This window comes from Streptomyces sp. NPDC005438 (genome assembly GCF_040606315.1).
Taxonomy (GTDB): Bacteria; Actinomycetota; Actinomycetes; order Streptomycetales; family Streptomycetaceae; genus Streptomyces.
Genome location: NZ_JBEXEP010000013.1, coordinates 1 through 115,343 on the forward strand (window position 1 = coordinate 1; position 115,343 = coordinate 115,343).

The 115,343-nt window shown below is 72.0% G+C and carries 95 protein-coding genes, 1 tRNA gene, 1 pseudogene and 1 CRISPR repeat array (1 of these 98 running past the window's edge); of the genes and pseudogenes, 37 read left to right on the plus strand and 60 right to left on the minus strand.

The window, feature by feature from the left end; all coding sequences use genetic code 11:
• Positions 1-97: 97 nt before the first annotated feature.
• From prcA to arc, 5 genes are all read right to left on the minus strand, one after another.
• Entirely contained in the window at positions 98-877 is a 780-nt protein-coding gene (gene prcA / locus ABZT14_RS23000) for a proteasome subunit alpha (RefSeq protein WP_356305785.1), read from the minus strand.
• Between the two features lie 41 nt (positions 878-918).
• Positions 919-1,764, minus strand: a complete 846-nt coding sequence (gene prcB, locus ABZT14_RS23005; protein ID WP_356305787.1) for a proteasome subunit beta — start codon at positions 1,762-1,764, stop codon at positions 919-921.
• Between the two features lie 123 nt (positions 1,765-1,887).
• Positions 1,888-2,106, minus strand: a complete 219-nt coding sequence (locus tag ABZT14_RS23010) for a ubiquitin-like protein Pup (protein ID WP_356305789.1) — start codon at positions 2,104-2,106, stop codon at positions 1,888-1,890.
• Between the two features lie 163 nt (positions 2,107-2,269).
• Positions 2,270-3,781 (minus strand): depupylase/deamidase Dop, encoded by a 1,512-nt coding sequence (dop, locus tag ABZT14_RS23015; protein WP_356305791.1) that lies wholly within the window; start codon positions 3,779-3,781, stop codon positions 2,270-2,272.
• A 205-nt stretch (positions 3,782-3,986) separates the two neighbouring features.
• Positions 3,987-5,750 (minus strand): proteasome ATPase, encoded by a 1,764-nt coding sequence (gene arc, locus ABZT14_RS23020; RefSeq protein WP_356305793.1) that lies wholly within the window; start codon positions 5,748-5,750, stop codon positions 3,987-3,989.
• A gap of 290 nt (positions 5,751-6,040) precedes the next feature.
• Between arc and ABZT14_RS23025 the strand changes: the two genes are divergently transcribed.
• A complete protein-coding gene (locus ABZT14_RS23025; RefSeq protein WP_356305795.1) occupies positions 6,041-6,367 on the plus strand; it encodes a ferredoxin in 327 nt (108 codons plus the stop codon).
• Positions 6,368-6,460: 93 nt separating this feature from the next.
• Here the strand turns inward: ABZT14_RS23025 and ABZT14_RS23030 are convergent, their stop codons facing one another.
• The 3 genes from ABZT14_RS23030 to ABZT14_RS23040 form a co-directional block, all read right to left on the minus strand.
• The gene (locus ABZT14_RS23030; RefSeq protein ID WP_356305797.1) at positions 6,461-7,054 is read right to left on the minus strand and encodes a hypothetical protein; all 594 of its coding nucleotides are present in this window, start codon (positions 7,052-7,054) and stop codon (positions 6,461-6,463) included.
• Between the two features lie 187 nt (positions 7,055-7,241).
• The gene (locus tag ABZT14_RS23035; protein WP_356305799.1) at positions 7,242-8,147 is read right to left on the minus strand and encodes a tRNA (adenine-N1)-methyltransferase; all 906 of its coding nucleotides are present in this window, start codon (positions 8,145-8,147) and stop codon (positions 7,242-7,244) included.
• Positions 8,148-8,215: 68 nt separating this feature from the next.
• Entirely contained in the window at positions 8,216-9,403 is a 1,188-nt protein-coding gene (locus tag ABZT14_RS23040) for a site-2 protease family protein (protein ID WP_356305997.1), read from the minus strand.
• A gap of 206 nt (positions 9,404-9,609) precedes the next feature.
• On the opposite strand from ABZT14_RS23040, the gene ABZT14_RS23045 reads away from it, so the two are divergent.
• Both ABZT14_RS23045 and ABZT14_RS23050 read left to right on the plus strand, forming a co-directional pair.
• Positions 9,610-10,599: a PD-(D/E)XK nuclease family protein gene (locus tag ABZT14_RS23045; RefSeq protein ID WP_356305801.1), complete on the plus strand. Its 990-nt coding sequence runs from the start codon at positions 9,610-9,612 to the stop codon at positions 10,597-10,599.
• A 91-nt stretch (positions 10,600-10,690) separates the two neighbouring features.
• Positions 10,691-11,365 carry a response regulator transcription factor gene (locus tag ABZT14_RS23050; protein WP_356305803.1) on the plus strand — a complete coding sequence of 225 codons (675 nt, stop codon included), beginning with the start codon at positions 10,691-10,693 and terminating at the stop codon, positions 11,363-11,365.
• A 118-nt stretch (positions 11,366-11,483) separates the two neighbouring features.
• Here the strand turns inward: ABZT14_RS23050 and ABZT14_RS23055 are convergent, their stop codons facing one another.
• The 3 genes from ABZT14_RS23055 to metH form a co-directional block, all read right to left on the minus strand.
• Positions 11,484-13,079 carry an ABC transporter substrate-binding protein gene (locus ABZT14_RS23055; RefSeq protein WP_356305805.1) on the minus strand — a complete coding sequence of 532 codons (1,596 nt, stop codon included), beginning with the start codon at positions 13,077-13,079 and terminating at the stop codon, positions 11,484-11,486.
• Between the two features lie 355 nt (positions 13,080-13,434).
• On the minus strand, positions 13,435-14,133 hold the full coding sequence (locus ABZT14_RS23060; protein ID WP_356305807.1) for an HAD family phosphatase: 699 nt from the start codon (positions 14,131-14,133) through the stop codon (positions 13,435-13,437).
• Positions 14,134-14,394: 261 nt separating this feature from the next.
• Complete coding sequence (gene metH, locus ABZT14_RS23065) at positions 14,395-17,907, minus strand: methionine synthase (RefSeq protein WP_356305809.1); 3,513 nt, start codon at positions 17,905-17,907, stop codon at positions 14,395-14,397.
• A 264-nt stretch (positions 17,908-18,171) separates the two neighbouring features.
• Here metH and ABZT14_RS23070 point away from each other — a divergent pair, with 264 nt between their 5' ends.
• The 4 genes from ABZT14_RS23070 to ABZT14_RS23085 all read left to right on the plus strand — a co-directional run bounded on the left by ABZT14_RS23070 (position 18,172) and on the right by ABZT14_RS23085 (position 23,913).
• Entirely contained in the window at positions 18,172-18,936 is a 765-nt protein-coding gene (locus ABZT14_RS23070) for an IclR family transcriptional regulator (protein WP_356305811.1), read from the plus strand.
• Between the two features lie 420 nt (positions 18,937-19,356).
• Positions 19,357-20,895, plus strand: coding sequence for a glycerol kinase GlpK (gene glpK / locus ABZT14_RS23075; RefSeq protein WP_356305814.1), 1,539 nt, complete (start codon positions 19,357-19,359; stop codon positions 20,893-20,895).
• Positions 20,896-20,900: 5 nt separating this feature from the next.
• On the plus strand, positions 20,901-22,511 hold the full coding sequence (locus ABZT14_RS23080) for a glycerol-3-phosphate dehydrogenase/oxidase (RefSeq protein WP_356305816.1): 1,611 nt from the start codon (positions 20,901-20,903) through the stop codon (positions 22,509-22,511).
• A 385-nt stretch (positions 22,512-22,896) separates the two neighbouring features.
• Positions 22,897-23,913: a PAC2 family protein gene (locus tag ABZT14_RS23085; protein WP_356305818.1), complete on the plus strand. Its 1,017-nt coding sequence runs from the start codon at positions 22,897-22,899 to the stop codon at positions 23,911-23,913.
• Between the two features lie 1,352 nt (positions 23,914-25,265).
• On the opposite strand, the gene mshC is transcribed toward ABZT14_RS23085, so the two are convergent.
• Together mshC and ABZT14_RS23095 are read right to left on the minus strand one after the other, a co-directional pair.
• Complete coding sequence (gene mshC / locus ABZT14_RS23090) at positions 25,266-26,495, minus strand: cysteine--1-D-myo-inosityl 2-amino-2-deoxy-alpha-D-glucopyranoside ligase (protein WP_356305820.1); 1,230 nt, start codon at positions 26,493-26,495, stop codon at positions 25,266-25,268.
• Between the two features lie 119 nt (positions 26,496-26,614).
• Entirely contained in the window at positions 26,615-27,529 is a 915-nt protein-coding gene (locus ABZT14_RS23095; RefSeq protein ID WP_356305821.1) for a LysR family transcriptional regulator, read from the minus strand.
• Positions 27,530-27,601: 72 nt separating this feature from the next.
• Between ABZT14_RS23095 and ABZT14_RS23100 the strand changes: the two genes are divergently transcribed.
• Positions 27,602-28,846, plus strand: a complete 1,245-nt coding sequence (locus ABZT14_RS23100) for a Xaa-Pro peptidase family protein (RefSeq protein ID WP_356305822.1) — start codon at positions 27,602-27,604, stop codon at positions 28,844-28,846.
• 13 nt (positions 28,847-28,859) lie between these two features.
• Positions 28,860-30,047, plus strand: coding sequence for a mandelate racemase/muconate lactonizing enzyme family protein (locus ABZT14_RS23105; protein ID WP_356305823.1), 1,188 nt, complete (start codon positions 28,860-28,862; stop codon positions 30,045-30,047).
• Positions 30,048-30,098: 51 nt separating this feature from the next.
• Here ABZT14_RS23105 and ABZT14_RS23110 read toward each other — a convergent pair whose 3' ends face one another.
• The 3 genes from ABZT14_RS23110 to ABZT14_RS23120 form a co-directional block, all read right to left on the minus strand.
• Positions 30,099-30,917, minus strand: a complete 819-nt coding sequence (locus ABZT14_RS23110) for an SCO1664 family protein (RefSeq protein ID WP_356305999.1) — start codon at positions 30,915-30,917, stop codon at positions 30,099-30,101.
• A 47-nt stretch (positions 30,918-30,964) separates the two neighbouring features.
• On the minus strand, positions 30,965-31,555 hold the full coding sequence (locus ABZT14_RS23115; RefSeq protein WP_356305825.1) for a DUF3090 domain-containing protein: 591 nt from the start codon (positions 31,553-31,555) through the stop codon (positions 30,965-30,967).
• 65 nt (positions 31,556-31,620) lie between these two features.
• The gene (locus ABZT14_RS23120) at positions 31,621-32,394 is read right to left on the minus strand and encodes a histidine phosphatase family protein (protein ID WP_356305827.1); all 774 of its coding nucleotides are present in this window, start codon (positions 32,392-32,394) and stop codon (positions 31,621-31,623) included.
• Between the two features lie 66 nt (positions 32,395-32,460).
• Here ABZT14_RS23120 and corA point away from each other — a divergent pair, with 66 nt between their 5' ends.
• On the plus strand, positions 32,461-33,462 hold the full coding sequence (gene corA, locus ABZT14_RS23125; RefSeq protein WP_356305829.1) for a magnesium/cobalt transporter CorA: 1,002 nt from the start codon (positions 32,461-32,463) through the stop codon (positions 33,460-33,462).
• 172 nt (positions 33,463-33,634) lie between these two features.
• Here the strand turns inward: corA and ABZT14_RS23130 are convergent, their stop codons facing one another.
• Positions 33,635-34,684, minus strand: coding sequence for an LLM class F420-dependent oxidoreductase (locus ABZT14_RS23130; protein WP_356305831.1), 1,050 nt, complete (start codon positions 34,682-34,684; stop codon positions 33,635-33,637).
• Between the two features lie 90 nt (positions 34,685-34,774).
• On the opposite strand from ABZT14_RS23130, the gene ABZT14_RS23135 reads away from it, so the two are divergent.
• Both ABZT14_RS23135 and ABZT14_RS23140 read left to right on the plus strand, forming a co-directional pair.
• Positions 34,775-35,761, plus strand: a complete 987-nt coding sequence (locus tag ABZT14_RS23135; protein ID WP_356305833.1) for an aldo/keto reductase — start codon at positions 34,775-34,777, stop codon at positions 35,759-35,761.
• Positions 35,758-37,722 carry a helix-hairpin-helix domain-containing protein gene (locus tag ABZT14_RS23140; protein WP_356305835.1) on the plus strand — a complete coding sequence of 655 codons (1,965 nt, stop codon included), beginning with the start codon at positions 35,758-35,760 and terminating at the stop codon, positions 37,720-37,722. Before ABZT14_RS23135 ends, ABZT14_RS23140 begins: the two co-directional genes overlap by 4 nt.
• A gap of 610 nt (positions 37,723-38,332) precedes the next feature.
• Here the strand turns inward: ABZT14_RS23140 and ABZT14_RS23145 are convergent.
• Both ABZT14_RS23145 and ABZT14_RS23150 read right to left on the minus strand, forming a co-directional pair.
• On the minus strand, positions 38,333-38,965 hold the full coding sequence (locus ABZT14_RS23145; RefSeq protein WP_356305836.1) for a hypothetical protein: 633 nt from the start codon (positions 38,963-38,965) through the stop codon (positions 38,333-38,335).
• A 371-nt stretch (positions 38,966-39,336) separates the two neighbouring features.
• Positions 39,337-39,987: a hypothetical protein gene (locus tag ABZT14_RS23150; protein ID WP_356305838.1), complete on the minus strand. Its 651-nt coding sequence runs from the start codon at positions 39,985-39,987 to the stop codon at positions 39,337-39,339.
• Positions 39,988-40,034: 47 nt separating this feature from the next.
• On the opposite strand from ABZT14_RS23150, the gene ABZT14_RS23155 reads away from it, so the two are divergent.
• A complete protein-coding gene (locus tag ABZT14_RS23155; protein ID WP_356305840.1) occupies positions 40,035-40,223 on the plus strand; it encodes a DUF5703 family protein in 189 nt (62 codons plus the stop codon).
• Positions 40,224-40,338: 115 nt separating this feature from the next.
• Here the strand turns inward: ABZT14_RS23155 and ABZT14_RS23160 are convergent, their stop codons facing one another.
• The 3 genes from ABZT14_RS23160 to ABZT14_RS23170 all read right to left on the minus strand — a co-directional run bounded on the left by ABZT14_RS23160 (position 40,339) and on the right by ABZT14_RS23170 (position 42,745).
• Entirely contained in the window at positions 40,339-40,848 is a 510-nt protein-coding gene (locus ABZT14_RS23160; RefSeq protein WP_356305842.1) for a chaplin family protein, read from the minus strand.
• Between the two features lie 151 nt (positions 40,849-40,999).
• The gene (gene chpH / locus ABZT14_RS23165; RefSeq protein ID WP_356305844.1) at positions 41,000-41,233 is read right to left on the minus strand and encodes a chaplin ChpH; all 234 of its coding nucleotides are present in this window, start codon (positions 41,231-41,233) and stop codon (positions 41,000-41,002) included.
• Positions 41,234-41,401: 168 nt separating this feature from the next.
• The gene (locus ABZT14_RS23170; RefSeq protein ID WP_356305846.1) at positions 41,402-42,745 is read right to left on the minus strand and encodes a M20/M25/M40 family metallo-hydrolase; all 1,344 of its coding nucleotides are present in this window, start codon (positions 42,743-42,745) and stop codon (positions 41,402-41,404) included.
• Positions 42,746-42,914: 169 nt separating this feature from the next.
• Between ABZT14_RS23170 and ABZT14_RS23175 the strand changes: the two genes are divergently transcribed.
• From ABZT14_RS23175 to ABZT14_RS23195, 5 genes are all read left to right on the plus strand, one after another.
• A tRNA-Leu gene (locus ABZT14_RS23175) sits at positions 42,915-42,999 on the plus strand.
• A gap of 119 nt (positions 43,000-43,118) precedes the next feature.
• The gene (gene ligD / locus ABZT14_RS23180) at positions 43,119-44,189 is read left to right on the plus strand and encodes a non-homologous end-joining DNA ligase (RefSeq protein ID WP_356305848.1); all 1,071 of its coding nucleotides are present in this window, start codon (positions 43,119-43,121) and stop codon (positions 44,187-44,189) included.
• Between the two features lie 164 nt (positions 44,190-44,353).
• Positions 44,354-44,881: a hypothetical protein gene (locus ABZT14_RS23185; RefSeq protein WP_356305850.1), complete on the plus strand. Its 528-nt coding sequence runs from the start codon at positions 44,354-44,356 to the stop codon at positions 44,879-44,881.
• Positions 44,882-45,037: 156 nt separating this feature from the next.
• Positions 45,038-45,256, plus strand: a complete 219-nt coding sequence (locus tag ABZT14_RS23190) for a heavy-metal-associated domain-containing protein (RefSeq protein WP_356305852.1) — start codon at positions 45,038-45,040, stop codon at positions 45,254-45,256.
• A gap of 405 nt (positions 45,257-45,661) precedes the next feature.
• Positions 45,662-46,667: direct repeats of the CRISPR family, unit length 29 nt; unit sequence CTGCTCCCCGCACGCGCGGGGATGGTCCC.
• 222 nt (positions 46,668-46,889) lie between these two features.
• Entirely contained in the window at positions 46,890-47,105 is a 216-nt protein-coding gene (locus tag ABZT14_RS23195) for a hypothetical protein (RefSeq protein WP_356305854.1), read from the plus strand.
• 102 nt (positions 47,106-47,207) lie between these two features.
• On the opposite strand, the gene ABZT14_RS23200 is transcribed toward ABZT14_RS23195, so the two are convergent.
• A complete protein-coding gene (locus ABZT14_RS23200; RefSeq protein WP_356305855.1) occupies positions 47,208-47,522 on the minus strand; it encodes a helix-turn-helix domain-containing protein in 315 nt (104 codons plus the stop codon).
• Between the two features lie 1,028 nt (positions 47,523-48,550).
• On the opposite strand from ABZT14_RS23200, the gene ABZT14_RS23205 reads away from it, so the two are divergent.
• Positions 48,551-50,674 (plus strand): glycoside hydrolase family 3 N-terminal domain-containing protein, encoded by a 2,124-nt coding sequence (locus ABZT14_RS23205; RefSeq protein ID WP_356306001.1) that lies wholly within the window; start codon positions 48,551-48,553, stop codon positions 50,672-50,674.
• A gap of 102 nt (positions 50,675-50,776) precedes the next feature.
• Here ABZT14_RS23205 and ABZT14_RS23210 read toward each other — a convergent pair whose 3' ends face one another.
• The 4 genes from ABZT14_RS23210 to ABZT14_RS23225 all read right to left on the minus strand — a co-directional run bounded on the left by ABZT14_RS23210 (position 50,777) and on the right by ABZT14_RS23225 (position 57,692).
• Complete coding sequence (locus tag ABZT14_RS23210; protein WP_356305857.1) at positions 50,777-52,717, minus strand: primary-amine oxidase; 1,941 nt, start codon at positions 52,715-52,717, stop codon at positions 50,777-50,779.
• 3 nt (positions 52,718-52,720) lie between these two features.
• The gene (locus tag ABZT14_RS23215; protein ID WP_356305859.1) at positions 52,721-54,271 is read right to left on the minus strand and encodes an APC family permease; all 1,551 of its coding nucleotides are present in this window, start codon (positions 54,269-54,271) and stop codon (positions 52,721-52,723) included.
• A 54-nt stretch (positions 54,272-54,325) separates the two neighbouring features.
• The gene (locus ABZT14_RS23220) at positions 54,326-55,255 is read right to left on the minus strand and encodes a hypothetical protein (RefSeq protein ID WP_356305861.1); all 930 of its coding nucleotides are present in this window, start codon (positions 55,253-55,255) and stop codon (positions 54,326-54,328) included.
• 745 nt (positions 55,256-56,000) lie between these two features.
• Positions 56,001-57,692: an FAD-binding dehydrogenase gene (locus ABZT14_RS23225; protein ID WP_356305863.1), complete on the minus strand. Its 1,692-nt coding sequence runs from the start codon at positions 57,690-57,692 to the stop codon at positions 56,001-56,003.
• A gap of 235 nt (positions 57,693-57,927) precedes the next feature.
• On the opposite strand from ABZT14_RS23225, the gene ABZT14_RS23230 reads away from it, so the two are divergent.
• From ABZT14_RS23230 to ABZT14_RS23245, 4 genes and pseudogenes are all read left to right on the plus strand, one after another.
• Positions 57,928-58,323: a DUF202 domain-containing protein gene (locus ABZT14_RS23230; protein ID WP_356305865.1), complete on the plus strand. Its 396-nt coding sequence runs from the start codon at positions 57,928-57,930 to the stop codon at positions 58,321-58,323.
• Complete coding sequence (locus tag ABZT14_RS23235; RefSeq protein WP_356305867.1) at positions 58,320-58,640, plus strand: DUF202 domain-containing protein; 321 nt, start codon at positions 58,320-58,322, stop codon at positions 58,638-58,640. Before ABZT14_RS23230 ends, ABZT14_RS23235 begins: the two co-directional genes overlap by 4 nt.
• Positions 58,641-58,915: 275 nt before the next feature.
• A pseudogene (locus ABZT14_RS23240) lies at positions 58,916-59,323 on the plus strand (hypothetical protein); the annotation flags it as partial.
• A 203-nt stretch (positions 59,324-59,526) separates the two neighbouring features.
• Positions 59,527-59,997 (plus strand): MaoC family dehydratase, encoded by a 471-nt coding sequence (locus tag ABZT14_RS23245; RefSeq protein WP_356305869.1) that lies wholly within the window; start codon positions 59,527-59,529, stop codon positions 59,995-59,997.
• A gap of 13 nt (positions 59,998-60,010) precedes the next feature.
• Here ABZT14_RS23245 and ABZT14_RS23250 read toward each other — a convergent pair whose 3' ends face one another.
• On the minus strand, positions 60,011-60,637 hold the full coding sequence (locus tag ABZT14_RS23250; protein WP_356306003.1) for a TetR/AcrR family transcriptional regulator: 627 nt from the start codon (positions 60,635-60,637) through the stop codon (positions 60,011-60,013).
• A gap of 199 nt (positions 60,638-60,836) precedes the next feature.
• Positions 60,837-61,985, minus strand: a complete 1,149-nt coding sequence (locus ABZT14_RS23255; RefSeq protein ID WP_356305871.1) for an acyl-CoA dehydrogenase family protein — start codon at positions 61,983-61,985, stop codon at positions 60,837-60,839.
• 54 nt (positions 61,986-62,039) lie between these two features.
• On the opposite strand from ABZT14_RS23255, the gene ABZT14_RS23260 reads away from it, so the two are divergent.
• Complete coding sequence (locus ABZT14_RS23260; protein WP_356306005.1) at positions 62,040-62,693, plus strand: TetR/AcrR family transcriptional regulator C-terminal domain-containing protein; 654 nt, start codon at positions 62,040-62,042, stop codon at positions 62,691-62,693.
• Between the two features lie 330 nt (positions 62,694-63,023).
• On the opposite strand, the gene ABZT14_RS23265 is transcribed toward ABZT14_RS23260, so the two are convergent.
• Together ABZT14_RS23265 and ABZT14_RS23270 are read right to left on the minus strand one after the other, a co-directional pair.
• On the minus strand, positions 63,024-64,118 hold the full coding sequence (locus tag ABZT14_RS23265; RefSeq protein ID WP_356305873.1) for a zinc-binding dehydrogenase: 1,095 nt from the start codon (positions 64,116-64,118) through the stop codon (positions 63,024-63,026).
• 112 nt (positions 64,119-64,230) lie between these two features.
• Complete coding sequence (locus ABZT14_RS23270; RefSeq protein ID WP_356305875.1) at positions 64,231-65,649, minus strand: aldehyde dehydrogenase family protein; 1,419 nt, start codon at positions 65,647-65,649, stop codon at positions 64,231-64,233.
• Between the two features lie 172 nt (positions 65,650-65,821).
• Here ABZT14_RS23270 and hmgA point away from each other — a divergent pair, with 172 nt between their 5' ends.
• On the plus strand, positions 65,822-67,159 hold the full coding sequence (gene hmgA / locus ABZT14_RS23275) for a homogentisate 1,2-dioxygenase (RefSeq protein WP_356305877.1): 1,338 nt from the start codon (positions 65,822-65,824) through the stop codon (positions 67,157-67,159).
• A gap of 61 nt (positions 67,160-67,220) precedes the next feature.
• Entirely contained in the window at positions 67,221-67,979 is a 759-nt protein-coding gene (locus ABZT14_RS23280; protein WP_356305878.1) for a GntR family transcriptional regulator, read from the plus strand.
• 437 nt (positions 67,980-68,416) lie between these two features.
• Here the strand turns inward: ABZT14_RS23280 and ABZT14_RS23285 are convergent, their stop codons facing one another.
• Positions 68,417-68,683, minus strand: coding sequence for a hypothetical protein (locus ABZT14_RS23285; protein WP_356305880.1), 267 nt, complete (start codon positions 68,681-68,683; stop codon positions 68,417-68,419).
• Between the two features lie 382 nt (positions 68,684-69,065).
• On the opposite strand from ABZT14_RS23285, the gene ABZT14_RS23290 reads away from it, so the two are divergent.
• Positions 69,066-69,680 carry a hypothetical protein gene (locus ABZT14_RS23290; protein ID WP_356305882.1) on the plus strand — a complete coding sequence of 205 codons (615 nt, stop codon included), beginning with the start codon at positions 69,066-69,068 and terminating at the stop codon, positions 69,678-69,680.
• Positions 69,681-69,704: 24 nt separating this feature from the next.
• Here the strand turns inward: ABZT14_RS23290 and ABZT14_RS23295 are convergent, their stop codons facing one another.
• The 7 genes from ABZT14_RS23295 to ABZT14_RS23325 form a co-directional block, all read right to left on the minus strand.
• Complete coding sequence (locus tag ABZT14_RS23295) at positions 69,705-70,070, minus strand: GntR family transcriptional regulator (RefSeq protein ID WP_356305884.1); 366 nt, start codon at positions 70,068-70,070, stop codon at positions 69,705-69,707.
• Positions 70,071-70,160: 90 nt separating this feature from the next.
• Positions 70,161-70,799, minus strand: a complete 639-nt coding sequence (locus tag ABZT14_RS23300; protein ID WP_356305887.1) for a GNAT family N-acetyltransferase — start codon at positions 70,797-70,799, stop codon at positions 70,161-70,163.
• Positions 70,796-72,541, minus strand: a complete 1,746-nt coding sequence (locus ABZT14_RS23305; RefSeq protein WP_356305889.1) for an IucA/IucC family protein — start codon at positions 72,539-72,541, stop codon at positions 70,796-70,798. Before ABZT14_RS23305 ends, ABZT14_RS23300 begins: the two co-directional genes overlap by 4 nt.
• Before the next feature lie 805 nt (positions 72,542-73,346).
• Positions 73,347-74,675 carry a SidA/IucD/PvdA family monooxygenase gene (locus ABZT14_RS23310; protein ID WP_356305891.1) on the minus strand — a complete coding sequence of 443 codons (1,329 nt, stop codon included), beginning with the start codon at positions 74,673-74,675 and terminating at the stop codon, positions 73,347-73,349.
• A complete protein-coding gene (locus tag ABZT14_RS23315) occupies positions 74,672-76,168 on the minus strand; it encodes an aminotransferase class V-fold PLP-dependent enzyme (protein WP_356305893.1) in 1,497 nt (498 codons plus the stop codon). The genes ABZT14_RS23310 and ABZT14_RS23315 overlap by 4 nt, the downstream gene beginning before the upstream one ends.
• A gap of 248 nt (positions 76,169-76,416) precedes the next feature.
• Complete coding sequence (locus ABZT14_RS23320) at positions 76,417-77,064, minus strand: response regulator transcription factor (protein WP_356305895.1); 648 nt, start codon at positions 77,062-77,064, stop codon at positions 76,417-76,419.
• Between the two features lie 17 nt (positions 77,065-77,081).
• The gene (locus tag ABZT14_RS23325) at positions 77,082-78,035 is read right to left on the minus strand and encodes a HAMP domain-containing sensor histidine kinase (protein ID WP_356305897.1); all 954 of its coding nucleotides are present in this window, start codon (positions 78,033-78,035) and stop codon (positions 77,082-77,084) included.
• A 630-nt stretch (positions 78,036-78,665) separates the two neighbouring features.
• Between ABZT14_RS23325 and ABZT14_RS23330 the strand changes: the two genes are divergently transcribed.
• The 4 genes from ABZT14_RS23330 to ABZT14_RS23345 all read left to right on the plus strand — a co-directional run bounded on the left by ABZT14_RS23330 (position 78,666) and on the right by ABZT14_RS23345 (position 82,994).
• Positions 78,666-78,905, plus strand: coding sequence for a DUF3040 domain-containing protein (locus ABZT14_RS23330; RefSeq protein WP_356306007.1), 240 nt, complete (start codon positions 78,666-78,668; stop codon positions 78,903-78,905).
• 347 nt (positions 78,906-79,252) lie between these two features.
• Positions 79,253-80,581: a cation:proton antiporter gene (locus tag ABZT14_RS23335; RefSeq protein ID WP_356305899.1), complete on the plus strand. Its 1,329-nt coding sequence runs from the start codon at positions 79,253-79,255 to the stop codon at positions 80,579-80,581.
• Between the two features lie 649 nt (positions 80,582-81,230).
• Positions 81,231-81,716: a TrkA C-terminal domain-containing protein gene (locus tag ABZT14_RS23340; RefSeq protein ID WP_356305901.1), complete on the plus strand. Its 486-nt coding sequence runs from the start codon at positions 81,231-81,233 to the stop codon at positions 81,714-81,716.
• A gap of 6 nt (positions 81,717-81,722) precedes the next feature.
• Positions 81,723-82,994, plus strand: a complete 1,272-nt coding sequence (locus ABZT14_RS23345; protein ID WP_356305903.1) for a cation:proton antiporter — start codon at positions 81,723-81,725, stop codon at positions 82,992-82,994.
• 603 nt (positions 82,995-83,597) lie between these two features.
• Here the strand turns inward: ABZT14_RS23345 and ABZT14_RS23350 are convergent.
• Both ABZT14_RS23350 and ABZT14_RS23355 read right to left on the minus strand, forming a co-directional pair.
• Positions 83,598-84,587: a hypothetical protein gene (locus ABZT14_RS23350; RefSeq protein ID WP_356305905.1), complete on the minus strand. Its 990-nt coding sequence runs from the start codon at positions 84,585-84,587 to the stop codon at positions 83,598-83,600.
• Between the two features lie 26 nt (positions 84,588-84,613).
• Positions 84,614-88,084: a DNA polymerase III subunit alpha gene (locus ABZT14_RS23355; protein WP_356305906.1), complete on the minus strand. Its 3,471-nt coding sequence runs from the start codon at positions 88,082-88,084 to the stop codon at positions 84,614-84,616.
• A gap of 646 nt (positions 88,085-88,730) precedes the next feature.
• On the opposite strand from ABZT14_RS23355, the gene ABZT14_RS23360 reads away from it, so the two are divergent.
• Entirely contained in the window at positions 88,731-89,780 is a 1,050-nt protein-coding gene (locus ABZT14_RS23360) for an aspartate-semialdehyde dehydrogenase (RefSeq protein ID WP_356305909.1), read from the plus strand.
• 135 nt (positions 89,781-89,915) lie between these two features.
• Here ABZT14_RS23360 and ABZT14_RS23365 read toward each other — a convergent pair whose 3' ends face one another.
• From ABZT14_RS23365 to ABZT14_RS23380, 4 genes are all read right to left on the minus strand, one after another.
• Entirely contained in the window at positions 89,916-90,983 is a 1,068-nt protein-coding gene (locus ABZT14_RS23365) for a S1 family peptidase (protein WP_356305911.1), read from the minus strand.
• A 307-nt stretch (positions 90,984-91,290) separates the two neighbouring features.
• Positions 91,291-92,241 (minus strand): slipin family protein, encoded by a 951-nt coding sequence (locus tag ABZT14_RS23370; protein WP_356305913.1) that lies wholly within the window; start codon positions 92,239-92,241, stop codon positions 91,291-91,293.
• A 309-nt stretch (positions 92,242-92,550) separates the two neighbouring features.
• Positions 92,551-93,459, minus strand: coding sequence for a S1 family peptidase (locus ABZT14_RS23375; protein ID WP_356305915.1), 909 nt, complete (start codon positions 93,457-93,459; stop codon positions 92,551-92,553).
• A 233-nt stretch (positions 93,460-93,692) separates the two neighbouring features.
• Complete coding sequence (locus ABZT14_RS23380; protein ID WP_356305917.1) at positions 93,693-94,937, minus strand: DUF5685 family protein; 1,245 nt, start codon at positions 94,935-94,937, stop codon at positions 93,693-93,695.
• Between the two features lie 491 nt (positions 94,938-95,428).
• On the opposite strand from ABZT14_RS23380, the gene sepF reads away from it, so the two are divergent.
• Positions 95,429-95,875 carry a cell division protein SepF gene (gene sepF, locus ABZT14_RS23385; protein ID WP_356305919.1) on the plus strand — a complete coding sequence of 149 codons (447 nt, stop codon included), beginning with the start codon at positions 95,429-95,431 and terminating at the stop codon, positions 95,873-95,875.
• A 73-nt stretch (positions 95,876-95,948) separates the two neighbouring features.
• Here sepF and ABZT14_RS23390 read toward each other — a convergent pair whose 3' ends face one another.
• The gene (locus tag ABZT14_RS23390; RefSeq protein WP_356305921.1) at positions 95,949-97,130 is read right to left on the minus strand and encodes an acyl-CoA dehydrogenase family protein; all 1,182 of its coding nucleotides are present in this window, start codon (positions 97,128-97,130) and stop codon (positions 95,949-95,951) included.
• 41 nt (positions 97,131-97,171) lie between these two features.
• Positions 97,172-98,773: an MFS transporter gene (locus ABZT14_RS23395; protein ID WP_356305923.1), complete on the minus strand. Its 1,602-nt coding sequence runs from the start codon at positions 98,771-98,773 to the stop codon at positions 97,172-97,174.
• A gap of 552 nt (positions 98,774-99,325) precedes the next feature.
• Between ABZT14_RS23395 and ABZT14_RS23400 the strand changes: the two genes are divergently transcribed.
• Positions 99,326-100,309 (plus strand): phosphatase PAP2 family protein, encoded by a 984-nt coding sequence (locus tag ABZT14_RS23400; RefSeq protein WP_356305925.1) that lies wholly within the window; start codon positions 99,326-99,328, stop codon positions 100,307-100,309.
• A gap of 142 nt (positions 100,310-100,451) precedes the next feature.
• On the opposite strand, the gene ABZT14_RS23405 is transcribed toward ABZT14_RS23400, so the two are convergent.
• Positions 100,452-100,673, minus strand: coding sequence for an I78 family peptidase inhibitor (locus tag ABZT14_RS23405; protein ID WP_356305927.1), 222 nt, complete (start codon positions 100,671-100,673; stop codon positions 100,452-100,454).
• Between the two features lie 326 nt (positions 100,674-100,999).
• Positions 101,000-101,977 (minus strand): YafY family protein, encoded by a 978-nt coding sequence (locus ABZT14_RS23410; protein ID WP_356305929.1) that lies wholly within the window; start codon positions 101,975-101,977, stop codon positions 101,000-101,002.
• A gap of 310 nt (positions 101,978-102,287) precedes the next feature.
• Here ABZT14_RS23410 and ABZT14_RS23415 point away from each other — a divergent pair, with 310 nt between their 5' ends.
• On the plus strand, positions 102,288-103,076 hold the full coding sequence (locus ABZT14_RS23415) for a hypothetical protein (protein WP_356305931.1): 789 nt from the start codon (positions 102,288-102,290) through the stop codon (positions 103,074-103,076).
• A 188-nt stretch (positions 103,077-103,264) separates the two neighbouring features.
• Positions 103,265-103,525 carry a hypothetical protein gene (locus tag ABZT14_RS23420; protein ID WP_356305933.1) on the plus strand — a complete coding sequence of 87 codons (261 nt, stop codon included), beginning with the start codon at positions 103,265-103,267 and terminating at the stop codon, positions 103,523-103,525.
• A gap of 76 nt (positions 103,526-103,601) precedes the next feature.
• Here ABZT14_RS23420 and der read toward each other — a convergent pair whose 3' ends face one another.
• The 4 genes from der to ABZT14_RS23440 form a co-directional block, all read right to left on the minus strand.
• Positions 103,602-105,068: a ribosome biogenesis GTPase Der gene (gene der / locus ABZT14_RS23425; protein WP_356305935.1), complete on the minus strand. Its 1,467-nt coding sequence runs from the start codon at positions 105,066-105,068 to the stop codon at positions 103,602-103,604.
• 91 nt (positions 105,069-105,159) lie between these two features.
• Positions 105,160-105,780, minus strand: a complete 621-nt coding sequence (locus tag ABZT14_RS23430) for a lysophospholipid acyltransferase family protein (RefSeq protein WP_356306009.1) — start codon at positions 105,778-105,780, stop codon at positions 105,160-105,162.
• 50 nt (positions 105,781-105,830) lie between these two features.
• Positions 105,831-106,550, minus strand: a complete 720-nt coding sequence (gene cmk, locus ABZT14_RS23435; protein WP_356305936.1) for a (d)CMP kinase — start codon at positions 106,548-106,550, stop codon at positions 105,831-105,833.
• A 104-nt stretch (positions 106,551-106,654) separates the two neighbouring features.
• Positions 106,655-107,743, minus strand: coding sequence for a prephenate dehydrogenase (locus ABZT14_RS23440; protein ID WP_356305938.1), 1,089 nt, complete (start codon positions 107,741-107,743; stop codon positions 106,655-106,657).
• 205 nt (positions 107,744-107,948) lie between these two features.
• Between ABZT14_RS23440 and ABZT14_RS23445 the strand changes: the two genes are divergently transcribed.
• Positions 107,949-108,659 (plus strand): nucleotidyltransferase domain-containing protein, encoded by a 711-nt coding sequence (locus ABZT14_RS23445; protein ID WP_356305940.1) that lies wholly within the window; start codon positions 107,949-107,951, stop codon positions 108,657-108,659.
• Here ABZT14_RS23445 and ABZT14_RS23450 read toward each other — a convergent pair.
• The 7 genes from ABZT14_RS23450 to ald all read right to left on the minus strand — a co-directional run.
• The gene (locus ABZT14_RS23450; RefSeq protein ID WP_356305942.1) at positions 108,649-109,494 is read right to left on the minus strand and encodes a nucleotidyltransferase domain-containing protein; all 846 of its coding nucleotides are present in this window, start codon (positions 109,492-109,494) and stop codon (positions 108,649-108,651) included. The two genes, ABZT14_RS23445 and ABZT14_RS23450, sit on opposite strands and share 11 nt — an antisense overlap.
• An 86-nt stretch (positions 109,495-109,580) precedes the next feature.
• The gene (locus tag ABZT14_RS23455) at positions 109,581-110,651 is read right to left on the minus strand and encodes a pseudouridine synthase (RefSeq protein ID WP_356305944.1); all 1,071 of its coding nucleotides are present in this window, start codon (positions 110,649-110,651) and stop codon (positions 109,581-109,583) included.
• Between the two features lie 24 nt (positions 110,652-110,675).
• Positions 110,676-111,338 (minus strand): SMC-Scp complex subunit ScpB, encoded by a 663-nt coding sequence (gene scpB, locus ABZT14_RS23460; RefSeq protein WP_356305946.1) that lies wholly within the window; start codon positions 111,336-111,338, stop codon positions 110,676-110,678.
• Positions 111,335-112,729: a segregation/condensation protein A gene (locus ABZT14_RS23465; protein WP_356305948.1), complete on the minus strand. Its 1,395-nt coding sequence runs from the start codon at positions 112,727-112,729 to the stop codon at positions 111,335-111,337. Before ABZT14_RS23465 ends, scpB begins: the two co-directional genes overlap by 4 nt.
• Before the next feature lie 70 nt (positions 112,730-112,799).
• On the minus strand, positions 112,800-113,492 hold the full coding sequence (locus tag ABZT14_RS23470; protein WP_356305950.1) for a hypothetical protein: 693 nt from the start codon (positions 113,490-113,492) through the stop codon (positions 112,800-112,802).
• Entirely contained in the window at positions 113,477-114,496 is a 1,020-nt protein-coding gene (locus ABZT14_RS23475; protein WP_356306011.1) for a ParA family protein, read from the minus strand. Before ABZT14_RS23475 ends, ABZT14_RS23470 begins: the two co-directional genes overlap by 16 nt.
• 589 nt (positions 114,497-115,085) lie before the next feature.
• On the minus strand, positions 115,086-115,343 hold the 3' end of the coding sequence (gene ald, locus ABZT14_RS23480) for an alanine dehydrogenase (RefSeq protein ID WP_356306014.1). Its footprint extends 858 nt past the window's final position; only the last 258 of its 1,116 coding nucleotides appear in the window; its start codon lies beyond the right edge, outside the window; the stop codon is at positions 115,086-115,088.

A 115,343-nucleotide genomic window follows, 5' to 3' on the forward strand; every position in this document is an offset into this window, starting at 1 on the left:
TCCCCGGCCCGGCGTCCGCCCGGGTGTCGCTATCTTCGGGGGGGTGGGTCCGGTCCCGTACGGGACCGGACCCACCCCCGAGGAGCGTGGCGAGCGGTCAGTCCTCCGAGTCGGAGCTGTCCGAGTCGCTGTTCGAGCCGGAGCCCTCCTGGTCGGAGTCCTGACTCCGGGCGGAGGCGCCCTCCTCCAGCAGTCGGCTCAGCTGACGGCCCAACACCCGCTTGAACTTGCGCTGTTGGGGGCGGGTGCGATCCAGGATCGCGACCTCCAGCTGTTCGGCGTCCAGGCTGCGTTCACTGCCGTTGCTGTCCCGGGTGAGGGAGTCCACGGCGAGCCGCAGCGCCTCACCGAGGGTCATGTCGTCCCGGTGGTGCTCCTCCAGGTAGTTGCCGATCTGGTCGGAGTTGCCACCGACCGCGACCGAGCCGTGCTCGTCCACGATGGAACCGTCGTGGGGAAGCCGGTAGATCTGGTCGTCCTCGGGGGCGGCGCCCACCTCCGCGACGATCAGCTCCACCTCGTACGGCTTCTCGGCGGCACTGGAGAAGATGGTGCCCAGGGTCTGGGCGTACACGTTGGCGAGGCCGCGAGCGGTGACGTCCTCACGGTCGTAGGTGTAACCCCGCAGGTCGGCGTAGCGCACCCCGCCGATACGGAGGTTCTCGAACTCGTTGTACTTACCGACCGCGGCGAAGGCGATGCGGTCGTAGATCTCGCTCACCTTGTGGAGCGCCCTGGAGGGGTTCTCCGCGACGAACAGGATGCCCTCGGTGTACTGCAGGACAACGACGCTACGGCCCCGCGCGATGCCCTTGCGGGCGTACTCCGCGCGGTCGGCCATCGCCTGCTGGGGCGAGACATAGAACGGCGTCGACACCGGCTACCGTCTCCCTTCCTTTTCTCAAAAAGCCCTGGGGTCTAGACGAGAGGTGCCTGTGGCCCGTTGGGCAACTGGAGACGGCCCTCGTGGACGTTGCGCGCGATCTCGGAGACCTCCGCCTCGGTGAGCTTGCGGAAGCCCTCCTCGTCGATGACCGAGACGATGGGGTAGATCCGCCGCGCCAGGTCGGGGCCACCGGTCGCGGAGTCGTCGTCGGCGGCGTCGTAGAGCGCCTGGACCACGGCGGTCGCCGCCTGCTGCTGGGTGAGGTCGTCACGGTGCAGCTTCTTCAGCGAGCCCCGGGCGAAGACCGAACCGGAGCCGACGGCCGCGAAGCCGAACTCCTCGCTGCGGCCACCGGTGACGTCGTAGGAGAAGATGCGGCCCTTCTCCCGCTCCAGGTCGTAACCGGCGAACAGCGGGATCACCGCCAGCCCCTGGAGGGCCATGCCGAGGTTGCCGCGGATCATCGTCGACAGGCGGTTCCCCTTGCCCTCCAGGGACAGCTGGGAGCCCTCGACCTTCTCGAAGTGCTCCAGCTCCAGCTGGAAGAGCTTGACCATCTCCACCGCCAAGCCCGCGGTGCCCGCAATGCCCACGGCGGAGTGCTCGTCGGCGGGGAAGACCTTCTCGATGTCGCGCTGGGCGATGACGTTGCCCATGGTCGCCCTGCGGTCACCGGCCAGCACCACACCGCCCGGATAGGTGGCCGCGACGATGGTGGTGCCGTGCGGCACCTGGATCGCCCCTTCCACCGGCGGCAGTTGGCGGTTTCCCGGCAGGAGAGAGGGGGCGTGACCGGAGAGGAAGTCCATGAACGAAGAAGAACCAGGCGTCAGGAAAGCAGCCGGCAGACGCCCTGTGTCACGAGTGTTTGCTTCCACACGTTTCCTTCCACCAGAACGTGAAGACAAGATCGTTGAAACTCTGCACGGACCCTACCCACAGCCGTGCCGCTCACCCGCTCCGCACCCCGGATTCCGGGGTGCGGAGCGGACCAAGAGCCCTTACTGTCCGCCCTTTTGGACAAAGGACCGGACGAAGTCCTCGGCGTTCTCCTCCAGAACGTCGTCGATCTCGTCCAGAACGGAGTCCACGTCGTCCGACAGGGCCTCCTGTCGCTCCTTGAGATCCTCGGAGACTTCGGCGTCCTGCGCCTGCTCCTCGACCTCCTCGGTGGAGCGTGTCGACTTCTGCTGTCCACCGCCGGTGTCCTTGGTCGCCATTTCCCTCACCCCGCTCGGTTCGACGTACAAGATCAGACCTTACAAGGAGGGGCCGACATCGGCCCCCCGTCTACGCCCGCCGCGGCACGCATCTCCATGATTCCCCGCTACCGGGGGTTCAGCCGCGTTCTTGGTCAACTCACCGGATACTCCCGGCCCAACCTCAGCCGCCGGAAAGCAGTTTCACCAGTTCCTCGGCCGTACGGCAGCGGTCCAGAATCGCCTTCACGTGCTGGCTGGTCCCCCGCAGCGGCTCCATGGTCGGGACCCGTTGCAGGCTGTCGCGGTCCGGCAGGTCGAAGATCACCGAGTCCCAGGAGGCCGCGGCGACCTCCTCCGCGTACTTCTCCAGGCAGCGGCCCCGGAAGTACGCCCGGGTGTCCTCCGGCGGCCTGGTGCGCGCATCGAGCACGTCCGACTCCTCCAGCAGGCGGGTCATCTTCCCGCGTGCCACCAGCCGGTTGTACAGGCCCTTGTCGTCGCGTACGTCCGCGTACTGGAGGTCCACCAGGTGGAGCCGGGGGGCGTCCCACTCCAGGTTGTCCCGGCGGCGGTACCCCTCCATCAGCTCCCGCTTGGCGACCCAGTCCAGCTCGCCGGAGAGGCTCATCGGGTCCCGCTCCAGGCGGCTGAGCACGTCCTCCCAGCGGCTGAGCACGTCGGCGGTCTGCTCGTCGACGTCACCGCCCCAGCGCTCCTCGACGTACTTGCGGGCCAGCTCGCAGTACTCCATCTGCAACTGGACCCCGGTGAGCGTACGGCCGCTGCGCAGGGTGATCAGCTGGCGCAGGCCCGGGTCGTGGGAGACCTCGTGCAGGGTGCGCACCGGCTGGTCGACGGCCAGATCCACGGCGATGAAGCCGTCCTCGATCATGGACAGCACCAGGGCCGTGGTGCCCAGCTTGAGGTAGGTGGAGATCTCGGAGAGGTTGGCATCCCCGATGATCACGTGGAGTCGGCGGTACTTGTCGGCGTCCGCGTGCGGTTCGTCCCGGGTGTTGATGATCGGCCGTTTCAGCGTGGTCTCCAGGCCGACCTCGACCTCGAAGTAGTCCGCGCGCTGGCTGAGCTGGAACCCGTGCTCGCCGCCGTCCTGACCCAGGCCGACCCGTCCGGCCCCGCAGACCACCTGCCGGGAGACGAAGAACGGGGTCAGGTGCCGCACGATGTCGGAGAACGGCGTCTCCCGCTTCATCAGGTAGTTCTCGTGGGTGCCGTAGGAGGCGCCCTTGTTGTCGGTGTTGTTCTTGTACAGGTGGATGGGGTGGGCACCGGGCACCTCGGCCGCCCGCTCGGCGGCCTCCCGCATGATCCGCTCCCCGGCCTTGTCCCACAGCACCGCGTCCAGCGGGTTGGTGACCTCCGGGGCGCTGTACTCGGGGTGCGCGTGGTCCACGTAGAGCCGGGCGCCGTTGGTGAGGATCACGTTGGCCAGCCCGATGTCCTCGTCCGTCAGCTGGCTGGCGTCGGCGGAATCACGGGCCAGGTCGAAGCCCCGGGCGTCCCGCAGGGGGTTCTCCTCCTCGAAGTCCCAGCGGGCCCGTCGGGCACGGTGCATGGCCGCCGCGTAGGCGTTGACCACCTGGGATGAGGTGAGCATGGCATTGGCATGGGGATGCCCTGGGACGGAGATCCCGTACTCCGTCTCGATGCCCATTACTCGCCGAACGGTCATGCGGCCCTCCTAGCCCGACGGTGCCGCCCCGACGGGGGCACCGCCCCAGTTCCGCTCCGCCTCCGGCCCGAGCCGCGTGGCGGCGCTGCTTCGGAGCCTAGACGGCCGCGCCTCCAAACGGGAGCTCACCGCCGTTCCTCCGGTGCCGGAAACGACCCGGCTGCGGGTGCCCGCCCGGGGCACCCGCAGCCGGTCGCGTCGTTCACTACAGGTACTGCCCGGTGTTCGCCACCGTGTCGATGGAGCGCCCGGTGTCAGCACCCTGCTTGCCAGTGACCAGGGTACGGATGAAGACGATCCGCTCGCCCTTCTTACCGGAGATGCGCGCCCAGTCGTCGGGGTTGGTGGTGTTGGGAAGGTCCTCGTTCTCCTTGAACTCGTCCACACAGGCGGCCAGCAGGTGGGAGACCCGCAGCCCCTTCTGGTCGTGGTCCAGGAAGTCCTTGATCGCCATCTTCTTGGCCCGGTCCACGATGTTCTGGATCATGGCGCCGGAGTTGAAGTCCTTGAAGTACAGGACCTCCTTGTCACCGTTGGCGTAGGTGACCTCCAGGAAGCGGTTCTCCTCGGTCTCCGCGTACATCTGCTCGACCACCGACTGGATCATGCCGGCGACGGCGGCCTCCGGGTCGTTCCGGTGCTCGCGCAGGTCGTCGACGTGAACCGGCAGCTTCGCGGTGAGGTACTTGGAGAAGATGTCCTTCGCCGCCTCCGCGTCGGGACGCTCGATCTTGATCTTCACGTCGAGTCGCCCCGGACGGAGGATCGCCGGGTCGATCATGTCCTCACGGTTGGAGGCGCCGATGACGATGACGTTCTCCAGGCCCTCCACACCGTCGATCTCGGACAGCAGCTGGGGGACGATGGTGTTCTCCACGTCCGAGCTGACGCCCGAGCCACGGGTGCGGAACAACGAGTCCATCTCGTCGAAGAACACGATCACCGGCGTGCCCTCGCTGGCCTTCTCCCTGGCCCGCTGGAAAACCAGGCGGATGTGCCGCTCGGTCTCACCGACGTACTTGTTGAGCAGCTCGGGACCCTTGATGTTGAGGAAGTAGCTCTTGCCCTGGGGGCGTCCGGTCACCTCGGCGACCTTCTTGGCCAGGGAGTTGGCCACCGCCTTGGCGATCAGCGTCTTGCCGCAACCGGGGGGTCCGTAGAGGAGTACGCCCTTGGGCGGGCGCAGCTCGTGTTCCTTGAACAGGTCCGGGTGAAGGTAGGGAAGCTCGACGGCGTCCCGGATCATCTCGATCTGGCCGCCCAGTCCACCGATCTTGGTGTAGTCGATGTCGGGGACCTCTTCGAGGACCAGTTCCTCGACCTCGCTCTTGGGGACCACCTCGTAGACGTAGCCCGAGCGGGGTTCCAGCAACAGGGCGTCCCCCGCTCTGAGGGTGGCCCTCATCAGCGGTTCGGCCAGCCGGACCACGCGCTCCTCGTCGGTGTGACCGATGACCAGCGCGCGTTCCCCGTCGTCCAGAACCTCCTTCAGGGTCACGATGTCGCCGGCGCGCTCGAACTCCATCGCGTCGACGATGTTGAGGGCCTCGTTGAGCATGACCTCCTGGCCACGCTCAAGCTTCTCCAGTTCGAGATTGGGGCTGACGTTGACCCGGAGTTTCCGGCCACCGGTGAAGATATCGGCGGTGCCGTCTTCGTTACTCTGCAGAAAGGCACCGAAACCAGAGGGCGGCTGAGCGAGCCGGTCCACCTCCTCCTTGAGGGCCACGATCTGGTCGCGTGCCTCACGGAGCGTGTTGGCGAGCCGTTCGTTCTGGGCCGAGACTCCGGCGAGATTGGTCTGAAGCTCAACGATTCGCTCTTCGAGCACGCGAGAATGCCGAGGAGAGTCAGCGAGCTTGCGGCGCAGGACGGCGATCTCCTGCTCAAGATGGGCGACCTGATCGGACGGGTCGGAGTCCCGACCGGCCTGGGCGCCGCGGTTGATGTCGTCGTCGTGGGCTGCCACGGTCCTCACCTCCTCCAGGGGGAGCTGGACGCTTTCAGACCCTACCTGTGCCGGTGCGGGTTGAAACCCCTAGATCACAAGACAGTGGATCTGTGTCCGATCTTTACCCTGTGTGCACCGTCACCTCTGGTGAATACCCACCCACCACCGTGGGGAAGCCGCCGGTTGTATCGTCAAAGGCGTCAACGCGCATGGCTGTTGACGCATTCCGGCACCGGAACCCGAACCGCCGCCCCGCGAGGCGTCACCGTGGCGGGAAGGGGGAAGGCAGTGACAGTGAGTGGACGACGATGAGCGAGCAGAACGCCAAGAGCGCCGACCAGGACACCGGCACCGAGCCGGACAAGGAGCTGGAGGTCTGGATCGACCAGGACCTGTGCACCGGTGACGGGATCTGCGCCCAGTACGCCCCCGAGGTCTTCGAGCTCGACATCGACGGCCTCGCCTACGTCAAGAGCGCCGACGACGAGCTGCTCCAGGACCCGGGTGCCACCACCAGGGTGCCGCTCCCCCTGCTGAGGGACGTGGCGGACTCCGCCAAGGAGTGCCCCGGCGACTGCATCCACGTGCGCAGGGTGGCCGACAAGACCGAGGTCTACGGGCCCGACGCACCCTGACCGGCCTGATCCACGGGCGCCGTCTCCCCCGGTGGGTCGGCGCCCTGTCGTGTGTGCCCCCGTACGAGTGGGGGTCCGGTGTGGCCCGCCGCCTCAGACGCTGCCGGCCACCGGTGCCGGCACCAGCACCAGGCGCTCGTTCCGCCACTTCCAGCTGACCCGCCGTTCCTGGTCGGGGCAGCAGCGGGGCACCGAGGGCGAGGAGTAGCCGAGGAGGGTGACGGACACCTTGTCGCCCCGCACCGCGAACCCCTTGGTGTTCATGCCCTCGGTGGGCTTCAACAGGGTCTCCACGATCCGGGGGTGCTGTTGCGGCTGGCCGGGGCGGGCGAGGACGTAGATCCCCTGCGGGGGGTTGCCGCCACCGGTGGCGCAGCGGACCACCGCGACCGTCTCGGCCCGGCCGTCCCGGTCGAAGTCGGCCTCTCCCCTGTCGACCACCTGCACCGACCGCCCGCTGACTCCCTCGCCCCGGCCGCAGTCCAACGGGTAGTGCGCGGTGCGGGGGTCGGGGCCCGGGCTCGACGCGGTCGGGCCCTTGCCGGCGCCGGACTGGCGGGCCTTGGCGTCGGAGGGTTGAAGGGACGCGGCCAGCCCGAGGACGGCGGCGACCGCCAGCAGCGTCCCCGCCCAGTGCGCCGGGCGGGAGCGGGTGTGCGGGAGGGACGGGCCGGCCGAGGGGTGCACGCGGTGAACTCCTGTGAGTACTGAGGCGATCAGCGGTGCCCCGCATCGTGCCACAGGTCACATCAGGGCGGAACGCCCGGGGCGGTACCGGCCCGAGGGCCGGCGAGCGGGCCCAACAGCCCCTGGATACCGGCTGGTTGAGCCTCGGCTTGGAGGGGGGCCGGGCCCCTGTCGGGGCCCGGCCGGATCACCGACCGCTGGAGCCGCTGGTGCTTCCCGGTCCGGTGTAGTCCTCGCCGTAGGCGCCCTTCGCGGGGCGGCGCCGGCGCAGCGGGGGCTCGACTCCGTCGGCCAGCCGGCGCGCGGTCAGCAGGAAGCCGGTGTGCCCGATCATGCGGTGGTCGGGGCGTACGGCCAGGCCCTCGATGTGCCAGTTGCGGACCATGGTCTCCCAGGCCGAGGGCTCGTTGAAGGTGCCGTGTTCGCGGATGGACTCCACGGTGCGGGCCAGCTGGGTGGTGGTCGCCACGTAGGCGCACAGGATGCCGCCGGGGACCAGCGCCTTGGAGACGGCCTCCAGGCACTCCCAGGGGGCGAGCATGTCCAGGATGACCCGGTCGACGTCGGCGTCGGCCAGGTTGTCCTGGAGGTCGCCCACGGTCAGCTGCCAGGCGGGGTGCGGTCCGCCGAAGTACCGTTCCACGTTCTGCTGGGCGATCTGCGCGAAGTCCGCGCGCCGCTCGTAGGAGTGCAGCATCCCCCCGTCTCCGACGGCACGGAGCAGGAAGCTGCTGAGCGAGCCGGAGCCCACTCCCGCCTCGACCACCCGGGCGCCGGGGAAGATGTCGGCCATCGCCAGGATCTGCCCCGCGTCCTTGGGGTAGACCACGGCGGCACCGCGGGGCATGGACAGGACGTAGTCGGGGAGCAGGGGGCGCAGCGCGAGGTACGCGACGTTTCCCGTGGTGCGGACGACACTTCCCTCGGGCTTGCCGATCAACTCGTCGTGGGGGAAGGCTCCCTTGTGGGTGTGGAAGCTCTTTCCCTCTTCGAGGGTGATCGTGTAGTGGCGGCCCTTGGGGTCGGTGAGCTGAACCTGGTCCCCGACCTGGAAGGGCCCGCGACGGCGGGCGGCACCGGTCGGTTCGGACATGGGGGCCACCCTAGTCGAGCGCGTGCCGTGGCCGTAATCGAGGTCCGGGCCGGCCAACGGCTCCCGGCTCAGTCGGGTTTGGCCATGGCGGCGACGAAGGCCCGTTCCACGTCGCCGGTGGACAGCACGCCGTAGATCTCGCCGGTGGGCTCCACCACCAGGTACTCGGTGGCCGGGGTGGCCCGCAGGTGGTTGAGGAGTTCCTCGCCGGCCAGTTCGGCCGGCACCCTCATGCCCTCGCGCAGGTCGTGGGCGAGGGTGCTCACGGCCACCCAGGGGCGGCGGTGTTCGGGTACGGAGACGATGGCCGTCTCGCGTACCAGGGACAGCGGGGCGCCTTCCCCGTCGACCACCACCAGGGCCCGGGCGCCGGCCTCGTTGGCGCGGCGCAGCGCCTCGGACAGGGGGGTGTCGGCGGACACCGGCACCGCACGGCGGGTGAGGGCGCGGGCGTGAAGTTCGGGGAGGCGCTCGCGCAGTCGGGCCATCCGCAGGCTGTTGCCGGCGCCGGTCCAGATGATGGCCGCCATGATCGCGGCCAGCAGCGCGTCGGTGAGCGAGTCCATTCCGCTGAGGCTGTCCTGGGACAGCCCGCCGGCGTGGGTGGCCAGCGGCAGCCCGACCAGTACCGCCAGGGCCAGTCCCCGGCCGGTCCAGGCGGCGGCGACCGTACCGGCCATGGGGCGTCCGGTGATCTTCCAGATCACCGCGCGCAGCATCCGCCCCCCGTCCAGGGGCAGTCCGGGCAGCAGGTTGAAGACCGCGACGATCAGGTTGGAGATCATCAGGCCGGCCAGCAGCACCCCGGGGACGGTGCCCGGGGTGACCACCAGCATCGCCAGGTAGAACACGCCGGCCAGCACCAGGGACAGCAACGGGCCGACGGCGGCGAGCACGAACTCCCGCCCCGGGGTGGGCGACTCCTTCTCGATCTCCGAGACGCCGCCGAAGAACTGCAACTGGATGCGGCGTACGGGGAGTTGGAAGCGGAGCGCGGCCACGGTGTGGGCCAGCTCGTGGACCAGCACCGAGGCGTAGAAGGCCACGGCGAAGAACAGGGCGATGGCGTACCGGGCGGCCCCCAGGTCGGGCAGCACACGGTCGAGTTGGCCGCCGAACACCCAGGTGATCAGGGCGGCCACCAGGAACCAGCTGGGCGCCACGTAGACCGGGACGCCGAAGGGCCGGCCCATGAGGATGCCCCCGCCGAGTCGGGTGCGCCGACGTCCGTCGTCCGGGTCACCGGGGGTGGGCACGCCCTGGTGGTCGGTCCGCGGGGTGGGGGTCGGCTCCCCCCGCTCGTCCCCGCCCTCGGGCCGCTCGTCCTTGTCCGCGTCTGCCACGGTTTCCCTTCTCGCTGCTGCCCCTGGTCGGACCGGGGAGTACCGATCATGAGGTGTCAGGGGGGTTCTCGTCGATGGTAGGTGCCGGACTGTCCGAACCGGCTCGTAGGGTCGTACCCATGACGAGCGCCGCCACCTCCGCCAAGCCCGCCAAACCGAACTCCCTGTCCCCCTCCCGGGCCAGCGACTTCATGCGGTGCCCGCTGCTGTACCGGTTCCGGGTCATCGACCGGCTGCCGGAGAAGCCCTCCGCCGCGGCCACCCGGGGGACGGTGGTGCACGCGGTGCTGGAGCGGCTGTTCGACCATCCGGCGGCCGAGCGTAGCGCGGGGCGGGCGAAGGCCCTGGTGCCCCGGGAGTGGGAGCGGCTGCTGACCCGGCGGCCGGAGCTGGCGGGGTTGTTCCGCGCCGAGGGAGCCGAGGGGGAGGCCCCGGGGGACGGCGAGGCGGCCTCGGCGGAGGGCGAGGGGCCGCTGGACGAGGCGGAGTTGGCCCGCTGGCTGTCCGAGGTGGAGCGGCTGGTGGAGCGGTGGTTCTCGCTGGAGGACCCCACGCGGCTGGAGCCCGCCGAGCGGGAACTGTCGGTGCAGGTGCAGCTGGAGTCCGGGCTGCGGCTGCGGGGGATCATCGACCGGGTGGACGTGGCGCCGGGCACCGGCGACGTGCGCATCGTCGACTACAAGACGGGCAAGGCGCCCAGGCCGGAGTTCTCGGCCGAGGCCCTGTTCCAGATGAAGTTCTACGCCCTGGTGCTGTGGCGGCTGCGCGGGGAGGTGCCCCGACGGCTCCAGCTGGTGTACCTGGGCAGTGGCGAGGTGCTGACCTACGACCCCGACGAGGGCGATCTGCGGGCCGTGGAACGGAAGTTGCTCGCCCTGTGGGAGGCCATCACCAAGGCCACCGAGACCGGCGAGTGGAAGCCGAAGCGGGGGCGGCTGTGCGGATGGTGCGACCACCAGGCGCACTGCCCGGAGTTCGGGGGCACTCCCCCGCCCTACCCCCTGGTGATCCAGCCCCGGCTGCCGGAGCCCGACCCCGCCCCGGCGGTTCCCGGGCCGGCCGGCGAGGCGGCGGTCCGGGACACGGCGGGGGCGGAGGACGCCCGGTGAGCGGGTGGGCCAGAATGGTCTGGCCCAGCTCCGCCGGCTGAGGCGGCTTCCGTACGGGGCCCTGTCCCGTGGCCGAACGAAGGAGTTCTCCGTGGCCATCCGCGTACTGCTCGTCGACGACCAGCCGCTGTTGCGTACGGGGTTTCGGATGATCCTGGAGGCGGAGCCCGACCTCGCGGTGGTCGGTGAGGCCGGGGACGGGCTCCAGGCGCTGGACCAGGTGCGGGCCCTCCAGCCGGACGTGGTGCTGATGGACATCCGTATGCCCCGCATGGACGGGGTGGAGGCCACCCGGAAGATCACCGGCCCGGAGCGGGACGGCCCGGTGCGGGTGCTGGTGCTGACCACCTTCGACCTGGACGAGTACGTGGTGGAGGCGCTCAAGGCCGGGGCGAGCGGCTTCCTGCTGAAGGACGCGCCGGCCCAGGAACTGGTGCAGGCGATCCGGGTGGTGTCCGAGGGCGAGGCGATGTTGGCGCCCAGCGTGACCCGCCGGCTGCTGGACAAGTACGCCGGCCAGCTGCCCTCCGGGCAGCAGGAGCCGGTGCCGGACACCCTGCACTCGCTGACCGAGCGCGAGGTGGAGGTGCTGAAGCTGGTGGCCCGGGGGCTGTCCAACTCCGAGATCGCGGCGGAGCTGTTCGTCAGCGAGACCACGGTGAAGACCCACGTGGGCCACGTGCTCACCAAGCTGGGACTCCGGGACCGGGTGCAGGCCGCCGTCTACGCCTACGAGAGCGGGCTGGTCCGCCCCGGACTGCGCTGAGGGGCGTCCGGGCGACGGGCACCCGCCTGGTCCGTGCCGGCCCGGGGCGGTGCGGCCCCGGGCCCGGGTGGCGGTGCGCCTCGGCCACCTTGGCCGACTCGGCCGCCGACGGGGGCGGTCACTCGTTCTTGGCCAGCTCCCACACCTGGAGCGTCGAGGAGGAGTTCATCGCCCACTCCACACCCAGCAGCCCGTTGCGGGCGGCGACGTACTGCTTGCCCTGCCACAGCGGCAGCAGCGGCACGTCCTTGGCCACGATGTCCTGGGCGCGGCCGAAGTCCTCCTCGGCGTTGACCCGTTCGGCCTGGCCCCGGGTCCGGGGGATCAGCCGGTCGCGGATCTCCTTGCTGTGGTACGCGGAGCTGAGGACGTTGCCCTTGTCGAAGAAGGGGGCGATGTAGTTGTCGGCGTCGGGGAAGTCCGGGTACCAGCCGAAGCCGTAGACCTCGTACTCCCCCTCCGCGGCGGCCGGCCGGAACTCCTTCCAGGCGGCTCCGCGCAGGGTGACCTTGAACAGTCCGCTGGAGTCCAACTGCTCGCGCAGCGAGGCGAACTCGCCCTCGGTGGCGGACCCGTAGTGGTCGGTGGTGTAGTGCAGGGTCAGCTTGACCGGCTCGGTGATGCCGGCCCGGCGCAGGGTCTTGCGGGCGTCCGCGACGGTGGGGTTCTCCCCGTACTCGTTGAAGAAGGAGTTGCGGTGCCCCAGCACGCCCGAGGGAACGATGGAGTACAGCGGTTCCACGGTGCGGGAGTAGACGTCGCGGACCAGCCGGTGACGGTCGACCACCTGGGCGATCGCCCGCCGTACGGCCGCTTTGCCGGTCTTCTCGCCCTCGGTGTCGAAGACCAGGTAGCGGATCTCCTGTCCGGTGGTCTCCGTCATCTTGACGTCGTCGTTGTCGCCCCGGTTCAGCCGCTTGATCTGCCGGGGCGTCAGGGAGCGGTTCATCAGGTCGATACGTCCCGCGCGCAGGGCCTTCTCCATCCGCTCGGCGGTGTCGAACATCCGCACCTCGACCCGCTCGTTGCGGACCTTCAGCCGGCCCTTGTAGCGGGGGTTGCGGGTGAAGACCGCCAGGCCCTCGCGCTGGTCGAAGGAGTCCAGCACGTAGGGGCCGGAGCCGGTCATCCGGTAGCCGCGGTGGAAGTCCCGCGCGGGATAGGTCTGTTCGTCCACGATGGCGGCCACGGGGGTGGCCAGCTTCTGCCCGAAGGTGGCGTCCGGCTTCTTCAGGTGGAACACCACCTCCCGGTCGTTCGGGGTCTCCACTCGGTCGATGTTCCCCAACAGGGAGGCCGGGCCGGCCGGATGGTCGATGGCCCGCACTCGCTCCACCGAGAACCGGACGTCCCGGGAGGTCAGTCGGTGGCCGTTGGAGAAGGTCAGGCCGGACCGCAGGAGGCAGCGGTACCGGGCGCTGCGCCGGTCGGTGAAGCCGCAGCTGCGGGCGGCGTCCGGTTTCAGCTCGGTCCCGGAGCGGGGCGGGCTGACCAGGGTCTGGAAGGTGTTGCGCATCATGTTCCAGGCACCGGCGTCGTAGGAGAGCGCCGGGTCGAAAGCGGCCGGCTCCCGCTTGGTGACGACGAACCGGTCGGTGGTGCCCACCACGATCGTGTCCCCGTCGGCGGCCTCTGACGCGCTGTCCTGACATCCGCTGAGCGTGGCGGCGAGCAGGGTGGCGGCGGCCGTCGTCGCCAGTGTGGTGCGGTGCATGGTGCGTGGATCTCCCTCTTCCGGCCACCCGAGGGAACATGGGTGGACCGGCGCAGACCCTAGTCGCCGGAGCAGCACGTTCCGTAAACACCCACCGCATTCACCGGCACCCCGTCCGACCTGGCCGGTCGGACCAACTCGCGTGTCACCAGGGGGAGTTGGGCCCCGGACGGCGGTCGGGTGCCACACGGACGGTGACCCCGGGCGACCATCGGAAACCCCGGAGTGAGAAACATCACCGGTGAGAGTCACCGATCCGACGGCGCCGGCCCGCCCCGGAACCCCCGCCGACCAGGCCACCCACGGGGCGGTCGGCCGGACCCCGCGACCTTCCGCCCAGGGCCCGGCCGAGGGGTCAGCTCCGCGTCACCAGGGACCGCAACATCCCGAGGTCGACCTCCTCCAGGGAGGAGACCACGGTGCGGCCACCGGACCGGTCGATGGGCGCCACCGAGGGCACGGCGACCACCTGGCATCCGGCCGCCTCGCCCGAGGTGACACCGGTGAGGGTGTCCTCCAGGACCACGCAGCGCCTCGGGTCGGCGCCCAGCACGGAGGCGGCCGTCAGGTAGGGGTCCGGGTGGGGTTTGGTGCGGCGCAGCTCGTCGCCGGCGACGGTGTGGGTGAAGTGCTCCCGTCCCAGGGACGTCAGCATCCGGTCGATCACCACCCGGTGGGAGGCGGACACCAGGGCGGTGGGCACCTGGTGCGCACGCAACTCGGTCAGCAGCCGCTGGGCCCCGGGCATCAGCTCCACGCCCCGGTCCAGCCGCTCCAGGAACCGTTCGTTGAGCCGTACGCTCAGCTCCTCCAGGGCGATGGAGGCCGAGGTGGCCTCCAGCAGGAACCCCGCGCTACGGGTCATCGGGCCACCGACGACGACCTGCCGCCACTCCTCCTCCAGCTGGTGGCCCAGCTCGGCGAACACCGACACCTCGGCGTCCCACCAGAAGTCCTCGGTGTTCACCAGGGTGCCGTCCATGTCGAGCAGCACCGCCTGGAGCGGGGGGCTCCCCGACAGCCGGGCACTTGAGGCCGGGATCGAACTGGTCATCCGCGCACACCTCCGAAGGGACGAAAAGGCCGGCTGTCTCCCCCAGACTCTGGAGGGACAACCGGCCGCACCGGACCGACAAGTGTACGTCCGATCCCGGCCGGACGTACGTCCCGTGCGCGAGGGCACGGGACGTACCCGCCGGACACGGGCGTGCCGGGAGGCCGTGACGGGGCGCCGGAGGGCCCGCCGGGGGCGGCCCCGGCGGGCGTGGGGACAGGCCCGACCCGACTGGCGGGCGTTGAAGTACGCCCAGCCCGCTCAGCGGGCGTTGAAGTACTTCGCCTCCGGGTGGTGGATGACGATCGCGTCGGTGGACTGTTCGGGGTGCAGCTGGAACTCCTCGGACAGTTCGACCCCGATCCGCCCGGGCTCCAGCAGTTCGGCGATCTTGGCCCGGTCCTCCAGGTTGGGGCAGGCGCCGTAGCCGAGGGAGAAGCGGGCGCCCCGGTACTTGAGGTCGAACATGTCCACGATGTCGGCCGGGTCCTCGCCGGCGTACCCCAGCTCGGAGCGGACCCGGGCGTGCCAGTACTCGGCCAGGGCCTCGGCCAGCTGCACCGACAGCCCGTGCAGCTCCAGGTAGTCGCGGTAGGCGTTGTCGGCGAACAGTTCGGCGGTGGCCTCCCCGATACGGGAACCCACGGTCACCACCTGGAAGCCCACCACGTCCCGCTCCCCCGACTCCTCGGGGCGGAAGAAGTCGGCCAGGCACAGCCTGCGGCCCCTGCGCTGGCGGGGGAAGCTGAACCGGGTGCGTTCGGAGCCGTCCTCGTGGAGCACGATCAGGTCGTCGCCCTTGGACACGCAGGGGAAGTAGCCGTACACCACGGCCGCCTCCAGCAGGTTGTCCGTGTGCAGCCGGTCCAGCCAGCCGCGCAGCCGGGGGCGCCCCTCGGTCTCCACCAGTTCCTCGTACGAGGGGCCGTCGCCCTTGCGGTTCTCCTTCAGGCCCCACTGGCCCTTGAACAGGGCCTGTTCGTCCAGCCAGGAGGCGTAGTCCTTCTGCGCGATGCCCTTCACCACCCGGGTGCCCCAGAACGGGGGCTCGGGCAGCGGGTTGTCCACGGCCACGTCCGAGCGGACGCTCTCCTGGGGCTCCGGTTCGGTGACCACTGAGGCGCGCTTGGGGACCCGGCGCTGCTTCAGCTCCGGCAGGGTGGCGCCGGGGACGCCCCGCTTGACGGCGATCAGCGCGTCCATCAGCCGCAGCCCCTCGAAGGCGTCCCTGGCGTAGCGGACCTCGCCCTCGTAGATCTCGTGCAGGTCCTGCTCCACGTAGGCGCGGGTGAGGGCGGCTCCGCCGAGGATGACCGGGAAGTCGGCGGCCATCCTGCGGTGGTTCAGCTCCTCCAGGTTCTCCTTCATGATCACCGTGGACTTCACCAGCAGGCCGGACATCCCAATGACGTCGGCCTTGTGCTCCTCGGCGGCCTCCAGGATGGCCGAGACCGGTTGCTTGATGCCGAGGTTGACCACGTTGTAGCCGTTGTTGGACAGGATGATGTCCACCAGGTTCTTGCCGATGTCGTGGACGTCCCCGCGCACCGTGGCCAGCACGATGGTGCCCTTGCCCTCCCCGTCCTCGGACTTCTCCATGTGGGGTTCGAGGTGGGCGACGGCGGACTTCATCACCTCGGCGGACTGGAGCACGAAGGGCAGCTGCATCTGGCCGGAGCCGAAGAGTTCGCCGACCACCTTCATGCCGGCCAGCAGGGTGTCGTTGACGATGTCCAGGGCGGGGCGCTCGGTGAGGGCCTCGTCGAGGTCGGCCTCCAGCCCGTTGCGCTCCCCGTCGATGATGCGCCGCTGGAGCCGTTCGTCCAGCGGCAGCGCCAGCAGCTCCTCGGTCTTGCCGGCCTTCATGGACTTGGTGTCCACGCCGTCGAAGAGTCGCAACAGCTCCTGGAGGGGGTCGTAGCCCTCCTCCCGGCGGTCGTAGACCAGGTCCAGGGCGACCTTGACCTGTTCCTCGTCCAGCCGGGCGATCGGCAGGATCTTGGAGGCGTGCACGATGGCCGAGTCCAGTCCGGCCTTGACGCACTCGTCCAGGAACACCGAGTTGAGGACGATGCGGGCGGCGGGGTTGAGGCCGAAGGAGATGTTGGACAGGCCCAGGGTGGTCTGCACGTCGGGGTGGCGGCGCTTGAGTTCACGGATCGCCTCGATGGTGGCGATGCCGTCCTTGCGGGACTCCTCCTGGCCGGTGCAGATGGTGAAGGTCAGACAGTCGATCAGGATGTCCGACTCCAGGACGCCCCAGTTGCCCGTGAGGTCCTCGATCAGCCGCTCGGCGATGGCGACCTTGTCCTCCCGGGTACGGGCCTGCCCGTCCTCGTCGATGGTCAGCGCGATCAGCGCGGCGCCGTGCTCCACGGCCAGCCGGGCGATGCGGGCGAACCGGGAGTCGGGGCCGTCGCCGTCCTCGTAGTTGACGGAGTTGATGACCGCGCGTCCGCCCAGGTGCTCCAACCCGGCCTGGAGGACGGCCGGTTCGGTGGAGTCCAGCACGATGGGGAGGGTGGAGGCGGTGGCGAAGCGGCCGGCCAGTTCGTGCATGTCGGCCACCCCGTCCCGGCCGACGTAGTCCACGCACAGGTCCAGCAGGTGGGCGCCCTCGCGGATCTGACCGCGCGCCATCTCCACGCAGTCGTCCCAGCGGCCCTCCAGCATGGCCTCGCGGAACTTCTTGGAGCCGTTGGCGTTGGTGCGCTCGCCGATGGCCAGGTACGAGGCGTCCTGACGGAACGGCACGGTCTGGTACAGCGAGGCGGCGCCCGGCTCGGGCCGGGGGGAACGGGGCGTCAGCTCCCGTCCGCGTACCCGCTCCACCAGCTGCCGCAGGTGCTCGGGGGTGGTACCGCAGCAGCCACCGACCAGGGCGAGGCCGTAGTCACTGACGAACCCCTCGTGGGCGTCGGCGAGTTCGGCGGCGGTCAACGGGTAGCTGGCCCCGTCCTTGCCCAGGACCGGCAGGCCCGCGTTGGGCATACAGGCCAACGGCACCCTGGAGTGCTGGGCCAGGTAGCGCAGGTGCTCGCTCATCTCGGCCGGGCCGGTGGCGCAGTTGAGGCCGATCATGTCGATGCCCAGGGGCTCCAGGGCGGTCAGCGCCGCGCCGATCTCCGAGCCCAGCAGCATGGTGCCGGTGGTCTCCACGGTCACCGAGCAGATGATGGGCAGGTCGGCGCCGGTGGCTTCCAGGGCACGACGGGCGCCCAGCACGGCCGCCTTGGTCTGCAGCAGGTCCTGGGTGGTCTCCACCAGCAGGGCGTCCGCCCCGCCGGCGATCATGCCCTCCGCGTTCTGCTGGTAGGCGTCGCGCAGCGTGGCGTACGGGGCGTGGCCGAGGGTGGGCAGCTTGGTGCCCGGCCCCATGGAGCCCAGGACCCAGCGCTGCTGGCCGGTGGACTCGGTGTACTCGTCGGCGACCTCGCGGGCGATGCGGGTGCCGGACTCGGAGAGTTCGTAGACCCGCTCGGGGATGTCGTACTCGTTGAGGGCGGCGAAGTTGGCGCCGAAGGTGTTGGTCTCCACGCAGTCGACACCGACGTCGAAGTAGGCGCTGTGCACGGACCGGATGATGTCGGGCCGGGTGAGGTTGAGGATCTCGTTGCAGCCTTCGAGCTGCTGGAAGTCGTCGAGGCTGGGATCCTGCGCCTGGAGCATCGTGCCCATCGCCCCGTCGGCCACGACGACCCGGGAGCTGAGGGCTTCCCGGAAGGCGGTGACGCGAGGAGGGGTGGGGGCGTGCGCGGAGGACGGCGAGGCCATAAGGAAGTGCTCCCTGGGGTGCGACGGCTGTCGGCTTGGTGGTGCGCTTCATGAGCGCACGTCGAGCCAGGGTAGCCGTACGCGGCGTTCCCGCCATGGTGCGTTCCGGGTTTCGGAACGCTCACAGCCGTTGACGGGACGTTGGCCGTCTATCCCAGCGTCGACATCAGGGGCTACCGTTCGACATTGTCGAAGCAGACAGTGGACTCACCGTCAGCACCCCCAGCGGGCGGGTGGGGTCCACGGGGTCGAGGGAGGTGCCGGATGGCCCGGACCATCCAGTCACTGGAGCGGGCGGCGGCCGTGCTGCGCCTCCTGGCCGGCGGGGAACGACGGCTGGGGCTGTCGGACATCGCCTCCGCCCTCGACCTGGCCAAGGGCACCGCGCACGGGCTGATCCGCACCCTCCAGCAGGAGGGCTTCGTCGAGCAGGACCCGCTCACCGGCAAGTACCAGCTGGGCGCCGAACTGCTGCGCCTGGGCAACAGTTACCTGGACGTCCACGAGCTGCGGGCCCGCGCCCTGGTGTGGACCGACGACCTGGCGCGCTCCAGCGGGGAGAGCGTCTACCTCGGGGTGCTGCACCAGCAGGGGGTGCTGATCGTCCACCACGTGTTCCGGCCGGACGACAGCCGCCAGGTGCTGGAGGTCGGGGCGATGCACCCCCTGCACAGCACCGCCCTGGGCAAGGCCCTGTGTGGCTGGGACCCGGTGGCGCACAGCGAGGCGGTGGACGCCCCACGGCGGGCGTTCACCGCGCGTACCCGGGTGGCGGCGGCCGACTTCGAGGCGGTGCTGGACGTGGCCCGGGCCCGGGGGTGGGCCAGCGACGTGGAGGAGACCTGGGAGGGGCTGGCGTCGGTCGCGGCGCCGGTGTTCGGGCGCCGTCGGATGCCGGTGGGGGCCGTGGGGCTCACCGGGGCGGTGGAACGGGTGTGTGAGGGGGACCAGTTGCGGCCCCGGCTGGTCGCGGCGGTGCGGGACTGCGCGCGGGCGGTGTCCCGGGATCTGGGCGGGGAAAGATTCTGACGCTCTCGACGAGCTTTTCCCGGTCCGCGCCAGCAGAATGGACCGAGGAGAGCTGAGTCACACCCCTTGACGGGGGTCCCCAGCAGGAGAAAACTGCCGTGCGACGGTCGACATTGTCGAACAGTGGACGGGGATGAGGTCTCCTGGGCTTCGTTGAGCCGCCGACCGCTGCGTCAGGCACTGTCAGCTTCTTGGACTACGGACAAAGGAGTCGCGGGTGTCCAGCTCCGAATTTCTCCCCAGCGAGGTGATCCCCCCGGCAGCGGTGGCCACCCCGTCGGCGGTCTTCGTGGCGCGCACATCGCCACCGCGGCCGTCCGGCGTGTCCGGGCTTCCCCACCGGCTGGGCCGTACAGGCTTCTGACCAGCCACATCACATCGCGTTCAGAGCCGACCGACCACGACGTTTCGGAGCACACAATGAGTGAGAGCAACCCGACCGCCAGCCGTGCCGAGGGACCGTTCATCGCGGCCATCGACCAGGGCACCACCTCCAGCCGCTGCATCGTCTTCGACCGGGACGGACGCATCGTCTCCGTCGACCAGAAGGAGCACGAGCAGATCTTCCCCAAGCCCGGGTGGGTGGAGCACGACGCCAAGGAGATCTGGGTCAACGTCGAGCAGGTCGTGGCCGGCGCCCTCAACCAGGCCGGCATCACCAAGGACGACGTGAAGGCGCTGGGCATCACCAACCAGCGCGAGACCACCCTGCTGTGGGACAAGGCCACCGGCGAGCCGGTGCACAACGCCATCGTGTGGCAGGACACCCGCACCGACGCCCTGTGCAAGGAACTCGGCCGCAACGTCGGCCAGGACCGCTTCCGTCGGGAGACCGGCCTGCCCCTGGCCTCGTACTTCGCCGGCCCCAAGATCCGCTGGCTGCTGGACAACGTGGACGGGCTGCGCGAGCGCGCCGAACGCGGCGAGCTGCTGTTCGGCACCATGGACTCCTGGGTGATCTGGAACCTCACCGGCGGCGTCAACGGCGGGGTGCACGTCACCGACGTCACCAACGCCTCCCGCACCATGCTGATGAACCTGCGCACCCTGGAGTGGGACCCCAAGATCTGCGCCTCCATGGGCGTGCCCATGGAACTGCTGCCGGAGATCCGCTCCTCCGCCGAGGTGTACGGGGAGGCCACCGGCGACCTGGCCGGCGTACCCGTGGCCTCCGCGCTGGGCGACCAGCAGGCGGCGCTGTTCGGCCAGACCTGCTTCGCCCCCGGCGAGGCCAAGTCCACCTACGGCACCGGCACCTTCCTGCTGATGAACACCGGCCACGAGGCGGTCAACTCCTACAACGGGCTGCTCACCACGGTCGGTTACCGCATCGGCGACCAGGAGGCGGTGTACGCGCTGGAGGGCTCCATCGCGGTCACCGGCTCCCTGGTGCAGTGGATGCGCGACCAGATGGGGCTGATCAACAGCGCCGCCGAGATCGAGACGCTGGCCAGCTCGGTGGAGGACAACGGCGGGGCGTACTTCGTACCGGCCTTCTCCGGTCTGTTCGCCCCCTACTGGCGCTCCGACGCCCGAGGGGTGATCGCGGGCCTGACCCGCTACGTCACCAAGGCCCACATCGCCCGCGCGGTGCTGGAGGCCACGGCCTGGCAGACCCGCGAGATCGTCGACGCGATGGCCAAGGACTCCGGCGTGGAGCTGACCGCCCTCAAGGTCGACGGTGGCATGACCAGCAACAACCTGCTGATGCAGACCATGTCGGACTTCCTGGACGCCCCGGTGGTCCGCCCCATGGTCGCCGAGACCACCTGTCTCGGCGCCGCCTACGCGGCGGGCCTGGCAGTCGGCTTCTGGAACGACGTCGAGGAGCTGCGCGCCAACTGGAAGCGGGCCGCGGAGTGGACACCGCAGATGGACGGTGACACCCGCGAGCGCGAGTACAAGGACTGGCTCAAGGCCGTGCAGCGGACCATGGGCTGGATCGACGAGGAGAGCTAACCCAGATGAACACCCCGCTCCGCGTCCCCACCCTGGGGATGCGCCCGACTGTCGGCAGCAATCCGGGCCGGGCCGAGACCAGGGACCTACTCGCCAGGGCGACGTACGACCTGCTGGTGATCGGCGGCGGCATTCTGGGCACCTCCGTTGCCTGGCACGCCGCCCAGTCGGGACTGCGGGTGGCGATGGTGGACGCCGGCGACTTCGCCGGCGCCACCTCCTCCGCCTCCTCCAAGCTGGTGCACGGGGGGCTGCGCTACCTGCAGACCGGAGCGGTACGGCTGGTGGCCGAGAACCACCACGAGCGACGGGTGCTGGCCAACGACGTCGCCCCGCACCTGGTCAACCCGCTGACCTTCCAGGTGCCGATCTACCGCAAGGGCCCGCACGGCGCCGCCAAACTGGGCGCCGGCGTGCTGGCCTACTCGGCGCTGTCGGCCTTCCGGGACGGGGTCGGCAAGGTGATCACCCCCGCCCGGGCCGCCGCCGCCAACCCCGCCCTGCGCACCGAGGGCCTCCGGGCGGTGGCCGTCTACGGCGACCACCAGATGAACGACGCGCGGATGGCCGTGATGACCGTACGGGCCGCCGTGGACGCCGGGGCGGTGGTCCTCAACCACGCCGAGGTGACCGGGCTGCGCTTCAACCGGGGCCGGGTCACCGGGGCGGAACTGCGCGACCGTCGGGACGGCTCCGAGTTCGAGGTGAACGCCCGACTGGTACTGAACGCCACCGGCCCCTGGGTGGACCGGCTGCGGCGGCTGGAGGACCCGGGCGCCGCCCCCAGCGTCCGGCTGTCCAAGGGCGCCCACCTGGTGCTGCGCCGCCGCTCCCCCTGGGGCGCGGCCATGGCCACCCCCATCGACCGGTACCGGATCACCTTCGCCCTGCCCTGGGAGGACCAGCTCCTGCTGGGCACCACCGACGAACCGTACGAGGGCGACCCGTCCGAGGTGCGGGCCACCGAGGCCGACATCCGGCAGATCCTGGACGAGGCCGCGTTCTCGGTGCGCGGGGCGGACCTGTCACCGGACCTGATGACCTACGCCTTCGCCGGACTGCGGGTGCTGCCCGGCGGCCCGGGGGACGTGGAGTCCGCCAAGCGGGAGACGGTGCTCAGCGAGGGGCGCGGCGGGATGCTGTCGGTGGCCGGCGGCAAGTGGACCACCTACCGCCACATCGGTCGCACGGTACTGCGCAAGCTGGCCCAGCGGGCCGACAGCGCCCTGGTGGAGGACATGGAGCCGGTCACCTCCCTGGTACGACGGCTCCCCCTTCCCGGGCTGGCCAACCCCAACGCGGTCGCCCACCGCCTGCTGGTGGACCGCGAACCGGGGGTGCGGATGGACCCGCTGACCGCGCGTCAGCTCGCCACCCACTACGGCTCCCTCTCCTTCGACCTGGCCCGACTGGTCGCCGAGCGGCCGGAGTTGGGCGAGCGCATCCACCCGGACGGGCCGGAGATCTGGGCCCAGGTGGTGTACGCCCGGGACCACGAGTGGGCGGTCACCGCCGACGACGTACTCCGCCGCCGCACCACGCTGACCGTCCGGGGCCTGGACACGCCCGGGGTACGGCGGCGGGTGGAGAGCCTGCTCGCCGAGAGGCCGAACTGAGCCGCCCCGGGGGCACGGCGCCAACCACCCCGCGTCCAGGGGAGGTCGGGCCGGCTGTCAGTGGCGGCTGGCACAGTGGCCGGATGCTGTCGCTCCGCCCCCGTCCCCAGCCGTACGCCCACGACGCCCGCCCCCTCGGAGACATCACCGCGCCGGGCCGGGTCGGCCCCGGGCGGGCCCGCCCTCACGGGGCCGGGCACCACCGGGGGCAGCGAGCCGTGACGGAGGCCCCCGCTCCGCCCGGCACCCCCGACGGCTCGCCGGTTTCCCGCGTCACAAGGGCCGCGACCTGGGACCCAGCACGCCGTAGGGTGGTCCGCGGAACACGAAGGACATCGGCCGGTGGGACGCGGAGCGCGCCACACCGTTCGGAAGGAGGCGCTGGGTGATCGAGGTCGAGGGGATCCCCGAACTGGTCGACCCGGTCATGGTGGCCGCGTTCGAGGGCTGGAACGACGCGGGCGACGCCGCCTCCACCGCGGTCGCCCATCTGGAACGGGAGTGGAAGGGCGAGGTGTTCGCCGCGTTGGACGCGGAGGACTACTACGACTTCCAGGTCAACCGCCCCCAGGTGTGGGTGGAGGCCGGGGTACGGAAGATCACCTGGCCCACCACCCGGCTGTCGGTGGTCCGGGTCGGCGGTGACAAGCCGCGTGACCTGGTGCTGGTGCGCGGTATCGAGCCGAGTATGCGGTGGCGGTCCTTCTGCAACGAGATCCTGGGGTTCGCCCACGAACTCGGGGTGGAGATGGTCGTGGTGATGGGCGCCCTGCTGGGAGACACCCCGCACACCCGGCCGGTGCCGGTCTCCGGGGTCACCTCCGACAGCGACCTGGCCCGCACCATGAACCTGGAGGAGTCCAAGTACGAGGGCCCCACCGGCATCGTGGGCATCCTCCAGGAGGCCTGCACCCACGCCGGGGTACCGGCCATCAGCCTCTGGGCGGCCGTGCCGCACTACGTCTCGCAGCCGCCCAACCCCAAGGCCACCCTGGCCCTGCTCAACAAGCTGGAGGACGTGCTCGGGCTGCGCGTGCCCCAGGGGGAGCTGGCCGAGGACGCCAGGGCCTGGCAGCTGGGCGTGGACCAACTGGCCGCCGAGGACAGCGAGGTGGCCGAGTACGTGCAGTCCCTGGAGGAGGCGCGGGACACCGCCGAGCTGCCCGAGGCGTCCGGCGAGGCCATCGCCAAGGAGTTCGAGAAGTACCTGCGCCGGCGCGACGGCGCCGGCCCCGGCCATCCCGCCGAGGGCGGTGACCGCCCGTACCTGCGGGGCCGTGGGCGTTCCCGGCCGGGTTCCCGACCCGCCCGCCCCTCGGACACCGGCGGCGCCACCGACGACGCCCCCTCCCGCCGGGACCGCGAGGACCCCGGCCCGAAGGACGAGGACGACCAGGGCTGAGCCCGTACGACGTCCCCGGAGCCGTACTCCGGGGACGTCCGCTCACCCTGACGGTGCGGCCGGGCTTGGGCCGCCGTACGGACGGGCACTCGCGAACGCCCGGGCGCCGGGGCCCAACCCCCGCCCGTCACCGGCGAGTTGACGCTCCCTCCGGGCGAGCACTCCCCCACGCCGACAGCAACCCGGCCCGGCACCGGCCAGCCGAGTGCCCAACGCCCCTTCCCTTCCCACCGGGTTGGCCCGCCCGGAGGGCTCACCCGCAGGGCGTTGCCCCGACCTCGCAGCCCCCGGCCGTGGGCGGGAGGCCCGACTCGGGCCGTCGCGGCAGACCACCGTGACAAGGGCGGGGCCGAACGGGGCTCGCACAGGGCTGGGCGTCGAGCGTGCCGGGACACCCCCGAACATCCCCACAGGGCGCACGCCCCCAACCCGATACCTCCGCCACCACCGGGCACCGCCCACCAACTCCACAGCAGCCCACCCCACCCGACTCCCCGGGCACCCTTCACGGGACCGCCCAACACCCGCCCACCACCACTGAGTTGACGCCCCCTCCGGGCGGGCACTCCCCCACGCCGACAGCACCCCGGCCCGGCACCAGCCCAACCCGACACCCCCCGCCACCAGTCGGGCGCCCGACCCTCAAGCCCCCCCCGGCAGCGCGGTACGCGCCCCCTCCCGACACCACAACCCGCACCCCTCCCGAGCGGGCCCCGGACAACTCGCCCCACACCCCGGATCCCACCAACCGGGGCTCCACCGCCACCGAGTTGCCCCACTCCACCGATCGCCCGCGTACCAACAGCACCCCAGCGTCACGCCCACCCACCCAGCGCTCCGTTACTCCGACAGCAGCCCGACCCGACTCCCCGAACGCCCCTCACGGGACGACTCCCAACACCCGCCCACCACCACCGAGTTGACGCCCCCTCCGGGCGAGCACTCCCCTACGCCGACAGCACCCCGGCCCGACACCCGCCCAACCGACACCCCCGCCACCAGTCGGGCGCCCAACACCCCCACGTCCGTACCGAGTTGGCCCATCCACCAGTCGGGCGCCCGGCATCGTCGCCGCTCCCGCTCCGACCAGGAACCCCGGCACCCCGCGGAGGTGTGGGGGACGCCCGGGGCCGGGCGCGGCCCTGGGCGCCGCCCCAGCCCACGGCCGGGCCGAGCCTCGTGCCCACCCGGGGCCGTGGGCCGCGAGGTCGGGACAACCCGGGGTCGGGCCCCTCCCGGAGAGGCGGAGAGGCTCGGGACCGGACACCGCCGGGGGCCCTGATGTCTGTGGCCCGGAACCTGTCGGGTTCCGGGCCACAGACATCAGCGGGTGGTTCGCGTCGGCGGGTGGTTCAGAGTGCGACGCCCAGCAGGGCGTCCACGGTGCGGGAGACCACTCCGGGCGCCCCCTCGTCGTCTCCCCCGCGTTCGGCCTGTTCGGTCGCCCACGCGTCCACGGCCACCAGGGCGGCCGGGGAGTCCAGGTCGTGGGCCAGTGCCTCGCGTACCGCGTCGACCACCGGCTGGGCCGGTGGGCCGTCGGGCCGGGAGACGGCCGCCCGCCAGCGGGCCAGCCGGGTCACGGCCTCGTCCAGCAGCGCGTCGGTCCAGTCCCAGTCCGTGCGGTAGTGGTGGGCCAGCAGGGCCAGCCGTATCGCGGCCGGGTCGACCCCGTCCCGGCGCAGCTGGGAGACCAGCACCAGGTTGCCCTGGGACTTGGACATCTTCTCGCCGTCCAGACCCACCATCCCCGCGTGGACGTAGGTCCGGGCGAAGGGGTACTCGCCGTGCAGGGCCTGGGCGTGGGAGGCGCCCATCTCGTGGTGGGGGAAGGCCAGGTCGGAACCTCCGCCCTGGATGTCGAAGCCCATGCCCAGCCGGTTGACGGCGATGGCCACGCACTCGATGTGCCAGCCGGGGCGGCCGGGGCCCAACGAGCCGCCGTCCCAGTGGGGTTCGCCCTCGCGGGCCGCGACCCACAGCAGGGGGTCGAGGGGGTTCTTCTTGCCGGGACGTTCGGGGTCTCCCCCGCGTTCGGCGGACAGGGCCCGCATGGTGGCCGTGTCCAGGCCGGACACCTCGCCGAAGTGCGGGTCGGCGGCCACCGAGAAGTAGATGTCGCCGTCCAGTTCGTAGGTGGCGCCCACCTCGCGGAGTCGCTCCACCATGGGGATGATCTCGGGGATGGCCTCGACCGCGCCCACGTACTCCCGGGGCGGGAGCATCCGCAGGGCGATCATGTCCTCGCGGAACAGGGCGGTCTCCCGTTCGGCGAGGTCCTCCCAGCGCTCGCCGTCCCGCTTGGCGCGTTCCAGCAGGGGGTCGTCGACGTCCGTGACGTTCTGTACGTAGTGCACCTGCCGTTGGGTGTCGAGCCAGACCCGCTGTACGAGGTCGAAGGCGTTGTAGGTCGCCGCGTGACCCATGTGGGTCGCGTCGTAGGGGGTGATCCCACAGACGTAGAGGCGAGCGACGGATCCAGGGTCAAGGGTCACCAGCCCCTGGGTCGAGGTGTCGAAGATCCGCAGGTCGCGGCCCTTACCAGGAAGGGCGGGGACCTCGGAAGCAGGCCAGGCACGCATGACCACGAGCCTAACCGGCCGGACGTTTCCCCCACGAACGGTATGCCGTGGTTGGCCGGAGGGGCCCTGTTGTCCCCCTTCGCCGACTCCGCTAGGAGATGCGACGGGCGGACTCGGCCTCAGACCCGTTCGGCCGTCCGCCGCAGCGCGCTGGTCAGGGCCCCGATGGCCGGGTCGCCGCCGCTGCCCCGCCGGATCGCCACGGACAGGGTGCGGGACGGCCGGAAGCCGGCGATCTCGCACAGCCGTACGTCGGCGGCCAGGGGCTCGGCCACCAGCCGGGGCAGCAGGGACACCCCCAGCCCGGCTCCCACCAGGGACATGAGCACCGTGTAGTCGTCGCTGGTGTAGTCGAGCCGGGGCTCGAATCCGGCGCCCTCACAGGCGCGCACCAGTACGGACCGCAGCGCGCTGTCCCCACGCGGGGCGATCCAGGGGTGGGAGCGCAGCTGGTCCAGGGCGACAGCGCCGTCCGGGCCCGGTGTCAGGCCCCCGAGGTCGGGCGGCAGGGCGGCCAGCAGGGGTTCGGTGAGCAACTCCCGTGTCTCCACGCCGCGTTCGGGGAGCCGGGGCAGCAGGTCGTAGGAGTAGACCAGGGCCACGTCGCAGGAGTGGCCACGCAGCGCGGCAAGGCTCCGCTCGGGTTCGGCCTCGTCCAGCAGCACCCTCAGGTCGGGGTGCCGGGACCGACAGTCGGCGATGGCCGGGGCGGCGAGGGCGACGGCGGCGCTGGGGAAGCCGTACAGCCGTACCGTCCCCCGCACGGTGGACCTCAGCGCGGCCACCTCGGCCCGGGCCTCCTCCAGCTCGGCGAGCACCCGCTCGGTACGCCGTACCAGCACCCAGGCCGCCTCGGTCAGCACCAGCCGCCGGCCGTCCCGCACCAGCAGCGGGGTGCCCACCTCCCGCTCCAGCAGGGAGAGTTGCTGTGACACCGCGGAGGGGGTGAGCCGGCAGACCTCGGCGGTGGCCGCGATGGTGCCGTGGGAGGCCAGCTCCCACAGCAGCCGCAGTCGCCGTACCTCGTAGACCATGTAGCCACGCTAACGGCCACCATCGGAAAAGTTCGCTGGTCGGGGCCGGATCGGCCGCCCCACACTGGCCGCATGACAGGCGATCCGCCGCCGACGACGCTGGCCTTCGACGGGGCTGACCCGGCGCCCTCCCACCCCGAGTACCCCGGTACTCCCGATGCCCTCGATCTCCTGGGGTCCCCGTTCTCCGACCAGGAGTACCGGGCCCGGCTCACCGCGCTGCGCGCCGCCATGCGCCGCCGTGGGCTGGCCACCCTGGTACTGGCCAGCCCGGAGAACGCCCACTACCTGCTGGGCCTGGACCACCTGGGCCACTTCGCGCTCACCCTGGTGGTGCTCCCGCTCGACGGGCCCCCGGTGGTGGTCGCGCGGAGCATGGAGCGGCACACCCTGGCCGCCCAGGTGCCCTCCGCCCGGCGGGCCCTGTACGGGGACGGGCGGGACCCGGCGCGGGTGGCCGCCCGGGTGGTGGCCGAGGTGACCCCGGTGGGCGGCACCGTGGGGGTGGAGGAGCGGTCCATGGCGCTGCCTCCGGCGGTGCTGTCCCGGTTGCGGGCCCGGTTGCCGGAGCTGGCCTGGGTGGACGCCTCCGCCCTGCCGGCCCGACGGCGCCTCGTGAAGTCCCCGGCGGAGGTGGCCCTGGTACGTCGTGCCGCCCGGGTGTCGGGCACGGCGATGGGGGTGGCGCTGGCCACGGCCGGGGTGGGGGTGAGCGAGCGGACGGTGGCGGCCCGGGTGCACGGGGCGATGACCGAGGCCGGTGGACAGCAGCCGGGGTTCGTGCCCCTGATCCGTTCCGTCGACCGGCTGTCGCAGGAGCACGTGACCTGGCGGGAACACCGACTGGGCGCCGGCGAGGGGCTGTTCGTGGAGCTGTCCGGCTGTGTGCACCGCTACCACGCGCCGATGAGCCGCACCCTCTACTGCGGTTCCGCCCCGAGTGGCGCGGCCCGGGCGGCCGAGGCGGCGCTGTCGGGGCTGCGGGCCGCCCGGGAGGCGCTGGCGCCCGGGGTGCGTACCGGCGAGGTGTACCGGGCCTGGGCGGACGCGGTCGCCCGGGTCACCGGACACCGCCCCCGTCGACACCACTGCGGCTACCTCACCGGCCTGGGCTTCCCGCCCAGTTGGGTCGGGGGCGCCTCGGTGCTGGGCGTCCGCGCTTCGGGGCGCACCCGGGTACGGGCCGGAATGGTCTTCCACCTGATGTCGTGGGTGGAGCGTCCGGTGGGCCATGTCGTCTCGGACACGGTGCTGGTCACCCCGTGGGGGTGCGAGGCGCTGACCGAGGCTCCGCGTGAACTGATCACCAACGGCTGAAGGAGACCGTCCGATGCGTGTCACCCGTGTCCGCGCCACCCCGGTGGCCGTGCCCTACCGCACCGACGAGGTGTGGGCGTTCGGACGGCGGTCCGGGCTGGTGTCCGTCCTGGTGGAGGTGGACACCGACGAGGGCCTGACCGGTCTGGGCGAGGCCGCCGCCTACCCCTCGGCCAAGGTGGTGCTGGGCGTGCTCGACGCACTGGAACCCCTGGTGGTGGGCGCCGACCCGCTGCGGATCGAGCGGCTGGTGCAGCGGCTGGACGTGGTCGGCACCTGGCACCACCTGGGGACCAGCAACCCGGCCGTGGCCGCGCTGGAGACGGCCTGCTGGGACCTGCTGGGCAGGGTCTGCGGTCAGCCGCTGGTGAACCTGTTCGGCGGCCGGTTCCGGGACGAGGTGGAGTTCTTCCACTACGTGGCGGCCGGCTCCCCCGAGGAGGTGCGGGCGGAGGGGCGCAGGGCCGCCGGGTGCGGGGCCCGCCTGTGCTACCTGAAGGTCGGCGCCGACCAGTTGGCCACCGACCTGGCACGGGTGGCCGCGCTCCGGGAGGGCGCCGGGCCTCGGATGGCCATCCGGGTGGACGCCAACGAGGCGTGGTCGCCGGGGGCCGCGCTGCGGTCGGTGCGCGCCCTGGAGGAGTACGGCCTGGAGATGGTGGAACAGCCCACCTCGGGCCGCAACCTGGCCGAGATGGCGTACGTACGGGGGCGGTTGGACACCCCGGTACTGGCCAACGAGGCGTCGTGGAGCCGGTCCGACCAGCTGGAGGTGATCCGGCACGGGGCGGCCGACGCCCTCTCGGTGGACCAGCAGATGGACGGCGGGCTGCTCAACCTCAAGCGGTCGGCCGGCATCTGCGCGGCGGCCGGACTGCCGGTGGTCAAACACAGCCTGGGCGAACTCGGGGTGGCGCTCGCCGCCTCCACCCACCTCGTCGCGGCCACCCCCAACTTCCGCTACCCCAACCAGGGTTACGGCGCCCTGCTCACCGACGACGTGGTGCGCGGCGACTTCGGCGGGCCGGTGGAGAACTACCGAGAGGGCCGGCTGCCGGTGCCCTCCGGGCCGGGTCTGGGGGTGGAGCTGGACCCGGAGAAGGTGGGGCGGTACGCGGAGCTGTACCGCTCCCGGGGCGCGCGCTTCGCCTTCCATGATCCGCAGGCCCTGCACGGCGCCCCGGCACTGCCCAAGCGCTGACGCGGGGTCACTCCGGGGTCCCGACTCCCGGGCGCCCGGGGCCGGTTGGGCTCAGATGGGGGGCCAGGGGACGGCCGGCCAGTCGCCGCTGGGCACCGGGTGGCGACCGGAGCGCAACAGTTCCGCCACCCGGGCTCGTACCGCGTCCACCTCCGGCGCGGTGAGCAGTTCCGCCAGCCGTACGGCCAGCTCCCCGTCCCCGGAGAGGTCCCGCTCCAGGTGCCGCAGCACCCGGACGGCCTCCTCGGGCAGTTCCTCGCCGGCCCAGCCCCACAGCAGGGTGCGCAGCTTGTTCTCGGTGTGGAAGCTGACCCCGTGGTCGATGGCGTACAGCCGGGACTGCGGGGCGGTCAGCAGGTGACCGCCCTTGCGGTCGCCGTTGTTGATCACCGCGTCCAACACCGCGAGGCGGCGCAGCCGTTGGTCGTCGGCGTGCACCAGCAGGGCGGTGCGGCCCGGACCGACCTGGGCGAAGCCCACCGCCTTCCAGCCCGGTCCCGGCTCCTCGTCCTCGACCAGGGCCAGCAGGGCGCCGTCCCCCTCGTCGTCCTGGTCACTGTGGTGGCCGGGCTCGATCCACAGCTGGACCATGCCCTCGCCGAGGGGGCCGTCCCGCAGCACGGTGGGGGGCACCAGGCCCCAGCCGGTGGCCCGCGAGACCTCGTAGGCGGCGACCTCGCGCCGCGCCAGGTTGCCGTCGGGGAAGTCCCACAGGGGGCGCTCTCCCTCGACCGGTTTGTAGACGCAGTGGGCCGAGCGCTCCTGGTGGCTGACCGAGCAGTACAGGACGGCGTTGGAGGCGTCGGGGATGCGGCCCTCCACGGTGAGGGCGCCCTCGCGGAGCAGTTCCTCCGCCTCCTGGCCGGTCATCGGCCCGGAGGAGGTGGGCAGGTGGAGCTGGGGCGGGTGGGCCTGGCTCACTCGCCTCGCCGGTATCCGTTCTGGCGCGGGCATACGTGTCCCTCTGGGTCGAGCGGCAGGCTGCACAGTGGGCAGGGCGGCCGGCCGGCGTTGACCACCTGGAGGGCCCGCTTGGCGAAGGCGCGGGCCATGGTGCCGGTGAGCCGGACCCGCAGCATCGGGGGCCCGTTCTCGTCGTCCTGGAGCAGCCGCTCCTCCGCCTCGGCCAGGTCCTCCTCGGACTCGGCCTCCAGTTCCACCAGGGCCTGCGCCTCGATGATCATGCGCTCGCCCTCGCCGTCCCAGGCCAGGGCCATGGTCCCGACCCGGAACTCCTCCTCGATGGGCGCCTGGAGCGGCTCGACGTCCTCGATCTCGGTGGGTGCCACAGCCGGTACCGGGGCGTTGCCCCCCGAGCGGCGCACCACCTCGTCCAGCAGTTCATCCACCCGCTCGGCCAGCGCCTCGACCTGGGCCTTCTCCAGGGCGACGCTGGTGGTACGGCCTCCCGAGCTGGCCTGGAGGAAGAAGGTACGGCGTCCAGGCAGCCCGACCGTTCCGGCGACGAACCGTTCCGGGGGGTCATAGAGGAACACCTGACGGGACACGTCCTGCTCCGTTGCCTCGACTGCTGCGGACTATGGCACCCTACTGCGGCTGGCGATCAGTTCGCCTACGCAGCCCCTCCGACCACCGCGTCCGAGGAGCCGTCACCGGGGCGTTCGGCGGGTGACGGCCCGTCGGGGGCTCCCGGGTCCGGGACGGCCGCCGTTCCGGTGGCCGGCTCGCCGGCGGTCTCGGCCACCGTCTCGCGGGGCGGGGCCAGCGACTCCAGTTCGCCGGTGTCGCCGAGCCGCAGCACGAAGGGTCTCAGCGGGGTGTAGCGCACCACGGTCACCGAGCAGGGCGCCACCGAGATCCGCTGGAACAGGTCCAGGTGGAGGCCGAGGGCGTCGGCGACCAGGGACTTGATGACGTCCCCGTGGGAGCACATCAGATACGTGGCGCCCTCGCCGTGCTCGGCCTGGATCCGCGCGTTCCAGTCGCGTACCGCCTCCACGGCCCTGGTCTGCATCCCCCGCATCGACTCGCCGCCGGGGAAGGTGGCGGCCGAGGGGTGCTGCTGCACGGTGGCCATCAGCTTCTCCTGCCCCAGCTCGGACAGGGCTCGGCCGGTCCACTGTCCGTAGTCGCACTCGTTGAGGCGTTCCTCGGTGTGCGCGGGCAGTTCGGGTCGGGCCGCCCGCAGGGGGGCGAGGGTCTCCTGGCAGCGTTGCAGGGGGCTGCTGACCAGGGCGGCCAGCGGAAGCGCGGCCAGCCGTCCGGGCAGGGCCTCGGCCTGGCTGGCACCCAGCTCGTCCAGGGGAACGTGGGGGGTACGTCCGGCGAGCACTCCCGCCGTGTTGGCGGTGGAACGGCCGTGCCGTACCAGTAGCAGGGTCGGCATGGGGCCAGCGTACGGGAGCGGGCGTACACGTACCTCGGGCTTGTGCCCGGCCGGTACCGGGGCACAATGCCAAGGGTGATCGTCGACTGCGCGCTGTACCGCGACGGCCGCCGGGTGGAGGTGTCCGGTGACGTCTCCACCGCCCTGGCCGAGGCCCGGGAGGGCGAGGGCGGGTTCCTGTGGCTGGGGGTGCACGATCCGACCCAGCGGGAGTTCGACCGGCTCTCGGAGGACTTCGCCCTGCACCCGCTGGCGGTGGAGGACGCGCTCCGCGCCCACCAGCGGCCCAAGTTGGAGACCTACGAGGACGCGCTGTTCCTGGTCCTCAAGCCGGTGCTGTACGAGGAGGAGTCCGGGACGGTCACCACCGGGGAGCTGATGGTGTTCGTGGGCCACTGCTTCGTGCTGACGGTGCGCCACGGGGAGGCCAACCCGCTGGGCGTGGTGCGGGAGCGGCTGGAGCGGGAGCGCCATGTGCTGGCGCACGGGCCCACGGCGGTGATGTACGCGGTCAGCGACGCGGTGGTGGACCAGTACATGGAGGTGGCGGGCGAACTCCAGGTGGACCTGGAGGAGTTGGAGGCCGACGTCTTCGACCCCCGGGGGCAGGACCCGCGTCGGGCGCGGATGACCGCGAGCCGGATCTACGCCTTCAAACGGCAGGTGCTGGAGTTCCGCCGGGCCACCAGCCCGCTGACCGAGCCGATGGACCGGCTGGCCCGTGCCGGGCTGAGCTTCGTGGACGACCGCTCCCGCCCGTTCTTCCGGGACGTCAGCGACCACCTGACCCGGGCCAACGAACAGGTGGAGGCGCTGGACCGGCTGCTGTCCGACGTGCTGAACGCCTACCTGGCCCAGATGGGCGTGCGGCAGAACGACGACATGCGGAAGATCTCGGCCTGGGCGGCGATGGTGGCGGTGCCCACCGCGCTGGCCGGGGTGTACGGGATGAACTTCGACTACATGCCCGAGACCCACCAGGTCTGGGGCTATCCGGCGGTGCTGGTGCTGATGGCGGGCATCTGCCTGGGGCTGTACCGGATGTTCAAGCGCCGCGACTGGCTGTAGCGCGCGGTTCCGTGGGCGACGGTGCCGCACCGGCGCTGGGCTGGGCTGCCGCGTACGGTCCCACCGGTCAGCCCAGGCTCGCCCGGCCTCTCCCAGCGCCTCAGCCACCCCGGCCGAGCCGGGCCACCCGTCCGAAGAGGCCTCGCGGTCGGGCGGTCCGGGGAGACGCGGGTCAGGCCAGCCCGGCCCGCTCCACCGCCTCCACACCCGCGCGCAACGCCGCGATCCGCTCCTCCAGGGTGAAGCCGGAGGGGTTGAGGCTGAGGGTGGTGACGCCGGCCTCCGCGTAGGCGGTCATCCGTTCGGCGATCCGCTCCACCGGGCCGAGCAGGGTGGTGGAGTCGATCAGCGAGTGCGGCACGGCCGCGGCGGCGCCCTCCTTGTCACCGGACAGGTACTTGTCCTGGATCTCGGCGGCCTCCTTCTCGTACCCCATGCGCTGGGCGAGCCGGTTGTAGAAGTTCTGCTTCCGGCTGCCCATCCCCCCGACGTAGAGGGCGGTGTACGGGCGGAAGGTGTCGGCGAGCGCGTTCACGTCCTCCCCCAGGGCCAACGGCACGGTGGGGCAGACGTCGAAGCCGTCCAGGTCGGCGCCGACCTTGGCCCGGCCGGCGCGCAGCGGCGCGAGGGAGGTCTCCTCGGCGTGCTCGGGGGCGAAGAACAGCAGCAGGGCCCCGTCCGCGATCTCCCCGGTCTGCTCCAGGTTCCTGGGGCCGATGGCCGCGATGTACAGCGGCACCCGCTCGCGCACCGGGTGCACGGTCAGCTTGATGGGCTTGCCCGGTCCGTCGGGCAGCGGCAGGGTCCAGTGCTCGCCCTCGTGGGTGAGGCGTTCCCGGGACATGGCCTTGCGGACGATCTCGACGTACTCCCGGGTGCGGGCCAGCGGCCGGTCGAAGCGCACCCCGTACCAGCCCTCGGACACCTGGGGGCCGGACACCCCGAGGCCGAGCCGGAAGCGTCCCCCCGACAGCGAGTCGAGGGTGGCCGCGGTCATCGCGGTCATGGCCGGGGTGCGGGCCGGGATCTGGAAGATGGCCGAGCCGACGTCGATGCGTTCGGTCTGGGCGGCCACCCAGGAGAGCACGGTGGGGGCGTCCGAGCCGTACGCCTCGGCGGCCCAGCACACCGCGTAGCCCAGGCGGTCGGCCTCCCTGGCGACCTCCAGGTTGTCGGCGTCCATACCGGCGCCCCAGTAGCCGAGGTTGACTCCCAGCTTCATCCCACAACCCCTTACCGGTCGGTAACGTCTTGGATGTCGGACTCTATCCCGCACCGACCCCACCAACAACAACCAGTACGCTCAACGCCCATGGAGCGAAGGCATCTGGGTCACACCGGCCTCAGGGTGTCCCGAATCGGGCTGGGCACCCTCACCTGGGGGCGGGACGTCTCCGAGAGCGAGGCCGCCGAACTGCTCAAGTGCTTCTGGGACGCCGGCGGTTCCCTCGTCGACACCGCCGACGTCTACGCCGACGGCGGCGCCGAACACCTCCTGGGCCAGCTGCTGTGCTCCCAGGTGCCCCGCGAGGACCTGGTGATCGCCACCAAGGCCGGCAGCGTCCCGGACCCCGAACGCCGCTTCGACGGCTCCCGGGGCCACCTGCTCGCCGCCCTCGACGGCTCGCTGCGCAGACTGGGCACCGACCACGTGGACCTCTGGCAGCTCCACGCCTTCGACCCGTACACCCCGCTGGAGGAGACCCTCGGCGCCCTCGACCTCGCGGTGACCAGCGGCCGGGCCCGCTACGTCGGCGTCTCCAACCTCTGCGGCTGGCAGCTCGCCAAGGCGGCCACCTGGCAGCTGGCCGACAGAAGCAACCGGACCCCGCTGGCCAGTACGCAGATGGAGTACTCCCTGCTCCAACGCGGCGTGGAGCGCGAGGTGTTGCCCGCCGCCGAGGACCTCGGGCTGGGCCTGCTGCCCTCCTCACCCCTGGGGCGCGGAGTGCTCACCGGCAAGTACCGGGAGGGCACCGCGCCACCCGGCTCCCGGGGCGCCTCGGACCGGCTGGCCCCCTTCGTCGCCCCCTACCTCGACGAGACCGCCAGCCGCGTCGTGGACGCGGTCGGCATCGCCGCCGACGGCCTCGCCGTCAGCCCCCTCGCCGTCGCCCTCGCCTGGGTACGCGACCGCCCCGGGGTCGTCGCCCCCATCGTCGGGGCACGCAACGCCGAACAGCTGGAAGAGGCGTTGTCAGTGGAGCCGCTTAGTCTTCCCCACGAGATCCGCACGGCCCTGGAGGAGGTCTCCGCGCCCGTGCACCGCTACCCCGACCAGGACTGGAGCGAGCTGTGACCACGAAGGACGCCCCGGACGCCGACGGCGACCGCCGGGCCGAACTCCTCGCCGCCGTACGGGCGGTGGAGAGCGGTGAACGCCCGGCCGCCTCCTTCTTCGCCCAGCCCTCCGCCCCCACCGCTCCCCCCACCCGACCCGCGCCCGGACCCCGCACCAACACCCCGGACACCCCCGCCCCGGCGGTGCCCGAGGACCTGCCCGCGCTGCTGACCGCCGGCGGCGCCCCCGCCTCACTCGCCCCGGCCGTGACCCACCACCTGGGAGCCTCCGCCGACCAGGTCCTGCGCGAGGACCCCTGGCGGCTGCTGTCCGTTCCCGGGCCGGCCCCCGAGCAAGTGGACGAGTTCGCCCGCGCCCTGCTGGGAGACGCCTGCGGCCCCCACGACCCCCGACGGGTGACGGCCCTGGTTGAGTGGATGCTGCGCCGCGCCGCCCTGCGCGGCGACACCGCCGTGGAGCCGGGCACCCTGGCCGACGCCCTGCGACGGCACGCGGTCCCCGACCCCGAGGAGGCCCTGCGCCACCTCGCCGAGGACGGCGAGGTGCTGTTCCTGGAGGACGGCGTGGACGCCCTCCAGGTGAGCGTTCCCGAGGACGAGAGCGCGCCCCGGGCCACCGACCCCGCCGAGGACGAGGGCGCCCCCCGCCCGGTGCGCCTGCTGGTCGCCCTGGAGCGGTACGCCCAGGCCGAGGAGAGCCTCGCCGAGGGGCTCGCCCGACTGGCCAGCACCCTCGGCTCCGGCCCCCACTGGGAACCGGCCCCCGACGCCGCCCCCTCCTCCGCCGGCGAACTGATCCGTGCCTCGGCCGGCCACGGGGTGGTCCTGCACAGTGGCGGTGCGACCTCCCTCGCCGAGCCGGTGGCCCTGCTCCAGGCCGCGCGGTCCCAGGGGCTGCGCGTACTCTCCGCCAGCCACACCACGTCGGGCCGGGACCGGGTCACCGCCCAGTACGGCACCCCGCCCGACTCCCCCACCCCGTCGGAGAGTTCACCCCCGGTCGCGGCCACCGTCGGCGGGCTGCTGGCCGGGAGCGAGGGCCCACAGCGCTCCGAGGAGGGGCTGCTGCCGCTGGACCTGCTGGTGCTGCCGGACGCCCCGCTGCTGGACGTGGAGGCCGCGGCCTCCCTGGTCGAGGCGCTGCCCGACGGGGCACGGCTGGTGCTCGCCGGCGACCCCCACCTGCTGGCCGAGGGCACCGGGCGGATGTTCGCGGACCTGCTGACCGCCGGGGTCTGCCCCCTGGTGACCTCGCGCACCCCCGACCCCGGCCCCCTGGGCGAGCTGACCTCCAGCGTGGCCGTCGGGGAACTGCCGGCGGTGGACGCCCCCGGACGGGAACTGGTGACCGTGCCGGTCCAGGACCCCGGGGAGGCCGTGCACCGCACCACGCAGCTGGTGGCCGACTCGGTGCCCCGCGCCCTGGGCATCCCCAGCGCGGACACCGTGGTGATCACCCCCGGGCCAGGGGGCGGCGCGGGGGCCACCGCCCTCAACGCCGCGCTCAAGCAGGCCCTCAACCCCGGTCCGGGACGCTTCGACGGCTTCGACCCCGACGACCGGGTGGTGTACGCCGAGGGCCCCGGTCCCAGCCGCCTCGGAGTGGTGCGGGACGCCGAGGAGGGCGGCCTGCGCCTCGACCTCGACGGGGAGCCCCGGCTGGTCCCCCGGGAGCGGGTGCGCGACACCCTGCGCCACGGCTGGGCGGTCACCGCCCGGCAGGCCGCCGGCCGCCGCTGGCCGGCCGCCGTGGTGGTGCTGCCCGGGGACGCCGGCGAGGTCCTCACCCGACAGTGGGTGTACACCGCCTTCACCCGGGCCGAACGCCACCTGTCGGTGGTGCAGGGCGCCGGACCGGCGCTGCCCCAGGCGGTGGCCGAACGGCTCGTTCCCGAGCGCACCACCCGCCTGCGGCCCCTGCTGGCCTCGACCTTCCGCTCCGCCGAGGGGCAGTCCTAGAACCCGGCGGCCGAGGTACGGGCGTCGTCAGGGCTTCCGTGTGCCCCCCCTCCCCGCGCCCACGCGGTGCTGGTCCCCACTCCCGTGAACCCTGACGCGTGCACCGCGCCCGGTGCGTGACTCTGTCCCCGGTACGCGGCGGCCGGACTCGGCCTACCGTCCTCCGAGCACCATCGCCCGGAGGGCGGAGCGGCCCACCTGTCGGGGCACCGCGACAAGCCCGCTCGCTGTCGACGTCGCCGCACCTGCCACCCGCGCACCGGCCTCACGGGATGCGAACGCCACCTCGCGGGAGCCGCCGGCCTCACCGGTTGGCCACGCCTCGCGCGCCTCGCCCGCCCCTGACACCGGAACCCGCCCAGCGGCCCCGCACCCACGAGGGGGTACGACCTCGGAGGCCGTACCCCGGACACGGGAGCCAAGGACCGACAAGGGGCCGACAGCCACCGGACAGGTGCGGGCCGGGAGCGACCGTCACGGCGCGAGGGCGACGGCGTACGGCCCCTGGCAACCGGCAACCGGTTCGGTCCCGCCCGCCAGCCGTAGCCGCCCCGTCGGGGCGTACGACACCGGCGACCGGGCCCCGGGGGGACGGCTCTGCGGGGCCCCTCTAGAAGGCGGTGGGGGCATGTCGGGACAGCCGCCCCAGTGCCTCCGGCTCCTCGGGGAGACCCAGCTTCGCCACGACCACCGCCAGCGTGGCGCGGTCGGCGGCCTTCATCCCGTCCAGACACAGCACATGGCCGCTCACGGGCATCCTGATCCACAACTGGACACGCCCGCGTACCTCGCCCTGGTCCATCGGCTCGTCCCAGACCACATGACGCGGTGAGACCTGGTCGTAGCGGAAGACGGCCAGGGCGCCCCGAGGGCGCTCGGCCACCGCCCCGTGCTCGAAGAAGTGCATCGCCGCGCCACCGACACGAATCCTGACGACGAACCACAGCACGGCCATCACCGCGAGACCGAGGAACACCAGCCCGGTGAGGCCCGACGCCAGGAACGCGCTCCACGACACGTGTGCGGACCCGGCTCCCTCGTCGTCCCCACGCCAGGGGGCGGCCTGATAGGCCATGACCAGGAACGGCCAGGGCGCGAGGAGCACCAGGACGCCCAGGTTGACGCTCATCTGCCGGTCGTAGGCCCGGTTGACCTCCACCGACTCGGACCACGCCCCGAGGCCCTCCTCGTCAGCGACCCGCGCCGCTCTCCGGGAGAGTCTGGGACGGCGTACTTCCCCCATACCGCACCCCTTCTCAGGTGCGGGGATTCTACTCCCGCCCTTCCCGCCCGACGAGGCCCGAAGGGGGCCGCGCCCGGGCGACCAACTGGCGGCGGAAAGCGGGTAGTTGGCCTGGACCGGTCGCACCCGGAGGTCAGCGGCACCGTCCGGCCACGAGGACTGCCGCAGGGACTGGCGAGCGGGAACGAACTGTCGGACACCGAACGGAGGGTGACACGGCCACGCTCATCCGCCCGGACGGTGTACGGGAGTCGACCTCCCGCACCGGAACCACCAATCACCCGGAACCCGAAGCCGCCTCCACCCGCCGGGAACGCCGGTGCCCCGAACCACGACAACGGGGTCACCGACTCGTTCCCGAGGGCATGGCCTCAGTCGAACTCGCCGTCGTCGAAGGCGGTACTCACGTCGAAGCGGCACACCACCTGCTCCGGGTCGGCCCCCTCGAAGGGGGCGCTCAGCCACTCCCCCGGCTCGCTGGGCTCGTCCCCCGCCGTGACCCAGAGGGTGGCGTCACCCTCCTCCAGACCGAACTCCTGGTGCCGGGTGGCGATCTCGTCCGGTTCGAACTCCCCGAAGATCACCCCGAGGGCCACGTGGAGGTCCCGTCCGGCGTCCTCGGCCCGCTCCTCGTCGATCTCCACCGACTCGGGGTCCAGGTCCACGATGCGCTGCGCCTGGAACAGCAGCCGCTGCGGTTCCACCACGGTGTAGTCGCGGCGGATCAACACGCTCAGACTGCCGGGGCTGTCCGGCCCGACGTACTCGGGCAGGGTGTCGCCCCCGGGGATCTCGAAGGGGGTGACCTCGTCGTAGACCTGGTACAGCAGTTCGTCGTAGGCCTCGCCGGCGGCGGCCAACTCGTCGAAGGCGGCGTGCACCTCGCCCTCGCGCACGGCGGTGTCGTCGTCCGACTCCGCCGCCCGCCGTTCGATGGCGGCGAGATGTCCGTCCAGGGCGGCCTTGAGCGCCTCGACGGCGGTGCGTACGTCAGCGGCGGTGGGCCCGGCGATATCAGACATAGTGCAGACGCTATCCGTAGTTGGGCTGGTCGCGCACAATAGAGGCGATGGTGGAGTACGAATTCCGTGATGTCTATGTCCCCCGTGGCGTCTCCAGGCGAGCCGCCACCCGCTTGTTGACGGAGCACGCCGAGTACGGGCACTGGGAGTTGGACCGGATGCGGCTGTACCCCGACGGCAGTCGACGGGTGCGGTTGAGGCGCCGGATCATCCGGCAGCTGCGGGCCACCTGGTGAGCCCGGAGGTGTCGGCGACGAGGGCACGGGAGAAGGGGCGGACCCGTTCAGGGCCCGCCCCTTCCTCGTTCACGGGGTGCGCCCGCGCCGTACACGGTGCGGGCGCCGGCAGGGATCAGCGCGTGGAGTGCCGGCCCCTGCGGTAGAGGACGGCACCGCCCAGCAGCAGACCCGCGCTCACCGGGAGGCCGACGCTCAGTGCCGAGCTGGCACCGGTCTCGGCGAGCTGGGGGGTCTCGTGGGCGACGGGTTCGGGAGCGGGCGAGTCGACCTCGGGCTTGGGCTGCTCGGGCCGAGGCTGCTCGGGCTTCGGCTGTTCCGGCTTGGGCTGCTCCGGCTTGGGCTTCTCAGGAGTCTTGCTCGGCGGCGTCTTGGACTCCGAGACGTTGGCGCACTCGTTCCCCATCGTCGGGTTGAGCAGCGCCAGTACGTTGACGGTGTTGCCGCACGCGTTGATGTCGATGTCCAACGGGATCTGCACGGTGTTGCCGGACAGCACACCGGGGGATCCCTCCGAGTTGCCCTGGGCCCCCGAGTCCGCGTGGGCGATGTCCCCCGACATGGCGGCCAGCACGCCGCCCATGGCGGCGACGGTGATCAGGCCCTTCTTGGTGACCTGTCGCATGTTCGATCCTCTGCCTTGCCTCGTGCGTAGCGAATTGAGGGAGGGGCGCTACGGTGACCCACACTGCATCCCCCCAAGGACCGTGCGGCCCCGGTGCCTCACGGGCAGTCCAGGGCCGCACGGCGGTGTCCCCGTCAGCCGGGGAGCGATGTCACTTGTTGACGCAGGTGTTGCCGAAGGCCGGGTTCAGAACCCCGATCACGTCAATGGTGTTGCCACAGACGTTCACCGGCACGTGCACGGGAACCTGCACGGTGTTGCCGGAGAGCACACCCGGGGAGTGGGCAGCGGCGCCCTGGGCACCGGAGTCGGCGACGGCCATGCCCGCACCCGCGAGCACCAGACCACCGGTGGCTGCCGCAGCGGCGACGACCTTCTTGATCATTATTCCTCCTTGTAGACAATGCGGTCCCAGCCGCGGACCGCACCACCTGTAACGAGGATTGGGGGTGCGGGCTACTGCCCCCAGAGGGCATTCACCCTTCTGGAGGACCGAGCCGTCAGTGTGCTGACGCGCAAGACGCACAAGAGGGGTCACGAGGGGCGAGGAGCCTCAGACCTGGTCGAGGAACCGGTCCAACACCCGTACGCCGAACCGGAGGCCGTCCACCGGGACCCGCTCGTCGACCCCGTGGAACATCCCGGCGAAGTCCAGCTCGGGCGGCAGCTTCAACGGCGCGAACCCGAAGCAGCGGATACCCAGGTCGTCGAACGACTTGGCGTCCGTACCGCCGGAGAGCATGTACGGCACCGCGCGGGCCACCGGGTCCTCGGCACGGAGCGCCGTCTGCATGGCGTTGACCAGCGGGCCGTCGAAGCCGGTCTCCAGGGCCTTGTCCGCGTGGACGTCCTCCCGGCGTACCCGGGGCCCCAGGATGCGGTCCAGGTCCGCGAGGAACTCATCCTCGTGGCCAGGCAGGAACCGGCCGTCGACGTGGGCGGTGGCCTGTCCGGGGATGACGTTGACCTTGTAGCCGGCGCCCAACTGCGTGGGGGCGGCGGTGTTCTGGAGGGTCGCGCCGACCAGCTTGGCGATGCCGCCGAGCTTGGCGAGCGTCTCCTCCATGTCCTCGGGGTCCAGCTCGGTCCCCAGGGCGTCCGACAGCTCGTCGAGGAAGGAGCGGACCGTCTTGGTGACCCGGACCGGGAACTTGTGCCGGCCCAACCGCCCCACCGCCTCGCAGAGTTCGGTGATGGCGTTGTCGCTGTTGGTCATGGAGCCGTGACCGGCGGTGCCGTCCACGGTCAGCCGCATCCAGTGCATCCCCTTCTGGGCGGTCTCCACCAGGTACAGCCGGAGGTTCTCGTTGACCGTGAAGGAGAAGCCGCCCACCTCGCCGATGGCCTCGGTGACGCCCTCGAACAGGTCGGGGTGGTGGTCGACCAGGTGACGGGCGCCGTAGACACCGCCGGCCTCCTCGTCGGCGAGGAAGGCCAGCACGACGTCCCGGGGCGGGCGCCGGCCGGAGCGCAGCCTCTCCCGTACGACGGCCAGGGTCATGGCGTCCATGTCCTTCATGTCGACCGCGCCCCGGCCCCACACACAGCCGTCGACGACCTCGCCCGAGAACGGGTCGTGGGTCCAGTCCGAGGCGTTGGCCGGCACCACGTCGGTGTGCCCGTGAATCAGCAGCGCGGGCCGGGAAGGGTCCTCGCCCTGGATGCGGGCGACCGTGGAGGCCCGGCCCGGGTGCGACTCGAAGATCTGCGGCTCCAGTCCCACCTCGGCGAGCTTCTCCGCCACGTACTCCGCGGCGGCGCGCTCACCGGGGCCGGAGTGGCCGCCGTAGTTGCTGGTGTCGATGCGGATCAGCTCACGGCACAGGTCGACGACCTCGTCCTCGCCCGTCGGGGTCGTGGACGGGTCGCGGTCCGGCGCGGGACTCGGCTGGTTCACGCTGCCTCCTCGGTCCTCGGTGCTTGTTCCTCCATCCTCCCGCCTGGAGGGCCCCATCCCAAGGGCGGCTCGGTGACGTTCGCATGGCGGCCGGCGTGATCGTCACCGCTGGGCAGTGTTAGGGTTTACCGCGTCGCGAGGCCCCCACGGGGCACGCGGAACACACCTCGTCGGGGTGGCGGAATGGCAGACGCGCTAGCTTGAGGTGCTAGTGCCCTTTACAGGGCGTGGGGGTTCAAGTCCCCCCCTCGACACAGTTGTTCACCCGCTGGGCGGGCCGGAGAGTCTCCGGCCCGCCCAGCGTCGTTCGGCCGGTGTGGTGGACCGTGGCCGGTACGAGGTTGGAACCGCCGCGAGGGGTTACCCGTCGGGCGTGGACGTACCAGACGACGTACCAGAGGGCACCCGGTCCCGGGGCCCGACGGTGCACCACCCGTTGGCCCAACTGCCGCCCGGGGAACAGCGGTTGCTGTCACCGGCGCCGGACGGGTTGGAGCTGGTGGCCGCGCCCATGCTGGCCAGGCTCTCGGACCGCCGCGAGTTCCCGGTGGAGTGGATCTTCGAGCGGAAGTGGGACGGCGTACGGGTACTGGCGGTACGGCATGGTGACCGTGTGTGGCTGCGCTCGCGCAGTGGGCAGCCACTGAACGACACCTACCCCGAGCTGGTCGAGGCCCTGGCCCGACAGCCCCACCACGACCTGGTGGTGGACGGCGAGGTGGTGGCCTTCCACCGGGGACGGACCGACTTCTCCCTGCTGCAACAGCGGATGCAGATCACCGACCCCGAGCGGGCCCGGGCGAGCCCGGTCAGGATCAGCTACCAACTGTTCGACCTGCTGGCCCTGGACGGCCTGGCGACCGGCCGGCTCCCCCTGCGTACCCGTAAGTCGCTGCTGCGCCGGGTGGTGGAGTTCACCCCGCCCCTGGGCTTCACCCCGCACCGCAACCAGGGCGGGGCGGACCTGCTGGAACGCGCCTGCGCCCAGGGCTGGGAGGGGCTGATCGCCAAGCGGGCGCGGAGCCGCTACGGACGGGGGCGCTCCGGGGACTGGCTGAAGCTCAAGTGCTCCCGGGGTCAGGAGTTCGTGATCGGCGGGTACACCGACCCCTCGGGGGCGCGGATCGGCTTCGGGGCCCTGTTGTTGGGCTACTACCAGGCGGGCTCGCTGCGGTACGCGGGCAAGGTCGGCACCGGCTTCGACGACGCCACCCTGCGTGTACTGCACCGGGGCCTGGAGGCGCGGGCCCGCGCCTCCTCGCCGTTCACCGATCCGGTACGCGAGCGCGGCCCGCACTGGGTGGAGCCCCTGCTGGTGGCCCAGGTGGACTTCGCCGAGTGGACCCGGGACGGGATGCTGCGGCATCCACGGTTCCTGGGGCTGCGGGGCGACAAGGACCCGCGTGAGGTGGTACGCGAGGGGCCCGCGCCCCGTACGGGCTGACCGAGGGCGCGGCGACGAAACGCGGTGACGAACAAAACCCCACCACCCATACCGAAAGACCTGTAACTCCCCCACAATGGGATCAGGTCACTTTCGACGCCTAACGGCCGGCGGTGGGGGTACTCGGACGGGTCAAGCCGCCGCCACACCGAAGGGAGGTCACCATGCCCTCCACCCTGCACGGCCCCACGGCCGAGTCCGCATCCCGACCGCTCGGGCTCTACCTCAACAACCACCTCGGCGGCGCGACCGCAGGCGTCGAACTGGCACAACGCCTGTCCGAGTCGCCCACACACCGGGCCCGCGCCGACGAACTCACCGCGCTGGCGCAGGAGTTCACCGAGGACCGGGTCACCCTCCTGCGGATCATGCGGGAGATGGAGATACAGGTGAGCCGCTCCCGGCTGGCGGGCGGCTGGCTCACCGCGAAGCTCGCCCAGGTCGCACGCGGCCGACTGCTGGGCCGACGGGACGACTCACGGCCGGTACTGGAGATCGAGGCGCTGCGGATGGGCGTACTCGGCAAGGAGTCGCTGTGGCGGACCCTGGAGGCGGTCGCGCCGGAGCACACCACCCTGGACGCCCACCGCCTCCGGGAGCTGGCCGCCCGGGCCGCCCAACAGGAGCGCCTGCTCGACGAGTTGCGGGACCGCACGGTCCGGGAGACCTTTCCGCCTCCGTCGAACCCCTGACCATCCCCGTGCGCCCGGCCGGGGCGCCCCTCACCGCCCGTGCGCCGGAGGCCGCCCCGTGGAGGGGCGGGTGGGCACGGCGGTGGGGTCACGTGGTATCCATGGAGGTCGAAGATACCCCTCAGGGGTATACGAGCGAACCTCTGGAGGGAACCCGTGGCGACCGAACAGACCACCTACCACGTCACCGGCATGACCTGCGCCCACTGCGAGTCCGCGGTCACCAAGGCGCTCAACGAGCTGCCACAGGTCCACGAAGTGACCGTCGACCTTCCCACCGGACGAGTCACCGTCACCACCGACGGCACCCCGGACGACGCCGCCGTGGCCCAGGCCGTCGACGAGGCCGGCTACGAACTGGCCGGCCGCGCCTGACCCGACGTCAACCACGGCCGTCACCCCGGGCAACCGCCCCTGGGCTGACGGCCGTTGGGGGCGGCTGGCCACCCGTCAGAGGCGGGGGGCGGAGTACGTGGACACGGTTCCGCCCCTCTACGGCGCCCCACACCGGGAGCCCGAGCCGGGTTGGGCGGGGGCGGGCCCCGGGTTGGGGCGGGGCTCCGGGGCCTCTTAGCTCAACTCCACCGACGGAGACCGATGTTGGGGGGCGGGCCGGGGACGCGAGCGGGCGGCCACCCCTCTCACGGCGCCCCACTGGTGAGCCAGGGGCGCGCACATAGGGTGGTTACCTCAGCCTCAACACCCTGGGGTGAAATGTCCGTTCCTCAACAAGTTGCTCGGTTGCCCCACCCCCACGGATAAACCCACAGGTCAGCAAGCCTGCTCCCCGCACGCGCGGGGATGGTCCCCAACCGATCCACCACCGCCCGGGTCACATGACCTGCTCCCCGCACGCGCGGGGATGGTCCCGCCGTCACGGCGCCAAGCTGGTCATGCCGGGTCTGCTCCCCGCACGCGCGGGGATGGTCCCCTGACCGCCTTCCCGGGGCCGGCCATGTGCTGCTGCTCCCCGCACGCGCGGGGATGGTCCCTTCACCGACCGGTGGCAGGCTGACGCGCACCGCTGCTCCCCGCACGCGCGGGGATGGTCCCGTACGGTCGCATCAAGGCCAAGGCTGCGGTCACTGCTCCCCGCACGCGCGGGGATGGTCCCTCGCCCGCATCCGACATCCCGATCAGGCTGATCTGCTCCCCGCACGCGCGGGGATGGTCCCGCGGGCATTTTGCCGCCCGGTGCGAGCATGAACTGCTCCCCGCACGCGCGGGGATGGTCCCGGAGTCGGACAGCTCCTTAACGCGCTTGTCGACTGCTCCCCGCACGCGCGGGGATGGTCCCCCCGCACCCACTGCGGTGAGTCCATCTCCAGGCTGCTCCCCGCACGCGCGGGGATGGTCCCGAGCCGCTCCCGCCAGCGGGGCAGGCACGCGTCTGCTCCCCGCACGCGCGGGGATGGTCCCGAGGCCCCAGGCCATGCGTCGGGTCTTCCTCACTGCTCCCCGCACGCGCGGGGATGGTCCCACGGTGATGCGGGGGCGACGGGCGCTGATCTCCTGCTCCCCGCGAACGCGGGGATGGTCCCTACATCGCCCGCGCGCTGTCCACGATCCCGCTCTGCTCCCCGCGCCCGCAGGGATAGTCCCGCCTCGCGCTTCGAGAACCTGCCCTTCCCGCACTGCTCCCCGCGCACGCGGGGATGGCCCCCCGTATCGGCGACCGAGGGTGGCATCACGCAGGCTGCTCCCCGCACACGCGGGGATGGCCCTGTCGGATCAGCACGGCTGACCCCCGGCCGGATCTGCTCCCCGCACGCGCGGGGATGCCCCGTAACCACACGTCACCCCCACCGACAGCCGTTGCCCACCCAGCGCCCGACCCCACGCAGCGGAGCCCACTGGGCTGCCGTGGGCGTCGCTGGCTCCCCGGCGAGGTTGTCGCCGGGGAGCCAACGGGGACGCGTAGCTCGGGCGCTTCGCTCGGGTGGCTGGTGGGAGTGGTGGGGGTGACCCTGGCGAAGGCATCCGTCACCGGTGAAAGTGAGGCCAGACCATGGTGAGAAAGCTGCACGAGATGGGGCTGCGTAGCGACCACGCGTACAACGCGGGGCTGGTGTCCGTGGGCCTGTCGGTCCTCGCCTGGCTCGGTTCGCGCAAGGGCGAGGCGGCCGGGCAGGACCGGGCGGACAGGTGGGGGATCTACGTCGGGGAGTGGGCCCCGACGCTGTTCGGCCTGGGGTTGGCCCTGTCGCAGTACGAGGACGACTGAGCGGAGGAGTATCCGCGTGTCGAGAGCCCCCTGCCGTACGTGCCGGTCGCCGTACGTGTCAGCGGGGCTCTCGGCGGCGCGATGAGCGGGCCGAGGGGGCGGTCACTGCGCTTCGAGGGAACGTTCCTCGTTCTCACGTCGGGCTTCCTCAAGCTGGTCTTCGAGGATGACGATGCGGCAGGCGGCCTCGATGGGGGTGCCCTGATCGACGAGTTCGCGGGCTCGGGCGGCGATCTTGAGCTGGTAGCGGGAGTAGCGGCGGTGTCCGCCCTCGGAACGCAGCGGGGTGATGAGGCCGGCCTCGCCGACGGCCCGCAGGAAGGCGGGGGTGGTTTCGAGTATCTCGGCGGCCCGCCCCATGGTGTAGGCGGGGTAGTCCTCGTCGTCCAGGCGGTCAAGCGGGTTCTCTTGGGTCATCTACACCTCTCGGGGCACACGTCGAGGGGTCCTGGCGTCGTCAGGACGCCAGGACCCCGCTGGATTGGTAACCATCTACCGGCGCACTGAGGTGCCGGTTCTCACTGTGCGTACCGTCGCCTCTCAGAGGGCGGGCGGTACGCGGATCGCGGATGCGTGACCGTGTGACCACCTTCCTGTCCGGGGTCTGCGGTACCCGAGCGCGCTTGTCCTCGCTCAGGCGATCCTGATGGCTTCCAACCTCCTTTTCTTCTCTGATTCTGCACTCCACTCGGTACTGCTGTGGCGCCCCTCTTGGGCCGCCCGGCCCGGAAGTCAGCGGCGGAACCCTTCCTTCTCCCGGCCCCGCCGCTCCACTTGCCGTGCCGCCGCCGTTCGGCGGTACCTCGTGGCAGCTCGTCCTTGGCTGCCTGTCCCACTGGACTTCTGGCTGCACGAGGAACAGTAGCCCCATCGGCCGTGAATTTCTACTCCCGCCGTGACAGTTTTCCTCGCGGGTGTCCTGGCGAATACATGGGGCGCCCGTACGCGCGAAGCTTCCCTGGTCACCGCCCCACGGGCCGGCGACGGGAGCCTCCGCCGCCCCCGGCACGGCGGGCGCACAGGGCCCGCCCGGGCCTGCCCCCTACGTGCCGGGGTGGGACTCTCCAGCGGACCGAGGAGAGGGGGCGCGCCCTCGGGGTGGGCGGACGAAGGCGGGGTTCCGTTTCAGGACTTGAACGGCGTGAACGGGTCCGGGGTGGTGGCGCGGGGTGATGCGTTCGGCTTGTTGACGTGACCATGGGGCGCGGCTTAACTGCCGTACCAGAACGTGCCGTTGGTACCGGACGCATCCGATGAAGGAGCACCGAGTGGGCCGTAGATTCAGCCGTCGCCACGTGTTCAAGACCACCGCGGGCGCCACGGTGCTCGCCTCCTCGGCCACCGCGTGGAACGCCGGCGCGGCGGAGGCCGCCCCCGCCAAACCCCGTCCCCGACCGGTACGGGACCGGAAGCTGGAGGCACGGGTCAGGGCGCTGCTGGCGAAGATGACGGTGGAGGAGAAGTTCGGCCAGCTCCAGCAGCTGAGTTGGAACAACGACACCGGGCCGGGCGAGGGCCAGAACAAGGAGGCCCGGGAACTGGCCGCCAAGGGCCTCCTCGGGTCGATCCTCAACCTGTACGGGGCCGAGGAGACCAACGAGGTGCAGCGGGCGGCCGTGGAGGAATCCCGGCTGGGCATCCCGCTGATCTACGGGCTGGACGTGATCCACGGGTTCCACACCACCTTCCCGGTACCCCTGGGCCAGGCGGCCAGCTTCGACCCGGAGGTGGTGACCGCCGACGCCGAGGTGGGTGCCGCCGAGGCCCGTTCCTGGGGCATCCACTGGACCTTCGCGCCGATGGCGGACGTGACCCGGGAACCCCGCTGGGGGCGGATCGCCGAGGGCTGCGGCGAGGACCCCTATCTGACCGCGGCGTTGACGGCCGCGAAGGTCCGGGGCTTCCAGGGTGAGGACTACGCGGCCAAGGACCGACTGGCCGCCTGCGTCAAGCACTTCGTGGGCTACGGCTTCCCCGAGGGCGGGCGCGACTACAACACCGTCGACATCTCCGAGCGCCGGCTACGGGACGTGGCCCTGCCTCCGTTCAAGGCGGCCGTGGACGCCGGGGTGGCGACCGTGATGGCCTCGTTCAACTCGATCAACGGGGTGCCGGCGCACGCCAACAAGCACACCCTCACCGAGATCCTGCACCGTGAACTGGGCTTCGAGGGCTTCGTCATCGCCGACTACAACGGGGTGGGCGAGCTGATCCCGCACGGGGTCGCGGCCGACGGGGCGGACGCCGCCCGCCTGGCGCTGGGGGCGGGGGTGGACATGGAGATGGTCTCCACCACCTACGCCGAACACGGCAGGAAGCTGCTGGAGTCGGGGAAGCTGAGCCGCGAGCGGCTGGACGACGCGGTGGCCCGGATCCTGCGGATCAAGATGCGGCTGGGGCTGTTCGAGAACCCGTACACCGACGAGGACGGGCAGATCGACAAGCCCACCAAGGCCTTCCGGGCCCGGGCCCGGAAGGCGGCGGCACGTTCGGCGGTGCTGCTGCGCAACGAGGACGGCACCCTGCCGTTCAAGACCAACCTGTCCAGGGTGGCCGTGGTCGGCCCGTTGGGCGACGACACCAGGGAGCTGCACGGCACCTGGGCCGGCCCCGGCGCGGAGAAGTTCCCCGCGGTGTCGGTGCTGGAGGGGGTACGCAAGGCGCTGCCGGACGCCAAGGTCAGCTTCACCAAGGGCTGCGAGGTGACCGGGAAGGACACCGGCAAGATCGGTCGCGCGGTGGCCGCCGTACGGGAGGCCGATGCGGCCGTGGTGGTCGTCGGGGAGAAGGCGAGCCACAGCGGTGAGGCGGCGGCCCGGGCGGACATCACCCTGCCCGGGGTGCAGGATCAGCTGATCACCGAGGTGGCCGGGACCGGCAAGCCCTTCGTGGTGGTGGTGCTGGCCGGGCGGCCGTTGGCGCTGTCCCACGTGGTGAAGCACTCCCCGGCCCTGCTGAACGCCTGGCATCCGGGGCTGGAGGGCGGCAACGCCATCGCCGACCTGCTGTTCGGCAAGGTCAGTCCGGGGGCGAAGCTCCCCGCCCAGTTCCCGCGCGCGGTGGGGCAGTTGCCGTACTACTACGCCCACGACAACACCGGGCGCCCCTACGACCCGGACAACGACTACACCTCGAAGTACCTCGACCTGCCGCACGGCCCGCTGTTCCCCTTCGGGTTCGGGCTCAGCTACACCAGCTTCGCGTTCTCCGACCTGACCCTGGACCGCTCCCGCGCCAGTGCCGAGGCGGTACGCCGGGGCAAGGTGAAAATCCGGGTCAGTGTGAAGGTCACCAACACCGGCCGCCGCGAGGGCGACGAGGTGGTGCAGCTGTACGTGCGGGACAAGGTGGCCAGCGTCGCCCAGCCGGTGCGGCGGCTCCAGGGCTTCGAGCGGGTGACCCTGGCTCCGGGGCGTTCCCGTACCGTCTCCTTCACCCTGGGCGCTGACGACCTCGGTTTCCACACCAACGACCCCCGTGGAGAACTCCTGGTCGAACCAGGTGAGTTCGAGGTGTTCGTGGGTAGCAGCAGTGAGGCGAAGCTCAAGAAGACCCTCACCCTCGGGTGAGAGACGGGCCGGCTCGCTCCTGGTGGGTGGGAGCGAGTCGGCCCGTTCCCTTTGTCCGGGGCCGCGGTGCGACTGTCCGGGCCGGCTTTCCGGCCGGTCGGCTCAGTGGCCGGACGCGGTGTGGCAGTGGCCGCCGGCGGACTCCGGCGGCAGGTCCAGGGCCGGGTTGCGGTCGAAGAAGCCGGTGGGGCGCAGCGTGAAGCCGCAGCGGTCCACGGGCATCACCGGCCAGTCCTCCAGCCGGGGGACGTGGGTGGGCCCGAAGGTGTGCCAGAGCGTCAACTCGGTGTTCTCCAGGGACGCGTTGCCGCGCGTCCACTGGGGCACCCCGGCCCCGCCGGGGTGCTGGTTGGGGTAGTCGCCGTCCGGGTAGTGCCGGTCCTTGGCGTACCGGGTCACCCACAGGTGCCGCCCTCCGTAGGCGACACGACGGGCCACCGAGGAGTCCGGGCGGGCCAGCAGGGTGGGTTCGGTCTGGGGCACCAGGGTGTACGCGACCGGCCGCCCCATCCGGTTGTGCCGTGAGGGGTTGCTGATCCGCCAGCGCCGGCCCACCGAGGCCCGGCCCTCGCGTCCGCCCTCGGCGGCGCCGGTCACGGTGGTGGTCCGTACGGTGAAGGCGTTGCCGTTGGGGTTGTCCGGCCCCATCGGTACCGGTTGGGCCTCCAGTTCCTCCACCGTGTTGTGGGGGCCGTCCACCACCGGGTCCAGCCGGGCGCAGAACAGGTGCTGGTGGTACGGGGCCTGGAGGCCGGGGGCGACCTCGGTGGCGTAGGGGCTGTCGGTGCCCGGTTCACTGGCGGAGGTCTGGAGCAGTCCGGTGGACTTGGCCTCGAACTCGATGGTGCCGTCCTGGTAGAGGTACCAGTAGAAGCCGTAGTCGTAGTTGCCCAGGGTGGTGATGAAGGAGATCACCAGCCGGCGGGAGCGGCGGCTGTGGGCGGCCATGTCGTCGAAGATGTTGGTGTGCTTCCACAGCAGGCCGAAGTCCTCCTCGTGGATGCAGACGGCCTGCGGCAGGACCTCCGGGTTGCCGTGGTCGTCGTGCAGGACGGCGTCCACGTAGGTGATCTCGCCCAGGCAGTCGCAGCCCAGCCGGAGGGAGTTGGCGTTGCGGCCGAGCAGGTACTCCCCGGCGTCCAGGTAGCAGACCCAGTTGCGGGACGGGTCGGGCTCGGCGTACGGCACGGCCATCTCGGCCAGTGAGGCGCGGTGCAGCACCGGGCGGACCCGGTCCTCGTCTTCGAAACCGACCTGGTGGAGCACCAGCCCCTCGCGGGCGTTGAAGTCCAGCCTCAACCGCCAGCGCAGCCAGCTGAGTTGGTGGCCGTCCAGGTGGAAGGAGGGCCCCTCGGGCTGGGTGATCTCAAGGGGGCGCAGGTCGGTACGGGGCGGCCCGTTGTGCTCCGGCTCGTAGCGCCCGCACTCGGAGGGGGTGGGCACCACTCCGGTGTCCAGCAGCCGCAGCACCCGCCCCTCGACCAGGTCCACGTCGGCCACCAGTCCGCCGACCGGATGGGCGAAGGGGTTGTCGCTCTCGTCGCAGCGCAGGAAGGTCAGCGAGCGGAGCATCCGCCGTCCCTCCTCCTCGGCCACCTCGAAGTGGCCGGCCGCCAGGGGGGCGCAGACGGCCAACTCCTGTGCCCGCTCGTCCAGTTGGCGTCGCTCCATGGCCTCGCGCCAGCGGGGGTCGGCCTTGACGATGCCCTCGCACAGCTCGTACTCGCCCATCAGCACCGGGGGCTGGCCGTCACGGGCGGCGTCCAGGTCCCGGTAGGCGAGCAGCAGCCCGGAGACCACGTCGACCAGCGCCTCCGCGCTGACCCCGGTGGCGGCGTCCAGCAGGGTGGCCCGTACCACCCGGGGCACCGGGTCGCCCGGGCGGTGGGCGGCGACCACGTGCCGGTCCGGCTCGTCCAGCAGCACCAGGGGGAACCGGGTGGTGTCGGTGACCTTGCCGGCCTCGTCCAGCACCCGGCGGGCGGTGGCGATCTCCTCGGCGGTGAGCGGGTCCAGAGGGTGTCCCACGGCGGTGTCGGTCATCGCTCAACTCCTGTTCTGCGTGGGGTGGTTGCCGGTGGTCTCGGCCTGGGAGGCCCGCTCCAGCTGGAAGGCCTGGTTGCCCAGCCCGATACGGGCGTGCGCGGCGGGGCGGGTACGGCGCAGCACCTCGCCCCAGACCAGTCCGATCACCACCGCGACCAGCAGCACGCTGGGCAGCAGCCAGGGGGTGACCGAGCCGGGGGGCGCGGCCACGAGTACGTCGAAGTCCTTCAGGGCGTACCCGATGATCACCAGCAGGGCGACACAGGCGAGGCCGGCGCACAGCAGTCGGGGCCACTGCACGGCGGCGGCGCCCCGGCGGACGAAGAAGGAGATGACCGCGACACAGGTGACGGCCATCAGGACCATCACCCCCAGGGCCCCGATGTTGCCCATCCAGGTGAACAGCCGCTCCACCGGTGCGGTGGGGTCGCCGTTGGGCTTGTCGTCGGTGACCGCGAACAGCACCAGCACCACCGTGGCGGTCACCGTCTGCACCACCGAACCGAACGCGGGGGCACCGCTGTGGGCGGAGGCGCGGCCGATCCGTTCCGGGAGCAGTCCCTCGCGGCCCATGGCGAAGGAGTAGCGGGCGACCACGTTGTGGAAGGCCAGCATGGAGGCGAAGATGCCGGTCACGAAGAAGACGTGCAGCAGGTCGGTGAAGGTGCCGCCGAGCCGGGACTCGCTGAGGGCGAAGATCAGTCCCGGTCCCTGTTCCTGTGCCTGGGCGACCACCCTGTCGGGTCCGGTGGCCACCCCGATGAGCCAGGAGCTGAGGGCGAAGAACACCGCGACGATGCCGACGGCCAAGAACATCACCCGGGCCACCACGGTCTGCGGGCGGCTGGTCTCCTCCGCGTACACCGGTGCCTGTTCGAAGCCGAGGAAGGCGGCCACCGTGAAGCACAGCGCGGTGCCCACACCGGCGCCGCTGAGCGTCGAGGGGTCGAAGGCGTGCGCGGTGAGCCCCTGGGGGCCGGGGTCGGCGGCGAAGGCGACGTCGAGGACGACGATCAGTACGACCTCGATGATCAGCAACAGCCCCAGTACCCGGGCGTTGAGGTCGATCTTCAGGGCGCCCAGCACCCCGGTGACAGCCACGGCGACCAGGGCCGGGATCCACCAGGCGACGCTCCAGTCCAGGTGCTGCTCCAGCAGGGCGGAGACCTCGAACCCGAAGATGCCGTAGATCCCGATCTGGAGGGCGTTGTAGGCGGCGAGGGCCAGGAAGGAGGCGCCGGCTCCCGCGGTGCCTCCCAGGCCCCGGGCGATGTAGGCGTAGAAGGCGCCGGCGTTGTGGACGTGCCGGCTCATCTCGGCGTAGCCGACGCCGAACAGGGCCATCACCACGCCGAGGATGACGAAGAGGAGCGGTGCGCCGACGATGTCCATCACGGCGTAGGTGGTGGGCATCACCCCGCCGACCACCATCAGGGGGGCGGTGGCGGCGAGGACGGACAGCAGCAGCCCGGCCGCGCCGATCCGGTTGGCCCGCAGGGCGCCGTCCTGTCCTCGATAGGTACTGATCTCGCTGTCACTGCCGGTGGTCATACGGGCAGTCCTCCCTGGGGTGTTGGGGGTTGGTCCGGGCCGGGTGACGGGTGGTCACCCGCCCAGCGCGGCGGAGCGGGCGGCGCGGAACTCGGCCACCGGGTCACGGCCGCCGAACGCCCAGGGGACGGCCGACACATGGGGGCCGATGCGCTGGAACAGGGCGGCGGCCTCGGCCAGCCGTCCCTGGTGGAACTTGGCGTGGGCGAGGAGGTTGAGGTCCACCATCCAACGGGGGTGCCGGGGTTGGTCGTCCAGCCAGCGGTCGAAGGCGATCCGGGTGACCTGCTGGGCACGCCAGCCGTTCCAGTGGGCGGTCAGGTCGGTCTTGTCCGGCTGGTGTGCGGCCAGGACCCGGTACCGCTCGGCGTGGGCGAGGACCGGCAGGACGGCCAGCGGGGAGTCGCGGCGGGACAGGGCCTGGGTGGCGAACTCGTAGACGGGGTGCGGGAGGTGGTCCTGGGAGCCACCCTGGGCGTGCTCGGCCAGTTCGGCCACCCACAGGTGGTGGCCCTGGTGGTGGTACGGGACGCGGGCGCGTACCTCGTCGAAGGCGCGGGCCCGCTGTTCGGGGGTGCCCATCCGGTGCCACAGCCTCAGCGCCTCCAGCCAGGGGGTGGGGTCCTGGGGGAGCAGTCGCCGCGCCTCCTCGATGGCCTCCACCGCCGGTTCGGGGCGCGAACCCCTGGCGAGCGCCTGCCGGGTGCGGGCGGCGGCTATGAGACAGGCCGCCTCGGCGCTGTCGGGTTCGGCCAGCCGCCAGTCCAGGGCCCAGGTCTCGCTGTTCTCGGCCTGGGCCAGCACCTCGATCCGATGCCCCCTCAGGTTCCAGTCCTCGCCCGTCTCCAGCAACAGTTCGCGGACCTCGGTCCAGCGTCCCTGTTGGAGTGCGTTGCGGGCGGTGGCGAGGGCGGTGTCGTCGAGCGCGGGCTCCAGGGGAGCGCGGTCGCGGCGTCGGGAGAGGCGGAAGGGTGGTGGATTCATGGCCAGGGATCACCCAAGCGAGATGTCCGTGGCTCGTCAAGCCGGTCACGGTAATTGACAGGGACCTCCCGTTCACCCTGAGCGACGTTCCCGGGGGTGTGCGTTCCGGTCAACTCCCCTACGGGATAAGGGATGTGAGGCCGACTCAGTGCGGGCTCCCAGGCATGTTCCGGTAGATGTGGAGGATCTGAGGGTGCGTGATCCACCGCCTGGGCCACGGGGTCAGGGCCCCCGGACCAGCACCCCGCGCGTCACCGCCCCACCGGTGACGCGCATCGCGGCGAAGGCCCCTCGGGGTGGTGGAGCCACCCGGAGCCGCGTCCCACCACGAAGCCCCCTCGCGGCAGGGCCCACGGCGGACGCGACTGATCGGACACCCGACATCCGCTACTCCGTACCGCGTCCCACCACCGAGACCGGCACCCCGCACGTCACCACCCAGCAGAGCACCGACGCCGGCGAACCGGTGGCGCACCGGGTCCGCGTACGCCCTCCCCCTGCGCCACCACGTCCGCGCGGACGACCCGCCGGCCCGTGCGTCCAGGGGGTGCTATGTGGATCTCGGGAGACCAGTGGGCGCGTTCTGGTGTCCCGCGCCAGCGGCAGAGCGGGGCGGAGGAGGAGTCAGGGGCACGTCGGCGGTAGCGGCCCTCAGCGACGCCCACGGCGACAGGTCGGCGGCAAACGCGGCGCGCGAGGTGACCCCGCGCGCGCTCCCTGATCTCCCAGGATCCGAACGACGCCCCTAGCCCACGGCCTTGGCCGCCGCCCGTCCGGCGGTGCGGCCGGAGAACAGGCAGCCGCCCAGGAAGGTGCCCTCCAGGGAGCGGTAGCCGTGCACCCCTCCCCCGCCGAAGCCGGCCGCCTCACCGGCCGCGTACACCCCCGACAGGGGCTGGCCGTCCTCGCCCAGCACCCGCGCGGACAGGTCCGTCTCCAGTCCGCCGAGGGTCTTGCGGGTGAGGATGTTGAGCCGTACGGCGATCAGCGGGCCGGCCTTGGGGTCCAGCAGCCGGTGGGGGCTGGCCACCCGTACCAGGCGGTCCCCGAGGTACTTCCGCGCTCCGCGCATGGCGGTGACCTGGAGGTCCTTGGTGTAGGGGTTGGCGATCTCCCGGTCGCGGGCCTCGATCTCGCGGCGCAACGCGGCCTCCTCGATGACCGGGACCTGGTCCGCCGGTACCCCGTCCTCGGCGGCGGTGGCCGCCACCAGTTCGTTCATCCTCCGTACCAGGGCGGGCAGTTCGCGTTCCACCACGAAGTCGGCGCCGTGGTCCATGAAGGCCTGTACCGGGCCGGGGGCGCCGGACCGGGCGCGGCCCAGCACCTGCCGTACGTCCTTGCCGGTCAGGTCGGGGTTCTGCTCGGAGCCGGAGAGGGTGAACTCCTTCTCGATGATCCGTTGGGACAGGACGAACCAGGTGTGCTCGTGGCCGCCGCGCATGATGTGCTCCAGCGTCCCCAGGGTGTCGAACCCGGGGAAAAGCGGCACCGGGAGCCGTCTGCCTTGGGCGTCCAGCCACAGGGAGGACGGGCCGGGCAGGATGCGGATGCCGTGCCCCTTCCAGATCGGGTTCCAGTTCTGGATTCCCTCGGTGTAGTGCCACATCCGGTCCCGGTTGATGATCCGCCCGCCGGCGGCCTCGGTGACCTGGAGCATCTCCCCGTCCACGTGGGCGGGTACGCCCCGGACCATGCGGGCCGGTGGACGGCCCAGCCGTTCGGGCCAGTTGGCCCGCACCAGGTCGAGGTTGCCGCCGATGCCGCCGGAGGTGACGATCACCGCCTGGGCGCGGAGTTGGAAGTCGCCCACCACGGTGCGCCCGCTGGCGGTGCCCCGCTCGGCCCGGCTGGGTTCCAGGAGGTCCCCGGTCACGGTGTCCACCACTCCGTCGGTACGGGAGAGGCCGGTGACCCGGTGCCGGAACCTCAGCTCCACGCGTCCGGTGGCGACCCCGGCCCGTACCCGGCGCTCGAAGGGGGCGACCACTCCGGGGCCGGTGCCCCAGGTGATGTGGAAGCGGGGTACGGAGTTGCCGTGGCCGGTGGCGTCGTAGCCGCCGCGTTCGGCCCAGCCGACCACGGGGAACAGCCGCAGGCCCATGCCCCGGAGCCAGGAGCGCTTCTCCCCGGCGGCGAAGTCGACGTAGGCCTCGGCCCAGCGGCGCGGCCAGTGGTCCTCCTCGCGGTCGAAGCCGGCCGTGCCCAGCCAGTCCTGCCAGGCCAGTTCGCGGCTGTCCCGGATACGCAGCCGCCGTTGCTCGGGCGAGTTCACCAGGAACAGCCCGCCGAAGGACCAGTGGGCCTGGCCGCCCAGGGAGGTCTCGGGCTCCTGGTCGAGCAGGATCACCCTCCGTCCGGCCTCGGCCAGCTCGGCGGTGGCGGCCAGTCCGGCGAGCCCCGCTCCGATCACGATCACGTCCGCGTCGTACGCCATCTGGCACCGCTTTCCGGCTCGCGCTGTCCCGCCCACGGCACGCCGGCCGGGGTGAGGTGAACAGTTACGTTCTTACTGAGGGGTATTCCGCCGCGCAAGCGCCGTGCGCGGACCGGGCCCCGGGGGCCGGCAACTTCATCCGCTCCCGCAGTGCCCGTTGCGCGTCCCGCGCAACGGCGGCCCCGGCGCCGGCCTCCCCGCGACCGGTGATCACCCGACGGCCTAAGCTCGCCCCATGGCGAGGGAGCACAGGGACGGCTGGGGTTACGCGTGGTCACCGCGACGGTTGCGGGAGGAGGGCCACACCCCGGACTACCGCTTCTCCCTGGCCAACGAACGGACCTTCCTCGCCTGGATACGTACCGCCCTGGCCCTGGTCGGCGGCGGGCTCGCGGTCGACCAGTTCCTCACCCGGCTGTCGGTCACCGCCCGTACCTCGGTGGCCCTGGTACTGCTGGTCGGCGGCGGGGCCTGCGCCCTGCGGGCGGTGCACCACTGGGCCCGCTGCGAGCTGGCGATGCGGCGGGGCGAGGACCTGCCCGTCTCCCGGTTCCCGGTGCTGTTGGCGGCCGGTACCGGACTGGCGGCGGTGGTGGTCGCGGTGACCGTGCTGTGGGGGCGGGTGCGGTGACCGGGGCGGCGCGGGACCCGGGGGCCCAGCCGGAGCGGACCTGGTTGGCCTGGCGGCGCACCACCCTGGCGTTCACCGTGGTCGTGGTGCTGGTGTGCCGGGCGATGACGCACCGGGGCGCGGAGGGTGCCGGGGCCGGCGTCGTCCTGCCGTGTGCGCTGGCCGGGCTGGGCTGGGTGTTGTTCGTGGGGCTGGCCCGGCGGCGGGCCCGGGTGCTGGCCGGGGCGCGACCGGTCGCCCTGGACGGGCGGTACGCGCTGGCCGCCGTGGGCTGTGTGGTGGTCCTCGGTGTGGCGGGTGTGTGGGGCCTGTGGTGAACCGGGGAGGGCCGGGACCTCGGATGACATGCGTGTTCGAGGGCTGACCCGCTCTGACGGGCACTCGTGAAGACCTCGTTCCGATGCGGCGAGCAGCTTGTGTGGGGTACCACTGAACCCCGCCAACCCGGGTAGGCGGTCCGCCACTTGAGAGGGGCTGTGGTGTGACCGCGCGGGAGACCGCGTAAAAAGTCGCCCAAGACCGGGAGCCGATCGGCCGGCGGCCACGTCACACCCCCAAGGAGTCACACCGATCTGCCTCGGAGGTGGGAAGGTTGGCCGGATTCAGAGCGCTGGCCGAGCAGGTTCGAGACCCCGACAGAGAGCCGTCCCAGCGGCGGCAGGCACTGCGCCGCTGTCTGGAACGGTTCGCCCCCTACGGGCACCGGGCGACCTGGCGACATCTGTGCGCACGAGTGGGGATCTCCCCGGAGGAGCGTGAACCCGACCCCCGGCTGCTGGTGGCGGCCCTGGAGGAGTTGGAGGAGGCCAGGGCGGTATGGCTGGCCTACGAGTCGAAGGTCGCCAAGCGTCGGCGGCAGGAGAAGCAGCTGGGAATCCGCCAGCCGACCGAGGTGGACGCCTGGCACCGGCGCACCTGGGGCGGCCGGCAGGTGGTCCCCTGCGACCCCGAGGCCCCGCCGTCCGGTCGGCTCGCGGAGGTCCTGCGGCGGGCGATCGCCGTCCGGGAGGGTCGGTTTCCCGACCTCACCATCGCCGGGCTGAACAACACCGGCCGCCGGGTGCTGGCCAGCTGAGCGGCCCGTACGGCGGCGGTGCGCGGCGGTGTCTGTCGGCGTCCGTCAGCGTCCGTCGGCGTTGACACAAGACGGCACCGAGGTCATCCTGAGCGGGCGCTTAGCGCCATGATCGGGAGGACGCACGGATGGCACAGGCACGGACCTTCGCCTCGACCGAGGAGTTGCGGGCGGCGGTCGGCGAGGAGTTGGGCACCAGCGACTGGCTGGGGATCGACCAGGACCGGGTGGACGCCTTCGCGGAGGCGACCGGCGACCACCAGTGGATCCATGTCGATCCCGAACGGGCGGCCCAGGGCCCGTTCGGCACCACCATCGCGCACGGCTACCTCACCCTGTCCCTGCTCCCCCTGCTGACACCGCAGGTCCTCCAGGTCGAGGGCGCGCGGATGGGCGTCAACTACGGCTGCAACAAGGTGCGGTTCCCCGCGCCGCTGCCGGTGGGCTCCAGGGTCCGTGCCTCGGTGCTGCTGGTCGAGGTGACCGAGGTCGGCGAGCAGGGCGAGGGTGCGCAGATCACCGCTCGGGTCACCGTGGAGCGGGAGGGCTTCGACAAGCCGGTGTGCGTGGCGGAGTCGGTCAGCCGCTACTACTGGTGAGGCGGGGGCGGCATCAGGACCGCCGCTCCCCACCGGGGTGGGCCTGCCCGCACCCCACCATGCGCAGTGCCAGTTCCGCGTACAGCTCCCCGATGTCCTCGGGGGCGCGCCGACCCTCGGGGCGGTACCAGCGGGAGACGTCCACGCACAGCGACATGATCGCGGTGGTGGTGCCCCGGGTGTCGCTGACCCGGAAGTCGCCCGAGGCCACTCCGTCCTCCAGCACCTGGCGCAGCGTCTCCTCACAGCGGTGCCGCAGTCCGAGGATCTCCGTGTAGTGCTCCGGCCCCAGGGCGGCCAACTCGTACTGCACCACCCGGGCGGTGGTGTGGTGGGCGGCGTGCCAGTGCACGAAGGACCGTACGGCCGAGGCCAGCCGCCCGGGTGCGCTCTCCGTCGAGCCGGCCGCCTCGGTGAGGGTGGTGACCGAACGCTCGTGGCCGACCTTGCTGATCTGGTAGAGCAGCTCTTCCTTGGTCTTGTAGTGGATGTAGAGGGCGGCCGGACTCATGCCGGCCCGCCCGGCGATGTCCCGGGTGGTGGTGGCGTGGAAGCCGCGTTCGGCGAAGGCCTCCACCGCGGCCAGCAACAGGCGCCGCGCCGCGTCGGGGCTGACCCCCGCGAAGGACTCGTCGGGCACCGTGTGCCCGTCTCCCCGTTCCTCGGCCCGCGACTGCTTGGTGGCCACCTGGCATCGCCTCCCTCCGCCGGGCGAACACCCTACAGGGCGCTCTGAGCAGGCGCTTAGAGCACGGTGTGGGGATCCTTGGCGGATCGGCGGGATGCACCACGCGCCCCGACGGCCGGCGGACCGCCGAGGGACGGCCTCAGGGGGAGGTTCAGAAGGCCGAGACGCCGGTGAGGGCACGGCCGATGAGCAGCTTGTGGATCTGGCTGGTGCCCTCGTAGAGGGTCATCACCCGGGCGTCCCGGACCAGCTTCCCCACCGGGTGGGCGTCGATGTAGCCGTGACCGCCGAAGACCTGGAGGGCGTTGTTGGCGCAGCGTACGGCCGCCTCGCTGGCGTACAGCTTGGCCACCGAGGACTCGGTGGCGAACGGCTCACCCCGGTCGATCAGGTCGGCCACCCGCCAGGTGAGCAGTCGGGCGGCGTCCACGTCGACCGCGATGTCGGCCAGCAGTTCCTGCACCAGCTGGTGGTGGGCGAGGGTGGTGCCGAACTGCTCCCGTTCCCCGGCGTACCCCACGGCGGCGTCCAGGCTGGCCTGGGCCAGGCCGACGCAGCCGGCGGCCACCGACATCCGGCCCTTGGCGAGGGCGGACATCGCCACCGTGAACCCCCTGCCCTCCTCGCCGAGCAGGGCGTCCCCCGGCACCCGTACCCCGTCCAGGACGAGTTCGGCGGTGGGCTGTCCGCGCAGGCCCAGCTTGCCGTGCACCGGGGTACGGGTCAGGCCCGGGCTGTCGGCCGGAACCAGGAAGGCGCTCACCCCCCGGTGGCCCTCTCCCCCGGTGCGGGCGAACAGCAGGACCACCTCGGCCCAGGTGCCGTTGGTGATGAAGGTCTTGGCGCCGTCCAGGACCCAGTCGCCGCCGTCCCGGCGGGCGCGGGTGGTGAGCGCGGCGGCGTCGGAGCCGGTGCCGGGTTCGGTCAGGCCGAAGCAGCCCAGGGACTGGCCGGAGCACAGCCCGGGCAGCCACCGGCGCTTCTGCTCCTCGGTGCCCCAGGCGGCCACCGACTTGGCCACCAGCCCGAGGGAGACCGACAGCAGTCCGCGTACGGAAGAGTCGCCGCGTCCGAGTTCCTCGGTGACCAGGGTGTAGGTCAGGTGGTCGCCGCCACTGCCGCCGTACTCCTCGGGGAGGGTCAGGCCGAGGAAGCCGAGTTCGCCGAGCCTCCCGGGGAGTGCCGGGTCGACGCTCTCGGCGCGGTCCCAGTCGGCGGCGTACGGGGTGACCTCGCGTCGGACGAACTGCCGGGCCAGCGCCCGGGCGTCGGACTGTTCGTCGGTGAGCCGCAGGTCCATGGGGCCGACCTCCCGGAAATGAGCAGTGCTAGTTTTTCTCGCGCGGGCTCTACTATGTGCGGCATGGCCAGGCCCCGCAAGCCCCTCCTCAGCAGGGAACGCATCGTGGCGACCGCCCTGCGCCTGGTGGACGCCGACGGCCTCCAGGCCGTCTCCACCCGGCGGCTGGCGGCCGAACTCGGCGTCAGCGGGCCCTCGTTGTACAACCACTTCCGCACCAAGGACGAGATCCTCGACGCGGTGGCCGACCAGGTGTGCTCCCGGGTCGACCTGACGATGTTCGAGGACGGCACCCCCTGGGACGAGGCGTTGACCCGCTGGGCGCGCTCCTACCGGGCGGCGCTGCGCGCCCACCCGCACATCGTGCCGTTCCTCGCCCAGGGGCCCGGCCGCCGGCCCAGCCAACTGCGGATGGCCGACGCGGTGTTCGGCGCCATGACCCGGGCCGGCTGGAGCCGGGCCCAGGCCACCCACATCGGCGCCCTGATGCGGTACTTCGTCGCCGGCAGCGCTCTGGGGTCCTTCGCCCGGGGCTTCGTGGACGACGCCTCGCTGTACGAGGACAGCTACCCCCACCTCACCCAGGCCCACCTGCTGGCCGACCAGCGCGACCGGGTCGACGAGGGCGCGTTCGAGACCGGGTTGGCGGCCCTGGTACGGGGGCTGGCCGACACCTTCCCCGACGGCCGGGACCACCCGGAGGGATGACCGAACCAGCCCCCAACTCCCCCACCACACCCCGGAGTTGCCCCCCTCGGCCACGTCGAGACGCGGGTGCGGCGTGGACCACGCGCGGTCCCGGCGAGGTCGACAGCAGGCCGGGACGGGCCGGCCCCAGAGGACCAGCCACGTCGGGAAGCCGCCCGCCGGGGCCAGCCACAGCAGGTCGCTCGCGCACCCGCGAAAAGGCGGCTGCCCCATCCCCTCGAACGCCCCGGCACCCCCTCCAGTCCGACCCGCCCGGGGACCACCCGGAGGGGTGACCGAACCAGCCCCCAACTCCCCCACCACACCCCGGAGTTGGGCCCACCATCGGCCTCAGCCCGCGTCGGGGAACTCCACCAGCGCCCGGGCACCCCGACCGGCCACCATGTCCTCGAACGCCCCCGGCACGCCCTCCAGTCCGATCCGCCGGCTGACCAGGGCCCCCAGGTCGATGCGGCCGGCCCGTACATGTGCCGCCAGCACCGGCAGGTCGCGGGCGGGTACACAGTCGCCGTACACACAGCCGGTGAGCGTGCGGGCGAAGTGGAAGACCTCCAGGGCGGACAGCGACAGCCGGTCGTCCTTGGAGCCGATGCCCACCACCGTGGTGCGCCCACCCCGGCGGGTGGAGTCCCAGGCGGCCCGGATGCTGGTGGCCCGCCCGGCGCACTCCACCGCCACGTCCACCCCCAGCCGTCCGGTGAGGTCACGGATGTCCCGGGACGTACGGTCGGAGGCGACGAGGTAGTCGGTGGCCCCGCAGGCGCGGGCCAACTCCTCCTTCTCGGGGGAGACGTCGACCGCGACCAGCCGGCCGGCCCCGGCGAGGCGGGCGCTCTGGAGGGCGGCCAGCCCGACCCCGCCGACCCCGAAGACGGCGACCGTCTCCCCCTCGCGGACCCGAGCGCTGTGGTGGACGGCCCCGTAGCCGGTCAGTACCGCGCAGCCCAGCAGCGCCGCGTCCGCCAGCGGCACCCCCTCGGGCAGGGGCAGCAGCGCGCGGGCGGGCACCACGGTCTCCTCGGCGAAGGCGGCCACGCTCAGCCCCGGGTACAGCTCGGCGCCGTCGGGGGTACGGGCGTAGGGCACGGTGGTGGCGGCGTTGGCCTCCTGACAGAGCCAGGGCTCCGCCAGGTGGACGCAGTAGTGGCAACTCCCGCAGGCCGGCGCCCAGTTGAGGATGACCTCACAGCCGGGGGCGAACCCGTCCACGCCCTCTCCGACGGCGACCACGGTGCCCGCGCCCTCGTGGCCCAGGACGGCCGGCACGGGTTGCCGCAGCACTCCGGTGGCCAGCGACAGGTCGGAGTGGCACACCCCGGCGGCGGCGAGCCGTACCCGCACCTGGCCGGGGCCGGGTGCGGGCAGTTCGATCTCGGTGACCCGTAGGGGCGCGTTGACGGCGGGCAGTACGGCGGCTCGGACCACGGGGAGTCTCCTGGTTCGGGGCGGGAGGTGGGCGGGGGCGGTGGGGTGTCGTTCGGTCCCGAGGGGGCGGTGTGCGCGTTCCGGTGGTGGCCGGAGCCCCGGACGCCCCGCCCTACAGCTGGAGGGACTGGGTGTGGAGGTACTCGGCCAGGCCGTGCGGCCCCAACTCGCGGCCCACACCGGACTGTTTGTACCCGCCGAAGGGCGCGAGGGGGTTGAAGCGGCCACCGTTGACGTCGACCTGCCCGGTCCGCATCCGACGGGCGAAGGCGACGGCCTCGGCCTGGTCCTCGGACCAGACCGCGCCGGACAGCCCGTAGCGGGAGTCGTTGGCGATCCGCAGCGCGTCCTCGGTGTCCTGGTACCGCAGCAGGCTCAGTACGGGGCCGAAGATCTCCTCCTGGGCGATCACCATGTCCGGCTCGACGTCGGTGAACAGGGTGGGCCGCACATAGCAGCCCCGGTCCAGGCCCTCGGGGGCCTGCGGGCCGCCCGCGACCAGCCGGGCGCCCTCGCTCACCCCGCGCTCGATGTAGCCGCGTACCCGGTCCCGTTGGGCGTGGCTGACCACCGGCCCGACCCGTACCGTCTCGTCCCGGGGGTCGCCCGGCACGTACTTGGCCACGGCGGCGGTGGCCAGACGTACCGCCTCCTCGTGGTGCTCGGCCGGGACCAGCATCCTGGTCCACGCGCTGCACGTCTGGCCGGAGTTGGCCATCACGTTGGCCACCCCGATCTTGACCGCCTTGGTCAGGTCGGCCCCCGGAAGGATCACGTTGGCCGACTTGCCGCCCAGCTCCAGGGCCACCCGCTTGACCTCGCCACCGGCCAGGGCGCCGATGTGGCGGCCCACCCGGGTGGAGCCGGTGAAGGACACCAGGTCCACCCCGGGGTGTCGGGCCAGGGCCTCACCGGCCACCGGACCCAGACCGGTCACCAGGTTGAACACCCCGGCCGGCAGACCGGCCGCGTCCACCAGCCGGGCCAGCAGCAGGGCGACCAGCGGGGTGTTCTCGGCCGGCTTCACCACCACGGTGCAGCCGGCCGCGAGGGCGGGCGCGACCTTGGCCACGATCTGGTGCAGCGGGTAGTTCCAGGGGGTGATCGCCCCCACCACTCCGACCGGCTCGTGGAAGACGTGGGAGTTGCCGATCCGTTCCTCGAAGGGGTGGGTGGCGGCCAGTTCGGCGTAGCTTCGGGCCACCTGGCGCGGGAGGCCGGCCTGTACGGCGCGGGAGAAGCCGACCGGGCAGCCGAGTTCGTCGGTGACGGTCCGGGCGATCTCCTCGGCGTGCGCGTCGAGTTGGTCGGCCAGGGCCTCCAGGTACGCGGCCCGCCGGGCGGGCGCGGTGGTACGCCAGCCGGGCAGGGCGGCCTGGGCGGCGCGCACCGCCCGGTCCACGTCCTCGTCGGTCCCGGCCGGCACGGTGGCGATCACCTCGTCCCGGGCGGGATCGAGGACCTCGATGGTCTCGGTGCTGGTGGAGGGCAGCCAGGTGCCGTCCAGGTAGACGCTGTGGTGTTCGCGCATCCCCCCAAACTAGCGACGCTAGTTTGGGCTGTCACCCACGGCCCGGGTGCGCTGGGTCACCCCGTGGGCGCGCGTCCCGTTGACGGGCGGCACCGCGATTCCTATGGTTCAGCATAGGAATCGGGAGGGTGGTCGCACCCACCCACACCCAGCGGACCGGCGGGAGATCTCCATGGCGAGCCACACCCCTCAGCAGGCGAGCAAGGTGGCCCAGTCGCTCACCTACCAGACGGGCTTCGGCAACGAGCACAGCAGCGAAGCGCGGCCCGGCGCCCTGCCCGTCGGCCGCAACTCCCCCCAGCGCGCGCCCCTCGGGCTCTACGCGGAACAGCTCAGCGGCTCCGCCTTCACCCAGCCCCGCGCCCACAACCGCCGCAGCTGGCTGTACCGCATCCGCCCCTCCGCCGCCCACCCCCGGTTCGTACGGATGAACCGCGACGCCTCGAACCCCGCGCTGCGCACCGCCCCCTTCACCGAGACCGAACCCGACCCCAACCGGCTGCGCTGGGACCCGCTGCCGGCGCCCGCCCCCGACACCGACTTCCTGGACGGGCTGTGGACCCTGGGCGGCAACGGTGACGCCCGCCAGCGCAGCGGCATGGCCGTGCACCTGTACCACGCCAACTCCCCCATGACCGACCGGGTGTTCAGCGACTCCGACGGCGAACTGCTGATCGTCCCTGAACACGGCGGGCTGCTGCTGCACACCGAGTTCGGGATGCTCGCGGCCGAGCCGGGGCACGTCGCGCTGATCCCCCGGGGCGTACGGTTCCGGGTGGAGCCCACCGCGGACACCGTCCGGGGCTACGTCTGCGAGAACTACGGCCAGCCCTTCGTCCTCCCCGACCTCGGCCCCATCGGCGCCAACGGCCTCGCCAACCCCCGGGACTTCCTCGCCCCGGTGGCCGCCTACGAGGACGAGGACCGACCCACCGAGGTCGTCAACAAGTACTGCGGCAACCTCTGGACGGCCACCCTCGACCACTCCCCGCTGGACGTGGTCGCCTGGCACGGCAACCACCTGCCGTACGTCTACGACCTCCGCCGCTTCAACGTGATCGGCAGCGTCAGCTACGACCACCCCGACCCGTCGATCTTCACCGTGCTCACCTCGCCCTCGGACACCCCCGGTCTGGCCGGCGTCGACTTCGTGGTGTTCGCCCCCCGCTGGCTGGTGGGCGAGGACACCTTCCGGCCCCCGTACTTCCACCGGAACGTGATGAGCGAGTACATGGGCCTCATCGAGGGCGCCTACGACGCCAAGGCGGAGGGCTTCGTCCCCGGAGGCGGCTCGCTGCACAACATGATGTCCGCGCACGGGCCCGACCGGGAGACCTTCGACCGGGCCAGCACGGCCGAGCTGGAGCCCCATAAGGTGGACGACGGGCTCGCCTTCATGTTCGAGACCCGCTGGCCGGTGGTCGCCACCGCGCAGGCGCTGGCCGCCGACCACCTCCAGGAGGACTACGACGGGGTGTGGGAGGGACTGGAACGGCACTTCGGGTCGTGACGGTCCACGGCCTCACGCCCCCGGGGTGGCCGTGAGGCCCAGGAACCGCAAGGAAGGTGCCGTGTCCGTCTTCGCCCCCGACCCGCTGGAGCCGAACCGCAAGCTGCCGCTGTGGTACCAGGTCTCCCAGTCGCTGCGCGCCTCCGTACTCGGCCGCCCCGACGGCGCGCCCCTGCGCCTGCCCACCGAGGACCAGCTGGCCGAGCACTACGGGGTCAGCGTGCTGACCATGCGCCAGGCCCTCAAGGAGCTGGAGTCGGAGGGGCTGATCACCCGTCACCGACGGCGCGGCACCTTCATCGAGCCCTCCGCCACCCGCCCCCGCGCCGTACGGCTGTTGGGCTCGGTGGACGCCATCGTGGCCCAGCAGTCCGGCGAGGACACCGAGCTGCTGGAGTACGGCCCCACCCCGGTGCCGGCCGAACTGGCCACGCACTTCCCGGGGTTGACCGAGGCGGTGGGGTACCGGCGGCTGCGCAGCGACCCGGACAGCGGCCAGCCCACCAACTGGGCGGAGAACCTCATCCACCCCGAGGTCGCCGAGCGGCTCGACCCCGACCTGCTCCGCCGGGGCTGGCCCATGACCAAGGTGCTGCGGGACGGGGTGGGCGTCCAGATCAGCCGGATCACCGACACCGTGCAGGCCCGGCTGGCCGACCCCGAGACGGCCCGGCTGCTCCGGGTGCCCCTGCTCAGCCCGATCCTGCACTACACCGGGGTCACCCACGACGGGGAGGGGCGGGTGGTGGACGTGGTCCGCATCCACTACCGGGGCGACCGCTTCTCCTTCTCGGTCACCGTGGACAACGCCGGCGGCTAGGACGTACCGCGCGGATCACCGCGAGGCCCGCGCGCGGTGTCACCTCGCGCAGCGCCTCGCCGCGTTGTCGCCGACTTGCCGCACCGACTTGTCCTCCGCCTTCCCGCTGCCCCACGGCCCACGACGGCCACGTCCAGACACGGGTGCGGCGTCGATGTGGGCACCCGCGAAGAGTTCGCGGTTCCCACGACCCACCACACCAGAACGCGCTCCCCGATCCCCCGGATCCGAACGACCGACCCGGAGAGCCCCGCACACCAGCGCACACGAGCAACGCCCCCGGGTGACGGGGGCGTTGGAGGCGCGGGACCATCGGATGGTTCCGCGTACGGGCAGTGCGTCCTCGCGCGGGCCGGGTGCGCCGGACGTGGCCGGGTCGTGTCGGACAGGGCAGGCCGAGCCGGGGCGCCCGACCGTGAGGTGGGCGCCCCGAGGGCCTAGCCGCGCCCGCCGAACAGCGTGCGCTTCAGACGTCGCAACGGCGCGAACAGCGAGACGCGTGCTCCGCGCCTGTGGATCGGCGAGTGCTTCGCGTCACGCGTGGTGATCTCGCGCATCAGCGTCGTCGCCTCCTCCGTCTCCCGGGCGGGGACGGCCGGGCCGCCGAGCACCGAGAGGTGACGGTCGAGGCGCGAGCTGGTCGAGCCCGTACCACACGTGATCGCGGGCACCCGCGCCCTGTTGCGGACTGTTATCTGTTCCATGACACTCCCCACCCTTACGAGGGCACCCGGCCCGGGCAGGGTAACCCTATCTCGCCACCGGAGCCGGCGTTTGAGTCGGTCATCCGATTCACCTGCCCCATAAGCGAGTTGACCATTGGGAACCGCCTGAGTGTGACGCCTTACCAGCATGAGCGCTGATCACACCCGACGCAAGGTGACCTCTTCCGGCGGACCCCGTGCGAGAGCCGTCCGAACACGGACACGGCCCAGGTCAGGCACCGCTCACCCGGGCGGGGGAACCCTCGCGGGAACCTCGAAGGGGCACAACCTTCCGGCACGCCCGAGGGTCATGCACTGCGTCCGTACCAGTTCCGACCAGTCCCTACCAAGCCCTAACAAGCCCACTGAAAGGCCCCGGTACATGCGCACTCTCACCCTTCGTGCCACGGTGGCGGGAACCGCCGCGCTCTGCGCCCTCGGCGCCGGGACGGCACTGTCCACACCGGCCGTCGCCGCCCCCAAGGCTCCGGTGCCCACCTTCCTGGCCACCGGGGACCTGCCCCCGCACGACGATGGCTGGACCGCCCGGCCGGTCGGCCAGGGCCTGCCCTCCCCGGGGCGGTTCTGCATGGACGACGGCGTGTTCCCGGACACCGAGGACACCTACCACCGCGACTACCAGACCGACCGCGAGACCAACGCCTCCCAGGTGACCACCACCGTCAGCAGCGAGGAGAAGGCCACCGAGCTGGTGAAGACGGTGCGCGCCCAGCTGGCGAGCTGCGCCTCCCGCTGGCTGGCGGAGAACCCGGGGGCCACGGCCTCCTGGGACGACTTCGGCGGAGTCGAGGGCGGCCACGTCTACGGGGTCCACGTCGCCCCGCCGGAGTCCGCCAACGACCTGCACCTGCTGGGGGTGGGCCGCAGCGGAAAGACCGTCACCGTGGTCGCCTGGGGCGAGTACGGCACCCTCAAGGACGCCCCGGTGGACGCCTTCAGGAAGACCACCGCCACGGCCGTCACCAAGCTGGGCTGACCGCCGGTGGGAGCGGCCGGAGGCTCACGCCCTGGCCGCTCCCCAGGCCTGTTCCAGTGCCGCCCAGGTGGCCGCGCGGTCACAGCCCAGCCGTAGCGCGCGGGCCACGAACGCCTCGGCGGCCTGGGCGAGTTCACGTGCCGCCGCGTCCCCGGCCGCCGCGACGAACGACCCCTTGCGGCCACGGGTCTCGATCACCCCGTCGGCCTCCAGGGTCCGGTACGCCTTGGCCACGGTGTTGTTGGCCAGACCCAGTTCCTGGGCGAGGCCCCGCACGGTGGGCAGCTTGTACCCCACCGGCAGGGCACCCGAGCGCGCCTGCTCCAGGATCTGGGTCCGCACCTGCTCGGCGGGGGCCGCACCGGGGCTGAGGACGATCTTCAGGTCCACGGACTCTCCTCGGGGATCGGTCGGGGGCGGTACGCCGACCACTGCCGGCGCCCAGGGACAGCACACCACACCGTGGTGCGCCGTGGTCCCTCACCCACCGGTCTCCACGGGCTCCTGACCTGCCCGACCGTCGCCGGACCGCCGGGGCAGCTCCATCAGGTAGGCCCGCTTGTCCGGCAGCCGCAGCTCCTCGACCCGGACGAAGCCGGCCCGCTCGAAGGCCCGTACCGAACGGTGGTTGGTGACGTCGGGCTCGGCCAGCACCCGCTCGGCACGGGGCTCGACGGCCAACTGCCACTCGGCGACCGTCCTCAGCATCGCCGCGCCCAGGCCACGGCCCCGGAACCGGGAGGGGCCCAGCAGCAGGTGGACGCCCAGGTCGAACGGGCGGGGCTGGTAGTGCTCGGCGAGGAAGTCCAGGTCCGCCCGGTACAGCTCCCAGTAGCTCATCGGCTCCCCGTCCAGCAGCCCGAGGAACGGCAACGAGTGGGCGCTGGCCAGCTGTTGGCGCAGATGCCCGGCGATGCGGTCCGGGGGGTGCGGCATCTCCCAGAAGCGGGCCACCACCGGGTCGTTCATCCAGCGGTGCACCGTCGACAGGTCCTCCTCCAGCCGCACCGGGCGCAGCGAGAAGTGGCCGGCCTCCAGGAGGGTGCCCGCGCGGGCGACCTCGGTGAGCCGGTCGACCGGCAGGGCGCACCGGCGCGGGGACTCGGGCCGGACGGTCACCGGGTCACCTCCGACAGGGGGTTGGCGATGTCCACGTACACCGACTGGGCCTCCAGGGGGCCGGTCAGTTCGTCCATGCCCCGTACCCGGGTGAGCAGGTTGGCCTTGCAGCTGATCCGGGGGGCGTCCCGCAGCAGTTCGGCCAGCCGCAGCCGGTCGCCGTGTTCACGGGACCAGTGGGTCAGCCGGGCCCGCGCCCGCTCCAGCAGCCTGGTCTCGTCGGCCAGCCCGGCCGAGCCCAGGGCACCGACCAGCCCGAGGGCGTTGTTGATGCCCACGTAGTACGCCAGCCGCTCGTCGATCACCTCGTCGTCCACGAAGGTGCCCAGGTCACGGCCGACCCGTGGCACCCAGTCGTACAGGGCGGGGCTGCGGGTCGGGGAGAAGTAGAAGCCCTGGTTGTCGCGGTACCGCCCACCGGTGGGCCAGCCGTCGTCGTCCAGCACCACCAGGGTGTTCTGCTGGTGCGCCTCCAGCCCCAGGCCGTAGCGGGCGTACAGCCACAGGACCGGCTCGATCACCTGGTCCAGATAGCGCGCGCACCACTCCTCGGCCACGTCCTGGACCGGCTCCCCGGTCTCCCGGGACAGGTCACGCACCAGACCGGTCAGCCAGGACTCCCCGCCCGGGCGGTCCGGCCGGGTGGAGACCAGCCCGGCGACACACACCGCCTGGGGTTCGCCGGACCGGAACGGGTTGTCCCGCACCGCCACGTCCAGCCCGGTGGGCGCGCCCTGTGGCCCGTCCACCGCCAGCCAGGCCGGGTCCCGGACGATGTCGAAGTCCGGGTACCGCGCGTGCAGGGCGTCCGCCAGGCCGCTCTCCAACAGCCGGTGCACGGCCACGCCCCGCCGTAGCTCCACCCTGAGGTTCTCCCGGCGGGAGTTGGTGATCCTCAGCCCCAGGGAGAACTTGAGCATCACCGGGGCGTCCGCCCGGTACAGGGTGCGCACGGAGGAGGTCGCCGACCAGGTCGGGCCGCCCTCGCCCAGGTCACACAGCGCCCCGGAGTCCAACAGGGCGCGGGTGGCCGGGTAGTCCCGCACCTCGCGGGCCTGCCACGGGTGGGCCGGCACCAGTACGCGGTCGGAGCCCGCCCGTTCGGCCAGCGGCCCGGCCAACTCGGCGCACAGCCGCTGGGCGGAGGAGGACAGGGCGCTGTCGGCCTGGACCACCTCCGGGTCGGCGGCGAACCAGTGCAGGGGGAAGGCGCCGCCCAACTCGGGCGAGTACCGCCGCAGTTCACGGTCGCTGAGGCCCTCGCGACTCTTCGGCGTGGGGTGCAGGGGGTGGCCGCACACCAGGGCGCGTTCACCCCGCAGGAACTCCGGCTGCTTCTCGTCCAGTTCCGGCTGGGCGGCGCGTTCCTCCAGGAAGGTCGCCACCTTGCGGGCCGAGTCGGTCACCCGAGCCGTCAGGTCGGTGACCGAGGCCGGGTCGTCCCCGCTGACCTCGGTGGACAGCAGGGCCGCCAGGGCGGGGGCGGTCACCGTCTGGCCGCCGGAGAAGCGGGCCGGGCCGAAACGGTGCCAGCCGACCGGGGACCAGTACACGACCGGCACCTCGATCCGTACGCCGGAGGACGACAGGTCCAGCACCAGCTGGTCGTCCTTCGGCGCGGCCATACCGGTCTCGCGCACCCAACAGCGCAAGAGTGAGGCGAGCGACTCCTGGTCGGCGCGATCCGCGGCGGCGCGCTCGGGGGCGGTGGATGCGGGCTGGTGGTCCAGCAGCGATTCCATGCCTTCTCTTTCTCTGTGACGCACGGGCTGGCGTGGGGGCCCACGCGGAGTACGGGGCCCCTCGGGGTTTACCCCGGCGAGCCGAGTCTCCGCGCAAGTGCCCTACCTCGCACGGGCTTTGACGCGAAGCACCCCGGATGAGTTGCCCCTGGTGACGGGACCCGCCCTCGGGATCACTGAGGGTGCGGTGTCTCTCGGCGTGGCTCGGCGTCCCTGGACGTCCCCGGGGTCTCTGGTCGTTCCTCGGCGTCCTCGGGTCCCTGGCGCGTCCCGGTGCACCGCGCCGGCCCCCCTCTGGTCCCGCCCGGAGCGCGCGAGGGCGCACCGTGGCGACCGGTCCCCTCTCGCCGACGTACGAACGGCGCACCCGGGGGCGCTTCGTGGCCGACGCCGGGAGGTTCGCGTGCCCTGACGGGGCGCCTCACGACACCGTCGCCAGGGACGGCGGGCCCCCGAAGTGCTTCGGTCCCTCCGGGGTCGTGGCGGTGCCCATGGCAACAGCAACCACAACCCCAAGCGCAGCCGCTGTCACTGCCGTTGCCGCTGGAGGTGCCGGTGCCGCACCGCGAGGGGTGCCCCCTCCGCCCCGCGACAGACGGCATCGGGGCACGCTCACCAGCCCCTCGACACCCGACGGCACCGCCAGGGGTGGGTCGTGGGGACCGCTCCGAGGCTCGCGCGCGGTGTCACCTGGCGTGCCGAGCCTCACCCCGTCTGCCGCCGAGGGGTCGCCGTGGAGTCGCTGAGCGCGGCTGCCGCCGATGCTCCGCATCGAACTCCTCCGCCCCGCGACACACGGCACCCCCTAGCCGCCCCACCCGAAGGAGGTGAAGGCCGTCCGGCGGGGCAGGGGGTAGACCGCCCTGCCGCTGAGGTGGTTGAGGATCACCGCCGACCGCCAGGCCGCCAGGCCCAGGTCCGGGGCGCCGGGACCGTGGGTGTGCCGTTCCGCGTTCTGGACGTAGACCGAGCCGGTCACTCCCCCGTCCAGCTCCAGCCGGTGGTGGGCGTCCACCCGAGGCCGGTCCGAGCGGTCCCGCAACACCTGGGGCCACAGCTGGTGGAGCAGTCCGGCCAGGGGGCGTTCGGTGTACCCGGTGGCCAACACCACGGCGTCGGTGGCCAGTTCGCCGGCCGTGCCCTGCTGCGCGTGCTCCAGCTTGAGGGTCAGCCGCCCCTCGGAACGCCGCGCGGAGCACACCGCCACCCCGGGGGTGAGCCGGGCGGCGGGCCAGCCGCCGTCCACGCTGCGGTGGTACAGCTCCTGGTGGATGTCGCCGAGGGTCTCCTCGCTCACCCCCTTGTACAGCTGCCACTGCCGGGGCAGCAGCGCGTCCCGGGTCTCCTCGTCCAGCCCGTGGAAGTAGCGGGTGTAGTCGGGGGTGAACTGTTCCAGCCCCAGCTTGCTGTACTCCATGGGCGCGAAGGCGGGGGTACGGGCCAGCCAGTCCAGGTTCTCCCTGCCGTGGGGCCGCCGGCGCAGCAGGTCGAGGAAGACCTCCGCCCCGGACTGCCCCGAGCCCACCACCGTGACGTGGTCCAGCCCGAGCAGGCGCGTACGGTGCTCCAGGTAGTCCGCCGAGTGCAGCACCGGTAGCTCGGGGTCCTCGACCAACTCCCGGAAGCAGTCCGGCACCTGGGGGGCGGTGCCCACCCCCAGCGCCAGGTTCCGGGCGTACAGCGACTCCCGCCGGTCGCCGTCGGTGGCACGGTGCTCGACCTCGAAGGCGGAGTGCCGCGCGTCCCAGCGCACCGTCTCCACCTCGCGGCCGAAGCGGCAGGAGGGCAGCGACTGGCTGACCCAGCGGCAGTAGGCGTCGTACTCGGCGCGCTCGATGTGGAACCGCTCGGCGAAGTAGAAGGGGAACAGCCGCTCGCGTTCCCGCAGGTACCGCAGGAAAGACCAGGGGCTGGCCGGCTCCACCAGGGTCACCAGGTCCGCCAGGAACGGGACCTGGAGGCTGGCGCCCTCGATCAGCAGACCGGGGTGCCAACGGAAGGAGTCGGTGCGCTCCAGGAAGGCGGAGGTCAGCTCCGGCACCCCGTCGGCCAGGGCGGCCAGCGACAGGTTGAACGGGCCGACGCCCACCCCGAGCAGGTCCAGGGGGTTGGTGGGGCTCCCGGGGGCGCTCACCGGCCGTCCCCGGGTTCGTACGCCAACTGGGCGCTCTCCACGACCAGTTTGAGCAGGTCCTCCAGTTGTTCCGGCCGGGTGTGCGGGTGCAGCAGGGTGGCCTTGAGCCACAGCCGGCCGCCGCCCTCGCTGGCGCCCTCGCTGACACCGTCGGGGACCTTGGCCCGGCCGAGCACCGCCCGCCCCTCCCACAGCAGTTGCCGTCGCACCTCGGCCACCAGGGCGTCCCCCTCCTCGGGCGGGAGCCGGTCGGCCAGCGCGGGGCGGAACAGTACGGTGCTCAGGCCGACCGGCCCGGGGCAGCGGCGCAGCGCGGGGTCGGCGTCCAGCCGGGCCGCGAAGTCCTCGGCCAGCCGTACGCAGTCGGCCACCGTCTCGGCCAACCCGGCCCGCCCGAGGGAACGGAGGGTCACCGCGATCTTCAGCACGTCCGGGCGGCGGGAGGTGCGGATGGAGCGCCCCAGCAGGTCCGGCAGCCCGGACTCGGTGTCGTCCTCGGCGTTGAGGTAGTCGGTGTGGTGGGCCAGGCCGGCCAGCATCCCGGACTCCGCGACCGCCAGCACCCCGGCGGCCACCGGCTGCCAGCCCAGCTTGTGCAGGTCCAGGCTGACGGTGGCGGCGGCGGTGAGGCCACGCAGCCGGGTCGCCAACTCCGGGTGGAACAGCAGCGGTCCGCCGTACGCGGCGTCCACGTGCAGCCGCGCCCCGTGGGCCGAGGCCACCTCGGCGATCCGTTCCAGGGGGTCGATCAGCCCCTGGTCGGTGGTGCCGGCGGTGGCCACCACCAGGGTGGGCCGGTCGGAGTCGGCGAGCAGCCGCCGCAGCGCCTCGGGGTCCAGCGTCCCGCCCGGGCAGGGCACCGTCTCCGGTGCGGGCAGCCCCAGGGTCCAGGCCGCCCGGTGGGCGCTGTGGTGGGCGTTGGCCCCGCAGAGCACGCGCAGGGGTGCGGTGCCGAGGCCGCGCGCCCACTCCCGGGCGAGCAGCAGGCCGACCAGGTTGGACTCGGTGCCGCCGCTGGTGACCAGGGCGTCGGGTGCGGGATGGTCGGGGTAGACGAGGCGGGCGAGGGCGGCGCAGACCTCCGCTTCCAGGGCGCCGGAGGCGGGTGCCTGGTCCCAGGAGTCCATGGAGGGGTTGAGCGCGGAGGCGGCGAGGTCGGCCACGGCGGCCGAGGCCAGTGGGGGGCAGTGCAGATGGGCCACGCAGTGCGGGTCGGCGGGGTCGGCGGCGCCCTCGGCCACCAGGGACACCAGGGAGCGCAGCGCCTCGGTGGCGCCCCGGCCCTGTTCGGGGATCACCGGTCCCAGTACCTCGCGCACCCGGGCGGCCACCGCGTCGGGTCCACCGGCGGGCAGGGGGCCGCCCCGTCTGCGGGCGCCGTCCGCCAGGGCGTCGATCGCCGTCGCGGTGAGGGGCCGTAGGGCCTCGGGCCCCCGGGTGCCCCCGGCGAGTGCGGTGGGGGGCGGTGGGTCCTCCGCGCTCGGGATCGACATTCGGGCCCCTTCCGTTGGAACGTTCCCCTTCGGCCGAACGCCGCACGGGGCGGCGGTCGTTCACCAGCGACCCACCAGGTTAGGCCAACCTAACCTGGTGTGGTGACCGTTTTACCCGGGCCGCGTTTTCCACCGCTCCGTCAACTTCCCTGGTTCCCGGGGCAGTTACCCCTGATCAGCCGGCAATCGACCGGAACGGGCACGGACGGTGACGGGATCCGGCCGGGGCCGGAGGTGGCAAGGATCACTCAGGGTTCGATCAGCCCGGCCCGGATCGCGTACCGAGTCAGTTCCAGACGGTCCTTGAGCCCCAACTTGTGCAGCAGGTTGGTGCGGTGACGCTCCACCGTCTTGACGCTGATCATCAGGGTGTCGGCGATCTCGCGGGAGGTGTGCCCCTCGGCCACCAGCTTGAGGATCTCCTCCTCGCGGTCGGTGATCGCCCGGGCCGGCAGGCTCTCCCCGTCCCGTGCCCGGTCCAGGTAGTTGCGGATCAGCGCGGTGACGGCGCCCGGGTAGAGGAAGGGCTCGTCCCGCATCGCCGCCCGACAGGCCTCCACCAGGTCACGGTCGGCGACCGACTTGAGTACGTAGCCGCAGGCGCCGGCCTTCAACGCCTCGAAGAAGTACTGCTCGTTGTCGTACATGGTCAGGATCAGCACCCGCAGTTCCGGCTGGATGCGGGTCAGCTCCCTCGCCGCCTGGATCCCGGTGAGCCGGGGCATCGCAATGTCGAGAATGGCCAGATCCGGCTGCTCGGCCCGGGCCATCTCGATGGCCTCCGCGCCGTTGCCCGCCTCGGCGACCACGGTCAGGTCCGGTTCGCTGTCCAGGATCAGACGCACACCCCGGCGCACCAGAGCGTGGTCGTCGGCCAGCAGAATACGAGTGGTCATGGGCTCCTCGGACGTCTCTACCGCTCCCCCTCGCGCAGCGGCACGCGCAACCGTACCTCCGTCCCGCCCATGGGACTGCGCCCCAGGCTGAGTTGCGCCCCGATCAGCAGGGCACGCTCGCGCATCCCCCGGATTCCGGCGCCCTCCGGGGCGTTCCCCAGACCCCGGCCGTCGTCGCGGATCAGCAGCTCGACCCCGAAGGGCTCCCGCCGCAGCACCAGCTCCATGCGGCTGGCGTCAGCGTGCCGCAGGGTGTTGGTGATGCCCTCCTGGGCGACCCGGTAGAGGACCAGTTCGGCCTCCTCGCCCAGCGGCGGCAGCTCCCCCTCCACCCTGGTGCGGATGCTCAGGCCGGCGCTGCTGGGGATCTCCCGGGCCAGCGACTTCAGGGCGCTGGTCAGCCCCAGTTCCTCCAGCACCCCGGGGCGCAGCCGTCGGGCGATGCGCCGGATCTCGTCCAGGCTGCCCCGGGTGCTCTCCTGTACGTGGAGCAGCTCCTCCCGTACCGGGGGCGGGGCCTGGTCGGCCACCCGCTTCAGCTCCAGCAGTACGGCGGTGAGGGTCTGCCCCACCTCGTCGTGCAGCTCCTGGGCGATACGGCGCCGCTCGGCCTCCTGGGCGGACAGGGCGCGGGCGCTGCTGGCGGCGCGTTCGGTCTCCAGCCGGTCCAGCATCGCGTTGAAGGTGCGGATCAGGTCCGCGATCTCCCCGTCGCCGGTGACGGCCGGCCGCTGGGCGGGGCGCAGCAGGTCGGTGGTGATCATGGCGCGGGTCAGCCGTTGCAGGGGGGCGAGCCCCACCCGCAGCAGTGCGGCGTTGGCGACCAGCATGGCGGCGAGGCCGCCGGACATGATCAGCGCCTCGGTCAGCAGGACGGGGGTGGAGATGGTGATGGGCCCCAGGAGGACCAGCGCCGAGGCGATCAGCAGGACTACGGCGTTCAGCAGGAAGATCCGCCAGAACAGGGACACGACGTGGGGCCTCCTCGCGGTTGACGTCCCCACTATCGTCCGTCCAGGGTGTACCGCGCGGTACGCGCCCCCTTCCTGTCGTTCCGTTGTTCTGTCGCTCCGTCGGGTTCGTTCGGCGTACGCGTATCGGTGCGGCGACGTGCGGCGACCCGGCGGGCTCACCCGGGCTTCGGCATCCCCGCCGGGTGTCTGGGGGCCGGCGGGGCGCCTCGGGTGGCGCGGTGCGGGTCTTCTCGGGGATCCTCACGCGACGTACGGGACAGGAACGTCGAGCAGGCGCTGGCACGGGACGCTGGTACGGGAACGGTACTTCGGAGTTCGCAGCCGGACACCTCCCCCCGGCTCGGCTTCCAGTGTGGGCCTTCCGGGAGTCCCGGACCATCCGGTGCGACACCCATCGCGTACCGGTTCGCCCCCTCCCCCACGGCCGTGTACGGGTCGTCCCCACCCCGTTTTGGGGGTCAGCCCCGATAGCGATCGTTGCCCCACACAAGGAAAACTTGGTCACGCAGCGACGCCTCCCCCAGACCACCTGGCCCACCTCGTTCACGCGAGGCGGGCGGTGCCGTTCTGGATGGAGGAGCCATGCCCCCGTACGACGAGAGGCCCCTCGATGACCTCGAATCCCAGATGCGCCGGAAAGACCCCAGGTTCGCCCGCGCGCTGGCAACCGGGCAGCCCTGCCGGCCACGTGAGTACCGCCACGGCCGCGCCTGGGCGGTACTCGGCCTCTCGTTGCTCGTTCTGACGCTGGGCCTGGTCCTCAGGCAGGGGTTGTTGTTGGCCTCCGGCCTCGTGATGGCCGGTGCCGCCGGGCACCTTTTCGACCCTCAGCGGGATCGGTACCGCCAAGGTCCCCGGCGGTCCTGACGACGCGGCTTCGGCTGCGGTCGCACCCCTGTCGCCGCTATTGTCCGAAGCGCCAGAAATGGCCATTTAGCAACGAAATGGTAATGTGAAGACCTTCCTCATCACGAAAGGCCATGCCCGCTCCACGGCAGCCTCGCACCGGCAGACACCATCCGGTACGGACCGCCGTGGCCTCTTTTCTCTGCCCGTTTCCCCGACTCCGACGTCCACCACGACCACGAGCCCCACGATCGCCCGAGCCACCCGGGCCGCCGCACCTCCCGCGGCCTCCACGGCGATCGCGACCGCACATCCGCTGCGGCGACTTCACAGACCGACCCGGCCCCTCCGCACTTCGGTGGTGACCCGTGGGACATGCTGACACCCTGCTCGCCATGGGCGGCGCCTTCCTCGCCGCCGCCTTCCTCGCCCGCCTGGGTAGTCGCATCGGGCTGCCGACGATCCCCCTGTTCATGCTGGCCGGCATCCTGCTCGGCCCCCACACCCCCGGCCTGGTCCTGGTCGAGGACGCGCACGACTTCGAGATGCTCTCCGCGCTCGGGCTCGTCCTGCTGCTGTTCTACCTGGGACTGGAGTTCCACCTCGACGACCTGAAGAAGGGCGGCTCCCGACTCCTCGCGGCAGGTGGCGTGTACCTGCTGCTCAACGTGGGAGCGGGGCTCGGCTTCGGCTTCGCGCTGGGCTGGGGCGCGCGGGAGGCACTGGTCCTCGCGGGGGTCATCGGTATCTCCTCCTCGGCGATCGTCACCAAGGTCCTGATCGACCTGGGACGCATCGGCAACCCGGAGACCCGACTGATCCTGGGCGTCATCGTGGTCGAGGACATCTTCCTCGCCCTCTACCTGGCCGCCCTGCAACCGGTACTCAGCGGAGCCGAGGGGCTCGGCGAGACCGTGTTGCAGATGAGCAAGGCGTTCGGCTTCCTGCTGGTCCTCGCCATCGCCGCCCGCTACGGCACCCGCCTGTTCGGCAGGCTGGTGGCGGTACGGGACAACGAACTGCTGGTGGTCAGCTTCCTGGGCTTCGCCGTACTGATCGCCGGGGTCTCCGAGGTGCTGGGGGTCGCGGACGCCATCGGCGCCTTCATGGTCGGCCTGATCCTGGGCGGTACGCCCTCCGGGCCACGCATCCGCAAGCTGGTGCACCCCCTGCGGGACGCCTTCGGGGCGATCTTCTTCTTCGCCTTCGGGCTCGCCATCGACCCCGGGGACCTCCCCGCGGTGGCCCTGCCGGTGGCGATCGCCGCGGCCATCACCCTGGTGATGAACGTGGCAGCCGGACTGTTCGCCGCACGGATCCACCACTTCGGGCCCAACCCGGCGGCCAACATCGCCACCACCCTGCTGGCGCGCGGCGAGTTCGCCCTGATCCTGGCCGCGATGGCCGCCACCGCCGGGCTGGACAGCCGGCTGTCGCCGTTCATCACCGGCTACGTGTTCGTCCTGGCCATCCTCGCTCCGATCACCGCCGGCCAGGCACACATCCTGGCCAGGGGGCTGCGTCGGCTGATGCCGGCCTCCTCACGGAAGGCGGACGCACGGGAGGCGGAGTCACGGGAGGCGGAGACCGAGGTCACCGGGGAGCACGAGCAGATCGACCCCGACACGGAGGGTGCCCGGGAGCCCACCTCGGTGGGCGGCACCTACCCGCCCCACTCCGAACGCGGAAACGGCTAGCCCGACCGCTCCCCCGAAGGCCCCGGTGGCGACTTCACTGTCGCCACCGGGGCCTTCGTCGTACGTGCCCTCTCGGCCACCACTCGGCCACCGCGCCCCCGCGAACGCCGACGGACGGTGTCCGCTCTTTCTCCGGCAAGTCGGAAAGGGCGGACACCCATCGGGAGGTAAAGCCGAGACCAAGGGACTGACCTCCTCAGTCGTCCTGCCACGGGGGCTCCGCACCCCCTCGGAAGCGGGAACCGCTAGGTCACCACGGCTTTGCGAGCCACCGAACATTGACCCGCTATGCAAAGAAGTTCCCAAATCACCTCTTGCGAAGGCCGGTAGTCTTGCTGGTCGGAGGGGATCCGAACGCGCTCGCCCGGTCTGGCGGGAGGGCACCACTTGGGTTCGGAGAATCCGGCACAGGGACACGGACAAGGGCAGTCACCCGTCCCCGGGTACCCGCCTGGCGTCACGCACGCGCGTCGACACCGGGCGAACGGGGCTGGCGTTTTTCGGCGGCTCACTCCTGCCACGACGGGAGTGGCGAGGTCAGTGACCCTGGCGGGTTCTCGCCCCTCCACACGTCACGTGCCGCCCTCGCGGGGTGCCGGTCACGCGGCGTGGAGTCCGCCGTCCACCAGCACCCGCCAGGAGTCCCGTGATGGAACACACCGCCCATGCCCGTAAGACCTCGCTCCCGGGGGTCGGCACTCGTTACGACCTCAACACCGAGGCCGGGCACCACCTTTCGGTGGTGGTACGTACGGACGGGCGACGTGTCCTCGCCTTCCACGACCCCGAGGACGACGACAGCTGCAAGGACTCGGCACCGCTGGCCCCTCCCGAAGCGACGGTGCTGGCGAAGCTGCTCACCCCGGATCCGGTGGCCCATCTCCACCAGCACCTGGAGATCGACCTGGTGACCGAGCACATCCCGGTCACCAAACGCTCCCCCTACGCCGGCCGCACCATGGGGTCCACCCAGGCCCGTAGCCGTACCGGGGCCTCCATCGTGGCGGTGCTCCGCCGCACCGCGGCCTTCCCCTCCCCCACCCCCGACTTCCGCTTCGCCATCGGCGACACCCTCGTGGTCGTCGGAACCCGCGAAGGCGTCGACGCCGTTGCCGAACTGATCGCCGGAGGATAAACGCCCGTGCACGACATGACCGCTCTGCTCATCGAACTAGGCGCCATCATCCTGGCCTTGGGCCTGCTCGGCCGGCTGGCCATGCGGATCGGCTTCTCCCCGATCCCGCTCTATCTGCTCGCCGGACTCGCCTTCGGCCACGGAGGGCTCATCCCTCTGGACGCCAGTGAGGAGTTCGTCGCCACGGGCGCCGAGATCGGCGTCATCCTCCTTCTGCTTCTGCTCGGCCTGGAGTACAGCGCCTCCGAACTCGTCTCCAACCTCAAGACGCAGTACCCCTCCGGCATCGTCGACTTCACCCTCAACGCACTGCCGGGAGCCGCCGCCGCGCTGCTGCTGGGCTGGGGCTGGACCGCGGCCGTGGTGCTCGCCGGCGTCACCTGGATCTCCTCCTCGGGAGTGATCGCGAAGGTGCTCGGCGACCTGGGACGGCTCGGCAACCGCGAAACCCCGGTGGTCCTCGGGGTGTTGGTCATCGAGGACCTGGCGATGGCCGTCTACCTGCCCATCCTCACCGCCCTGCTGTCCGGCGTCGGCCTGGCCGGCGGAAGCCTCACCCTGTTGATCTCCCTCGGCACGGTCGGCGCGGTGCTCTACGTCGCCCTGCGGCACGGCAGGTTGATCAGCAACGCGGTGTCCTCCGACAGTGCCGAGATGCTGCTGCTGGTCGTGCTGGGGCTGACCCTGCTGGTGGCCGGCATCGCCGCCAAGCTCCAGGTGTCGGCCGCCGTCGGCGCCTTCCTGGTGGGCATCGCGCTGTCCGGTGAGGCCGCCGAGGGCGCCAACCAGTTGCTGACCCCGCTGCGCGACCTGTTCGCCGCGGTCTTCTTCGTCTTCTTCGGCCTGCACACCGATCCCGCCAAGATCCCGCCGGTGATCATTCCCGCGCTGATCCTGGCCCTGATCACCGCCGTGACGAAGATCGCCACCGGTTACTACGCCGCCCGTCGCGCCGAGATCAAACCGGCCGGACGCTGGCGGGCCGGTGGAACCCTGGTCGCACGCGGTGAGTTCTCCATCGTGATCGCCGGCCTGGCGGTCGGTGTGGAACCCCGTATCGGCCCGCTGGCCACCGCCTACGTGCTGATCCTGGTCATCCTCGGCCCCCTGGCCGCACGCTGGACCGAGCCCATCGGCCGGCGGCTGTTCCGCAGTAAGACCCCGGCCGCCGCCCCCGGTGCCGGCGCCCTCTCCCTGGAGAAACCGGCCCGTTCCTCCGAGACGGTCGTCAGCGAACCGGCCGAAGTGGCCAACCCCTCGGCCAAGACCGACAGTTGAGGCCACCCACCCGCTGAACCACTGGTGCCGCGCCCTCTGAGGGCGCGGCACCAGTGCGTTGTGCGCCCCTGGCACCAGCTTGTCACCGCCCGACCGGGGTGGCCGCCTGTGCCACCGCACCTGTCCGGTACGGGGCAGACGGCGCGGAGGTCGGACGACGCCCCCCGCCCCGTCGGCCGGCCCCTCCCCGTTGGCCGTCCTAGGCGGGGCACCCCCGCGAGTACGGGGAGGGCGCCCCCGTAGCCGGGCTGGGGAACGACCCGCACCCGCGTGGGTGGACGACCCCCTGGGCGGTCACCGCGACGACGACCGCACCACGGGGGCCAACCCCCACAACCGGCCCGGCAGTTGGCGCGGCCCCCTTGACGCGGACCCCGGCCCCGGGTCACCGGACCCACCCCGACCGGCCCCGAGGGGCGCCACTTGCGGGGGCCGAGCCCCTCGCCCGGCCTCCCCGGGACGAGTTGACGTGACACGGCACCGGTTCCCCTGGAGGAACGGGAGCCCACCCGGGGGGTGCACGCGAGGGGCGCGGCCCCGGGCTGGTCGCTCCGTTCACCGGAGAAGGACGGTGACCGGACACGAGCGAGCGACGCCCGGCCGTCACGATCGGGCGAGGGTCGCCGGTCCCACCGTTCCCGGCCATCTCGCGGCGATCCGGTCGAGGACCGGCTCAAGACGGCGGGCGCTCTCGGTCCGGCGGTCGAAGGTGAGTTGCTGGCTGGAGAGCCGGGCGGTCCTCAGGTCCTCGGCCCTCAGGGAGAGGGCCGTCACCCGGGCCCGTTGCAGTCCCAGGGCGTCGTGGAGCGCGTGTGCCGTACCCGCCAGGACCGGGGTGTGGGCCGTGGGTTCCGGCAGCGTCCGCGTACGGGTGGTGGTGGACCGGTCCGCGTAACGGACGGTGAGCGTCAGTGCGCGGGCCACCTGGGCTTCCGTCCTCAGGCGCCGTCCGATGTCGACGGCGAGTTCCAGCAGCGCGCGTCGGCGTGCCGACCCGTCCAACTCGTGCCGGTCGAACCGCCGTTCAGCGCTGGCCGCCCTGGGCGGAGTGTGGGGCGCGACGCGTGTGGGGTCGATGCCACGGGCCCGTTCGTGGACGAGGCGTCCCGTCCTCGCGCCCAGGATCCTGCGCAGGGTGGCCTCGGAGGTTTCGGCCACCTTCCCGATACGGTCCAGGCCGTACTCGCACAGGGTGTGGGCGGTCCTCGGCCCCACTCCGTGGAGGTCCGCCACGGGCTTGGGGTTCAGGAACCCGGTGACGGCCCCCGGGGTGTCCGGTACGTGGCGGACGCCGCCCGGTGGACCGTGGCGCCCGGCCATCCTGGCGAGCAGGGGGTTGGAGGCGACCCCGACGGTGCAGTCGAGGTCGTACAGCGCCAACGCGCGCACACGCAGCATCCTCGCCAGCTCGACGGCGTCGCACCCGAAGTAGCGGACGCTCCCGCCCACGTCCGCCAACGCGGCGTCGAAGGACAGCACTTCGACGACGGGGGTGATGTCCTCCAGCACCCGGAGGAACGCCTCCCCGGTCTCCCCCGGTGGCCCGGCCGCCTGGACGTGGAGAACGGTCGTCGTCGCTGTCGCCGTCGTCATCGCTGTCGCCGTCGTCGCCCCCGCCGTCATCCGGCGCTCCCCGGGCTGGAGTGCCACAGTTTGCGCCCGGTCGGGGTGCCCTCGCCCGCCGGGCGGAGGTCGGCCCAGGGGTGCATGGCGTACCCCTCGGCCACCTGGACGGTCCGCCCACCGGTGGGCAGGGGGCCGGACCGCTCCTCCAGCGCCTCCCGCAGCCGTACGGTGACCGCCTCCAGTCCCCCGCTGGCCCGCAGTTCGATCAGTTCCCCCAGGTCCCAGGCCATCGCCCCCACCACGCTGAGGCTGCGCGGCCCGCGTCGTTGCACCACTCCCCGTACCAGCAGCAGCCAGCGGTGGAAGAGGGTGTGGGCGCAGGCCGCGCGACCGGAGGGCGGCCCCTCGGAGGGCTCGGCCCCGGGTGGGTCGTCGAAGAAGGCGCAGTCCACCAGTCCGGTGCCGTCGTCCAGGGTGGCGAAGATGACCCGGCGGCCGGAACGGATGGGCGGGGTCTGGAGGGAGGCCTTCGCCCCCGCGACCAGCACCGTGTCGCCGTGGGCCACCCCGGGGAGCCGGTCGGCCCGGCACACGCCCAGTTCGGCGAGGAACTCCCCGTGGTCGTCCATCAGATGGCGGGAGACGTCCATGCCCAGGACCCCCAACTCGGCGTTCAGCCGCTCGCGCCGGTCCAGGTCCGGCAACCCGGCCGGCCGGGGCGAGTCGGCCGGGCCCTCCGGGGTGCCGGCCTCCAGGACCAGTTGGCCCCGGGGCGCGGCCTGGCGGACCCGGTACGCCTCGGCGACGTGCAGCAGCAGGTCACGGCGGTTGTCCCCGAAGGTGTCCAGGGCTCCGACCCGGGCCAGGTGTTCGGCGACCGGTCGGGAGGGACGGCCGCGCAGCCACAGTTCGCCGAGGGAGCCGTAGGGGCGGCCGGCGGCCACACGTTCCGCCTCCGCCTCGCTGATGCCCCGTACCTCGCTGAGGGCCAGCCGGATGCCCCACCGTCGGGAGTCCGGTTCCCACTCGACCTGGTATCCGGCGCCGGAGCGGTTCACCTCCAGGGGCAGGATGGGTACGCCCTGCCGGCGGGCGTCGGCGAGCAGCAGCCGCTTGGGGTACATCCCCGGGTCGTGGGTGAGCAGCCCGGTGTAGAAGGCGGCGGGGTGGTGGGCCTTGAGCCAGGCCGACTGGTAGGTGGGCACCGCGAAGGCCACCGCGTGCGCCTTGCAGAAGCCGTACGCGCCGAACGCCTCCACGATCTTCCAGGTACGCGTGACCACCTCCGGCGAGTAGCCGCGCGCCCGGGCCCGCTGGTCGAACGAGACGCGCACCCGCTCCCGTTGGTCGGGCTGTGCCAGCCTTCGTCGGATCCCGTCGGCCGAGGCACGGTCGCACCCGGTCATCACCCGCAGGATCTCGATGATCTGCTCGTGGAAGACGACCACCCCGTGGGTCTCCCGGAGCACCGGTTCCAGGTCCGGGTGCGGGTAGCGGGGCGCTCGGTCGCCGTGCCGGGTCTCGACGAAGGGGCGCACCATGTCGGCGGCCACCGGTCCCGGTCGGAACAGCGAGATGTCCACCACCAGGTCGTGCAGGTGGGTGGGTTGGAGGCGTCCCAGCAGGTCCCGTTGTCCCGGTGACTCGATCTGGAAGCAGCCCAGGGTTCTGGTGGAGCGGATCAACGCGAAGGTGGCGGGGTCGTCGGCGGGCAGCCGCTCCAGGTCGATCCGTTCCCCGGCGACCCGTTCCACCTCGTGCACCGCGTGGGCCATCGCCGACTGCATCCGCACTCCCAGGACGTCCAGTTTCAGCAGCCCCAGGTCCTCCACGTCGTCCTTGTCGAACTGGCTCATCGCGAACCCCTCCCCGCTGGTGGGCACCACCGGGGTACGGTCCAGCAGCCCGGAGTGGGACAGCAGCACCCCGCACGGGTGCATGGCCATCCCCCGGGGCAGGCCGTCCAGCGCCTCCACCAGGTCCCAGAACCGGGACCCGTACCGCCCCTGGTCGACCTCACGCAGTTCGGGCAGCTCCGCCAGGGCGGACCGGGCGTCCTGGGCCCTGATGTGGGGGAACGCCTTGGCGAGCCGGTCCACCTCGGCCGGGTCCAGGCTCAGGGCGGCGCCCACGTCCCGTATCGCGTGGCGTACCCGGTAGGTCTCCGGCATGGCGACGGTGGCCACCCGCTCGGGGCCGAACCGTTGGAAGATCGCCCGGTAGACCTCCAGTCGCCGCGCCGACTCCACGTCGATGTCGACGTCCGGCAGCGCCCTCCTGCGAGGGGACAGGAAGCGCTCCATCAGCAGGCCGTGGGCCATCGGGTCGGCCTGGGCGACGCCCAGCAGGTGGTTGACCAGACTGCCGGCGCCCGAACCCCGCGCGGCCACCCGGATCCCCAACCGCCTGACGTCCCGGACCACTTGGGCCACGGTCAGGAAGTACGAGGAGAAGTGGTGCCCCTCGATCACGGCGAGTTCCCACTCCAGTCGCCGCCAGCGTTCGGGCTGTCCCTCGTACCCCCGGGCGACCATCCCGGCCACGCAGCGGGACCGCAGCACCCGCGCCGCTCCCCTGCTTCCGGCTCCCACCAGGTGGGGTTCGGGGAAGTGCGCGCTGCCCATGCCCAGGTCGTCCACCGCGTCCACCCGGCACTGTTCGGCGGCCTCCTCGGTCAGGGTGAGCAGCCGGTGGGCGGCGGCACGGCGGTAGCCGGCGCTTTCCGCGATCCGTTCGGCGAGGCGGGCCATCTCCGCGGGTCCCTTGAGCCAGCGCTCCCCCGGGTCGAGCCCCTGGCGTGGGTCGATGGGCACCAGTCGGCGGGCGGAGTCGAGTACGTCGGCCACCGGGTGCTGTGTGGGGTCGGCGTAGCGGACGGCGTTGGTCAACACCGGGTGGATTCCCTGCTGTACGGCGAGGCCCAGCATCCGGGCCGCCTCCCGGGGCGGCGCGGAGGCGCTGACCTCCAGTCGCAGCGCGGGGCCGAACCGTTCACGCCAGCCCTCCAGCAGCCGGACCGCCCGGTCGGGGCGCCCGGTGGCGAGGGCCCTGCCCACCTCCGAGTCGGGGCCCAGCAGGACGAGCAGCCGTTCGCCGTACAGGTCCGGCCAGCGCAGTACGGGGCGGTCACCGCCCCGGCCGGGCTGCGGGGTGACCGTCCGATGGGCGGCGGTCACCAGTCGGCACAGCTCCGACCACCCTTCGCCGTCCCGGGCCAGGAAGACCGCGCGGGGCGCCGTCTCGTCCAGGAAGGCCCCGCCCCGGGCGGGGGTACGTCTGCGGGTGTGGGTGTCCGAGGACGGTGCGGGGTGGGGGCCGATGGCCAACTCCACGCCGTACAGCGGACGTACGTCCACCTTCGCCGTCGCTTTGGCGAACCGCAGTGCCCCGGCGAGGCTGTCGCGGTCGGTCAGGGCGAGCGCCTCCATGCCCCGCTCGGCGGCGCGCTCGGCGAGGGCGCCGGGGTGCGAGGCCCCGTAGCGGGCCGAGAAGCCGGAGGCGACATGGAGGTGGGTGAAGCCCATGGCTTCCACCTCCTGTCGCACACGCCCCTACGGTCCCGTCGGCGGGTACCACCATAGACCAGTTCTCGAATATACGTTCGAACGGGGGGTGCCTCTGATCAGGGAGGTTTCCCCCACCCGATCCGCCGGCCCGCCCCGGGACCCAACTCGCCGGGTATGTCGGCGAGTTGACGGATCACCCGGAGGGGCACCCCCCGGAAGGCCCCCGGCGAAGCGGATACCCCCGGGGCGAGGGCGCGCCCCGGGGACGCCGGAAGGCCGGGGCACCCCGAAGGTCGACCGACTGGTGACGGCGATCCGCGAAGCCCTCCCGGGGCCACGGCGATTACGTTCACCTTCGCAACGTCATCCAGGTGGTGAACGTGCCGGAGGCGGCGTCCGGGGAGGTGCGGAAGCTCGCTCCGTAGTGTGACCAAGCTCAAAGGATTCGGTGCCCGTGGCCGGTACGAGGCAGGGTAGAAGGCCAGGGGCGTGTCACGGGACGACCCGGCGGGTGGCCGTCCGTGGTCGGACACCGACCGGGGCCGGGAGCCCCGGCGGACGGTTCCCGTGGCACCGCCTGACGTGTACCGGGCCGGCGCCGAGCCGCCCCACGCGTGCGCACCCAGGTAACTCACCGCAGACGGAAACAGACAGAAGGAGCCCCATGAGGATCGGGATCGTTGGAGCCACTGGTCAGGTCGGCGGCGTGATGCGCGAGATTCTGGCCGAGCGGGACTTCCCGGTCGAGCAGCTGCGCTTGTTCGCCTCGGCTCGTTCTGCCGGCCGCACCCTGGAGTGGAAGGGTCGGGGCGCCGGGGAGATCGCCCAGGAGATCACCGTCGAGGACGCCTCCACCGCCGACTACTCCGGCCTGGACGTGGTGCTGTTCTCCGCCGGCGGCGCCTCCTCCCGGGAGCTGGCCCCCCGGGTGGCCGCGGCCGGAGCCGTGGTCATCGACAACTCCTCCGCCTGGCGGCTGGACCCCGAGGTACCGCTGGTGGTCTCCGAGGTGAACCCCTCGGCCGCGACCCAGCGCCCCAAGGGCATCATCGCCAACCCCAACTGCACCACCATGGCGGCCATGCCGGTGCTGCGCCCGCTCCACGAGGAGGCGGGTCTGACCAGCCTGGTCGTGGCCACCTACCAGGCGGTGTCCGGCAGCGGACTGGCCGGTGTCGCCGAACTCGACGAGCAGGCCCGCAAGGCGATCGAGCAGGACGCGACCCGGCTGACCTTCGACGGTGAGGCGGTCGACTTCCCGGAGCCCAACAAGTTCAAGCGGCCCATCGCCTTCAACGTGCTGCCCCTGGCCGGTTCGATCGTGGACGACGGTCTGGAGGAGACCGACGAGGAGCAGAAGCTCCGCAACGAGAGCCGCAAGATCCTGGACATCCCGGCGCTGAAGGTCTCCGGCACCTGTGTCCGGGTGCCGGTCTACAGCGGCCACTCGCTCCAGATCAACGCCCGCTTCGAACGTCCGCTGAGCCCCGAGCGGGCCCGCGAGCTGTTGGCCCGGGCGCCGGGTGTGGAGCTGTCGGACATCCCCACCCCGCTCCAGGCGGCCGGTCGGGACGCCAGCTACGTCGGCCGTATCCGTCGGGACGAGACGGTGGACAACGGTCTGGCGCTGTTCGCCGCCAACGACAACCTCCGCAAGGGCGCCGCGCTGAACGCGGTGCAGATCGCCGAGCTGGTGGCCGCCGAGTCCCGCTGACCCGGACTCCACGCGGCCGGCGACCAGCACGCCGGAGCACGCGGACTACGGCGCGCACAGGAGAAGGCCCCCGGACTCGGAACGAGTCCGGGGGCCTTCCTACAGCGCTGTGCGCTCCCTCACCTGTTCACCAGGTCAGGGCAGGGTCGCACCAGAGGCGTCCAGCGCGGGGCCCACCGGCATGAAGTAGGTCTCGCCACCGCCGGAGCAGTCGCCGCTACCACCGGAGGTCATGCCCAGGGCCTGGTCGTCGGCGAAGAGCGAGCCACCGGAGTCACCCGGCTCGGCGCAGACGTCGGTGTGGATCAGGCCGTCAACGGTGCCCTCCGGGTACGAGACGGAGGCGTCCAGCGCGAGGACCTCACCGTCGTGCACCTGGGTGGTGCTGCCGCTGCGGGTCACGGTCTGGCCGACCGTGGCCTCTCCGGCACCGGAGATCTCCTGGGTGCCGCCGTCGTACAGGTTGACCTCGCTCGGGTGGTCGGTGTCACCCGTGTACGTGGCGATGCCCCAGTCCGAGCCCGGGAACTCCCCGTCGCCGCTCTCCGCGATCGGCTCGCCGCCGTCGCTGTCAGACCAGCTGGAGATGGCGGTGGTGCAGTGTCCCGCGGTCAGGAACGCGGGCTTGCCGTCCAGGGTGACGTTGAAGCCCAGCGAACACCGTCCGCCGTCGCCCCAGATGGCGTCCCCACCGGCGATCTTGGTGGTGAACTTGCCCTCGGTCTGCTTCAGCACGACCTTGCCGTCCTGAGCCTTGACCTGCTTCTTCAGGTTGGCCAGCTTCTTGCCCTTGACGGTGCTGTCCGCCGTCACGACGACCTTGTTGGTCTTGACGTCCACCGCACGGGCGGTGCCCACCACGTCGTTCTTGGTGAGGGAGTCCTTGACCGTGTTGAGCTGGGCCAGGGTGTGCTTGACCATCTTGGCCTCGGCACCCATGGACGTGACCTTGTCGGCCGCGTCCTTGTCCACGACGTTCACGACCAGCTTCTTGGTCTTCGCGTCGTAGTAGGCGCCCGCGTCACCCTTGACGTCCGAGGTGATCTTGTCCGCCAGCTTGCTGGCCGACTTCGCGGAGAGGGTGTCAGCGCTCTGGGTCGTGCTCGCGTTGGCGGTGCCCAGGGAAAGGGTGCCCGCGACCAGAGCGGCGACGCCAGTGCTGGCGATGGCCAGGTTGCGCTTGGATATCCGTCGGTTTCTCAACTTCGGAACCTCCAGTGGGGGGTTGGAGCCACCGGTGTAATGGATGGCTCCGGAGGAAGTACGGACACAGGAATCCCTACCAACAGGAAGTCGCGTCCATGCCAACTCGTGCCGCAGAGTATTGCGACAGCATTACGGCGGGGGCAAGGGCCCCTTGTGACTCGCACACACAAAAGTCTCAACGACAACACAGAAGTGCGCAGCTTTGGCACTCAGAGCCACCCCGAACGGACACCGGGCGACTATTCCATAGCACCTGGCCATAATGGCCCTCTATCACGCCCGATAAGGCGTCACATCTGCGGTGCTACAACTCCACTTCCTCTTCACCTGACGCCGGAGGCGAGGACACCAGATCCCGTCCGTTGACCTCACCCCGGTCCTTCGCGGACGCCTCCAGGCGCGCGCTGGACTTGCCCAACTTCGGGTCGAGGGCGCCCGGTTGGGCCTCCGCCTCGCCGTCCTCGGTACGGCCGCCGTGCGCGGTCCCGGGAGGCGCCGCCGCCGGCGCCTGGTGGCCCTCCAGGAAACGGAGAAGCTCCACCGGGAAGGGCAGCACCAGGGTGGAGTTCTTCTCGGTGGCCACCGAGGCGACGGTCTGCAACAGGCGGAGCTGCAACGCGGCCGGGGTGTCGGCCATCTGCTGGGCGGCCTCGGCCAGCTTCTTGGAGGCCTCCAGCTCCGCGTCGGCGTTGATGACCCGGGCACGCCGGTCCCGGGTGGCCTCGGCCTGCCGGGCCATGGAGCGCTTCATGGTCTCGGGCAGGGACACGTCCTTGATCTCCACCCGGTCCACGGTCACCCCCCATTCCACGGCGGGGCTGTCGATCATGACCTCCAGGCCCTGGTTGAGCTTCTCCCGGTTGGACAGCAGGTCGTCCAGCTCGCTCTTGCCGATAATGGAGCGCAACGAGGTCTGGGCCATCTGGGCCACCGCGAACCGGTAGTCCTCCACGCGCACCAGCGCCTCGGAGGCGTTGACCACCTTGAAGTAGACGACCGCGTCCACTCGTACGGTGACGTTGTCCCGGGTGATTCCCTCCTGGGCCGGAACGGGAAGCGTCACGATCTGCATGTTGACTTTGTGGAGTCGTTCCGCCATCGGGATGATCATGGTGAAACCGGGGCGGCGCACGTCGGAGCGCAATCGCCCCAGACGAAAGACGACCCCGCGTTCGTACTGCTTGACCACTCGGGCGGCGGCGAGGCAATACAGGACGCCGCCGGATAGTGCCGCTGCTGCCAGTTCGATGACCATGACGGCCCCCAGACCCAGAATTCGGTAAGGCCGGGAATCCCGGCCTTACGCCAGGAACCAGAAGAAGTGCGATCTTCCGGGATGTTCTCTCCACGGTAATGCCGGCACTTCGGGGGGTCGAGTGCTCTCGGGCCCGAATTCACGGGCTTCGACCGGACCCGTACGTCGAGGGTCCCCGGTCTCGGGGCGAGACCGGGGACCCGTCGAGCGGTGGAGCGGTGGGTGCCGGTCACCGCTCGGTGGCGGTGACCGGCCGTGCGCTGTTCCGACGCGCGTTCACGCCGGGTTCGGCACGGATCGGCGCGCGTCTCAGTAGACGTGCACCTGGTAGGCGTTGAGGGCCTCCACCACCGGCTGGAAGAAGGTGGTGCCACCGGAGCTGCAGTTGCCGCTGCCGCCGGAGGTCAGCCCGTGGGCGGTGGAACCGGAGTAGAGCGGCCCGCCGCTGTCACCTGGCTCGGCGCAGACCGTGGTCTGGATCAGCCCGTAGACGATGTCACCCCCGCCGTAGTTGACCGTGGCGTTGAGGGCGGTCACCTGCCCGCTGTGGATACCGGTGGTGCTGCCGCGTCGGGTGACGGACTGCCCCACGGTGGGGTCGGCGGCCCTGGTGATGTCCACGCTGCCGACGGTGCCCGGCTTGCTGATGGAGGAGTTGGTGTACCTGACGATGCCGTAGTCGTTGCCGGGGAAGCTGGAGCCGGCGGTGTTGCCCAGTACGGTCGAGTTGTTCGCGTCGGCGTACCAGGTGCTTCCGGCCTCGGTGCAGTGGCCGGCGGTGAGGAAGAAGGCGGCGCCGCCGCTGTCCTCGACGTTGAAGCCCAGCGAGCAGCGGGAGCCGCCGGTGTAGATGGCGTCTCCGCCGGAGATCAGCCGGGTGAACTGGCCGGCCGTGCGCTCGATCTTCAGGGCGCCGGCCTGGGCGCCGGCGGCCTTCCTGATCTTGGCCAGCTCACCGGCGCTGACCGTGCTGTCGGCGGTCACCACGACCCGGTGGTCGCTGGAGTCGACGTACCAGGCGGTGCCGGCGACGTCGGCGTCGAGCACACCCTGGCTGGCGGCCTTCAGCTGGGTGGTGCTGAACGCGCCGTCGCTCTGCGCGCTGGCGCCGGAGGGGGCGAGCAGAGCCACCCCGAGAGCCAGGCCGGACGCGGCGGCGATCAGTCCGGCACGTCTGTGTCGGGTGACGCCGCTGGGGGTAGTGCGCTTGAACCTCACATCGTCCTCCGTGGGGAGTCGGGGCCCGCTCCACACGAGCGGGCCGGTGAGACGCGGAGCCCGGGGCCCACTCGTTCACAGTTGTGAGCGACCCTGGTCAGCGCTGCTACGGATATTTGCAGCGGCTCCCGAAATGGCAAGAAAGGTTTCCGGTCACACTCCGGCCATTTCCGGTCACTCCCCGCGAGGAGGGGCGCCCCCGTCACTTCCCCTCGAAGCAGCCCTCCGGCTCCTCAGTCGCAGCAGCTGCAACAGTCACAGCAGTCGCAACAGTCACAGCAGTCCGAGTGCCGGCACCAGCCCTCCCGCTGCTTGCCCTCCCACCAGGGGTCCGGGTAGGTGTCGCGGCAGCAGGTCTGACAGGTGCAGCACAGCCCCAGCCACACCGTGCAGCCGGCCAGGGTGCCCCGCCTCCGCCGCCGACCGTGGCCACCGCCCGGAGGAGGAGGGAAGGGGCCGCCACCCCCCGCGCCCCCACCGCCGAAGTGGCCCCCGGGACCCACGCCACCGCCGGTGTTCCCGTACGGGCCGTAACCGCCCTGCCCGGGCGGGGGCCCCTGCGGCGGCCCGCCGTACGGATGGGACCGGGCCTCGGCGGAGTGGCCGCCGCTCTCGCAGGCGTGGCCGAGACCGAAGGCCCGGTCCACCGAGCGGGGCAGTTCGTGGACCAGCAGCCGGTGGGCGAGGCAGCTCTCGACGAACTCCACGTCCGCCAGCGCCAACCGCACCCCGTGCACCGCGTCCTCACACAGCCGGCGCACCTCGGTCAGCTCCACGCCCGTGGCGGCGATCGGATTCCAGGCTCCTGACGCCACGTCAGCATCCAGGTCCTCGACCGCGTCCAGCAGGTGGGCCAGCCGTCCGAACAGTCGCCCCACCTCGGCCAGCGGCTCCACGTTCCCGGGTCGGCCGGCCAGCAGCGCGGTGTGGGCGAAGGCAGCCGAGGTCGCGGTCTCGGTGGGTTCGGTGACCGCCAGCACCGAACCGCCCCGTCCGGTACGGGACTCCACCAGCGGCTGGCGTTCCACCGCGTCCAGCAGCACCGCGGTGTCGAAGCCCAGGTCGGCGCCGGTGGCGGTCCCGGCCCGGCTCCAGTTGCCGGCGACCCGGCGGGCGGCGAGGGCGAAGGGGCGGCGCCCCAACAGCCCGTCCCCGTCGGCGACGTGGTCCCGTACCTTCGCCGAGGCCAGCACCAGGGAGACGGTCGCGGCCAGCCGGGCGCCCTCGCCCTGGGCGACACTGGCTCCCTTCATGGCCCGCAGCGGGCAGGGGCCGGCCTTCCGCCGCCACTGGCCGCCCCGTTCGGCCTGGGCCTCGGTGAGTACGGAGATCAGCAGGCCGTCGTAGTTGGTGGCCACCCTGGCGAATTGGCCGTGGTCTCCTCGCAGCGCCAGACACAGTCCACACAGGTGCGCCATCCACGAGGTACGCAGGGTCTCGCTCAGCCGGTGCCGACACGGCCTGATGATTCCGAACACTGATTCCCCCCAGTCGCCGTGGCTCCGCGGCGGTCGCCCGGATCCCATATCCACAAGGCGAGAAAGATCCTAGGCCACGGTCGGAATTCGGTCGCCCGGCTCGCACGGGAGAAGGTTCAACGGCCCCTATTCGCGTTCTGACCAGGGGCGGGTGGTCGTGGACGCCCTCTCCTGCTGGACCGGGTCGTGGGTGATCCGCCGCCGTGAACATCGTTTTTGACGGTGTCTCAGCCCGCCGTCCGGTCACTCGTATGTACCCGGTGGCAACCCGTACGGCGGGAACGGCGAAACTTTCATACCGTCACCACACCTTTACCGCCGCATCCCTGATAGGAAGCCATAATCTCTACACCGGTACTATCAGCAATTACGTCCACGGTGACTATCCGCTTGGCGCATCCTCCGCATCATGGGCGACCATGGGGATGTGGAAAGCCCCTGGCCGAACCGGCGACGGGGCGCAGTGGACCGCACGAGGAGAGGAGGCGTCCATGGGATCGGTGCGCAAGGCGAGTGCCTGGCTGGGCCTCGTCGACGACAGCGAGATGCGTTACTACGACGACGACTACGCCGAGGGGCCGGACTCGGGAGACGCCGCGCACGAGTCCTGGGCGACCGACCCCCGGGTGCGGGTGGCGGCCGAGGCGGCGCAGGACCAGGGCACCCGGATCGCCATGATCTCCCCCGAGGGGTTCCGTGACGCCCGGTCGGTGGGCGAGCTGTTCCGCGAGGGGGTTCCGGTCATCGTGAACCTCACCGCCATGGAACCGGCCGACGCCAAGCGGGTGGTGGACTTCGCGGCCGGGCTCATCTTCGGGCTGCGCGGATCGATCGAACGGGTCGCCACCCGGGTCTTCCTGCTCACGCCCGCCGACTACACGGTGGTCAACGGCCAGGACCGGCGTACCACCGACAACGGGTTCTTCAACCAGAGCTGATCCGTGGATCGCCGCTGGGCGACCGCTCGGTGGCGATCCACGGTGGCGGGGAGGAGCCCTCCCCGCGCGGGGTCTATCCCCGGAAGGCGTCCAGCCCGGTGAGCGCCTTGCCCAGCACCAGTTGGTGCATCTCCACGGTTCCCTCGTAGGTCAGCACGGACTCCAGGTTGGTCGCGTGCCGCATCACCGGGTACTCCAGCGAGATGCCGTTGGCGCCCAGGATGGTGCGCGCGGTACGGCAGATCTCGATCGCCTCCCGCACGTTGTTGAGCTTGCCGAAACTCACCTGTTCCGGCCGGAGCCGACCGGCGTCCATGCGCCGCCCCAGGTGGTGGGCGAGCAGCAGCCCCTTGTGGAGTTCCACCGCCATGTCGGCGAGCTTGCCCTGGGTGAGCTGGAAGCCCCCGATGGGGCGGCCGAACTGCTCACGGGTACGGGAGTAGTCCAACGCCGACTCGAAGCTGGCGCGGGCGGCACCCATCGAGCCCCAGACGATGCCGTACCGGGCGTGGCTCAGACAGCTCAACGGCCCCTTGAGACCGGTGACTTCGGGAAGCACCGCGTCCTGGGGAAGGCGTACCTGGTCCAGCACCAGTTCACTGGTGACCGAGGCCCTGAGCGACCACTTGTGCCGGATCTCCGGGGCGCTGAACCCGGGACTGTCGGTGGGCACCACGAAGCCCCGTACGCCCTCGTCGGTCCGCGCCCAGACCACGGCGACCCCGGACACCGAACCGTTGGTGATCCACATCTTGCGCCCGGTGAGCACCCAGTCCGAGCCGTCCCGCTTGGCGTGGGTGCGCATACCGGCCGGGTCCGAGCCGTGGTCCGGCTCGGTCAGCCCGAAGCAGCCGATCACCTCGCCGGAGGCCATGCTCGGCAGCCACCGCTGCTTCTGCTCCTCGGAGCCGTACCGGTGGATCGCGTACATCGCCAGGGAGCCCTGCACCGACACCAGGGAACGGATGCCGGAGTCGGCCGCCTCCAGTTCCAGGCAGGCCAGCCCGTACTGCACCGCGCTGGCCCCGGCGCAGCCGTAGCCGGTCAGGGACATCCCCAGGGCGCCGATCTCGCCCAGTTCCCGGGCGAGTTCCCGCACGGTGGGCAGTTCCCCGCGCTCGTACCAGTCGGCGACGTGGGGCAGCACCCGGTCCCGGGCCCAGTCCCGCACGGTCCGCCGTACGGCCAGCTCCTCCTCGTCCAGCAGGTCGTCCAGACCGATCGGGTCGGCGGGGTCAAAGGCGGGCAGGGGCATGGGGTCCTCCGGCATGAGGGATGTCGCGGCCTGGGCTGACGCTACGGTCGACCGACCGTTCGGGACAAGCGCACCCTGTCACCTGGGGATTCGGCGCCCTCCCCGGAACGGGCGCCGGCGGTGACGGCAGCCGGGGCGCGCCGTTCCTGCCCGGGCAGGACCACCGGGGTGCCGGGGCGCTCCACGGTACGCGGCAGTCGCAGCGCGGCCAGCGCGCCGAGCACCAGCAGGGCGGCGCTCACCAGCAGGGTGGTGTGCATCCCGTCGACGAAGGCCCCCCGGGCCGCCGAGCGCAGCAACTCCCCGCTGGTCCCGCCCAGTTGGTCGGCGCGCTGGAGGGCCTCGCCCAGGGAGTGGGTGGCGCTGGACCGGGTGGCGTCCGAGACCCCGTCGGCGTGGGCGACCCCGGCCGCGTACTGGGCGTTCATCACGGTGCCGAGCAGGGCGATGCCCATCCCGGCGCCCAGCTGGTACGAGGTCTCCCCCATCGCGGCGGCGGCACCGGCCTGGCGTACCGGCGCCTCGCTGAGCATCGACTCGTAGGAGCCGAACAGGGTGGTCTCCAGGCCGTACCCCAGCAGTACGAAGCCGGCGATCATCAGCCGGGGGTCGTCCTGCTGCCCGAGGGCGGACAGCGACAGGACCCCGGTCGCGGTCAGCACGAAACCGACCGCCACCATCCGTCGCGGCCCCCAGGCGGCCAGCATCCGGGGGCCCAACAACCCGGCGCTCACGGCGGCGAAGGCCAGCGGGAGCAGCCGCAGCCCGGTCTGCAACGGGGTCAGGTCCAGGATCAGCTGGAGGTACTGGGCGGCGATCAGCATCAGCCCGACCAGGGCCAGCATGGCCAGCGTGATGCAGCCGAGGGCCAGCCCGAAGCCGGGTCGGGCCAGGACACCGAGGTCGACCAGCGGGCTGGGGGCCCGCCGCTGCCGCAGCACGAACAGCGTCAGCAGCACCGCCCCGGTGACCAGCGTGGCCAGGGCCAGCGGGTCCAGGGCGGTGGTCTCGGCGCCGAACCGCTTGAGCGCGAAGGTGAGCGCGAACAGCCCGGCAGCGGCCAGTACCGCGCCCGGCCAGTCCCAGGGGCCCCGGCACCCGCCCCGGGACTCGGGCAGTACGGCCCGGCCCACCGGGATACTGAGCACCATCAGGGGGACGTTGACCAGGAACACCGACCCCCACCAGAAGTGCTGGAGCAGCAGCCCGCACATCAGGGGGCCGGCCGCCGCCCCGACGGCGGCCACCGCGCTCCACACCCCCACGGCCAGCGCCCTCTCCCGACGGTCGGGGAAGACCTGTCGCAGGATGGACAGGGTGGCCGGCATGATCATGGATCCGCCGACGCCGAGCAGCGCCCGGGCCCCGATCAGGGCTTCGGGGGTGCGGGCGAAGGCGGCCAGCGCGGAGGCGCAGCCGAAGATCACGTAGCCCAGCAGCAGGACCCGGCGTCTGCCGACGCGGTCCCCCAGCACCCCGAAGAGGATCAGCAGGGAAGCGCAGACCAGCGGGTAGACGTCGACCATCCACAGCAGTTGGACCCCGCTGGGGCGCAGGTCCTCGCTGACCTCCGGTACGGCCAGGTGCAGCACGGTGGCGTCCAGGGCGACCAGGAACAGGCTCACGCAGAGGACGACGAGCACGCCCCAACGGTTGGGGTGGCCCGTGGGGTCGGTGCGGGGGCTCCCGCCGGGTGAGGCGGAGTGGCGGGTCCGAGCGGGGACCTCGCCTTCTGGGGTGGCTCCGGAGACTCCCGTCCCGGGCATCGACGTACCTCCCTGAGTCGTGCCACCGCGCCGACCGTGGGGACAACCGGCGGGGGGCCGGCCGGGCGCGGTAAGCCGTCAGGGTACGTGAGGCCCCGACGAGCGTGGGTGGCGAGGCTCACGCTCGGTCAACAGCCGGGCCGTGGAGGCGGTACGGAGATCGAGGTCACCGTGGCGACAACCGGACCCCTGTGCGGTGGTTCCCCGTAAAGGGAGAGGGGAATTCACGATTAATCGCGGGTGAACGCAATTCTCCGCCGAAGTGGCGACCCCGCTCCCAGCGGCGGTATGCCCGTTGGGTAATAGCGAGTTAAGGCCGCGAAAATGGCCGGAGAAATACGCGCGAGGACACCCGATCCACATCACATCGTCATCACAAACCAGGCCAGCTGTCGGTTCGCCTCTCAGCCGCGTTGTAATGTCGATTAGGTGCGTACCGACCGTATCCTCGCCAGGCTTGAGCAGGAGCCTGAGCGGCCGAGCAACCGCGTGGTCCCGCGGATGAGCCGTATGCGCATGGCGCTGTTCGGCACCACTTTGGGACTGTACGCGCTGATTGTCGCCGCCGTTCTGCTCACCAGCCAACTCGTGGTCTGGGACTGGCGGTTGATGCTGGTCCGGCCGTACAAGCAATGGCCCGAGTTCCACGCCTTCCTGGATTACTTCGTCGTACTCGGTCAGCGTGGGCCCACCGCCGTGCTGGTCGCCGCCTGGCTGGGCTGGCGCTCCTGGAGGCAGCGCACCCTGCGCCCCCTGCTGGTGCTGGCCACCGCGCTGCTGCTGCTCAACTGCACGGTCGGGGCCGTCAAGATCGGACTGGGCCGCCTGGGCCCCCACTACGCCACCGAGGTCGGATCGGCCGAACTCTTCGCCGGCGGAGACATATTCCCCTCGGGTCACACCGCGAACGCGGTCGTGACCTGGGGCATCCTGGCCTACCTGGCCACCACACCGGGTGCCCGACGCGTGCTGTCGGTGGTCGCCGCCTTCTTCGCCCTGGGCGTCGGCGCCACCACCGTCTACCTGGGCACCCACTGGCTCAGTGACGTGCTCCTGGGCTGGGCGGCCGGCCTGCTGATCCTGCTGGGCCTGCCCTGGTGCGAGCCGGCCATCGCCCGCGCCGAGGCGTGGGTGCTGGCCTACCGCCAGCGGGTGCGGGGTTACGAGGGCCAGGTGGCCCCGGTGCCGCTGTCGCCGGTCACCGTCCGGGCCCCGCTGGTCGGCCAGCGCCCCGGCCGGCAGGAGGTCGGCGAGTCCGGCGCCCGGGGTGGCGCCCCGGCCCGGCAGCACCACCGCCCGCACGTGCTGCGTTCGGAGCGGACGCCCAACAGCCCCCAGCCGGGCGGCAGCAGGCGCCCGCACCCCGAGCGGGCACTGCCCCGTACGGCTCCGCTGGGGCCCCGGGGCAAGTGAGCGCCCCGCCGGTTCGGCGGGCGGCGTGACGACGACGGGCTGGGGCCCGGAACCTTCTCGGTTCCGGGCCCCAGCCCGTTGTTCCGGTGTTCGTGGTGGGCCCGCTTCCTCGGGGGCCCGTGGTGGCGGTTCCCTCGGCGGGTCAGCCCTTCCAGCAGCGCACCACGGTGCCGTCCTCGACGGCCAGGTTGAGGCGGCCGGTGAGGTACTCCATGGTCAGGATGGCGCCGGGGGCGACGGTGCGGACCGTGCTCCAGCCGTGGTCGTAGGCCCGCCGCTCGGCCTCCTCGGCGGCCAGGCCCACGAAGGACTCCGGCTCCTGGGCGTCGTGTTCGGGCGGGGTGTCAGGTGTTTCCGATGCCATGGGGCCCACCGTAGGCCCTGGGTCCGCGGGGCCGGAAGTCCCGTCCGCGTGGACGGCTCGTCACACTTGTGTCACAAGCTCGCGGACCGCCGTACAGCCGGGGCGGTCACCCTTTGGTGGTCCTTCGAACGTATCCTTCTTTTCGCGGTCCCGACACCTGCTTTTCGCCTTCGAATACCGCACGGGAAACCGTCCGTCCACAATTCGGAGAACCGTCTTCGGGCGCTCTCCAGAACGCGGGAAAACCACTCCCCGATACCTCGCGGGCGACAAGTGGAGGGGTCGGGACAGCGCGGCTTCACCAGTTGTCCACACTCTCCCCACGGTTAGGCATTCCCGGCTTCCGGGGCGTCCAGGGCGCGGTTCAACCGCTCTCGTACCTGGCTCAGGTGCGCCCTCAACTCGGCTGGTTCCCGCACCTCGAAGTCGACGCCCAGCATCAGCAGATACACGGTGAGTGAGTTCAGGTCGGGGGCGCCGGCCCGCAGCAGACAGCGGTGTTCGTCCACCGGTTCCAGCACCCCGCCGGCCATGGAGATCCACTCGGCGGCCCGCTCCACGGAGGTGTGCAGCAGTACGGTGGCCGACCGGTCGTAGGCCGCCACGGACACCCCGTGGGCGACGTACTCGGCGAGGTTGTCCGCCGGAGGTTCGCGCGGGGTGAAGGTCGGGCCGTGGGGAGGGGTGAGGGTGACGCGGTCGACCCGGAAGGTGCGCCAGTCGGCCCGGTCAGTGTCCCAGCCCACCAGGTACCAGCGGTAGGCGGTGCTCACCAGCCGGTGCGGCTGCACCCGGCGCCGGCTCTCGGCACCGTCGTGCCCCCGGTAGGCGAACCGCAGCTCCCGGTGGTCGCGGCAGGCGTACGCCAACTCCGACAGGGTCTCCGACTCGATGCCGCCGTCCCGCCGCCGGGCCATGGGCACCGTGAACTCCGACAGGGCGCCCACCCGTCGGCGCAACCGGTCCGGGAGCACCTGCTCCAGCTTGGCCAGCGCCCGCGCGGAGGACTCCTCGATGCCGCGCACCCCCCGGAACGCGGCGCTCTGGAGGCCCACCGCCACGGCCACCGCCTCCTCGTCGTCCAGCAGCAGGGGCGGCAACCGGGCCCCGGCGCCCAGGCGGTACCCGCCGGTGGTGCCACTGGTGGAGTGCACCGGGTACCCCAGCAGACGCAGCCGGTCCACGTCCCGACGGACGGTGCGGGCGGTGACGTCCAGCCGCTCCGCCAACTCCGGGCCGGACCACTCGCGGTGGGCCTGGAGCAGGGAGAGCAGCCGCAGCAGTCGGGCCGAGGTCTCCAGCATGGGGCGAGTCTGCCAGCCTCCGAGGACAGCGGCTGTCCTCGACCGACCCGGTCGGTACCGACCCGAAATGCCACAGGTGTGCGGAGGGCGACGGGGCGTTGCCCGGAACCCGAGGTGTGACCGGGCGGTCGGCCCGTGTCCGGCCGCAGGGCGTGACCGGCACCCGTATCGCCCGTTGTGCATAGGACCTTGTCCCTCAAGCGTGTCCCCGCACCGCCCGCCGGGCCCCACCGCCCGCGCGGTCGAAGGCGGCCAGACGGCCGCCCGGGCGGCAGGGGCCGACCCACAGCCAGGAGAAACCTTGTCCCCCATGCTCGACGTGAGCGACGCCGTACGCGCGGAGATCGGCGACGAGGAGGCCGAACGGCTCCTCACCGGCCAGAACGCCCCGGACCACTACGACTGCACCTCCTGCCGCAGCCCCGGCGACAGCGGGCGCCAGCCCACCAGCACCGTGCTGTTCGTGGGCGAGGAGACGGCCGTGCTGGCGTTCGCCCACGCCAGTTGCGTCCCCTCCCAGGTGGTGAACGTCTCCGAGGACCAGATCCAGGGCGCGGTCGCCACCATCACCGGACCCCAGCCCGGCGGCCAGCAGTCCGACCCCGACCCGGAGTCCGCACCCCAGCAGGCGGTGCTGGGCATCACCTGCGGCCAGGTGCTGGTGGGCGAGACCCTGTACCCGGCGCTGGTGGTCGAACCCACCACCGGCATCTCCCGCCCCGGATCGGCGGGCACCGAGGACGAGTTCCTGACCCTCCTGGTCGAGCAGGGGTTCGCCCCGCTCGGTGACCTCAACCGGACTCCCGCCCCGGTACACGGCTGGTCGGTGCTGCTGGCCATGGGCAAGCTGCACGCCATCCTCCAGCCGCCCACCCACGGGGGCGGCCAGCCGGTGGCCTGGTGGCAGGCCCACCAGGCGCTGGACGTGACCGACGACTGGCGGGCGACCGCCAAGCGCGGCAACACGGTGCTGGTGTACGCGGCTCCCGCCGGTTCCATCGGCCAGCAGCCGAGGGAGGACCTGTTGCGCGGCGCGCTCGAACAGTGCGCCGCCCGGGGGCAGTTGGTGGCCGCCGCGATGCCGCTGGCGGGTACCTGAGCCACCCGCTTCCCGGAGGGGGTGCGCTACCGGACCGCACCCCCTCCGTTCCGGCCATCCAGGTGGGGCGACCGCATCCGTTGGCCTGGTGAATCGTTGGCCCTCACGTGCAGCCATACGAACCACGACGAGCCCGCCACGCCCTTCCGTCCGGCCAGGCCGCCAGGAACGGACCGGGGATTCCGGGTATGCGCCACGCCCAGGACACCCGGGAACGCCGGTCCGGGGGGTTTCCCGCGACACCGATCTTCGACGCCCTCTACGCGGAGTACCAGCGGATGTTCCGCGCGCTGCCGGGCGACAGAAGCGGCGAGGAGGCACTGCGCTTCGAGGGGTTCGGCACCGTGCACGGCACCGGCAGCCTGGGTCCGGTGACCCCACGCGCGCCCCGCCGACACGAGAACGGTTCGACGCCGGCGCTGCCCCCGGGCCGGCCACGCGAGCGGTGAACCACCCACGCGCCAGGGCGCGTTCGGATCCCCCGATCCGAACGCGCCCTTTCGTTCGTTCCCGGCGTCCCGCCGGTCACTTCCGCTTGGAGCGCTTCTCCCGCACCCGTACCGACATGTGGATCGGGGTGCCCTCGAAACCGAACTCCTCGCGCAGCCTGCGCTCCACGAAGCGGCGGTAGCCCGCCTCCAGGAAGCCCGAGGCGAACAGCACGAAGCGCGGCGGACGCGTACCGGCCTGGGTACCGAACAGGATGCGCGGCTGCTTGCCCCCACGGACCGGGTGCGGGTGGGAGGCGACGATCTCCCCCAGGAACGAGTTGAGCCGGCCGGTCGGCACCCGGGTCTCCCAGCCCGCCAACGCGGTCTCGATCGCCGGCACCAGCTTCTCCATGTGCCGGCCGGTACGGGCGGAGACGTTGACCCGGGGGGCCCAGCGCACCTGCACCAGGTCCCGTTCGATCTCCCGCTCCAGGTAGAAGCGGCGCTCCTCGTCCAGGGTGTCCCACTTGTTGTACGCCAGCACCAGGGCCCGGCCGGCGTCCACCGCCATGGTGATGATGCGCAGGTCCTGGACGCTGATGGGTTCGCTGACGTCCAGCAGCACCACCGCGACCTCGGCCTTCTCCAGGGCGGCGGCGGTACGCAGCGAGGCGTAGTAGTCGGCGCCCGCCTGGAGGTGGACGCGGCGCCGGATGCCGGCGGTGTCCACGAACTTCCAGGTCACGCCGCCCAGTTCGACCAGCTCGTCCACCGGGTCGCGGGTGGTGCCGGCCGTCTCGTTGACCACCACCCGGTCCTCGCCGGCGACCTTGTTCAGCAACGAGGACTTGCCGACGTTGGGCCGACCGATCAGGGCCACCCTGCGGGGGCCGCCCACGGCCGCCCCGAAGCTCTCCGGGGGCGCCTGCGGAAGCACCCGCAGCACCTCGTCCAGCATGTCCCCGGTGCCGCGTCCGTGGAGCGCCGACACCGGGTGCGGCTCACCCAGGCCCAACGCCCACAGCATCGCCGCGTCGGCCTCGCCGGAGAGGCCGTCCACCTTGTTGGCGCACAGCACCACCGGCTTGCCCGCCCGCCGCAGCAGCTTCACCACGGCCTCGTCGGTGTCGGTGGGCCCGACCTGGGCGTCCACCACGAACACCACCGCGTCGGCGGCCTCCACCGCGAACTCGGCCTGGGCGGCCACCGAGGCGTCGATGCCCAGCACGTCCTGCTCCCAGCCTCCGGTGTCCACCACCTTGAAGCTGCGCCCGGCCCACTCTGCCTGGTACGTGACCCGGTCGCGGGTGACTCCCGGCCGGTCCTCGACGACCGCCTCCCGGCGACCGATGATCCGGTTCACCAGGGTGGACTTGCCGACGTTGGGCCGGCCGACCACGGCCAGCACCGGCAGCGGTCCCGCGCCGGCCTGGTCGAGGGCGCCCTCGACCTCCTCGGACTCGAAGCCCTCCTCCTCGGCGAGCCGCATGAACTCCGCGTACTCGGCGTCGCCCAGTGCGCCGTGCCCGTGCTCCTGACCCGTCTGGTCCTGCTCGCTCATGGTTCTCTCGTCCTCGTCATCCTCGATGAGGGCCCGCCCGGGGCCCGTGGGGAACCGGTCGGGGCCTCGCGCGGCCCCACCCGTTCCTGGCTCAGCGCCCGGTCTCCCGCCGAGCTTCCTTCAGGTGGGAGGCCAGCCGGTCCCGCAGGGTGTCGGTGGCCTCGTCCAGCATCCGGCGGGTACGCCGACCACTGCCGTCACCGAGCTGGAAGGGGTCACCGAAGACCACGTCCACCCGGCCCCTCAGGGGTGGCAGCGCCGGTATCAGCCGGCCCCGGGCCTCGTGCCCGGAGGTGCCCAGCACGGCCACCGGCATCACCGGTGCTCCCGAGCGGAGGGCGAAGTAGGCGAGGCCGGCGCGTACCGAGGCGAAGTCGCCCTCGCCACGGGTGCCCTCGGGGAAGATCCCCAGCACCTCGCCGCGCTCCAGCACCTCCAACGCCCCGATGACCGCCGCCCGGTCGGCCGCCGTACGGTTCACCGACAGCTGGCCGATGGAGCGCAGGAAGGGGCCGATCGGGCCGACGAACGCCTCCTGCTTCACCAGGCAGCGCACCGGCCGGGGGGAGAGCCCCAGCAGCAGCGGCCCGTCCACGAAGTGGCTGTGGTTGACGGCGAGGATCACCGGCCCGGTGGCCGGCATCCGCCACTCCCCCAGCACTCGGGTACGCCACATGGTGCGGGTGACCGAGGAACCCAGCCAGTGCCCCACACGCGTACCGCGCGAGGAGACCTGGGCCGGTCGCGAGGAGCGGCGTACGGTCACGAGGGAGTCCGCTGCGCCTTCTCGGCCACGGTGTTCTCGACCAGGGTGACCACGCACTCGATGACCTGCTCCAGGCTCAGTTCGGTGGTGTCCACCTCGACCGCGTCCTCGGCCCGCTTCAGCGGGGAGGCCTTGCGGCTGGAGTCGGCCGCGTCCCGCTGGACCAGCGCCGCCCGGGTGGCCGCCAGGTCCACGGTCCCGCTACCCGCGCGGGCCTTCAGCTCGCCGCCCCGGCGGGAGGCGCGGGCCTCCGGGGAGGCGGTGAGGAAGACCTTGAGGTCGGCGTCGGGCAGCACGGTGGTGCCGATGTCCCGGCCCTCGACCACGATGCCGTACGAGGCCTCGGCGGCGATCCGCCGCTGCAGTTCGGTGATCCGGGCCCGCACCTCGGGCACCGCGCTGACGGCGCTGACCGCCGAGGTCACCTCCTGGGTGCGGATCGGCCCGGAGGCGTCCTGGCCGTCGACGGTGATGGTGGGTGCCGAGGGGTCGGTGCCGGAGACGATCGCGGGGCGCCCGGCGAGGGCGGCCACCGCCTGGGGGTCGTTCACGTCCACGGACTGGCCCAGCATCCACCAGGTGATGGCCCGGTACTGCGCTCCGGTGTCGAGGTAGCTCAGGCCCAGCTTGGCGGCGACCGCCCTGGAGGTGCTGGACTTGCCCGTGCCGGAGGGGCCGTCGATCGCGACGATCACTGCTGCCGAGACGGATTCCACGGGCGGGACACCTTTCGTCGGGGTGCGTTGCGGGGCCGGCGCGCGAACGGGCCGGGAAGGGGACCCGAATGGCCCCGCACAAGGCTACCGGCAACCCCGTACGGTCACTGCCGCCGGATGCCCCATCCCCGCTCCCGTAGCGCCGCGGTGAGCGCCGACACCTGGCTGGGCTCCACCATCAGCTGCACGTAGCCGGCCTCCTGGGCGGTGGCGTGCTCGATGCGGACGTCCTCGACGTTGACGCCCGCCTCGCCGGCGTCGGCGAAGATGCGCGCCAGCTCGCCGGGCCGGTCGCTGATGAGGATCGAGACGGTGTCGTAACTCGCCGGCGCCTGGCCGTGCTTGCCCGGTACCCGGGAGCGGCCGGCGTTGCCCCGGCGCAGGATGGCCTCGATGGCCTCCACCCCCTCGGTGCGCTGGGACTCCTCGGCGGCCTCCAGGGCGCGCAGCGCCTCCACGGTGCGGCCCAACTCGCCGGCCACCTCGGACAGTACGTCGGCCACCGGCCCGGGGTTGGCGGACAGGATGTCCATCCACATCCGGTGGTCGGAGGCGGCGATCCGGGTCACGTCCCGGATGCCCTGACCGCACAGCCGTACCGCCGTCTCGTCGGCGGACTCCAGTCGGGCCGCCACCAGGCTGGACACCAGCTGGGGGGTGTGCGACACCAGGGCGACGGCACGGTCGTGGGCGTCGGCGTCCATCACCACCGGCACCGCCCGGCACAGGGCCACCAGTTCCAGGGCGAGGTTGAGCACCTCGGTGTCGGTCTCCGGCGTGGGCGTCAGCACCCAGGGGCGGCCCTCGAACAGGTCGGCGGAGGCGGCCAGCGGGCCCGAGCGCTCGCTGCCGGACATCGGGTGGGTGCCGAGGTAGCTGGTCAGGTCGCCGCCCAGCTTCTCCAGCTCCCTGCGGGGCCGGCCCTTCACGCTGCCCACGTCGATGTAGCCGTGCGCCAGTTCCTCGCGCTGTGCCTGGGCCAGGGTGGCGGTCAGGTGGGCGGGGGGCACCGCCACCACCGCCAGGTCCACCGGGCCCTCGGGGGGTTCCTCGGTGCCGGCGCCCAGCGCGGCGGCGGTACGCAGCCGCTCCGAGTTGTGGTCCCGCAGGTGGACCCGCACCCCCCTGGTGCTGAGCACCAGCGCCACCGAGGTCCCTATCAGCCCGGTGCCGATCACGGTCGCCGTTCTCACCGGGCGCCGCCCGAGGGTACGCCGGTGCACCGGCCACTGCCTGGTACCGCTGCTGTCGCTGCCGTCATGGCCCTCGCTCCTCGCTGCTCGCCGTGCTGGGGATCAGCCTATGCAGCCGTACCGGGGTACGCGCCGCGAGGTACACCTGGTGGGACGGCGCGGAAAACCGCTGGGCCCCGAGGGCGGGGCCGACGATGATGGGCGCATGTCCGTGCCCTCCCCGCACGCCCTGGTGCGCCAACACACCGTCTACTCCTGTGTGATGGGCTCCCGCGCCTTCGGACTGGCCACCGAGGACAGCGACACCGACCGTCGGGGGGTGTTCGCCGCACCCGCGTCCGCGTGGTGGGGCTTCGACAAGCCGCCCACCCACGTGGAGGGGCCCGCGCCCGAACAGTTCTCCTGGGAGGTGGAGCGGTTCTGCGCGCTGGGACTGCGCGCCAACCCCACCGTGCTGGAGTGCCTGCACTCCCCGGTGGTGGAGTACGTCGACGAGGTGGGCCAGGCCCTGCTGGACCTGCGCGGCGCCTTCCTGTCCCTGCGGGTGCGGGAGACCTTCGGCGGCTTCGCCGACCGGCAGGAGTCCCGGCTGCGGACGGCCGCCGCCCGGGGCGCGCCCCGCTGGAAGGCGGCGACACATCTGGTGCGGGTGCTGGTGACCTGCCGGGACCTGCTGCGCACCGGCCGGTTGCGGGTGGACGTGGGCACGCTACGCGAACCGTTGCTGGAGGTACGGCGCGGTGAACTGCCCTGGCCCCGGCTGGAGGAGTGGGTGAGCCGGCTCAGGGCCGAGATCGAGGAGGCGGCGGCCCGCAGCCCGCTGCCGGTGGAGCCGGACCGCGACCGGGTGGCCGACTTCCTGTTCCAGACCCGGCGGCGGTCGCTGCCGCCGGACGCGTGGCCGGTCAGCTCCTGACCCGTACCAGCAGCTCGTGCAACTCCTCGTGGCCCGAGGGCAGTTGGGGCAGGGTGGAGTCCCGCTCGGCGTCGTCGAGGACCTGGTGCAGCGCCTCGACCTGTCGGAGCGCCCGCTCCGGGTCCAGCCCGACGGCCGGGCCCTTCTCCGCCTCCTCCTTGACGGCCACCAGGTGCAGCAGCTCCTCCCGGGGCGCCTCGGGCACCTCCTCGACCAGGGTGGGCAGGTGGGCCAGCACCTGGTGGGAGCGCATCAGGTGTACGCCGGTGAGGAGCACCCGGAAGGTGTAGAGCAGCGGTTTCAGTTCCCCGGTCTTCTCCCACAGCCGCCACTGGGTGCGGGCGAAGCCCCGGTAGTGGTGGGCGTGGTGCCGGGTGAGCACCTTCGGGGAGAGCGCCACCAGTTCGGCGTGGGTGGGGCTGCTGCCGACCACCAGGGGGGACAGCAGCTGCTCCAGTACGTAGCCGTTGCGGCGCAGCAGCATCCGTACGAACTTCCGCAGGTCGTGGGTGACCAGGTCCCACTCCACCTCGTCCCGTACCCACATCCGGCTGTGGGTCTCCTCCGGTGCCCGCAGCCCGACCAGGTCGTCGACCGGCAGCAGGTGCACCCCTCTGAGGTCGACGTCCGAGTCGCGGGAGGGGAAGCCGTACAGGTGGGCGCCGGAGACCGTGACGAACAGCAGGGGGTGGCCGTCGCTCTCGGTCAACGGGTTGCCGAGCGGGGGGAGTTGGGCGGCGACCCGCTCCCGGGCGGTGAGGGGGTGGAGGGCCGTGCCACCGGGGGCCGGCTGGGGTACGGACTGGGGCGCCGTGGGGAGCGCTGGGGGCGTCATGCCCCCATGCTGTCGCGGCCGGTGGGCCGGACGCCAGGAGTTATTCGCCCCAATCGCCCGGCCCCCGGTGCCTCAGCCGGAACGGGTCAGAGCCCGACCTCGCGCATCAGCATCCCGACCTCGGTGTTGGTCATCCGGCGCAGCCAGCCGGACTTCTGGTCGCCCAGGGCGATGGGGCCGAAACGTACCCGGACCAGCCGGTCGACCGGGAAACCGGACTCGGCCAGCATCCGTCGCACGATGTGCTTGCGGCCCTCGTGCAGGGAGACCTCGACCAGGTAGTTCTTGCCGGTGTTCTCCACCACCCGGAAGTGGTCGGCGCGTGCGTACCCGTCCTCCAGCTCGATGCCGTCCTTCAGCCGGCGTCCCAGTTCCCTGGGCAACGGGCCCTGGATGGCGGCGAGATAGGTCTTGCGCACCCCGTACCGGGGGTGGGTGAGGCGGTGCGCCAGCTCGCCGTGGTTGGTGAGCAGGATCAGCCCCTCGGTCTCGGTGTCCAGCCGGCCGACGTGGAACAGCCGGGTCTCCCGGTTCTGGACGTAGTCCCCCAGGCACTGCCGGCCGTCCGGGTCCTCCATGGAGGAGACCACCCCGGCCGGCTTGTTGAGGGCGAAGAACACGTGGGACTGGGTGGCGACGGTCAGCCCGTCCACCTTGATCTCGTCGTGGTCGGGGTCGACCCGCACGCCCTGTTCGACCACGATCTTGCCGTTGACCTCCACCCGGGCCTGGTCGATCAGTTCCTCACAGGCACGGCGCGAGCCCATGCCGGCCCGGGCCAGCACCTTCTGGAGCCGCTCGCCCTCGGGTTCGTCGAAGGTCCTGGGGAGCTTGGCACGGGGTTCGGTGTGCCGGGCGCGGTTGCGCTCCTCGATCTGGGCGTCCAGCTCACGCGGCCGGGAGGGCGCCGTCCTGCGGCCCTGGCCCCGGCCCTTGGCGGGGGCGGCGGTGGGGCGTCCCCGGCCGTCGCGGCTGTCCTTGCCGGCGCCGGGGCCGCCGCCCTGGCCCTTGGGGCCCTGGCCCTTCTTGCCGCCGGGCGGGCCCTGGTCGTAGCGGCGCTCCTCCGGGCGCGGCCGGCCCGCGCGCTGTCGCTTGTCGTCGCGGGGGCCTCCCGCGCCTCGCCGGCCTCCGCCGCTGTTCTTGCCGCTGCTTCGCATCAGTGTTCCGTCGTCTCTGACTCGTTAGGAGTCGCCGCCATCGTCAACCCGGAACGAGGGCACGGCCTCTTGGCTGTCGCCCTCCACGGCGTCCGCCTCCGGCAGGAACGGCGCCAACTCGGGCAGCTCGTCCAGACCGCGCAGGCCCATACGTTCCAGGAAGTAGTTTGTCGTCCGGTACAGGATCGCACCTGTCTCGGGTTCGGTGCCCGCCTCCTCCAGCAGACCGCGCTGGAGCAGGGTACGCATGACCCCGTCGCAGTTGACACCGCGTACCGCCGAGACCCGGGAGCGACTGACCGGCTGCCGGTACGCCACCACGGCCAGGGTCTCCAGGGCGGCCTGGGTCAACCGGGCCTGCTGTCCGTCCAGGACGAACCGCTCCACCGCCTCCGCGTACTCGGGGCGGGTGTAGAACCGCCACCCTCCGGCAACCATACGCAGGTCGAAGCCCCGGCCCTGTCGCCGGTACTCCTCGGCCAGATCGTGCAGCGCCTCGTTGACCTGACGTCGGGGCCGCTCCAGCACCTTCGACAGGTGCGCCTCGGTCACCGGCTCGTCCACCACCATCAGCACCGCCTCCAGGGCGGGCCGCAGCTCCAGGTCGGCGACCGTGCTCGTCCCGGCGGGCGGGGGTACGGACTCCGGCACGGCCGGTGGGCTGGCGGGTGCTTCGGGCTCGGTCATCGGGCGGACTCCCCTGGTGGGCGGACGCCCTCGGGGGGCGCCGGTGGTTGGTCGAACTCGTCGGTGACGGTGGGGGCCAGGTCCTCCGCTCCGCTCCAGCGGATGGTCAACTCCCCCAGGGCCTCGGCCTGTTCCAGTTCCACCGCCTTCTCCCGGTACAGCTCCAGCAGGGCCAGGAAGCGGGCCACCACGGTGAGGGTGTCCCCGGTGTCGGCCACCAGGTCGGAGAAGGTCAGCTGCCCCCTCTCCCGCAGTCGGGCCACCACCACCTCGGCCTGTTCCCGCACGCTGACCAGGGGCGCGTGGATGTGCTCCACGTAGACCTGGGGCTCGGGTCTGGGCTGCATCGCCTTCACGGCCAGCCTGGCCAGCCCCTCGGCGCCCAGGGTGAGCACCACCTCCGGCAGCAGCTCCGCGTGGTGCGGTTCCAGACCGACCGTACGGGGATGGCGCAGCGCCTCTTGGGCCAACCGGCCCTGGAAGATGTCCGCGATCTCCTTGTAGGCGCGGTACTGCAACAGCCGGGCGAACAGCAGGTCCCGCGCCTCCAGCAGGGCCAGGTCCGCCTCGTCCTCGACCTCGGCGGTGGGCAGCAGCCGGGCCGCCTTGAGGTCCAGCAGGGTGGCGGCCACCACCAGGAACTCCGTCGTCTGGTCCAGGTCCCAGTCGGGTCCCATGGCCCGGATGTGGGCCATGAACTCGTCGGTGACCCGGTGCAGGGCGACCTCGGTGACGTCCAGCTTGTGCTTGGAGATCAGTTGGAGGAGCAGGTCGAAGGGGCCCTCGAAGTTATCCAGTACGACCCGGAACCCGCCGTCCTCCGGGGCGGGTTGCCCCTCCCCTCCCTCCCCCTGGTCCGGCTCCCCGGCCTCCTCCGGTGCCGCGACACCACTCCCGGACGGCTCCCCGCTGCCCTGCGGGCCCTCGCCCTCGTGGGGGGTGGCGGCCTCGGTGAGGTCGACCTCAGGAGCGGCCACCTCGGGGGCGGCGTCCCGTCCCGGCACCTCGACGGGCGCACTGCGGGAGTCGGCGGGACCTTCCGGGCCACTGGGCTCGTCGGGGCCACGGGAGTCACCGGAGTCGACGGAACCAGCACGTTCGCCACGGTCCCGGGTCCGCTCGGCCACCTCGGGGGCGGACTCAGGGGTGGTTTCCGGGGTGGCGGCCTCGTGGCTCTCCCGGGGGCGGGGCGGCCCGGCCTCACGGTCGGGGGGTCGGGGCGCCGGCTCGGGTTCGCTGGGGGTGGCCGGCTCCGGTACGGGTGCCTCGGCCGGTGCGTCCCGTACCTCGGTCGGCTCGGGCCCCTCCTCGGGGCGGCTGCCCGGGGGCGCGGCGCCGGGCCCACGGCCGAGGGGGCGGCGGGTGGCGGGGGAACCGTCGGACTGGGACATCGCGGGGCAGCGTACTGGGCGGGGTGCCGGTCGACCCCGACGGCTCACCCGTGGGGTCGACTGGGGGTGGTCAGCCGCTCCGCAGACGGCGTACCAGGATGCTGGCCTCGCCCCGGGACTCCAGGTCCGCCAGGACGACGGCCACCGCCTCCCGGACGATGCGGCCACGGTCGACGGCCAGCCCGTGTTCGCCGCGCAGCACCAGGCGGGCGTGCTCCAGGTCCATCAGCTCCTCGGCCGAGACGTAGACGGTGATCTTCTCGTCGTGCCGCTCCCGTCCGCTGGGTCGACGGGCGTTGCGGGGTCGGCGCGGGGCCGCGCCGGCGGCGGCCTGGCGGCCCTTGGCCGCCGCGCGGGAGCCGCCGGGACGTGCCGGTTCGGCCGGGTCACGGCGGCCCTTGCCCTGTTCGGGCACGGCACGGCGGGAACCGGGGCCGTCGTGCTCCCGGGCCCCGGCCTCGGTGCGGGACTCGGAGGGTGCCGCCTCACGCTCGTTCTCGGCGGCGCCTCCCTCCGGCGCGGTGGCGTGCTCGGGAGCGTCGGAGCCCGCGACGTCACCGGAGGCCGGGGTGGACGCGGGAGAGCCCACGTCACGCCGTGCGGCACCGCCCTTGTCGGCGCTTCTGTCGGTGTTTCTGTCAGCGTTCCTGTCGGCGTTCTTGCCGCCGTTGGTGTTCTGCTGGGGGTTGGTGGGTTGTACGGCCGAACCCGAGGTGGACCGGAACAGTTCGTCCGCCGCCGGGAGACTCACTCGGCGTGGCACCGGGCGAGCACCTCCCTGGCCAACTGTCGATAGGCCGCCGCCCCCACGGAGTTGGACGCGTAGGTGGTGATGGGCTCACCGGCGACCGTGGTCTCCGGGAAGCGCACCGTCCGTCCGATCACCGTGTGGTAGACGTTGTCGTCGAACGCCTCCACCACCCGGGCCAGGACCTCCCGGCTGTGCACGGTGCGGGAGTCGTACATGGTGGCCAGGATGCCGTCCAGCTCCAGCTCGGGGTTGAGCCGTTCCTGCACCTTCTCGATGGTCTCGGTCAGCAGGGCCACCCCGCGCAGCGCGAAGAACTCGCACTCCAGGGGGACGATCACCTTGTGGGCGGCGGTCAGGGCGTTGACCGTGAGCAGGCCCAGCGAGGGCTGACAGTCGATGACGATGAAGTCGTACTCGTTCATCAGGGGGCCCAACGCCCGCTGGAGCGTGGACTCCCGGGCCACCTCGCTGACCAGCTGCACCTCGGCGGCCGACAGGTCGATGTTGCTGGGCAGCAGGTCCATCCCGGCGACCGCGGTCTTCAACAGCACCTCGTCGGGCGCCATCCGGCGCTCCATCAGCAGGTTGTAGACCGTGAGTTCGAGCTCCATCGGGTTGACGCCCAGTCCGACGGACAGGGCACCCTGCGGGTCGAAGTCGACCAGCAGCACCCGGCGTCCGTACTCGGCGAGCGCGGCACCCAGGTTGATGGTCGAGGTGGTCTTGCCGACCCCGCCCTTCTGGTTGCACATCGCGATGATCTTGGCCGGTCCGTGCTCCTGCACCGGTCCGGGGATCGGGAAGTACGGGAGCGGTCTGCCGGTCGGGCCCACCCGCTCACGACGCTGCCGGGCGGCGTCGGGGGCGAGGGTGGCCGCGTACTCGGGGTCGGGCTCGTACTCCGCGTCAGGGTCGTAGAAGTGACCCTCGGGCAGTTCCTCGTAGTCGGCGAATCGGTCCCCGGACTGGCCGTCCGAGGGGCCGCCTGCCATGGCGTTCACGTGAGGGCCATCCATGCTCTGGTGGGCGGTCAGGCTCGGTGTGTCGGACTGCGGTGCGAGGCTCTGGGGCGGAGAGACAACGAGGGAGCCGACGGCCTCCCGGCCACCGACGCGCTGGTCCTCCACGGTCGTTCCTGGCTGACCGCCTCCGGGAGAAAATGTCGACTCAGTCACAAGTCGTCCTACCCCCTTAGTGGCTAAGGAACTTCTAGACAGGTCAGCGTGGCACCATGCCGACGTTTGGTGACTCTATGGCGTGGCGGCCCCCCTCAGCAACACAATCCACCGGACCCGACCGCATGTGTCGATGCCCCAACCCCCTTACGTCAAGGGCATTTCGGGCGCGTTCCGGGGCGACGGGAGACGCGAAACACAGCAAGTCCCCTAATCCCAGGGCGAGTTCGGGCCAACATAGCGACAAAACGATCAACTGGCGGCCACGCGGTTCACCCGCCGGAGTGTCATCGCCCACCACCTCCCACCGCACCTCGACCACCCCGGTGACCTCCTCCGCCGGCCACCCCCACGGCCAGGCCGGCACCAGGGCGCGGGCACGCCGAAGACGCCGCCCCCGCGTCGGGGACGGCGTCAACTCCGGCTGGGATCAGGCCAGTAGGGAGCCCAGGTCACGGGACCCCAGGCCGTGCGCCTCGGCCACCGGGCCGTAGACGACCTCACCCTCGTGGGTGTTGAGCCCCAGGGCCAACGCCGGGTCACGGCGCAGCGCGTCGCGCCACCCACGGTTGGCCAGCTCCACGATGTACGGGAGCGTGGCGTTGGTCAGGGCGTGGGTGGAGGTGTTGGGCACCGCGCCCGGCATGTTGGCGACGCAGTAGAAGACCGAGTCGTGCACCGGGAAGAT

Bases quoted from the DNA above. Each gene is read 5' to 3' on its own strand.
- ABZT14_RS23160 (WP_356305842.1), bottom strand. From the start codon at position 40,848: ATGCGACAGGTCACCAAGAAGGGCCTGATCACCGTCGCCGCCATGGGC.
- ABZT14_RS23360 (WP_356305909.1), top strand. From the start codon at position 88,731: ATGAGGATCGGGATCGTTGGAGCCACTGGTCAGGTCGGCGGCGTGATG.
- ABZT14_RS23450 (WP_356305942.1), bottom strand. From the start codon at position 109,494: ATGACGCCCCCAGCGCTCCCCACGGCGCCCCAGTCCGTACCCCAGCCG.
- ABZT14_RS23340 (WP_356305901.1), top strand. From the start codon at position 81,231: ATGGAACACACCGCCCATGCCCGTAAGACCTCGCTCCCGGGGGTCGGC.
- ABZT14_RS23105 (WP_356305823.1), top strand. From the start codon at position 28,860: ATGCGTGTCACCCGTGTCCGCGCCACCCCGGTGGCCGTGCCCTACCGC.
- ABZT14_RS23130 (WP_356305831.1), bottom strand. From the start codon at position 34,684: ATGAAGCTGGGAGTCAACCTCGGCTACTGGGGCGCCGGTATGGACGCC.
- ABZT14_RS23185 (WP_356305850.1), top strand. From the start codon at position 44,354: ATGCCCTCCACCCTGCACGGCCCCACGGCCGAGTCCGCATCCCGACCG.
- ABZT14_RS23225 (WP_356305863.1), bottom strand. From the start codon at position 57,692: ATGGCGTACGACGCGGACGTGATCGTGATCGGAGCGGGGCTCGCCGGA.
- sepF (WP_356305919.1), top strand. From the start codon at position 95,429: ATGGGATCGGTGCGCAAGGCGAGTGCCTGGCTGGGCCTCGTCGACGAC.
- ABZT14_RS23260 (WP_356306005.1), top strand. From the start codon at position 62,040: ATGTGCGGCATGGCCAGGCCCCGCAAGCCCCTCCTCAGCAGGGAACGC.
- glpK (WP_356305814.1), top strand. From the start codon at position 19,357: ATGAGTGAGAGCAACCCGACCGCCAGCCGTGCCGAGGGACCGTTCATC.
- ABZT14_RS23415 (WP_356305931.1), top strand. From the start codon at position 102,288: ATGCTCGACGTGAGCGACGCCGTACGCGCGGAGATCGGCGACGAGGAG.
- ABZT14_RS23055 (WP_356305805.1), bottom strand. From the start codon at position 13,079: ATGCACCGCACCACACTGGCGACGACGGCCGCCGCCACCCTGCTCGCC.
- ABZT14_RS23420 (WP_356305933.1), top strand. From the start codon at position 103,265: ATGCGCCACGCCCAGGACACCCGGGAACGCCGGTCCGGGGGGTTTCCC.
- ABZT14_RS23215 (WP_356305859.1), bottom strand. From the start codon at position 54,271: ATGACCACCGGCAGTGACAGCGAGATCAGTACCTATCGAGGACAGGAC.
- ABZT14_RS23230 (WP_356305865.1), top strand. From the start codon at position 57,928: ATGGCGAGGGAGCACAGGGACGGCTGGGGTTACGCGTGGTCACCGCGA.
- metH (WP_356305809.1), bottom strand. From the start codon at position 17,907: ATGGCCTCGCCGTCCTCCGCGCACGCCCCCACCCCTCCTCGCGTCACC.
- ABZT14_RS23455 (WP_356305944.1), bottom strand. From the start codon at position 110,651: ATGCGAAGCAGCGGCAAGAACAGCGGCGGAGGCCGGCGAGGCGCGGGA.
- ABZT14_RS23210 (WP_356305857.1), bottom strand. From the start codon at position 52,717: ATGACCGACACCGCCGTGGGACACCCTCTGGACCCGCTCACCGCCGAG.
- ABZT14_RS23010 (WP_356305789.1), bottom strand. From the start codon at position 2,106: ATGGCGACCAAGGACACCGGCGGTGGACAGCAGAAGTCGACACGCTCC.
- ABZT14_RS23255 (WP_356305871.1), bottom strand. From the start codon at position 61,985: ATGGACCTGCGGCTCACCGACGAACAGTCCGACGCCCGGGCGCTGGCC.
- ABZT14_RS23025 (WP_356305795.1), top strand. From the start codon at position 6,041: ATGAGCGAGCAGAACGCCAAGAGCGCCGACCAGGACACCGGCACCGAG.
- ABZT14_RS23135 (WP_356305833.1), top strand. From the start codon at position 34,775: ATGGAGCGAAGGCATCTGGGTCACACCGGCCTCAGGGTGTCCCGAATC.
- hmgA (WP_356305877.1), top strand. From the start codon at position 65,822: ATGGCGAGCCACACCCCTCAGCAGGCGAGCAAGGTGGCCCAGTCGCTC.
- ABZT14_RS23100 (WP_356305822.1), top strand. From the start codon at position 27,602: ATGACAGGCGATCCGCCGCCGACGACGCTGGCCTTCGACGGGGCTGAC.
- ABZT14_RS23405 (WP_356305927.1), bottom strand. From the start codon at position 100,673: ATGGCATCGGAAACACCTGACACCCCGCCCGAACACGACGCCCAGGAG.
- chpH (WP_356305844.1), bottom strand. From the start codon at position 41,233: ATGATCAAGAAGGTCGTCGCCGCTGCGGCAGCCACCGGTGGTCTGGTG.
- ABZT14_RS23035 (WP_356305799.1), bottom strand. From the start codon at position 8,147: ATGTCCGAACCGACCGGTGCCGCCCGCCGTCGCGGGCCCTTCCAGGTC.
- ABZT14_RS23070 (WP_356305811.1), top strand. From the start codon at position 18,172: ATGGCCCGGACCATCCAGTCACTGGAGCGGGCGGCGGCCGTGCTGCGC.
- ABZT14_RS23045 (WP_356305801.1), top strand. From the start codon at position 9,610: ATGACGAGCGCCGCCACCTCCGCCAAGCCCGCCAAACCGAACTCCCTG.
- ABZT14_RS23330 (WP_356306007.1), top strand. From the start codon at position 78,666: ATGCGCCGGAAAGACCCCAGGTTCGCCCGCGCGCTGGCAACCGGGCAG.
- ABZT14_RS23465 (WP_356305948.1), bottom strand. From the start codon at position 112,729: ATGTCCCAGTCCGACGGTTCCCCCGCCACCCGCCGCCCCCTCGGCCGT.
- ABZT14_RS23205 (WP_356306001.1), top strand. From the start codon at position 48,551: ATGACGGTGGAGGAGAAGTTCGGCCAGCTCCAGCAGCTGAGTTGGAAC.
- ABZT14_RS23080 (WP_356305816.1), top strand. From the start codon at position 20,901: ATGAACACCCCGCTCCGCGTCCCCACCCTGGGGATGCGCCCGACTGTC.
- ABZT14_RS23290 (WP_356305882.1), top strand. From the start codon at position 69,066: ATGCGCACTCTCACCCTTCGTGCCACGGTGGCGGGAACCGCCGCGCTC.
- ABZT14_RS23155 (WP_356305840.1), top strand. From the start codon at position 40,035: ATGGTGGAGTACGAATTCCGTGATGTCTATGTCCCCCGTGGCGTCTCC.
- ABZT14_RS23370 (WP_356305913.1), bottom strand. From the start codon at position 92,241: ATGGTCATCGAACTGGCAGCAGCGGCACTATCCGGCGGCGTCCTGTAT.
- der (WP_356305935.1), bottom strand. From the start codon at position 105,068: ATGAGCGAGCAGGACCAGACGGGTCAGGAGCACGGGCACGGCGCACTG.
- ABZT14_RS23195 (WP_356305854.1), top strand. From the start codon at position 46,890: ATGGTGAGAAAGCTGCACGAGATGGGGCTGCGTAGCGACCACGCGTAC.
- ABZT14_RS23285 (WP_356305880.1), bottom strand. From the start codon at position 68,683: ATGGAACAGATAACAGTCCGCAACAGGGCGCGGGTGCCCGCGATCACG.
- ABZT14_RS23200 (WP_356305855.1), bottom strand. From the start codon at position 47,522: ATGACCCAAGAGAACCCGCTTGACCGCCTGGACGACGAGGACTACCCC.
- ABZT14_RS23355 (WP_356305906.1), bottom strand. From the start codon at position 88,084: ATGGGCTTCACCCACCTCCATGTCGCCTCCGGCTTCTCGGCCCGCTAC.
- ABZT14_RS23110 (WP_356305999.1), bottom strand. From the start codon at position 30,917: ATGACCGGCCAGGAGGCGGAGGAACTGCTCCGCGAGGGCGCCCTCACC.
- scpB (WP_356305946.1), bottom strand. From the start codon at position 111,338: ATGACCGAGCCCGAAGCACCCGCCAGCCCACCGGCCGTGCCGGAGTCC.
- mshC (WP_356305820.1), bottom strand. From the start codon at position 26,495: ATGCGTGCCTGGCCTGCTTCCGAGGTCCCCGCCCTTCCTGGTAAGGGC.
- dop (WP_356305791.1), bottom strand. From the start codon at position 3,781: ATGACCGTTCGGCGAGTAATGGGCATCGAGACGGAGTACGGGATCTCC.
- ABZT14_RS23150 (WP_356305838.1), bottom strand. From the start codon at position 39,987: ATGTCTGATATCGCCGGGCCCACCGCCGCTGACGTACGCACCGCCGTC.
- ABZT14_RS23320 (WP_356305895.1), bottom strand. From the start codon at position 77,064: ATGACCACTCGTATTCTGCTGGCCGACGACCACGCTCTGGTGCGCCGG.
- ABZT14_RS23350 (WP_356305905.1), bottom strand. From the start codon at position 84,587: ATGACGACGGCGACAGCGACGACGACCGTTCTCCACGTCCAGGCGGCC.
- ABZT14_RS23445 (WP_356305940.1), top strand. From the start codon at position 107,949: ATGTCCGTGCCCTCCCCGCACGCCCTGGTGCGCCAACACACCGTCTAC.
- ABZT14_RS23095 (WP_356305821.1), bottom strand. From the start codon at position 27,529: ATGGTCTACGAGGTACGGCGACTGCGGCTGCTGTGGGAGCTGGCCTCC.
- ABZT14_RS23475 (WP_356306011.1), bottom strand. From the start codon at position 114,496: ATGGATGGCCCTCACGTGAACGCCATGGCAGGCGGCCCCTCGGACGGC.
- ABZT14_RS23390 (WP_356305921.1), bottom strand. From the start codon at position 97,130: ATGCCCCTGCCCGCCTTTGACCCCGCCGACCCGATCGGTCTGGACGAC.
- ABZT14_RS23270 (WP_356305875.1), bottom strand. From the start codon at position 65,649: ATGCGCGAACACCACAGCGTCTACCTGGACGGCACCTGGCTGCCCTCC.
- corA (WP_356305829.1), top strand. From the start codon at position 32,461: ATGCCAAGGGTGATCGTCGACTGCGCGCTGTACCGCGACGGCCGCCGG.
- ABZT14_RS23315 (WP_356305893.1), bottom strand. From the start codon at position 76,168: ATGTCGATCCCGAGCGCGGAGGACCCACCGCCCCCCACCGCACTCGCC.
- ABZT14_RS23220 (WP_356305861.1), bottom strand. From the start codon at position 55,255: ATGAATCCACCACCCTTCCGCCTCTCCCGACGCCGCGACCGCGCTCCC.
- ABZT14_RS23305 (WP_356305889.1), bottom strand. From the start codon at position 72,541: ATGGAATCGCTGCTGGACCACCAGCCCGCATCCACCGCCCCCGAGCGC.
- ABZT14_RS23145 (WP_356305836.1), bottom strand. From the start codon at position 38,965: ATGGGGGAAGTACGCCGTCCCAGACTCTCCCGGAGAGCGGCGCGGGTC.
- ABZT14_RS23245 (WP_356305869.1), top strand. From the start codon at position 59,527: ATGGCACAGGCACGGACCTTCGCCTCGACCGAGGAGTTGCGGGCGGCG.
- ABZT14_RS23410 (WP_356305929.1), bottom strand. From the start codon at position 101,977: ATGCTGGAGACCTCGGCCCGACTGCTGCGGCTGCTCTCCCTGCTCCAG.
- ABZT14_RS23120 (WP_356305827.1), bottom strand. From the start codon at position 32,394: ATGCCGACCCTGCTACTGGTACGGCACGGCCGTTCCACCGCCAACACG.
- ABZT14_RS23060 (WP_356305807.1), bottom strand. From the start codon at position 14,133: ATGACCAGTTCGATCCCGGCCTCAAGTGCCCGGCTGTCGGGGAGCCCC.